92 protein-coding genes are annotated in these 93,960 nt (G+C 71.2%); 45 read left to right on the forward strand and 47 right to left on the reverse strand.

Features of this window, described 5'->3' with window-relative positions; translation table 11 throughout:
* The first annotated feature begins 362 nt into the window (after positions 1-362).
* Positions 363-755 carry a nuclear transport factor 2 family protein gene (locus tag ACFYZQ_RS22530; protein WP_389150432.1) on the forward strand — a complete coding sequence of 131 codons (393 nt, stop codon included), beginning with the start codon at positions 363-365 and terminating at the stop codon, positions 753-755.
* A gap of 21 nt (positions 756-776) precedes the next feature.
* Here ACFYZQ_RS22530 and ACFYZQ_RS22535 read toward each other — a convergent pair whose 3' ends face one another.
* The 6 genes from ACFYZQ_RS22535 to ACFYZQ_RS22560 form a co-directional block, all read right to left on the reverse strand.
* Positions 777-1,544: a transposase gene (locus ACFYZQ_RS22535; protein WP_389150435.1), complete on the reverse strand. Its 768-nt coding sequence runs from the start codon at positions 1,542-1,544 to the stop codon at positions 777-779.
* A gap of 116 nt (positions 1,545-1,660) precedes the next feature.
* Positions 1,661-2,119, reverse strand: coding sequence for a PPOX class F420-dependent oxidoreductase (locus ACFYZQ_RS22540; protein WP_389150437.1), 459 nt, complete (start codon positions 2,117-2,119; stop codon positions 1,661-1,663).
* Between the two features lie 58 nt (positions 2,120-2,177).
* Complete coding sequence (locus ACFYZQ_RS22545; RefSeq protein WP_389150440.1) at positions 2,178-2,774, reverse strand: flavin reductase family protein; 597 nt, start codon at positions 2,772-2,774, stop codon at positions 2,178-2,180.
* 41 nt (positions 2,775-2,815) lie between these two features.
* Entirely contained in the window at positions 2,816-3,607 is a 792-nt protein-coding gene (locus ACFYZQ_RS22550; protein ID WP_389150443.1) for an enoyl-CoA hydratase/isomerase family protein, read from the reverse strand.
* Positions 3,607-5,835 carry an acetate--CoA ligase family protein gene (locus ACFYZQ_RS22555; protein ID WP_389150445.1) on the reverse strand — a complete coding sequence of 743 codons (2,229 nt, stop codon included), beginning with the start codon at positions 5,833-5,835 and terminating at the stop codon, positions 3,607-3,609. The genes ACFYZQ_RS22550 and ACFYZQ_RS22555 overlap by 1 nt, the downstream gene beginning before the upstream one ends.
* Positions 5,836-5,955: 120 nt before the next feature.
* Entirely contained in the window at positions 5,956-7,143 is a 1,188-nt protein-coding gene (locus ACFYZQ_RS22560) for a flavin-containing monooxygenase (protein WP_389150448.1), read from the reverse strand.
* A gap of 307 nt (positions 7,144-7,450) precedes the next feature.
* Between ACFYZQ_RS22560 and ACFYZQ_RS22565 the strand changes: the two genes are divergently transcribed.
* The 4 genes from ACFYZQ_RS22565 to ACFYZQ_RS22580 are packed head-to-tail and all read left to right on the forward strand — an operon-like array spanning position 7,451 to position 9,848.
* The gene (locus ACFYZQ_RS22565) at positions 7,451-7,900 is read left to right on the forward strand and encodes a DoxX family protein (RefSeq protein ID WP_389150450.1); all 450 of its coding nucleotides are present in this window, start codon (positions 7,451-7,453) and stop codon (positions 7,898-7,900) included.
* The gene (locus ACFYZQ_RS22570) at positions 7,901-8,299 is read left to right on the forward strand and encodes a Zn-ribbon domain-containing OB-fold protein (protein WP_389150453.1); all 399 of its coding nucleotides are present in this window, start codon (positions 7,901-7,903) and stop codon (positions 8,297-8,299) included.
* 27 nt (positions 8,300-8,326) lie between these two features.
* Positions 8,327-8,929, forward strand: a complete 603-nt coding sequence (locus ACFYZQ_RS22575) for a GNAT family N-acetyltransferase (RefSeq protein ID WP_389150456.1) — start codon at positions 8,327-8,329, stop codon at positions 8,927-8,929.
* 40 nt (positions 8,930-8,969) lie between these two features.
* Complete coding sequence (locus ACFYZQ_RS22580; RefSeq protein WP_389150458.1) at positions 8,970-9,848, forward strand: GNAT family N-acetyltransferase; 879 nt, start codon at positions 8,970-8,972, stop codon at positions 9,846-9,848.
* 39 nt (positions 9,849-9,887) lie between these two features.
* Here the strand turns inward: ACFYZQ_RS22580 and ACFYZQ_RS22585 are convergent, their stop codons facing one another.
* Positions 9,888-10,556, reverse strand: coding sequence for a pyridoxal 5'-phosphate synthase (locus ACFYZQ_RS22585; protein WP_389150461.1), 669 nt, complete (start codon positions 10,554-10,556; stop codon positions 9,888-9,890).
* A 50-nt stretch (positions 10,557-10,606) separates the two neighbouring features.
* On the reverse strand, positions 10,607-11,797 hold the full coding sequence (locus tag ACFYZQ_RS22590) for an acetyl-CoA acetyltransferase (protein ID WP_389150463.1): 1,191 nt from the start codon (positions 11,795-11,797) through the stop codon (positions 10,607-10,609).
* Between the two features lie 114 nt (positions 11,798-11,911).
* Here ACFYZQ_RS22590 and ACFYZQ_RS22595 point away from each other — a divergent pair, with 114 nt between their 5' ends.
* A complete protein-coding gene (locus ACFYZQ_RS22595) occupies positions 11,912-13,108 on the forward strand; it encodes an acyl-CoA dehydrogenase family protein (RefSeq protein WP_389150466.1) in 1,197 nt (398 codons plus the stop codon).
* Positions 13,105-13,581 carry a nitroreductase family deazaflavin-dependent oxidoreductase gene (locus tag ACFYZQ_RS22600; RefSeq protein ID WP_389150469.1) on the forward strand — a complete coding sequence of 159 codons (477 nt, stop codon included), beginning with the start codon at positions 13,105-13,107 and terminating at the stop codon, positions 13,579-13,581. Before ACFYZQ_RS22595 ends, ACFYZQ_RS22600 begins: the two co-directional genes overlap by 4 nt.
* A gap of 15 nt (positions 13,582-13,596) precedes the next feature.
* On the opposite strand, the gene ACFYZQ_RS22605 is transcribed toward ACFYZQ_RS22600, so the two are convergent.
* Together ACFYZQ_RS22605 and ACFYZQ_RS22610 are read right to left on the reverse strand one after the other, a co-directional pair.
* Complete coding sequence (locus tag ACFYZQ_RS22605) at positions 13,597-14,010, reverse strand: ASCH domain-containing protein (RefSeq protein ID WP_389150472.1); 414 nt, start codon at positions 14,008-14,010, stop codon at positions 13,597-13,599.
* A gap of 32 nt (positions 14,011-14,042) precedes the next feature.
* Positions 14,043-14,657 (reverse strand): LysE family translocator, encoded by a 615-nt coding sequence (locus tag ACFYZQ_RS22610; protein WP_389150475.1) that lies wholly within the window; start codon positions 14,655-14,657, stop codon positions 14,043-14,045.
* A gap of 82 nt (positions 14,658-14,739) precedes the next feature.
* Between ACFYZQ_RS22610 and ACFYZQ_RS22615 the strand changes: the two genes are divergently transcribed.
* On the forward strand, positions 14,740-15,192 hold the full coding sequence (locus ACFYZQ_RS22615; protein ID WP_389150477.1) for an Lrp/AsnC family transcriptional regulator: 453 nt from the start codon (positions 14,740-14,742) through the stop codon (positions 15,190-15,192).
* A gap of 105 nt (positions 15,193-15,297) precedes the next feature.
* On the opposite strand, the gene ACFYZQ_RS22620 is transcribed toward ACFYZQ_RS22615, so the two are convergent.
* Positions 15,298-15,945 carry a TetR family transcriptional regulator gene (locus tag ACFYZQ_RS22620; protein ID WP_388805470.1) on the reverse strand — a complete coding sequence of 216 codons (648 nt, stop codon included), beginning with the start codon at positions 15,943-15,945 and terminating at the stop codon, positions 15,298-15,300.
* A gap of 122 nt (positions 15,946-16,067) precedes the next feature.
* Between ACFYZQ_RS22620 and ACFYZQ_RS22625 the strand changes: the two genes are divergently transcribed.
* The 3 genes from ACFYZQ_RS22625 to ACFYZQ_RS22635 all read left to right on the forward strand — a co-directional run bounded on the left by ACFYZQ_RS22625 (position 16,068) and on the right by ACFYZQ_RS22635 (position 20,042).
* Positions 16,068-16,790, forward strand: a complete 723-nt coding sequence (locus ACFYZQ_RS22625; RefSeq protein ID WP_389150480.1) for a VOC family protein — start codon at positions 16,068-16,070, stop codon at positions 16,788-16,790.
* 179 nt (positions 16,791-16,969) lie between these two features.
* Entirely contained in the window at positions 16,970-19,318 is a 2,349-nt protein-coding gene (locus tag ACFYZQ_RS22630) for a PQQ-binding-like beta-propeller repeat protein (protein ID WP_389150483.1), read from the forward strand.
* A 139-nt stretch (positions 19,319-19,457) separates the two neighbouring features.
* Complete coding sequence (locus ACFYZQ_RS22635; RefSeq protein ID WP_389150486.1) at positions 19,458-20,042, forward strand: hypothetical protein; 585 nt, start codon at positions 19,458-19,460, stop codon at positions 20,040-20,042.
* Positions 20,043-20,051: 9 nt separating this feature from the next.
* Here the strand turns inward: ACFYZQ_RS22635 and ACFYZQ_RS22640 are convergent, their stop codons facing one another.
* Genes ACFYZQ_RS22640 through ACFYZQ_RS22650 form a run of 3 tightly spaced genes read right to left on the reverse strand, consistent with a single transcriptional unit; the run spans position 20,052 to position 22,406 of the window.
* Positions 20,052-20,840, reverse strand: a complete 789-nt coding sequence (locus ACFYZQ_RS22640; RefSeq protein ID WP_389150489.1) for an enoyl-CoA hydratase/isomerase family protein — start codon at positions 20,838-20,840, stop codon at positions 20,052-20,054.
* Positions 20,825-21,232 carry a Zn-ribbon domain-containing OB-fold protein gene (locus ACFYZQ_RS22645; protein ID WP_389150492.1) on the reverse strand — a complete coding sequence of 136 codons (408 nt, stop codon included), beginning with the start codon at positions 21,230-21,232 and terminating at the stop codon, positions 20,825-20,827. The genes ACFYZQ_RS22640 and ACFYZQ_RS22645 overlap by 16 nt, the downstream gene beginning before the upstream one ends.
* Before the next feature lie 7 nt (positions 21,233-21,239).
* Positions 21,240-22,406 carry a lipid-transfer protein gene (locus tag ACFYZQ_RS22650; RefSeq protein ID WP_389150494.1) on the reverse strand — a complete coding sequence of 389 codons (1,167 nt, stop codon included), beginning with the start codon at positions 22,404-22,406 and terminating at the stop codon, positions 21,240-21,242.
* Between the two features lie 86 nt (positions 22,407-22,492).
* Here ACFYZQ_RS22650 and ACFYZQ_RS22655 point away from each other — a divergent pair, with 86 nt between their 5' ends.
* A complete protein-coding gene (locus tag ACFYZQ_RS22655) occupies positions 22,493-24,052 on the forward strand; it encodes a FadD3 family acyl-CoA ligase (RefSeq protein ID WP_389150497.1) in 1,560 nt (519 codons plus the stop codon).
* A 930-nt stretch (positions 24,053-24,982) separates the two neighbouring features.
* Here the strand turns inward: ACFYZQ_RS22655 and ACFYZQ_RS22660 are convergent.
* The 3 genes from ACFYZQ_RS22660 to ACFYZQ_RS22670 all read right to left on the reverse strand — a co-directional run bounded on the left by ACFYZQ_RS22660 (position 24,983) and on the right by ACFYZQ_RS22670 (position 27,004).
* Positions 24,983-25,882, reverse strand: a complete 900-nt coding sequence (locus tag ACFYZQ_RS22660; protein WP_389150499.1) for a hypothetical protein — start codon at positions 25,880-25,882, stop codon at positions 24,983-24,985.
* An 86-nt stretch (positions 25,883-25,968) separates the two neighbouring features.
* On the reverse strand, positions 25,969-26,172 hold the full coding sequence (locus ACFYZQ_RS22665) for a DUF397 domain-containing protein (protein WP_389150502.1): 204 nt from the start codon (positions 26,170-26,172) through the stop codon (positions 25,969-25,971).
* Positions 26,153-27,004 (reverse strand): helix-turn-helix domain-containing protein, encoded by an 852-nt coding sequence (locus ACFYZQ_RS22670; protein WP_389150506.1) that lies wholly within the window; start codon positions 27,002-27,004, stop codon positions 26,153-26,155. The genes ACFYZQ_RS22665 and ACFYZQ_RS22670 overlap by 20 nt, the downstream gene beginning before the upstream one ends.
* 120 nt (positions 27,005-27,124) lie before the next feature.
* Between ACFYZQ_RS22670 and ACFYZQ_RS22675 the strand changes: the two genes are divergently transcribed.
* The 3 genes from ACFYZQ_RS22675 to ACFYZQ_RS22685 are packed head-to-tail and all read left to right on the forward strand — an operon-like array spanning position 27,125 to position 28,474.
* Positions 27,125-27,751, forward strand: coding sequence for an ATP-binding protein (locus tag ACFYZQ_RS22675; RefSeq protein WP_389150508.1), 627 nt, complete (start codon positions 27,125-27,127; stop codon positions 27,749-27,751).
* Positions 27,752-27,791: 40 nt separating this feature from the next.
* The gene (locus tag ACFYZQ_RS22680; RefSeq protein WP_389150511.1) at positions 27,792-28,079 is read left to right on the forward strand and encodes a ribbon-helix-helix domain-containing protein; all 288 of its coding nucleotides are present in this window, start codon (positions 27,792-27,794) and stop codon (positions 28,077-28,079) included.
* Positions 28,079-28,474 (forward strand): PIN domain-containing protein, encoded by a 396-nt coding sequence (locus tag ACFYZQ_RS22685; protein ID WP_389150514.1) that lies wholly within the window; start codon positions 28,079-28,081, stop codon positions 28,472-28,474. Before ACFYZQ_RS22680 ends, ACFYZQ_RS22685 begins: the two co-directional genes overlap by 1 nt.
* Before the next feature lie 67 nt (positions 28,475-28,541).
* Here the strand turns inward: ACFYZQ_RS22685 and ACFYZQ_RS22690 are convergent, their stop codons facing one another.
* The 3 genes from ACFYZQ_RS22690 to ACFYZQ_RS22700 form a co-directional block, all read right to left on the reverse strand.
* Entirely contained in the window at positions 28,542-28,685 is a 144-nt protein-coding gene (locus ACFYZQ_RS22690) for a hypothetical protein (protein WP_389150517.1), read from the reverse strand.
* 184 nt (positions 28,686-28,869) lie between these two features.
* A complete protein-coding gene (locus tag ACFYZQ_RS22695; protein WP_389150519.1) occupies positions 28,870-29,055 on the reverse strand; it encodes a hypothetical protein in 186 nt (61 codons plus the stop codon).
* A 214-nt stretch (positions 29,056-29,269) separates the two neighbouring features.
* The gene (locus tag ACFYZQ_RS22700) at positions 29,270-32,221 is read right to left on the reverse strand and encodes a BTAD domain-containing putative transcriptional regulator (RefSeq protein WP_389150522.1); all 2,952 of its coding nucleotides are present in this window, start codon (positions 32,219-32,221) and stop codon (positions 29,270-29,272) included.
* Between the two features lie 210 nt (positions 32,222-32,431).
* On the opposite strand from ACFYZQ_RS22700, the gene ACFYZQ_RS22705 reads away from it, so the two are divergent.
* The 8 genes from ACFYZQ_RS22705 (at position 32,432) to ACFYZQ_RS22740 (ending at position 42,336) form a co-directional block, all read left to right on the forward strand.
* Entirely contained in the window at positions 32,432-33,679 is a 1,248-nt protein-coding gene (locus ACFYZQ_RS22705) for an amidohydrolase family protein (protein WP_389150525.1), read from the forward strand.
* Positions 33,680-33,819: 140 nt separating this feature from the next.
* Positions 33,820-35,289, forward strand: coding sequence for an FG-GAP and VCBS repeat-containing protein (locus ACFYZQ_RS22710; protein ID WP_389150527.1), 1,470 nt, complete (start codon positions 33,820-33,822; stop codon positions 35,287-35,289).
* A gap of 110 nt (positions 35,290-35,399) precedes the next feature.
* Complete coding sequence (locus tag ACFYZQ_RS22715) at positions 35,400-36,353, forward strand: LLM class F420-dependent oxidoreductase (RefSeq protein WP_389150529.1); 954 nt, start codon at positions 35,400-35,402, stop codon at positions 36,351-36,353.
* A 17-nt stretch (positions 36,354-36,370) separates the two neighbouring features.
* Entirely contained in the window at positions 36,371-37,141 is a 771-nt protein-coding gene (locus ACFYZQ_RS22720) for an SDR family NAD(P)-dependent oxidoreductase (RefSeq protein WP_389150532.1), read from the forward strand.
* A 131-nt stretch (positions 37,142-37,272) separates the two neighbouring features.
* Entirely contained in the window at positions 37,273-38,391 is a 1,119-nt protein-coding gene (locus ACFYZQ_RS22725; protein WP_389150534.1) for an LLM class flavin-dependent oxidoreductase, read from the forward strand.
* A 9-nt stretch (positions 38,392-38,400) separates the two neighbouring features.
* Positions 38,401-40,131: an amidohydrolase family protein gene (locus tag ACFYZQ_RS22730; RefSeq protein ID WP_389150537.1), complete on the forward strand. Its 1,731-nt coding sequence runs from the start codon at positions 38,401-38,403 to the stop codon at positions 40,129-40,131.
* On the forward strand, positions 40,128-41,579 hold the full coding sequence (locus tag ACFYZQ_RS22735; RefSeq protein WP_389150540.1) for an aldehyde dehydrogenase family protein: 1,452 nt from the start codon (positions 40,128-40,130) through the stop codon (positions 41,577-41,579). Before ACFYZQ_RS22730 ends, ACFYZQ_RS22735 begins: the two co-directional genes overlap by 4 nt.
* A 202-nt stretch (positions 41,580-41,781) precedes the next feature.
* Positions 41,782-42,336: a DUF3455 domain-containing protein gene (locus ACFYZQ_RS22740; protein WP_389150542.1), complete on the forward strand. Its 555-nt coding sequence runs from the start codon at positions 41,782-41,784 to the stop codon at positions 42,334-42,336.
* On the opposite strand, the gene ACFYZQ_RS22745 is transcribed toward ACFYZQ_RS22740, so the two are convergent.
* The 3 genes from ACFYZQ_RS22745 to ACFYZQ_RS22755 all read right to left on the reverse strand — a co-directional run bounded on the left by ACFYZQ_RS22745 (position 42,318) and on the right by ACFYZQ_RS22755 (position 45,378).
* Complete coding sequence (locus tag ACFYZQ_RS22745) at positions 42,318-42,743, reverse strand: nitroreductase/quinone reductase family protein (protein ID WP_389150545.1); 426 nt, start codon at positions 42,741-42,743, stop codon at positions 42,318-42,320. The genes ACFYZQ_RS22740 and ACFYZQ_RS22745 overlap by 19 nt on opposite strands.
* A gap of 104 nt (positions 42,744-42,847) precedes the next feature.
* Positions 42,848-43,708 carry a thermonuclease family protein gene (locus ACFYZQ_RS22750; protein ID WP_389150548.1) on the reverse strand — a complete coding sequence of 287 codons (861 nt, stop codon included), beginning with the start codon at positions 43,706-43,708 and terminating at the stop codon, positions 42,848-42,850.
* 131 nt (positions 43,709-43,839) lie between these two features.
* Positions 43,840-45,378: a CehA/McbA family metallohydrolase gene (locus ACFYZQ_RS22755; RefSeq protein WP_389150550.1), complete on the reverse strand. Its 1,539-nt coding sequence runs from the start codon at positions 45,376-45,378 to the stop codon at positions 43,840-43,842.
* A gap of 457 nt (positions 45,379-45,835) precedes the next feature.
* Between ACFYZQ_RS22755 and ACFYZQ_RS22760 the strand changes: the two genes are divergently transcribed.
* The 4 genes from ACFYZQ_RS22760 (at position 45,836) to ACFYZQ_RS22775 (ending at position 50,607) form a co-directional block, all read left to right on the forward strand.
* A complete protein-coding gene (locus tag ACFYZQ_RS22760; RefSeq protein ID WP_389151345.1) occupies positions 45,836-46,333 on the forward strand; it encodes an LLM class flavin-dependent oxidoreductase in 498 nt (165 codons plus the stop codon).
* Between the two features lie 140 nt (positions 46,334-46,473).
* Positions 46,474-46,680: a hypothetical protein gene (locus tag ACFYZQ_RS22765; protein WP_389150553.1), complete on the forward strand. Its 207-nt coding sequence runs from the start codon at positions 46,474-46,476 to the stop codon at positions 46,678-46,680.
* A gap of 67 nt (positions 46,681-46,747) precedes the next feature.
* Positions 46,748-49,333: a bifunctional FO biosynthesis protein CofGH gene (locus ACFYZQ_RS22770; protein WP_389150556.1), complete on the forward strand. Its 2,586-nt coding sequence runs from the start codon at positions 46,748-46,750 to the stop codon at positions 49,331-49,333.
* Between the two features lie 143 nt (positions 49,334-49,476).
* On the forward strand, positions 49,477-50,607 hold the full coding sequence (locus ACFYZQ_RS22775; RefSeq protein WP_389150558.1) for an FAD-dependent oxidoreductase: 1,131 nt from the start codon (positions 49,477-49,479) through the stop codon (positions 50,605-50,607).
* Positions 50,608-50,636: 29 nt separating this feature from the next.
* On the opposite strand, the gene ACFYZQ_RS22780 is transcribed toward ACFYZQ_RS22775, so the two are convergent.
* Complete coding sequence (locus ACFYZQ_RS22780) at positions 50,637-51,182, reverse strand: DUF2165 domain-containing protein (protein ID WP_389150560.1); 546 nt, start codon at positions 51,180-51,182, stop codon at positions 50,637-50,639.
* Positions 51,183-52,009: 827 nt separating this feature from the next.
* Here ACFYZQ_RS22780 and ACFYZQ_RS22785 point away from each other — a divergent pair.
* Complete coding sequence (locus ACFYZQ_RS22785; RefSeq protein WP_389150563.1) at positions 52,010-53,125, forward strand: ADP-ribosylglycohydrolase family protein; 1,116 nt, start codon at positions 52,010-52,012, stop codon at positions 53,123-53,125.
* 191 nt (positions 53,126-53,316) lie between these two features.
* Here ACFYZQ_RS22785 and ACFYZQ_RS22790 read toward each other — a convergent pair whose 3' ends face one another.
* Together ACFYZQ_RS22790 and ACFYZQ_RS22795 are read right to left on the reverse strand one after the other, a co-directional pair.
* Positions 53,317-54,888 carry a sodium:solute symporter family protein gene (locus tag ACFYZQ_RS22790; protein WP_389150566.1) on the reverse strand — a complete coding sequence of 524 codons (1,572 nt, stop codon included), beginning with the start codon at positions 54,886-54,888 and terminating at the stop codon, positions 53,317-53,319.
* A 221-nt stretch (positions 54,889-55,109) separates the two neighbouring features.
* Positions 55,110-55,898: an SDR family oxidoreductase gene (locus ACFYZQ_RS22795; RefSeq protein WP_389150569.1), complete on the reverse strand. Its 789-nt coding sequence runs from the start codon at positions 55,896-55,898 to the stop codon at positions 55,110-55,112.
* A gap of 80 nt (positions 55,899-55,978) precedes the next feature.
* Here ACFYZQ_RS22795 and ACFYZQ_RS22800 point away from each other — a divergent pair, with 80 nt between their 5' ends.
* A complete protein-coding gene (locus ACFYZQ_RS22800; protein WP_389150571.1) occupies positions 55,979-56,818 on the forward strand; it encodes a hypothetical protein in 840 nt (279 codons plus the stop codon).
* 36 nt (positions 56,819-56,854) lie between these two features.
* Here ACFYZQ_RS22800 and ACFYZQ_RS22805 read toward each other — a convergent pair whose 3' ends face one another.
* A complete protein-coding gene (locus ACFYZQ_RS22805) occupies positions 56,855-58,708 on the reverse strand; it encodes an MFS transporter (protein ID WP_389150574.1) in 1,854 nt (617 codons plus the stop codon).
* Between the two features lie 187 nt (positions 58,709-58,895).
* Complete coding sequence (locus tag ACFYZQ_RS22810; RefSeq protein WP_389150576.1) at positions 58,896-61,583, reverse strand: D-alanyl-D-alanine carboxypeptidase; 2,688 nt, start codon at positions 61,581-61,583, stop codon at positions 58,896-58,898.
* A gap of 253 nt (positions 61,584-61,836) precedes the next feature.
* Here ACFYZQ_RS22810 and ACFYZQ_RS22815 point away from each other — a divergent pair, with 253 nt between their 5' ends.
* The 3 genes from ACFYZQ_RS22815 to ACFYZQ_RS22825 all read left to right on the forward strand — a co-directional run bounded on the left by ACFYZQ_RS22815 (position 61,837) and on the right by ACFYZQ_RS22825 (position 64,114).
* A complete protein-coding gene (locus tag ACFYZQ_RS22815) occupies positions 61,837-62,592 on the forward strand; it encodes a GPP34 family phosphoprotein (RefSeq protein ID WP_389150579.1) in 756 nt (251 codons plus the stop codon).
* A gap of 282 nt (positions 62,593-62,874) precedes the next feature.
* Positions 62,875-63,732 (forward strand): helix-turn-helix domain-containing protein, encoded by an 858-nt coding sequence (locus ACFYZQ_RS22820; protein ID WP_388802656.1) that lies wholly within the window; start codon positions 62,875-62,877, stop codon positions 63,730-63,732.
* A 190-nt stretch (positions 63,733-63,922) separates the two neighbouring features.
* The gene (locus tag ACFYZQ_RS22825; protein ID WP_389150580.1) at positions 63,923-64,114 is read left to right on the forward strand and encodes a DUF397 domain-containing protein; all 192 of its coding nucleotides are present in this window, start codon (positions 63,923-63,925) and stop codon (positions 64,112-64,114) included.
* 115 nt (positions 64,115-64,229) lie between these two features.
* Here the strand turns inward: ACFYZQ_RS22825 and ACFYZQ_RS22830 are convergent, their stop codons facing one another.
* The 3 genes from ACFYZQ_RS22830 to ACFYZQ_RS22840 all read right to left on the reverse strand — a co-directional run bounded on the left by ACFYZQ_RS22830 (position 64,230) and on the right by ACFYZQ_RS22840 (position 66,669).
* Entirely contained in the window at positions 64,230-65,096 is an 867-nt protein-coding gene (locus ACFYZQ_RS22830) for a MerR family transcriptional regulator (protein ID WP_389150583.1), read from the reverse strand.
* A 65-nt stretch (positions 65,097-65,161) separates the two neighbouring features.
* Positions 65,162-65,671: a glutathione peroxidase gene (locus ACFYZQ_RS22835; protein ID WP_389150585.1), complete on the reverse strand. Its 510-nt coding sequence runs from the start codon at positions 65,669-65,671 to the stop codon at positions 65,162-65,164.
* Positions 65,668-66,669 (reverse strand): ArsR/SmtB family transcription factor, encoded by a 1,002-nt coding sequence (locus tag ACFYZQ_RS22840; RefSeq protein WP_389150588.1) that lies wholly within the window; start codon positions 66,667-66,669, stop codon positions 65,668-65,670. The genes ACFYZQ_RS22835 and ACFYZQ_RS22840 overlap by 4 nt, the downstream gene beginning before the upstream one ends.
* A gap of 70 nt (positions 66,670-66,739) precedes the next feature.
* On the opposite strand from ACFYZQ_RS22840, the gene ACFYZQ_RS22845 reads away from it, so the two are divergent.
* Complete coding sequence (locus tag ACFYZQ_RS22845) at positions 66,740-67,939, forward strand: MFS transporter (RefSeq protein ID WP_389150590.1); 1,200 nt, start codon at positions 66,740-66,742, stop codon at positions 67,937-67,939.
* Here the strand turns inward: ACFYZQ_RS22845 and ACFYZQ_RS22850 are convergent.
* The 3 genes from ACFYZQ_RS22850 to ACFYZQ_RS22860 all read right to left on the reverse strand — a co-directional run bounded on the left by ACFYZQ_RS22850 (position 67,881) and on the right by ACFYZQ_RS22860 (position 70,988).
* Positions 67,881-68,804: a slipin family protein gene (locus ACFYZQ_RS22850; protein WP_389150592.1), complete on the reverse strand. Its 924-nt coding sequence runs from the start codon at positions 68,802-68,804 to the stop codon at positions 67,881-67,883. The genes ACFYZQ_RS22845 and ACFYZQ_RS22850 overlap by 59 nt on opposite strands.
* A gap of 153 nt (positions 68,805-68,957) precedes the next feature.
* Positions 68,958-69,782, reverse strand: coding sequence for a hypothetical protein (locus tag ACFYZQ_RS22855; protein ID WP_389150595.1), 825 nt, complete (start codon positions 69,780-69,782; stop codon positions 68,958-68,960).
* Between the two features lie 153 nt (positions 69,783-69,935).
* Positions 69,936-70,988: a chitinase gene (locus ACFYZQ_RS22860; protein WP_389150597.1), complete on the reverse strand. Its 1,053-nt coding sequence runs from the start codon at positions 70,986-70,988 to the stop codon at positions 69,936-69,938.
* A 382-nt stretch (positions 70,989-71,370) separates the two neighbouring features.
* Here ACFYZQ_RS22860 and ACFYZQ_RS22865 point away from each other — a divergent pair, with 382 nt between their 5' ends.
* The 4 genes from ACFYZQ_RS22865 to ACFYZQ_RS22880 all read left to right on the forward strand — a co-directional run bounded on the left by ACFYZQ_RS22865 (position 71,371) and on the right by ACFYZQ_RS22880 (position 74,581).
* Entirely contained in the window at positions 71,371-72,108 is a 738-nt protein-coding gene (locus tag ACFYZQ_RS22865; RefSeq protein ID WP_389150600.1) for a hypothetical protein, read from the forward strand.
* A 162-nt stretch (positions 72,109-72,270) separates the two neighbouring features.
* Positions 72,271-72,894: a sigma-70 family RNA polymerase sigma factor gene (locus ACFYZQ_RS22870; RefSeq protein WP_389150603.1), complete on the forward strand. Its 624-nt coding sequence runs from the start codon at positions 72,271-72,273 to the stop codon at positions 72,892-72,894.
* Positions 72,895-73,078: 184 nt separating this feature from the next.
* On the forward strand, positions 73,079-74,176 hold the full coding sequence (locus ACFYZQ_RS22875) for an AI-2E family transporter (protein ID WP_389150606.1): 1,098 nt from the start codon (positions 73,079-73,081) through the stop codon (positions 74,174-74,176).
* 108 nt (positions 74,177-74,284) lie between these two features.
* Entirely contained in the window at positions 74,285-74,581 is a 297-nt protein-coding gene (locus ACFYZQ_RS22880; protein WP_389150608.1) for a GYD domain-containing protein, read from the forward strand.
* A 7-nt stretch (positions 74,582-74,588) separates the two neighbouring features.
* On the opposite strand, the gene ACFYZQ_RS22885 is transcribed toward ACFYZQ_RS22880, so the two are convergent.
* From ACFYZQ_RS22885 to ACFYZQ_RS22905, 5 genes are all read right to left on the reverse strand, one after another.
* On the reverse strand, positions 74,589-74,909 hold the full coding sequence (locus tag ACFYZQ_RS22885; RefSeq protein WP_389150611.1) for a GYD domain-containing protein: 321 nt from the start codon (positions 74,907-74,909) through the stop codon (positions 74,589-74,591).
* Between the two features lie 214 nt (positions 74,910-75,123).
* Complete coding sequence (locus ACFYZQ_RS22890) at positions 75,124-76,227, reverse strand: hypothetical protein (RefSeq protein WP_389150614.1); 1,104 nt, start codon at positions 76,225-76,227, stop codon at positions 75,124-75,126.
* Between the two features lie 92 nt (positions 76,228-76,319).
* A complete protein-coding gene (locus tag ACFYZQ_RS22895; protein ID WP_389150616.1) occupies positions 76,320-77,042 on the reverse strand; it encodes a PaaI family thioesterase in 723 nt (240 codons plus the stop codon).
* 46 nt (positions 77,043-77,088) lie between these two features.
* A complete protein-coding gene (locus tag ACFYZQ_RS22900; protein WP_389150619.1) occupies positions 77,089-78,126 on the reverse strand; it encodes a zinc-binding dehydrogenase in 1,038 nt (345 codons plus the stop codon).
* Positions 78,119-78,550, reverse strand: a complete 432-nt coding sequence (locus ACFYZQ_RS22905; RefSeq protein WP_389150621.1) for a 4-oxalocrotonate tautomerase family protein — start codon at positions 78,548-78,550, stop codon at positions 78,119-78,121. The genes ACFYZQ_RS22900 and ACFYZQ_RS22905 overlap by 8 nt, the downstream gene beginning before the upstream one ends.
* A 115-nt stretch (positions 78,551-78,665) precedes the next feature.
* Between ACFYZQ_RS22905 and ACFYZQ_RS22910 the strand changes: the two genes are divergently transcribed.
* Positions 78,666-79,250: a TetR/AcrR family transcriptional regulator gene (locus ACFYZQ_RS22910; protein ID WP_389150624.1), complete on the forward strand. Its 585-nt coding sequence runs from the start codon at positions 78,666-78,668 to the stop codon at positions 79,248-79,250.
* Positions 79,251-79,285: 35 nt separating this feature from the next.
* Here the strand turns inward: ACFYZQ_RS22910 and ACFYZQ_RS22915 are convergent, their stop codons facing one another.
* Entirely contained in the window at positions 79,286-80,101 is an 816-nt protein-coding gene (locus ACFYZQ_RS22915; protein WP_389150627.1) for a hypothetical protein, read from the reverse strand.
* Positions 80,102-80,455: 354 nt separating this feature from the next.
* Between ACFYZQ_RS22915 and ACFYZQ_RS22920 the strand changes: the two genes are divergently transcribed.
* Entirely contained in the window at positions 80,456-81,367 is a 912-nt protein-coding gene (locus ACFYZQ_RS22920) for a hypothetical protein (protein WP_389150630.1), read from the forward strand.
* On the opposite strand, the gene ACFYZQ_RS22925 is transcribed toward ACFYZQ_RS22920, so the two are convergent.
* From ACFYZQ_RS22925 to ACFYZQ_RS22935, 3 genes are read right to left on the reverse strand one after another with little or no spacing between them, the layout of a single operon-like run.
* Complete coding sequence (locus tag ACFYZQ_RS22925; protein ID WP_389150633.1) at positions 81,348-82,730, reverse strand: sensor histidine kinase; 1,383 nt, start codon at positions 82,728-82,730, stop codon at positions 81,348-81,350. The two genes, ACFYZQ_RS22920 and ACFYZQ_RS22925, sit on opposite strands and share 20 nt — an antisense overlap.
* A 13-nt stretch (positions 82,731-82,743) precedes the next feature.
* Complete coding sequence (locus tag ACFYZQ_RS22930) at positions 82,744-83,406, reverse strand: response regulator transcription factor (protein ID WP_389150636.1); 663 nt, start codon at positions 83,404-83,406, stop codon at positions 82,744-82,746.
* A gap of 28 nt (positions 83,407-83,434) precedes the next feature.
* Positions 83,435-84,103 carry a DedA family protein gene (locus tag ACFYZQ_RS22935; RefSeq protein ID WP_389150638.1) on the reverse strand — a complete coding sequence of 223 codons (669 nt, stop codon included), beginning with the start codon at positions 84,101-84,103 and terminating at the stop codon, positions 83,435-83,437.
* A 213-nt stretch (positions 84,104-84,316) separates the two neighbouring features.
* On the opposite strand from ACFYZQ_RS22935, the gene ACFYZQ_RS22940 reads away from it, so the two are divergent.
* Both ACFYZQ_RS22940 and ACFYZQ_RS22945 read left to right on the forward strand, forming a co-directional pair.
* Complete coding sequence (locus ACFYZQ_RS22940) at positions 84,317-84,697, forward strand: hypothetical protein (protein ID WP_389150641.1); 381 nt, start codon at positions 84,317-84,319, stop codon at positions 84,695-84,697.
* 10 nt (positions 84,698-84,707) lie between these two features.
* Entirely contained in the window at positions 84,708-85,226 is a 519-nt protein-coding gene (locus ACFYZQ_RS22945; protein WP_389150643.1) for a hypothetical protein, read from the forward strand.
* A 34-nt stretch (positions 85,227-85,260) separates the two neighbouring features.
* Here the strand turns inward: ACFYZQ_RS22945 and ACFYZQ_RS22950 are convergent, their stop codons facing one another.
* A complete protein-coding gene (locus ACFYZQ_RS22950) occupies positions 85,261-85,989 on the reverse strand; it encodes a hypothetical protein (RefSeq protein WP_389150646.1) in 729 nt (242 codons plus the stop codon).
* A 170-nt stretch (positions 85,990-86,159) separates the two neighbouring features.
* On the opposite strand from ACFYZQ_RS22950, the gene ACFYZQ_RS22955 reads away from it, so the two are divergent.
* From ACFYZQ_RS22955 to ACFYZQ_RS22970, 4 genes are all read left to right on the forward strand, one after another.
* Positions 86,160-86,927 (forward strand): class I SAM-dependent methyltransferase, encoded by a 768-nt coding sequence (locus tag ACFYZQ_RS22955; RefSeq protein ID WP_389150648.1) that lies wholly within the window; start codon positions 86,160-86,162, stop codon positions 86,925-86,927.
* Between the two features lie 620 nt (positions 86,928-87,547).
* A complete protein-coding gene (locus tag ACFYZQ_RS22960) occupies positions 87,548-87,895 on the forward strand; it encodes a hypothetical protein (protein WP_389150650.1) in 348 nt (115 codons plus the stop codon).
* An 85-nt stretch (positions 87,896-87,980) separates the two neighbouring features.
* The gene (locus ACFYZQ_RS22965) at positions 87,981-89,438 is read left to right on the forward strand and encodes an FG-GAP and VCBS repeat-containing protein (RefSeq protein ID WP_389150651.1); all 1,458 of its coding nucleotides are present in this window, start codon (positions 87,981-87,983) and stop codon (positions 89,436-89,438) included.
* 135 nt (positions 89,439-89,573) lie between these two features.
* Positions 89,574-90,560: an NAD-dependent epimerase/dehydratase family protein gene (locus ACFYZQ_RS22970; protein ID WP_389150654.1), complete on the forward strand. Its 987-nt coding sequence runs from the start codon at positions 89,574-89,576 to the stop codon at positions 90,558-90,560.
* Positions 90,561-90,621: 61 nt separating this feature from the next.
* On the opposite strand, the gene ACFYZQ_RS22975 is transcribed toward ACFYZQ_RS22970, so the two are convergent.
* The 3 genes from ACFYZQ_RS22975 to ACFYZQ_RS22985 form a co-directional block, all read right to left on the reverse strand.
* A complete protein-coding gene (locus ACFYZQ_RS22975) occupies positions 90,622-91,512 on the reverse strand; it encodes a prohibitin family protein (protein WP_389150658.1) in 891 nt (296 codons plus the stop codon).
* A 1,271-nt stretch (positions 91,513-92,783) separates the two neighbouring features.
* The gene (locus ACFYZQ_RS22980) at positions 92,784-93,314 is read right to left on the reverse strand and encodes a hypothetical protein (protein ID WP_389150661.1); all 531 of its coding nucleotides are present in this window, start codon (positions 93,312-93,314) and stop codon (positions 92,784-92,786) included.
* 113 nt (positions 93,315-93,427) lie between these two features.
* The coding region (locus tag ACFYZQ_RS22985) for a tetratricopeptide repeat protein (RefSeq protein WP_389150664.1) at positions 93,428-93,960 on the reverse strand (533 nt) is incomplete at its 5' end.

The raw sequence follows: 93,960 nt of genomic DNA on the forward strand, positions 1-93,960 counted from the left end.
CACCTGCCGAATACGAGACCAAGCACTACCGCGAAACCACGAAATCCCAGGTCACAGTCACGACCTAGAGTCTCGATCAAACCCGGAACGGTTCACCAAGGACTGGCCTGAGGTTAAAACTCAAGCTAAGGGCTGTCCCGAAACCGTTCTTCGACTGACGGTGACAGGGCGCAGGTGGAGAAGTCGGTGGCAGGCTGGCCGTCGGTAAGGGACGATCACGACGTGCACGGCCCTGTTCCTGCCAGACGTGCCCGAACGTGTTGAGCGGTGTGGTGCCGTGCTGTCGACGGATCGATGCTCGGCCTGGCGCTCTCCAAGCCGGGCCGGAGAGGATGCGTGTGTCGCTCGCTCTTGAAGATCGCTTGGCCATCACCGAGCTTGTCTCGTTGCACGGTCACCTCGTTGACGACGGAAGCCTTGACCGGTTGGAGGAGTTGTTCACCTCCGATGTGGTCTACGACCTCACCGACTTCGGCCAGGCACCGCTGTTCGGGGTGGCGGCCATCCGAGAAGCGGCCTGGGCGCTGGGAGCCGCCAACCCCGTCGCGCATCACGTCACCAACGTCGTCGTAATCGCGTCGGCAGACGGTCAGGTGCAGGTCCGATCGAAGGGTCTGGGCATCAAGGCAGACGGCTCCTGCGGTTCCGTCTCCTACGACGACACCGTCGTGCGCACCGCTGACGGCTGGCGGATCAGTCATCGCAAGGTGTCGCCACGCCGAACTCCCTTGAGCGGAAGCACAAAGCCCGGCTAACCAAGCACGTCTCACCTGGTCCTAGCTGGTGAGGACGGCATTGTGCAGGCGGGCGATGCCGAGCATGGCGTGGTGGACACCGTCGCCCTTCAGACGGCAGTCGCGCAGGATCTTCCAGGTCTTCATGCGGGCGAAGACGTGCTCGACACGGGCCCGGACTTTGCGGTGGGAGGCGTTGTGCTCCTCCTTCCAAGCGGAAAGTTCGTCCTGGCCGGGCTCGCGGCGGTGCGGGATGACCAGGCCCGTGCCCTGGTATCCACCGTCGGCGATGACAACGGCCTTCCCTGCAGTGGCCTTGGCACCGGACAGTTCCCATGCCTTGCAGTCGTTTCGGTTGCCGGGCAGGGGCCGGCCGACGGCGACGACGAGCCGGGTATCGGCGTCGATGACGACCTGGTTGGTGGAGTACCGATAGTTCTTCGACTGCTCGGCGACTGTGTGGTCGCGGGTGGGGACCAGGGTGCCGTCCACGATCAGCACGGTCTCCTTGCGGAACCGCCGGCGCTGCCGCAGGGCGAGTAACGGCCCGAGGTGACCGATGATCCGGGCGGCAGTCGACTTGGAGACACCGAATAGCGGGCCGAGCTTCCGCAGCGTCAGGTTCGTCCGCCAATACGCGGTGACCAGCAAGACCCGGTCGTGCGGCGGCAGGCTCCAGGGCCGACCCTTGCAGGCGGAGTCCGCGCCTTCGCGCCGCAGGGTGGTGACCAGCTTGCCGAACTGCCGCGGGCTCAGCCCGGCGAACGGGGCTATCCAGGACGGCTCTGACGCCGTGATCACACCAGCCACATCAAGATCATCTCAACCGTGACCAGCAGTTACGGGACAACTCTAGGGGCGGGCGGCTTCCGGCAGTCGGCGTCCGCCACGAATCGGCAGCCGTTCGCGGACGCCCCGCCAGTTGCCTAGCCGTTGATGTCGAGTGCCGTTCCGTACAACCGGTCCGCCTTCAGGCGAATGACCACTCGGCGCTCGGCAACCAACTGTTCCAAGAACGCATCCGCGTCTTCGGGCTTGGCGGCCTGCGGAATCATTTCAAGCAGTTCCCGTCCGACCGCGTCGCCAGGAACCGTCGTGATCTCGGAGACCTCGGCCTCTCCTTCGACGACGGCGAATGACCACACGTCGCCGCCCTGCACATGCAGCGCCGCACGCGGATCGCGGCGCAGGTGCTTGAGCTTGACGCGGTCGGCCGTCGTCGAGAACCGCACGATGCGGGCCTTGGCGTCCCAGCTGTACAGCATGGTGGTCAGATGGGGGTGGCCACTGCGCTTGACGGTGGCGAGCGTGCCGAACTGCTGCTCGGCGAGCAGGTTCGAGACGGCTTCGTCGGACAGGGGACGAGGCGCTGGTCCTTGAGTCATGACCTGATCAACGTCCGTGGACGTGCAGTAATTTCCACAGGCCCCGGGGGAGCCGCCCCTAAAGGAACCGCCCCCGATGGAACAGCAGCGGCGCCGCGTCCCCGCCCGCCGCCCCCAGGGCGTCCACCCGGCCCACCACGATCAGGTGGTCGCCCCCGGTGTGCACCGCGTGGATCGTGCAGTCGATCCAGGCGAGCGTGCCCGCCAGGCGGGGGGAGCCGGAGACCGGGGCCGCGTCGTACTCGACGCCCGCGAACTTGTCCGCGCCGCGGACCGCGAAGCCGCGGCACAGGTCGCCCTGCCCGGCGGCGAGGACGTTGACGCAGAAGGCGCCGGCGCGGGCGATGCGCGGCCAGGTCGTCGACGTACGGCCGACCATGAAGGCGACCAGGGGCGGGTCGAGGGAGAGGGAGGTGAAGGACTGGCAGGCGAAACCGGCGGGGGAGCGGTCCACGTCGGCCGGTGGTGCGGTGACCACGGTCACGCCCGTCGCGAAGCTGCCGAGGACGCGCCGGAACCCGGCCTGGTCGACGGGGGCGCGCTCGTCCGCGCCGACGCAGCGCAACTCCGGGCGCGGCAGCGCCGGAACGGGGGCCGGGGGCCCGGCCGGCCTGAGGTATCGGACGGCGGCGGCGGCCGCCCCTGCGTGTCCCATCACGTTTCCATTGAAAGTGACGGTTCGTCAGATGGGAAGGGCTAGCGGCCCTTGTACTCGGGGTTTCTGCGCTCCACGAACGCGGCGAGACCCTCCCGCGCGTCCCGCGTCGTCATGTTGATCTCCTGCGCGGCCGCCTCGGCGGCGAAGGCGGCGGCCCGGTCGGTGTCGAGGGAGGCGTTGAGGAGCTGCTTGGTCAGGGCGAGGGCGCGGGTGGGGCCGGCGGCCAGCCGTTCCGCCCACGCACGGGCCGTCTTCTCCAACTCCCCGTCCGGTACGACCCGGTTGACCAGCCCGAGCCGCTCGGCGTCGGCGGCGGACAGCGCGTCCCCGAAGAACATCAGCTCCTTGGCCCGCTGCGGGCCGACCAGCCGGGGCAGGAGATAGCCGCCGCCGCCGTCGGGTACGAGGCCGCGCCGCGCGAACACCTCGATGAACCGGGCCGACTCCGCGGCCAGCACGAGATCGCAGGCGAGGGCGAGATGAGCGCCGAGGCCGGCCGCCGTGCCGTTCACGGCGGCGATGACCGGCTTCTCGCAGTCGAGGACGGCGGCCGTCAGCCGCTGGGCGCCGAGGCGGAGCATGCGTGCCACGTCACCGGCGACCCGTTCACCCGCCTGCGCACCGCCCCGCAGATCGGCGCCCGCGCAGAAACCGCGCCCGGTCCCGGTGATGACCACGGCCCGCACCTCGGGGTCGGCCGAGGCGTCCGCCAGCAGCCCGATGACCCGTTCCCGCTGGCCGGATGTGAGGGCGTTGAGGGCCTCGGGCCGGTTGAGCGTGATCGACGAGACCTGACCGGCCACCTCGTGCAGCACCCATGTCTCGTCCATCAGCGGCACACCGCCAGCGCGTCCAGCGCCACCGCGCCCTGGCCCCTGGGCAGCACCATCAGCGGGTTGATGTCGAGCTCCGCCAGCTCGTCCCCGAGCTCCAGCGCCATCCGCTGCACCCGCAGCACGACCTCCACGAGCGCGTCCAGATCGGCCGCCGGCCGGCCCCTGACCCCGTCCAGCAGGGCCCGCCCGCGCAGTTCGGCGAGCATGTCCCGGGCCTGGTCCTCGCCGAAGGGCGGCACGCGTACCGCGGCGTCCCGCAGCACCTCCACCAGCACCCCGCCGAGCCCGACGGTCACGGTCGGCCCGAACAGCTCGTCGTGGGTGACGCCGACGACCATCTCCACGCCCCGCTCGACCATCTGGCACACCAGGACACCGTCCAGCGGGACACCCTCGTAGCGGGCGATGTCGTTCAGCTCCCGGTAGGCGTCCCGGACCTGGCTGGCCGAGGTCAGGCCGATCTTCACCAGACCGAGCTCCGTCTTGTGGGCGATCTGCGCACCGGACGCCTTCATCACCACCGGGTAGCCGACCTGGCCGGCCGCGCGCACGGCCGCCGCCGCACTGGTCACCAGCTGCTCGCGCGGCACCCGTATGCCGTAGGCGCGCAGCAGTTGCTTGGCCGCGTGCTCGCTGAGCTGCTCGCCGGGCCGCATCAGCATGCCCGCCTTGCGGAAGGAGGGGGACGGGGTGCGGGGTGCCTCGTCGAAGGGGGAGCGGTAGGCGCGTACGAAGCGGTGGTGGTCGAGGTAGGCGCGGACGGCGGTGAGGCAGTTGCCGACGGTGCGGAAGGTGGCCACCCGGGAGGAGCCGAGCAGCACGTCCCGGTACGCGGGTTCGGTGCCGACCGGAGAGCCCCACACCACGCACACCAGCTTGTCCGTGTGCTCCGCCGCGTCCACCAGGTCCCGCACGAGCTTGTCGCTGAGCGGCGGGAAGGGCCCGGTGACCGGGCAGATCAGCACGCCCACCTCGGGGTCGTCGAGGATCGCGTCGATGATCTTCCGCCCGCGCTCGTCACCGACCGGGTGACCCCCGTTGTCCACCGGGTTGGCCACGCTCAGGTACTCCGGTATCCACTGGTGCAGTTCGGCCTGCTTGGCCCCGGACAGCACCGGCAGGTGCAGTCCCGCCCCGGCGGCCAGGTCGGCGACGTGCGCGCCCGTGCCGCCGGAGATCGAGTAGACGACGACCCCGTGGGCACGCGGCGCGCGGGCCCGGGCCAGCAGGGCGGCGGTGTCCTGGAGTTCGTCCAGGCCGTCGACGCGGATGACCCCGTACTGCCGCATCGCCGCGTCCACCACGTCGTCGGCCCCGGTCAGCTTCCCGGTGTGGGAGGCGGCGGTACGCGCTCCCGCCTCGGTGCGCCCCACCTTCACGGCGACGACGGGGACCTTGCGGCGGGCGGCCCGGTCGGCGGCGAGCAGGAACGCGCGGCCGTCCTTGAGACCCTCCACGTAGCATGCGATGGCGCCGACTTCCGGCCGCTCGGCGAAGTAGGAGATGAAGTCGGCGGTCTCCAGGTCGGCCTCATTGCCGGTGGGTGCCCAGTGGGACAGCCGGATGCCGAGCTCCTGCAGGGCGAAGACCGGACGGCCCTGGTGCCCGGACTGGGTGATCAGGGCGATGGCCGGGCCGTCGAGGTCGTCCCGGAACCGCTCGAAGGCGTTGAGGTTCGTGTTGGGCCCGAGCAGTCTGAGGCCGGAGCGCCGGACGGCCGCCGCGAGCCGGGCCTGGGCGCGGACACCCTCCTCGCCGGTCTCCGCGAACCCGGAGGCGAAGGCGACGGCGAACTTCACCTTGGTCCCGGCGAGTTCCTCGATCACCGGCAGCGGGTCGGCGACCAGCAGCACGGCGAGGTCGACCTGTTCGGGCAGGTCGGCGACGGAGGGGACGCAGGGGATGCCGAAGACGGCTGGCCGGCTGGGGTGCACCGGATGCACCCGCGCCCCCACCCGCCCAGCCCAGGTGAGCAGCTGCCTGGTGATGCCGGTGTTCGGCCGGCCTTCCGTCTCCGAGGCGCCGATCACGGCCACGGACTCGGGGCGGAAGAACCGGTCGAGATCGGGGACGTCCCGGTGCAGTGGCCGGCCGCTGACGTCCAGCTCGTCCACGTCGGCCGCCCGGCCGTGCACGGCGGCCCCGGGCCGGGGCTCGCCGCAGGCGATGACCCGGGCCCGGCGGGAGTCGGTGGTGAGGGTGCCGTGGGTTGATCCAAGCATCGGTCCGCCCCGCCTCCTGTGTGTGACAGCCATTGAACTGACGCTCTGTCAGGTTACTGAACTGACGGAGCGTCAGGAACGGTCGTGCACACAAAGATGACTTCCCCGGGGAAGCCCGGATCAGCCAGGCAGTCGCGACAGTCGGCCGGATCCCTTCTTCGCCACCGCCTTCGCGATCTTCTCCGCGTCGAGGGCCATCTCGCGGAACATGCCGCTGATCGGGTTGCTGAACCCGGTGAAGTACAGGTCCGGGGCGTTCTTCGGGGAGCGGGCGCCGTGCACCACCGGCCTGCCACGGGCGTCGAGCACGTCGAGGTGGCCGACCAGGCCCTCCAGGGCGCGGACGTACCCGGTCGCGGCGATCACCGCGTCCGGTGAGACACGGCTGCCGTCCGCGAGGACGATCTTGCCGTCCTCGAACCCCTCGACGGCGGCCACGACCTCCACCTTCCCCTTGCGCACGGCGTCGACGAGGCCGACGTCCTGCACCGGGATCGACCCCTCCTTGACCCTGCTGTAGAGGCCGGTCTCCGGCCGGGGCAGCCCGTGGGCGGACAGGTCCGGAACGCTCAGCCGCGCCATCGGCCTGGCCAGCCGGTCGACGAGGGCGACGGGCAGCCGCCGTACCAGCACGGCCGAGTACTGCGCGGCCCACCCGGCGGTCGACCGGCGCACGATGTGCGGCGCGGTCCGCACCGACAGCCGTACCCGGGAGGCGCCGCCCTCCACCAGATCCACGGCGATCTCGGCGCCGGTGTTGCCGACCCCGACGACCAGCACGTCCCGGCCGGCGTACGGCTCGGCGTTGCGGTACTCGCCCGCGTGCCGGAACTCACCGCCGTAGCCCTCCAGGCCCGGCCAGTCGGGCACGCGCGGGGTGTGGTTGTACCCGGTGGCCACGACGACCGCGCCACCGGTCAGCTCCCGCCCGCCGGAGGCGTGCAGCAGCCAGCCCGTGCCGTCGGGCAGCTGCTCGATCCGGGAGACCTCGACCCCGGTGACGATCTCCAGCCCGTGGTGCTCGGCGTACTTCTCCAGGTAGCGCACCACGTTGTCCCGGGACACCCACCGCCCGAACCGGCGGGGCATCGGCAGCCCGGGCAGGGCCGAGAGGCGGCGGGTGGTGTGCAGGTGCAGCCGGTCGTAGTGGCGCCGCCAGGACGCCCCGACCCGGTCGGACTTCTCCAGGACGACCGCGCGTATCCCCCGGGCACGCAGCGCGTACGCGGCGGCCAGCCCGCCGGGGCCCGCGCCGATGACGTAGACGGGGCGGTCGGTGGGGGTCGCGGACAGGGTGGAGTCGGCCATGAGCGCGAGCGTAATCACGCACGGGGTTGATGGGTCTCGGTCAAGACCGGAATTGGTTGCGGATTCATCACGGCTGTGCGGGGTGTGGGCGGGACCGGTGCGGAAATGGCCGCGACGCCGGGTCCCGGTGCGCGGGAGGCCGGCGCCGCGGGGGCGGCGTCCGGCGGCAGACGGGAAGCGGAGGACGCCGTTCAAGGGCGGTCACTTCCTGGGTATCCATGGGGGACCCGCAGGCCCACGGCGTTCGCGCAGGTTTTCCTCACCCGGCTCTCGGCATTCCGTTGGATCTGACGTACCGTCAGATGTCATGGACGCGATCTGGCTCAGCGGCGCGGAGTGGCTGGCCGTGCTCCGTATCGGGCTCGGCCTGTGGTGGCTGGAGAGCTGGCGGCACAAGGACAAGAAGGCCTGGTTCGAGCGCGGCACCGGCATCGCCTGGGCGGCGGACGTCGCCGCGAAGCACCGCTGGACAGCGGTCCGCTCCGGCTTCCGGTCCGTGGTCGAGCCGCGGCCCAAGGTGATGGCGTACGTCGTGGTGTACGCGGAACTGGCCCTCGGCCTGGGCCTGGTGGCCGGATTCCTCACGCCGGTCGCCCTCGTCGGCGGCCTGCTCCTGAACCTGCTCTACCTCACCCTCATGATCCACGACTGGGCCGAGCAGGGGCAGAACTCGATGATGGCGCTGATCTCGCTGGTCGCCCTGTTCGGGATGTCCTGGCAGGTGTGGTCCGTCGACCACGCCCTGGGGTGGTTCTGAATGGCGGCGATACGGTTCGACGTCCCCGAGCCCGACGCCTTCACCCGGACCTACTGGGACGCGGCGGCCGAGGGCCGGCTGCTCCTGCGCCGCTGCCGAGCCTGCGGCCGGGCGCACCACTACCCCCGCGAGTTCTGCCCCCACTGCTGGAGCGACGACGTCACCTGGGACCGGGCCACCGGCCGCGCCACCCTCTACACCTGGTCCGTCGTCCACCGCAACGACCTGCCGCCGTTCGGCGGGCGCACGCCCTACGTCGCCGCGGTCGTCGAACTCGCCGAGGGCCCCCGGATGATGACCGAGGTGGTGCAGTGCCCGGCGGACGAGCTGCGGGCCGGGATGGCGGTCGAGGTGCTGTTCCGGGAGGGGGTGCCGGTCTTCCGGCCGGTCGCGGCATGAGCCGGACCAGGCGGTTGAATGGTCGCCATGGCCCGTCTGAGCGATCACCCCACCGTCCCTCCCGCTTCCGAACCGTACGGGCACGGCCTGCGCCTGCTCCGCTGGGACCCCGACCGCGACGCCGACGTGGCGGACTGGCTGCGGGTCCGGGAGGATCCCGATTTCCGGCGCTGGAACACCCCGCTGAAACCGGTCACGGATCCCGACAGCGCCCGGGACTCCCTGCGCGCCCAGGCGGCGAACGCCGCGAACGGCGGCTGTGCGCCCTTCCGTGTCACCGACGCGGACACCGGTACGACGCTCGGCCACGTCGGCGTCAACGCCATCGACCAGGTCTTCCGCCTCGCCCGCGTCGGCTACTGGGTCCTCCCGGAGGCCCGCGGCCACGGGGTCGCCGCCCGCGCACTCGCCCTCGCCGCCCGCTGGGCGTTCGACGAACTCGGCCTGCACCGGCTTGAACTGGGGCACGCCCTGGGGCACGACGCGTCGTGCCGGATCGCGGAGAAGTGCGGCTTCCCCTACGAGGGGACGCTGCGCGGGGCGATGTTCGAGGCCGGACGGCGGGACGCGTTCCGGGACGTGCACCTGCACGCGCGGATCGCCACGGACCCGGAGCCGACGGTGAAGTAATCGGCAGGCGGGGCAAGGGCGTTCCGGGCGATCATGGGGCATGCGTACCGACGGCTGGCACCTCACCGAAGACCTCGACGGCTTCCTCACCCGCACCGGTGACTTCCTGCGCTCGCGCCCCGCACTGCACACGGTGGCCCTGACGGTCACCGATGCGCTGCGCAGACGCGGGCTCCACCTCTACGGGGAGGAGGCGCCCCGGTTCGGGTGGCTGGCGGATCCCGACGGCGCCGTACGCGCGGTGCTGTTCCGGACGCCCCCGCACCCGCTGCACATCACGCCGGTGACCGAGGAGGAGGCCGACGCCCTCGCCGCCCGGCTCCTCGCCCTCGGCCACGACCTCACCGGTGTCTCCGCCGAGCGGGAGACGGCCGAGGCGTTCACGGCGGCGTGGCAGCGGCGCACCGGGAACCGCGGTGAGCTGCGCCGGCGCCAGCGGCTGTACCGCCTGGGCGACCTGACCGTACCGGAGCCCGTGCCCGACGGCCGGGCGCGGGTGGCCGGGCCGGCGGACCGGGAGCTGCTGATCCGCTGGTACGGGGAGTTCGCCGAGGCCGCCGGGCAGGGCGTGATCCAGGAGGCCGGCGCCTGGGCCGACGCCCGCGTCGCCCACGGCGGCATCACGCTCTGGGAGACCCCCGACGGCAAGCCCGTCGCCATGGCCGGGGCGACCCCCGAGGTCGCCGGGCAGGTCCGCGTGGCTCCCGTTTACACCCCTGCCCACCTGCGCGGACGCGGTTACGCCGGGGCCGTGACCGCCGACGTGAGCCGGGCCGCGCTCGAGGCGGGGGCCGAGGTGCTGCTCTTCACCGACCTCGCCAATCCGACCAGCAACGGGCTGTACCGGCGGATCGGTTACCGGCCGGTGGCCGACTTCGCGGTGTACGGGTTCGGGGCAGGGGCAGGGGCAGGGTCGTAGGGGCAGGGCTATAGGTGCAGGGCCGCAGCGGCTACAGGTTCAGGGCCACAGCAGCGTCCGCTCCCAGCCGAACCCCGTGCGCCGGTAGGCGAGCCGCACGTGCCGTCGCTCGGGATCCCCCTGGAAGAACTCCACCTCCTCCGGCCGGACCCGGTACAGCGTCCACGTCGGGGAAGGGGTGGCCGGGTCCGCCTGTGCCTGCTCCCAGGCCTCCTGCGAGGCGCGCCGCAGCTCCTCCACCGACGGCAGGACCTCGCTCTGCCGACCGGTCAGCGCCGCCGCGAGCGCACCCGTGGAGCGGGCGTGCAGATCGGCCTGGCTCTCCTGCGAGGGGGCCGCCGTCACCGTCCCCCGGACCCGGACCTGGCGGCCGAGGACCGGCCAGTAGAAGGCGAGGGCCGCGTGGGGACGGGCGGCCAGCTGCCGGCCCTTGCGGCTGATGGAGTGGGACCCGAAGGTCCAGCCGTCGGCGTCGGCGCCGTGCAGCATCACGATCCGCACGTCCGGGTGCCCGTCCTCGTCGGCCGTCGCCAGCGACATCGTGTGCGGCTCGACCTGCCCGGCGGCCACCGCCTCGGCGAACCAGGCGGTGAACAGGGGGAGCGGCGTCGGGGGTGCGGTCGTCGGGTCGAAGGCCGGCAGTTCCGTGACCCCGGGGGCCCAGACCCGCAGCGACCTCAGGAGCTCGTGGAGATCGGTTGGTGCCATGGGGCGAGTATCGCCGCTCCGCTCCCGGTCATGCCGCAGCGAGCCCCTCTTCACTCACGTCCCAGGATCACCGTCCCGGAAGAGCAGAACCACCCCCCGGTCCCCGAGGCCACCGCCAGCCGCGGCAATCCGCCGTCCGGGCGCCGCACCTGTCGTTCCCCGCCCTCCCCGCGCAACTGCCGGGCCGCCTCCACCAGCAGGAACAGCCCGCGCATGCCCGGGTGCTGGGCCGACAGCCCGCCCCCGTCGGTGTTCACCGGCAGCTCCCCGCCGCGCACCAGCAACCGCCCCTTCTCCACGAACGCCCCGCCCTCGCCCTTCGCGCAGAAGCCGAGGTCCTCCAGGGTCACCAGGGTCATGTAGGTGAAGGCGTCGTAGATCTCCGCGAAGTCGATCTGCTCGGGGCGGACGCCGGCCCGCTCGAAGGCCAGCCGGCCGCTGACCGCCGCGGGGGACACGGTGAAGTCGGGCCACTCGGACATGGTGGCGTGCGAGACGTGCTCGCCGGTGCCGAGGATCCACACGGGGACCGAGCGACAGTCCGGCACGTACTCCTCGGCCGCCAGCAGCACCGCCGCGCCGCCGTCGGAGCGCAGACAGCAGTGCAGCTTGGTGAAGGGGTCGGCGATCACCGGGCCGGACAGGACGTCGTCGACCGTGATCGGGGTACGGAACATCGCCTCCGGGTTCAGCGCCGCGTTGGCCCTGGCCTGCACGGCGACCTCGGCCAACTGCTCGATCGTCGTACCGTGTTCGATCATGTGGCGGCGGGCCGCCATCGCGTACTTCGCGATCAGTGTGTGGCCGTAGGGGACCTCGAACTGCAGGGGGCCGCGGGCGCCGAAGGACAGGTCGCCGGTCCGCCGGCCCGCCTTGATGTCCGCGCGGGCCGTCGACCCGTACACCAGCAGCACGGCGTTCGCGTGGCCGGCCGCAATCGCGTCCGCCGCGTGCGCCGCCATCACCTCCCAGGTGGAGCCGCCGACGCAGGTGGAGTCCACCCAGGTGGGGCGCAGACCCAGATACTCCGCCACCTCCACCGGGGCCAGCGTGCCGAGCCCCGCCGAGGCGAAGCCGTCCACATGCGCGCGGTCCAGTCCCGCGTCCGCGAGTGCGCGGCGGGCCGCCTGGGCGTGCAGGGTGTACGCCGTGGCGTCGTCCACGCGGCCGCAGTCGGAGAGGGCGGCGCCCACCACGGCGACCCTCCGGCTTCCCCGGGCTCCAGAGCTCTCTCGGGTCATGAATCTGACGGTACATCAGATGAGGTGGCTCACGGCAGACCGCGTACCTCTGGGCATCGCCCTCCCGCCGCCCTAACATGACGCCTCGTCAGATCAGGTCGGGAGGGACCAGCCATGGACACGCGCCTCACCGCCGAGCAGGACGAAATCCGCCGCACCCTGCGCGAGTTGCTGCACAAGCGCTGCGGGGCGGAGGAACTGAGGGCCGCCCTCGACGCCCCGGCCGGACACGACCCCGCGCTGTGGAGCGCCCTCGCCGACCAGCTCGGCCTGCCGGGCCTGGCCCTCCCCGAGGCGTACGGCGGTGTCGGCTGCCCCGTCACCGATCTCGCCCTCGCCTGCGAGGAGGTGGGGCGGGCGCTCGCCCCCTCCCCGCTGCTCGCCACCTCCGTCCTCGTCGCCCCGCTGATCCTCGCCCTCGGCACCGACGCCCAGCGTGCCGACCTGCTGCCCCGCCTCGCCGCCGGTGCGCTCACCGCCGCCCTCGCCGTCCCCGGCACCGCCCTCACCGCCGCCCTCGCCCTGACCGGCGGCAACGGCGGCGCGTGGGCGGGCGGCGGCCGGGCGGGCGGCGTGCAGGCCCGCCGGGACGGGACCGGGTGGCGGCTGTACGGGCAGGTCGACCAGGTGCTGGACGGCCACAGCGCCCGGCTGCTGCTCGTCGCCGCGCACGCCGGGGGCTACGCACGGCCCCGGACGCTGCTGTTCCTGGTGGAGGGGGACGCGGCAGGGGTCCTGCGGACCCGGCAGACCTCACTCGACGCCACCCGCCCGCAGGGGCGCGTCCAGCTACGGGACGTGCGGGCCGCCTTGCTGGGGGACGAGGACGCCGACGTGCTCACCGCCCTCGCCGCCCTGGGGGACACCGCCGCCGCCGTACTCGCCGCCGAGGCCGTCGGGGCCGCCGACCGGGCGCTGGAGCGGACCGTGGAGTACGTCGGGCAGCGCGAGCAGTTCGGCCGGGCGATCGGCTCCTTCCAGGCGGTCAAACACCGCCTCGCGGACGTGTACGTGGAGGTGCAGGCCGCCCGCTCGGCCGCCTACTACGCTGCCTGGGCGGCCGCGCACGGGCAACCCGGGGAACGGGCCGGCGGGCTGGCTCTGGCGCAGGCACTGCAGGCGCTGCGATGTGCGGCGGGCGAGGCGATCCAGCTGCACGGCGGGATCGGTTTCACCTGGGAGCACGAGGCGCACCTGTACTTCAAGCGGGCCGCCGGCGACGAGCTGCTGTTCGGGCCGGTGCACCGGCTGCGGGCGCGGGCGGCCGCGGAGGCCCGGCTTTTCGAGCGTGAGGAGGTGGCGGTCCGATGACGGCCATGGGAGTACGCCTGGTGCAGAAGGTGTCGTCCACCCGCGGCTTCGCCAAGGCCGCCCCGCACGTGATACCGGCCCTCGACCGGGCCGTGCACCGGCTCACCCGGGGAAGAGTGCTGCTCAGCGCCCAGATGCTGCCCGGGGTCGTCCTCACCTCGACCGGCGCCCGCAGCGGCCTGCCCCGCCGCACTCCGCTCGCCTGCATGCCCCAGGAGAACGGCTGGCTGCTCGTCGGCTCCAACTTCGGGCGAACCGCCCACCCGGCCTGGACCGCCAACCTCCTCGCCCACCCCGACGCCTCGATCAGCTGGAAGGGCGAGGACATACCCGTCACGGCCCGGTTGCTCGCGGGGGAGGAGCGGGCGGCGGCCTGGCAGGCGCTGCTGGAGTTCTGGCCGCCGTACGCCACCTACCAGGCGCGGGTGACCCGCGAGATCCGCGTCTTCCGGCTGAGCAGGAAAAACTCCTGATCTGCCGGACGGGCCCTAGGGTTCGACCACCCGGAAACGCTGTGCGACCACGAGCGTCTCGTCGTCGATGACGGGGGTGCGGCCGAGGAACTCGCTCACGCCCTCGCTGCGGAAGAACTCCTCATGGGCCTTCCGCCACTCCGTGACGTCGGCGTAGCCGCGCCCCTCGGCCAGGGCGAAGTCGTCGTCGATGTCCTTGATCGGAACGACCCGCACCTCGACGAGTTCGATGGTGGCGGCCGGACGGCCTTCGGAGTCGAGCACGCAGAAGCGCCGGCCGGCGCGCGGCACGGCTTCCCCGGCGTGTTCGTAGATCTCCAGGAGCCCGGTGAGCGCGGTCTTCTCCCCGGTGAGGATCGCCGCGACGCCACGGTCGCGCTCCGGACCGGGGAAGGCGAGTTCGAGCGTCGGAAGGTCGTCGTGTCCCATCACGGGAACGTACAAGGGCTCCGGCGCCGGGCCTAGAGCACCGCCAGCCGTTCCACCAGCAGGAACGCGCCGATGCCGAGCATCGCCACCCCCGAGGTGCGGGTGACCGCCCGGGCGGCCCCGGGGCGGGCGGCGAGAACGGCGTGTGCGAGGACGCCGACGGTCAGGTACACGGCCGCGCAGCACGCCATGTGGAGCACGCCCAGTGCGGCCGTCTGGACGGGAACGGGCAGGTGGGCGCCCCGGAGGGTGAGGAACTGCGGGAGTACGGAGAGGTAGAGCAGCAGGCCCTTGGGGTTGAGGCCGCTGATCGCGGCGCCGCGCAGGAAGACGCGGGAGCCGTCGGCCTCGGCCGCCGCCCCGGGCACGCCCGGGCTGCGCAGCACACCCCAGCCCAGCCACAGCAGGTAACCGGCCCCCGCCACCGTCAGCGCCGTGAGCAGCCAGGGCGAGCCCGCCACGAGGACCGCCAGGCCCGCGGTCGCCAGCGCCGTGTGCAGCGCGTACCCGGCGACCAGGCCCGCCACCGCGCCCGTCACCCGGCGACCGCGCAGTCCGGCCGCGATCACATAGGCCCAGTCGGCGCCCGGTACGCAGACCAGCAGCAGGTCGACGGCGAGGAAGGAGAGAAGGCTTGCGGAGTCCATGGTGGGGACATTAGGCGCGAATGGCCCGAATGTGTTTGCGAAATTTGCCCATGATCGTGGACTCTGGACAAATATCTTCCTCATGGACGAGACCGACCAGAAGATTCTTGCCGAGCTGCAGCAGGACGGGCGGCTGACCGTGACCGAGCTGGCCGCACGGGTGCGGCTGAGCGTCTCGCCGTGCCACCGGCGGCTGCGCGAGCTGGAGCGGTCCGGCGCCATCCGGGGCTACCGGGCGGTGGTGGACCCGGCGGCCGTCGGGCTGACCTTCGAGGCGCTGGTCTTCGTGTCCATGCGGCAGGAGGACCGGGACACCGTCGCCGAGTTCGAACGGGCGGTGAGCGAGGTGGAGTACGTCCTGGACGCCCAGCGTCTCTTCGGCGACCCGGACTACCTGCTGCGGGTGGCCACCGCGGACCTCGCCGCCTTCCAGCGGCTCTACGACGAGCGGCTCGCCACTCTCCCGGGCGTGCAGCGGCTGACGTCCACACTGGTGATGAAGCACGTGGTGAAGGACCGGCCCTTGCCGGCGTAAGCGCTTGCCCGGGCGGAAAAGCACGACAGGCGGTGGTCCACTCGCGTGAACCACCGCCTGGCAGACAGGACTTGAGACCGAAGAAGGAGGGGACCGCCGAGCGGTCTATCTCGTCGGCTTCCTGCCCGTCACGCCCAGGTGCACCAACAGCGCCAGGTTCGGCTTCAGTTCGGCCTGCTTCACGCCCCACGACGAGAAGCCCTTCTGGTGCCCGGCCACCGCCGCGAGCATCGCGACCAGCGAGCCCGCGATCGCCGCCGGGTTCACTTCCTTGTCGACCCTGCCCTTGGCCTGGAGTTCGGCGATGGACTCCGCCAGGGAGTTGTTCACCGAGTTCAGGATCTTCATACGGATCTTGTAGAACCGTTTGTCCCCTTCGGCGGCGCCGAGGTCCACGACGCGCAGGATGGCGTCGTGCTTGCGCCAGAACTCGAGGAAACCGTCCACGAGTTCCTGCGCGGTCTGCCAGCCCGACTTGCCGGCCCAGGACCGCCCGGCGAGCAGCTCGGTCAACCCGGCGCCCTCCGCGGCCATTTGCTCGGCGATCTCCAGGACGGCGCCCTCGACGTCCGGGAAGTACTGGTAGAAGGTCGCGGGCGAAGTGCCCGCCTTCCGGGCGACATCGATGACCTTGACGTCCCGGTACGGGGAGGAGCTGAGCATCTCGCTGAGGCAGTCGAGCAGCTTCTGCCGGGTCGCCTGCCCACGCCGACCGGCCACGCGGCCGTCGACGGTACGCACTTGTCCTGTCATGACGTCAGCTTACCGAGGGGGGATCCCAGCGCTATTCGGCCGACTGCAAATGGGGTGCAAGGACGTGAGAAGGGTGGTGTGCCTGGTCTGCGGGGTGCGCGCGCCAGGGCTACTTTGGCGGCATGGCCGAAAACAGGGCATCGGTGTACGGAGAGGGCGTCCCGTGCTGGGTGGACGCGCAGCTCCCCGACGTGGCGGCCGGGGAGCGGTTCTACGGGGAGCTCTTCGGATGGGCCTTCGAGGAGGCGTACGGCACCTCGGTGTGGGCGCGACTGGAGGGCGAGCCCGTCGCCGCCCTCGCGCCGAAGACCGACGGCCGGATGCCCACCGTCTGGACCGTGTACTTCGCCACCCCGGACGCCGAGGCCCTCTGCCGGCGGATCACCGTGGCCGGCGGGCAGGTCGTCATGGCACCCCTGCGCCTCGGTGACCTGGGCACGGCCGCGCTGGCCGCCGACCCCGGGGGCGCCGTCTTCGGCCTGTGGCAGCCGGGGCGCCACCCCGGGTTCGTCCGCCGCCACGCGCCCGGCACCTTCGTCTGGGCCGAGCTCTACACCCGCGACACCGAGCGGGCCAACGACTTCTACGGCGGCCTCTTCCACGACGCCCTCTTCGGCACCGACGCCGAACCCGACTTCGGCCGCGCCCCGGTCTCCGACGTCTTCCCGGCCGAGATGCCCCCGCACTTCCTCGTCCACTTCCGGGTGGACGACCTCCAGGACGCCCTGGGGGCGGTGCAGCGGCTCGGCGGGCGGGTGCAGGCCGGACCTTTCGAGGCTTCGTACGGAACCGTGGCCGTCGTCACCGACAATCAGGGGGCGTCCTTCGCGCTGCTCCGCCGCTGAAGGCAGGGTTTTCGCCCTCTTTATCAGGAGACATCCCGATTGGTCGCCGGGTTCGCAACATGGTCCCCGGCCAGGAAGAATCGGGGTGCGTGCCGCCATGGCGGTGCGGTGGTGAGACGCTGCACTTCGGTCGCGTACACATGTGGATGACGCGGCTCGTACGGGGAGGTGGCAGGCAAGTGGTGGATCAGCTGACGCAGCACGATCCGCGGCGGATCGGGCCGTTCGAGGTGCTCGGCCGGCTGGGTGCCGGCGGCATGGGGCTGGTCTATCTCGCGCGCTCGGCGTCCGGGCGGCGCGTGGCGATCAAGACGGTCCGTACGGAGCTCGCCGAGGACCAGTTGTTCCGTGTCCGCTTCACCCGTGAGGTGGAGGCGGCCCGGGCGGTCTCCGGCTTCTACACGGCCGCGGTCGTCGACGCCGACCCGCGCGCCGCCGTGCCGTGGCTGGCCACCGCCTACGTCCCCGCGCCCTCCCTCGAGGAGATAGTGAACGACTGCGGGCCGCTCCCGGCCCAGGCGGTGCGCTGGCTCGCGGCGGGCGTCGCGGAGGCCCTGCAGTCGATCCACGGCGCAGGGCTGGTCCACCGTGACCTCAAGCCCTCGAACGTCCTCGTGGTCGAGGACGGCCCCCGGGTGATCGACTTCGGCATCGCGTCCGGCGTCTCGAACACGCGTTTGACGATGACGAACGTGGCCGTCGGCACACCCGCCTACATGTCCCCCGAACAGGCGAAGGACTCCCGCAGCGTCACCGGCGCCAGCGACGTCTTCTCGCTCGGCTCCATGCTCGTCTTCGCCGCCACCGGACACCCGCCCTTCCACGGCGCCAACCCCGTCGAGACCGTCTTCATGCTGCTGCGCGAAGGCCCCGACCTCGAAGGCCTCCCGGACGAGCTGCGCCCGCTCATCGAGTCCTGTATGCAGATGGAGGCCACGGCCCGCCCCAACCCCGCCGACCTCCAGGCCCAGCTCGCCCCCCACCTCTTCGGTTCCGGCTCCGACGACAGCGGCACCGCCTCCGCCTGGCTGCCGGAGAAGGCCGTCGCCCTCATCGAGTCCCGGCGCGGTGGCCGGCCCGCCGCCAAGCCGTCCCCGACCGGCCCCGGCAACGGCGGCCGGCCCGCACTGCCTCCGCCGCCGTCCTACGACCCCGCGGTCCCGGCACCCGGCCCCGCACCGGCCCCCGTCGGCGGCCCCGACACCGGCCCCGTCCGGCTCGCCGGCGCCAAGGTGCCCATCGGCCCCGGCCCGCGCGTGGCCGACACCCGCGCCGCCGCCGTCAAGGCACCCCCGCCCGAGGCCGGCCTGGTCTCCAGCTGGTCCCGCCCCCGCCCCGGCGTCAACGGCGCCGACCCCGCCGTACCGGCGCCCCCGCCCGCGCCCCCGGAGACGGCGTCCGGCTGGCGGCCCTGGCGCTTCCGCATGTCCAACGACGTCTGGGGCACCCCCGCCGTCGACGGCGACCTCGTCTACGTCACCTCCTTCGAGGTGCACGCCCTGGACGTGGCCACCGGCCGCCGCCGCTTCAAGACCCGGGACGTCGCCTGGTCCATGGCGGTCGCCGACGGCCGTATCCACGCCTCCGACGGCCCCACCCTCTTCGCCCTCGACTGCCGCGAGGGCACCGACCTGTGGCGGCTGTCCACCGACGCCTGGGTGTACTCCCTGGAGGCCGACCGGGGCACCGTCCTCACCGGCACCCGCGGCGGCGGCGTACAGGCCTGGGACGCCTCCAACGGCCAGAAACTGTGGGAGATCACCGGCTGCCAGACCGACTTCGAGTCCCCAGAGGCCGGCCCCGCCCTGCACGACGGCACCGCCTTCATCTGGCAGGACGCCCGGCTGCGCGCCCTCGACGCCCGCACCGGCGAGGAGCGCTGGTCGTACCCCATCGGTGACGCGGCCACCTGCGGCGGCGTCCCGGTCCGGCTCACCCATGCCCCCGACGGCCACGTCTACGTCTGCGCCGGCACCCGCGTCCTCGCCGTCGACGTCGCGACCGGCATGGTGCGCTGGCACTTCGAGGCCCCCGCCGCCTTCCTCAGCCCGCCCACCTTCGCCCCCGGCCCCGCGGTCACCGGCGGCGGCATCTACCTCGCCGACTACCTCGGCACCGTCTACGCCCTCGACGCCACCGACGGACGCGACCGCTGGCGCATCGCCACCGAGTCCCGTGCGTCGATCGAGCCCGTCCTCGTCGCCGCCGGCCACGTCCACGTCGGCAGCGGCAAGGGGCTGTACACCCTGGACGCCGTCACCGGCACCCCGAAGTGGCGCTTCCAGGCCGGCGGTGACGTGGTGGGCGCCCCGGCCGTGGCGGAGGGACGCATCCACTTCGGCTCGACGGACCACCTGCTGTACACCCTCAAGGCCGACGACGGCCGCCTGCGCTGGAAACTCGCCACCGGTGGCGAGATCACCGGCTCCCCCGTGGTCAAGGACGGGGTGGTGTACGCCTGCAGCAAGGACCGCTGCGTGTACGCGCTGGACGCGGAGAAGGGGACGGGGACCGCGCGGACGGCGTGACCCGACCCGGCTTCTCGGGGACGGCCGCCGTGCCGGTAGTCGCACGGAAGGGGCTGCGGACGGCGGCCGTCCACGGCTGACGCTACCCCCGGCGCCGGGCACCCGCCACGCGGTGCACACGGCTGGATACGCTGACCGCATGACTGGACGGACGCGCACGCTCAGGTTCACGGCCGTACTCGCCTTCGTGGTGCTCAGCCTCACCGGCTTCTCAACGGGCCGCCACCACAGCCGCCACGGGAGCGGAGGCGGGGGCGGCGGGTGCAGCAGTGACCGCCAGGACCACGACACCTCCACCTCCACGTCGGGCGGCGGATCGTACGGCGGCTCGGACGACGACTCGGACGACGGCAGTTACGGCAGCGGCGGCACGAGCGGAGGCACCGGAGGGGGTTACTACACGCGGCGCCCGACCCACCGGGCCACCTCCACCCCTGCCGGCGGGAGCGGCAAGCCGCTGGAGAACGCCCGGACGAAGCTGATCAGCTGCGCGACCGAGAAGCGTCCGTACGCCACGGTCGAGGTCACGAACCCGAACGGCCGAAAGGCCACCTTCAGCGTCGACGTCTCCTTCCGCGACGACTCCGACACCGAGATCGACCACGGCTTCGAGTACGTCACCGTCCCCGCGAAGGGCACGACGCAGGTCCGGGTGAAGCCCCCCGCGAGCGTCGGAACCGGGATCGACCACTGCCGGGTGGCCCCGGAGGCCGAAGCGGAGTGACCGCCGCGTTCACCGCACCCGGAACCCACCGCTCCGCCGCCCGGCGAACAGCTCGGCCTGCCGCTCCGCTGCCAGATTCCCCAGCGCGATGAGATGCGGCGCCTGCGCGAAGGCCTGCGCACGCGCCGCCTCCTTGGCCGCCCACAGCGCCCGCACGGTCCCCTGCACCGCCTCGGTGGGACACCGCGCGATCACCTCGGCACACCGCACGGCACCCGCCAACGCCTCACCCGCCCCGGTGACTTCGGAAACGAGCCCGATCTGATGGGCCCGCCGCGCCCCGATCCGCTCGGCGTTGCCCATGAGCACCATCCGCGCGACCTCGCCGTACGGCATCCGCTGGGTCATGAGCACGGACTCGTAGGCGCTGACCATGCCGTACGTCGTGTGCGGGTCGAAGAAGGCCGCTGTCGGATCCGCGACGATGAACTCGCACTCGCCCAGCAGGTAGAAGGCCCCACCGCAGGCCATCCCGCGCACGGCGGCCACCACCGGCTTCCACAGGTCGTTCGCCTTCGGCCCGACCGTCAGCAACGGATCGTCCTGCATGTACGGCGACGAGGGCTGCGGCACGACCACGTCCCGGTCGATCCCGGTACAGAAGGCGCGCTCGCCCGCCCCGGTGAGCACGACGGCGCGCACGCTGTCGTCGAAACGCAACCCACGCCACAGCGTCCGGAGTTCGTCAGCCATCTCCAGATCGACGGCGTTGAGCCGATCGGGCCGGTCGAGGGTGACGACGGCGACGCCGGTGTCCTTGTCGACGTCGAGGCGGAGGGCGTTCACGCCAGAACCCACTGAGGCAGCCCGTGGGCGAACACGACCTGCACCCGAGCGCCGATCCGCACCGAATGCGGATCAAAGGAACCGAGCGGCGCCCCGGCACGGGCGACGAGGTTCCCGACGAGCCGCACGCGGGGCGCGTCCTCCAGCTCCACGACGATCACGTTGTACGGCGCCTGCGCCGCGTACTCCGGAAGCAGCGGCGGATGCGGCACGACGTACGACCAGATCCGCCCGCGCCCCGAGGTGACCCGCCACTCGCAGGCGAAGGACTGGCAGTACGGGCAGCAGGGGCGGGGCGGAAAGCGGGGTTCCCCGCAGTCGGCGCAGGCCTGGACGCGCAACTCCCCCTCGGTGGCGTACCGCCAGAAGGGGGCGCCGTCGTTGTCGATGACGGGATTCAGCACGGTGCGGTCAACTCCTCAGCAGCAGCGCGGACGTCGGAACTCCTTCACCGGCGGTGACGAGACAGGTGGCGGCGTCGGGCACCTGCGCGGTGCTGGTCCCGCGCAACTGCTTCACGCCCTCGTTGATCAGGTTGAAGCCGTGCACATAGGCCTCGGAGAGTCCGCCCCCGCCGGTGTTGATCGGCAGCCGCCCGCCGATCTCCAGGGCGCCCTGCTCGGTGAAGGCACCGCCTTCGCCTCGGCCGCAGAAGCCGTAGCCCTCGAGGGAGAGCGGTATGAGAGCGGTGAAGGCGTCGTATATCTGGGCGACGTCCACGTCCTCGGGTGTGAAGTCGGCGTGCTTCCACAGGTGCCGGGCGGCGGTCCAGGCGGGTCCGGTGAGCGGGTCGTCGTTCCAGTAGTTGACCATGCCGTGGTGCTGGGCGGGCAGCCCCTGGGCGGCGGAGTGGACGTAGACGGGGGCGCGGCGACAGTCCCGGGCGCGTTCCCTGCCGACGACCACGCAGGCCAGCGCACCGTCCGTCTCCAGGCAGTTGTCGAAGAGGCAAAGCGGCTCGCTGATCCACCGGGCGGTCATGTACATCTCCCGGGTGAGGGGCCGCTCGTACATCACCGCCGCCGGATTCTGGTTGGCCCGGTTCCGGCAGGCGAGGGCGACGTTGAAGAGGTGGTCCCGGGTGGCGCCGTACTCGTGCATGTAGCGCCGCGCGAGCATGGCGATCTCGTCGGCGGGCCGGAGAAGCCCGAACGGCCGGGTCCACTGACCGGGGGTGGGCAGCTGAACGGCGGTGTTGGTCCAGGGCCGGGGCCCGCTGCCGCGCTTCCGTGACCGCCAGGCGACCCCGACGGTGGCCTGGCCGGAGGCGATGGCGGCGGCGAGATGCGCGACGGTGGCGCAGGAACCGCCGCCCCCGTACCCCACCTTGCTGAAGAAGGTGAGGTCCCCGAACCCGACGGCCTTCGCGAGCTCCACCTCGTCGGTCTCCTCCATGGTGTAGGAGGCCAGGGCGTCCACCTCACCGGGATCGATCCCGGCGTCGTCGAGGGCGGCCAGGACGGCACGGCAGGCGAGGGTCTTCTCGTCCTCGGGGAGCCGCTTGGCGAAGGCGGTCTGCCCGATCCCCACGATGGCGGTGGCGTCCTTGAGCCCTGGTCCTGCCGCTGCTCCTGCCACGGTGCACCTGCCTCTCTTCGGATGACAGCCCGTCAGGTTACAGCTAATCTGACGGTCAGTCAGCTACGCGTGGCGGGAGGTCTGCTGTGGGTGACTGGGACACCATTCCGGACCTGGTGCGGTGGTCGGCCGAGCGGTACGCGACCGCCGAGGCGGTGGTCGACGGCCGCAGCCGTGTCTCGTACGGGGAACTGGGCGCCCGGGTGGAACGCGCGGCGGCGGCCTGCATCGCCAGCGGCGTGGAGGTGGGCGACCGGGTGGGGGTGTGGGCCCCCAACTCCCTCGACTGGATCGTCGCGGCGCTCGGGGCGGTGACGGCGGGCGCGGTACTCGTACCGCTGAACACGCGCTTCAAGGGAGCGGAGGCGGCGGACGTGTTGGCGAGGAGCGGGGCCCGGTTGCTTTTCGTGACGGGGACGTTCCTGGGCACGTCGTACGTGGCGTCACTGAGACGGGCGGCGGGGGAGGGGCCGGGGGAGGGCCCGCTGCCGGGATTGCCGGACCTGCGGCAGGTGGTGGTCCTGTCGGAGGACGCCCCACCGGGCTTCCGGACGTGGAAGGACTTCCTGGCGGGCGGGGAGGGGCTGGGGGACACGGACGTGAGGCGCCGGGCCGGGGCGGTGCGGGGTTCCTCCCTCTCGGACATCATCTTCACGTCGGGCACGACCGGCCGCCCCAAGGGCGCGATGATCACGCACGAGCAGACCCTGACGGCGTACGAGATCTGGGCCGACCTGGCAGGCCTGCGCTCGTCCGACCGCTACCTGATCGTGAACCCGTTCTTCCACACGTTCGGCTACAAGGCGGGCGTGATCGCCTGTCTGACGCGGGGAGCGACGATGATCCCGCAGCCGGTCTTCAACGTGGACACGGCACTGGCGAACATGGCGACGGAGCGGGTGTCGGTGTTGCCGGGCCCCCCGACCCTCCACCAGTCCCTCCTGGACCACCCGGCGAGGGACGCGCACGACCTCTCGGCGCTGAGGCTTGTGGTGACAGGGGCGGCGGTCGTCCCGTTGCGCCTGGTGGAACGCCTACGGAGGGAGCTGGGCGTCGGCACGGTCCTCACGGCCTACGGCCTCTCGGAGGCGAGCGGCATAGTGACGATGTGCCGCCGGGGCGACGACCCGTCGCTGATCGCGTCGACTTCGGGCCGGGCGATACCCGGGACGGAGGTGAAGGTGGCGGAGGACGGTGAGGTCCTGGTCCGGGGCTTCAACGTCATGCGGGGCTACCACGAGGACGAGGCGGCGACCGCGGAGGCGATCACTCCGGACGGCTGGCTGCGCACCGGCGACGTGGGCGTCCTGGACGGCGCCGGCAACCTCCGCATCACCGACCGCCTGAAGGACATGTACATAGTCGGCGGCTTCAACGCCTACCCGGCGGAGATAGAGCAACTCCTGGGCCTGCACCCGGACGTGGCGGACGTGGCGGTGATCGGCGTCCCGGACGCGCGCCTCGGCGAGGTCGGCAAGGCCTTCGTGGTCCGCCGGCCGGGGTCCGTGGTCACCGGGGACGACCTGATCGCCTGGGCGCGGAGGGAGACGGCCAACTACAAGGTGCCCAGGGCGGTCGAGTTCGTGAGCGAGCTCCCCCGGAACGCGAGCGGCAAGGTGGTGAAGGGGGAACTGCGGGTGGGGTGAGCTGGACGCCGGTTGGGTGGTTGCCGTGGGGCCGCCCGCTTCTTTCGCAGTGTCGGCCTGGAGCGGCCCGCGTCAAGGGCGCTGCGTTCCGCTGCGCTCCACTCCGCGTCGCCTTCGGCGATCGGCCTGCGGCCGACCCTTGACCCGGCCCACTCCAGCCCGTGGGAGAAGCGAGCGGGCAGCCCGGAGAAAGCGGGGCCCGGGTAGGGCGGTCCCTGCCGTCGGCTGGGCTGTGGGGCGGGGTTGGGGGCGCGGTCGCGCCTCGCCTGCACGCCGGGTGGGTTAAGCGGCGATCGGTGGGTGGGGGGCGAGGGCTCGGGCACGCGGTGGGCGGGCGGGGGCACGCCGGCCCGGCTTAGCGGCTTGCGGTCGGTGGTCGGTAATCCGTGGTCCGTGGTCGGTAATCCGTGGTCGGTAATCCGTGGTCGGTGGTCCGTGGTCGGTGGTCCGTAGCCCTTGGCCGGTGCCGCGCGGTCGTCGTGCTCGTGGCGCAGCGGGGTGCAGTTGCAGGGGCGGTGGGAGTAATTGGAGGGAATGTCTCACGCTCGCGTGGCATGAGCTGCGGGTTTGTCGTCTGCCCGTGAGACATTCCCTCCAATTACTGGGTGGCTGTGACTAGTGAGGCCGATGTGACTGTGGTGAGTGACCTGGGGGCCGGTGGAGCGCCGGTCGCCGCCGCAGCAGCAGCCGAACCGCCCCCGTGTCCCAATCATCACGGATCGCCGCTGACCCGCCAGGAACACCACCCCACCCGGCGTCCCGCCCCCCACCGACCGCAAGCCGCTAAGCCGGTCCGGCGTGCCCCCGCCCGCCCACCGCGTGCACGAGCCCTCGCCCCCCACCCACCGATCGCCGCTTAAGCCACCCGGCGTGCAGGCGAGGCGCGACCGCGCCCCCAACCAAAGAAGCGGGCGGCCCCACGGTCACCGCTCAATCGGCGGCCAGTGCACCCAGGGCGGCCCGGATCTCCCCGAGCATGTAGTCGGGCCGGTGGAAGACGTCTGCGGCGCTGAAGCGGAGGAGGTTGCGGATCTCCGGGCACTGGAGGAGTTGGTTGAAGCGGATGACGTCCTGGCGGTGGGCGTCGCGGGTGCCGTGGTAGGCGTAGCCCTCGATCTCCACGCCCAACCCCTCCCTCCGGAAGAGGAAGTCGAGGTAACGGCGTCGGCCGTTCGGGGTGCGTACCTCGGCCTGGCTGTCGGGGTGGAGCCCGGCGTCGTGCATGCGCAGGCGGGCGATGGTCTCGGCCGGTGACCCGGCGAGCGGATCGGTCAGCCGCAGCCACTCTCGGCCTCTGTCCGTGCCCCGCGCTCTGGCATCGAGGGCGTGCGCGATCGCGTCCTTCGCGATGATCGGAGGGCGGCGGAGCCCGCCGACCCTCCGTTCGGAGAGCGCGGAGTCCACGGCGACGACCGCTTCGTCCCTCGGGCCGTCTCGGAGCAGGTCGGCGAGCGTGCGGGTCGGGGGCGTGAGTCGCAGTCCCTGTCGTTCCCACACCTCGTGCGTGCCGAGCGGCAGCCGGTGTACGCGTACGTGGCTGTCGTCCAGGCGGGCGATGAGCTGAGGGTCTGTGAACTCCAGGGGTGCGCCGGAGATGCCGGTCAGGGTCTCGATCCGCCAGATCGCCGCCGCTGAACGGTGACTCACGACCAGCCGGGGTGCCATCAGTTGCACCGCTCGCAGCCGGGTGAGGAGGTCCGGGTCCCGTCCCGGCTCAGCCCAAGCGCCGTACCTGAGCCTCGTCCAGCCCTCGTCCTGCAGTGCCCGCGCCAGGCTCCCCCGGGGCCAGCCGGCCGCGACGGCCCGCGAGGTGAGGAGGATGCCTCCCACCGTCAGCGTTCGTAGGTCCCTCCGCTCCACCCGGCCAAGATCGCAGAAGCCCCAGCCTGCCGCTTGGCCTGTGGATAACCGGTGGGTCAGTCATTCAGGGAGCCGAGGAAAGCGATCCAGGTGAGCGGACGGAAGAGGAGTACGGGGCCGTCCTGGGCTCGTTTCGAGTCGCGAACGGGGATTCCGTCGGGGTGCTGGACGGCGACCTCGACGCATTCGCCGCCGCTGCCGTTGCTGTAGCTGCTCTTGCGCCACAGGGCAGTGCTCAGGTCAATCCTGGTGCTTGCCATCTCGGTAGTCCTCTGCCGCTTGTTCGACCATGGCCAGGGACGCCTCTGGCGGGAGTGCGGCGGCCCTGAGCAGATCGTACGACCTGCGGTAGTTCTTCACGAGCGCCGGATAATCGATGAGTTGGCCGTTGTGAAGCCCCTCGGTGTAGGCCACAGGCGGGGCGTCCGGGAAGGTCATGACCCTCATCATCCCCATCATGAAGGGGTGGGCGTGCGCCGTTTCAGGGAGGATCTGCAAAACCCCCTGGGTGGAGCGGATCACCTGAGCGGTGTGCTCCAACTGCACCGCCATCTCCGTCGGGCACAGGAGGGGCTTGCGAATCAGAGACTCATGCAACACCGCCCAGAACGCCGGACGCTCTTCACGTGCCCAGATCTCCGCGCGCTTCAGACGGGCACGGACCTGCTTGTCGACCGTCTCGGGCAGAAGCCACGGCAGCGATGTGTGAACGACGGCCTCCGCATATGCCTGCGTCTGGAGTAGCCCAGGCACGAGCATCGGCGCCCAGTCCTCGATCGACTCCGCATGCCGCTCCATCTCCGCCACATCCGCGAAGTACTCCGCATGCCCCGACTGCCGCGCCTTCCGGGCATCTTCACAGCGCCGCTCGAAAAAGCCGTCCGTCTTCAGCACCTTGTCGACGTGCCGGGCGAGATCCACCGGCATGCGCCGCTCACCGCGCTCGATCTGGCTCAGGAACGGGACGCCGCGGAAGCTTCCGCCCGCCAGTTGTTCGAGCGTCAGGCCCGCGAGTTCCCGCTGGTAGCGCAACTCGGCGCCGTAGAAGGAGGGGACGTTCGCGGAGGCGTCGGGGTCTTTGCGTGGGGGCACGACTCATCACCGCCGTTTGTCAGTTGCGCTTGCGCAGTCGAAACGGCTTCCAACGGTACGAGGGTCAGCGTCACTCTGTGACTGGTTCGTCACAGAAAGCACAGGAAGGTGTACTCGGCCGTGCCCCCACAGCCCTCCGTTCCGTCCCCCATCCCCACCTCCAACTCCGGCGTCTACGACACAACCCTGTGCGTGGAGGAACTACGCGACGCTCTCGCCGCCCACGGCATCACGCTTCCCTCCCTCAGAGTGGATCTGTCGAGTTTCGTGGCGACGTACGGGGCCCCGGCCGGCCTGGTCGCGCTCGGCAACTGCAACGTCGTGACCGCGCGCAAACTCGCGACGGCGTTGCGGGAGGATCGCGGGGTGTCGGCACCGCCGCCGCTGGACCTGGATCTCCTCGCGATGCCGGAGACGGTCGCGGCACTGCGCCGCACTCTCCGCAGGTATCTGGGCGCGTCTTCCCCGGATGTCGAGCTTTGCGTCACCGAGCTCGTCACCAACGTCATCCGGCATGTGGGGGAGGGCACCCTCGTCCGCGTACGGGTCGCCCGCACGGACAGCGCCCGGATCCGCGTCGAGGTCACAGACCCGGCCGTGGGTGTGCTGCCGCTGCCGCTGCCTGCGACGGATTCCGAGGAGGCCGGACGTGGGCTCCTGCTGCTCGATGCGGTGGCCGTGCGGTGGGGGGTGGAGCAGGGAAGTGCGGACAAGACGGTGTGGTGCGATGTGGCGGAGGCAGAGTGAGCGGCGGCGGAAGGGGGCGGGTGTCGGTATGGTGAGTGGTATGGCAACCAAGAAGTACACCGTAACGCTGCCGGAGGAGCTTGCCGAGGAGATCCGGCGAGAAGTGGGTTCCGGTGGGTTCAGTGCATATGTCACGCGGGCCATAGAGCGTCAGCGGGAGCAGGATCGGCTGGGGGAGCTGGTGGCCTGGATGCAGGAGGCGGGCGGTGCGCTGACGGAGGAGGAGCTCGCCGAGGCCGAGGCCGAGCGCCGGCGGCTCGACCGGCAGTTCGGTGAGCGTGCGGGCGCTTCACCTGGTGGGGGTCCCGATCTGCCGATGGCGGGCTGATGGGCGTCGGGACGTACGTGCTGGACTGTGAGGCGCTCTCCCGGGCCGTGCTGCGCGAGCGGAGGATGACGGCGCGGCTGAACGAGGCGCACCGGGCCGGTATCCGCGTCGTGACCAGCTCCATGACGCTGATCGAGGCCTATCACGGCCAGGTGAACCGGGCGGCCTGGTCCTGGGCGATGTCGCGGGTCGTGGTCGAGCCTGTGACGAGGGAGGTCGCAGAGGCCGCGGTCGTCCTCCTGCAGGACACGGGGCTGCACGGCCACAAGTACGCCATCGACGCGGCCCTGGCTGTGATCGCGGGGCGGCAGGTGGGTGGAGTGGTGGTCTTCACGTCCGATGAGGACGACATGGGGAAGCTGTGCGGGGGGCGGGTGGTGGTCACGGGGGTGTGAGTTCAGCGCTGGGCCGGGGTACACAAGGGGGCCGAGCTTGGGCTCGGCCCCTCGGTGACGTTCCGTGTCAGGGCATGTAGTGGTCGTGCGGGGCGACGGATTCCTGCCCGCTGACCGGCATGTAATGGTCGGCCAGTGCCGGAGTTGTAGCGACCGTAGTAGCACCGAGCACCAGAGCGATGGTGGCGAGGATCTTCTTGGTGCGGGTCATATCGGCTCCTGTGAGAGAGGGGACCTCAATGCGCTGAGTGACGCTAGCTTCAGGGGGGGGCGAATGTTCGAGAGGAACGAACGGTTCCCGCCACAAAACGGCTTGCATCTTTTTCCCGGGCACGCCTCGGCCGCGGCAGCTCCCCTCCGCGCTGCCGCGGCCGATCCCCGTCGGGAAATGAGGCTTACTTGGCGTCCAGGTCCAGCGCAGGTGGCGCGGGCATGTGGTTGTCCATCGTCTTAATGACGTCCGCAGCGGGCTCGGTCGGCATGTGGTTGTCGAGCGTGGCGATGGCCTCATCCGCCGCCGGCTCGCTGGGCATGTGGTTGTCCAGCGGAGTGGCGTCCGCGTCCTTCTTCGTGTCGCTCATGCGCTACGTCCTCTGCTTTGGTGACGGGTCAGGAACGCCCGCCCGGAAGCTCCCCCGAGGGCCGCCGGACGGGCGTACGGAGCCGCACATTAACCGGTTGGGCTCCGGGCCGGACTATCTGCCCCCCGACGCGATGGTCTGACAGGCAAGAGGATGCCGGGGGGAGATAAACGAATGCTGAACGTCCACGTTGGTCGGACGACGGGTCCGGGTGTCAGGCCGCTGCGCCGGACGTCAGCAACGCGCGTACGTCGGCCGCCTCTTGGGCGCCGTTCTGTTCGTAGAGGTGAAGAGCCTCGCGCCAGCAGGCCTTGGCTCGGTCCACCTGCCCAAGGGTGGAGAGCGCCCGGCCCAGAAGGGTCAGGACGTTGCCACGCATACGGTCGCCGCCAATGCAGCCCAAGGCAAGGGCTTGCTCGGCGTGTTGGGCGGCCTGTGCAGGGCGGCGGGCGGCCATGTGTACCTCCGCGATGCGGAAGTTGGTGGCGCCTTCCCAGAGCCGCTGTCGGTGATCACTGAAGATGGCCAGGGCGTCGGAGAATTGGCTGAGCGCTTCAGAGTGACGCCCGGCGCTGGTCAGCGCCACGCCCACGGCGAAGTGCCCGTTAGCGAGGCGCATGGTCCGTCCAAGCTCGATGTACACGGCCAGGCCGCGCATGGCTATCTCGACCGCATCCGAGATGTTGCCGGCACCCAGTTCGGCCCGCGAGAGGTTGGACAAGGCAGAGGCCTCACCGGGCCGGTTTCCGGCGGCTCGGAAGCCGTCGATGGCCTGCACGAACAGGGCCCTGCCGTCCGCATAGCGGCGTTGGTGCAGGCACGTGAGACCTCGGTTGTTGGCAACCCAACTGACAGCGGTGGAGTCTCGCTCCGCACCTGCCAGCTCCATGGCGACCCGCGCCTCCTCCTCCGCCTGCTGAATCCGCCCGGACACCAGAAGCACATCCGTGAGCACGGTCCGCGCCCGGCCCTCTGCCCGTGCATCCCCCGTCCCCCGAGTGGCCTCGCACATAGCCCGCGCAGTCGCCTCGTACTGATGCGAGTTCGCCCCGGACTCGGTCAGGTCCTTCGCCGCCCACAGCAGGTCAACCCCTCGCCGTAGCCGTCCCGTTCCCGCCGACTGCCGGACGCACGCCAGCAGGGGTGCCGCCTCCGTGTACAGCCAGTCCAGCGCCGCAGTCCCCTCGGTGAAACGCAACCCCGGGTACTCGGTAGCCTCCAAGTCGTCCACCAGCCGGTCCCCCGGCCGCTCGATGGCGTACACCCCCGCGGTCGTGGCCAGGTAGAAGTCCAGCAACCGCGACATCGCCGCATCCCGCTCGCTGGCCGGCTGTTCGTCCCGTTCCGCGCACGCACGCGCGTAGAGCCGAACCAGATCATGGAACCGATACCGCCCAGGCGCCGCAGATTCCAGGAGGGACGTGTCGACCAGGGCTTCCAGCAGGTCCTCGGTCTCGTCCGTGGGCAGGTCGAGTACCGCGGCGGCCGCCGCGAGCGAGATGTCCGGCCCGTCCGCCAGCCCCAGCAGCCGGAACGCCCGGGCCTGGGCCGGCTCCAGGGCGCCGTACCCCAGCTCGAACGTCGCCTTGACCGCCAGGTCACCCGCCTGGAGCTCGTCCAGGCGACGGCGTTCGTCCGCGAGCTTGGCCGCCAGTACCGACACCGTCCAGGTCCGCCGCGCCGCCAGCCGAGACGCCGCGATCCGGATCGCCAACGGCAGGAAGCCGCACGCCGCGACCACGTCCAGCGCCGCTTCCCGCTCGCTCGCCACCCTCTCCTCGCCCACGATCTTCGTGAACAGCGACAGCGCCTCGTCCGGGGACATCACGTCCAGGTCCACCAGATGGGCGCCCGCCAGGTCGACCATCCGGACCCGGGATGTCACGAGCGCCGCGCAGCCCTCCGTCCCCGGCAGCAGTGGCCGCACCTGCGCCGCGTCCTTCGCGTTGTCCAGCAGCACCAGGACCCGCCGGCCGTCCAGCACGGACCGGTACAGCGCCGCCCGTTCCTCCAGGGAGTCCGGGATCGCCGAGTCAGCGGTGCCGAGGGCCCGCAGGAAGGAGCCCAGTACCGTCTCCGGTTCCGCCGCCCGGGTGCCGGCGCCCTGGAGGTCGACGTACAACTGGCCGTCGGGGAAGGCGGAGCGCGCCTGGTGGGCCACGTGGACGGCGAGGGTCGTCTTGCCGACGCCTCCGATGCCGGCCAGCGCCGACACCGCCATCACCCGGCCCTCGGCGGAGGCCAGTACTTCGCTCAGCTCCGCGACGAAGGAGGCGCGGCCAGTGAAGTCGGGGACAGTGGCCGGGAGTTGCGCCGGGCGTACCGGTATCACCGCCGGTTCCGCCACCGGTGCCGAGGGCTCCGCGAGTGCCGGGTCCGCCTGGAGGATGCGCTGCTGGAGTTCGCGCAGGTCCGGGCGGGGATCCACGCCCAGTTCCTCTGCCAGGAGACGCCGGGTGTCCGCGTACACGGCGAGCGCCTCGGCCTGGCGGCCGCTCCGGTACAGCGCCAGCATCAGCAGCTCGCGCAGACGTTCCCGCAGGGGGTGGGCCGCCGTGAGCGCGGTCAGTTCCGACACCGCCTCCGCGTGGCAGCCCAGTTCCAGGTCCATGTCCAGGCGGGACTCCAGCAGCGACAGGCGCCATTCCTCCAGGCGGACCCGCTGCGCCTCCGCGTACGGGCCCGGCACGCCCGCCAGGGCCTCGCCGTCCCACAGGCCGAGCGCCCGGTTCAGTACCTCCCGCGCATGGCACAGGTCGGCGGCGCCGCGTGCCTTCTCCGCCTCCGCCGCCAGGTCCTGCGCGACCAGCAGGTCCAGCGCGCCCTCGTGCGGCGCGCGGACCGCGTAGCCGCCGGACTCGCTGACCAGCACGCCGGGGTCCAGGACCTTCCGCAAGCGCGAGGCGTACGTGCGGACCGCCGCCAGGGCCTGCGAGGGCGGCTCGGTGCCCCAGAGGGCGTCGATCAGTTCCGCGGCGGTCGCCGTGCGGCCCTCGCGCAGCAGCAGGGCGGCGAGCAGGGCGCGCTGCTGGGGGGAGCCGGTGCTGAGCGGTTCGTCGCCGCGCCAGGCGCGCACCGGACCGAGCACGCTGAAGCGCAACGCCGCGGGTTCCTCCGAGGAGGAGCCGGGGCGCCGCTGCTCCGGTACTCGCGGTACACCGTCCATGCGTTGGTCCCCCTAGGCATCCCGAACAACTCCGTCAGTTTGCCTTGTTCGGGGCGGATGCGTCAGCCGTGGGAGACGCCGATCACAGGCCGACTCACGGGAGTGCACAAGCCCCTCACATGCTCTGCGCACAGTTCCGCACAGACCTGACCGTCAACGATCATTTCTCCCTAGCTGACGGATCGTCAGATCAGCGCTACCGTCAGCGCCATGGACACCCAGACGCCCTTCCCGGAGATCATCTCCGTCGACGACCACACCGTGGAGCCCGCGCACGTCTGGCAGGACCGGCTCCCCAGGAAGTACCGGGACATAGGCCCTCGTATCGTCCGCGCGCCGCTGAAGGAGATGACCTTCCTCGGTGGCCGGTTCGCGCCCGTCATGGGGGCACCGGGCGACGACGGGCCGGTCGGTGACTGGTGGGTGTACGAGGATCTGCACCGGCCCCTCACCCGCCTCGACACCGCCGTCGGCTACAGCAGGGACGAGATCAGGCTCGAGGTCATCACGTACGAGCAGATGCGGCCGGGTTCGTACGACGTCCCCGCCCGTCTCGCCGACATGGACGTCAACCATGTGCAGTCGGCCCTGTGCTTCCCCACCTTCCCCCGCTTCTGCGGGCAGACCTTCACCGAGGCGAAGGACCGCGAGCTGGGGCTGCTGTGCGTGCGGGCCTACAACGACTGGATGGTGGAGGAGTGGTGCGGGCCCGAGGCAAGGGGGCGGCTCATACCGCTCACCCTCGTTCCCCTCTGGGACGCCGAGTTGGCCGCCGCCGAGGTGCGGCGGAACGCGGCCCGCGGGGTCCGGGCGGTCGCGTTCTCCGAGATACCCCCGCATCTCGGTCTGCCCTCCGTCCACACCGACGACTGGGACCCCTTCCTCGCCGCGTGCGACGAGACGGGCACGGTCGTCGCCATGCACATCGGTTCCAGCAGCCGTATGCCGTCCACCTCCGCCGACGCCCCGCCCGCCGTCGGCTCCACCATCACCTTCGCCAACTGCTGCTTCTCGATGGTCGACTGGCTGATGAGCGGCAAGTTCGAGCGGTTCCCGAACCTGAGGGTGATGTACGCGGAGGGGCAGATCGGGTGGATCCCGTACATCCTTGAGCGGGCCGACGTGGTGTGGGAGGAGAACCGCGCCTGGGGTGGCGTCGCCGACAAGGTCACCCGACCGCCGTCCGAGCTGTTCGCCGAGCACGTCTTCGGCTGCTTCTTCGACGACGCCTTCGGGCTGCGGAACCTGGACTCCATCGGTGTCGGCAACGTCCTGTACGAGACCGACTACCCGCACTCCGACTCCACCTGGCCGAAGTCCCGTGAGGTGGGCGAGGCGCAGATGGGGCACTTGGCGGCCGACGTCGTCGAGCGGATCGTACGGGGCAACGCGATCGGGCTGCTGGGGCTCACGGAGGACGGGCTGTGGCCCGGGAGCGGTGCGGAGGACGCCGGTTAACGGCCGGGGAATTCCCGGCGTCCTCCGGGGCAACCCCGTCGCCGCCCGGCGAGTCGTACAGGGCAACGGCGTGGGGATCTTGGGGACATTGGATCTCCCGTCTGTCATCGACCGGCAGGAAAACGGGAGTTGGGTTCCACATGAGCAAGCGCAGGTTTCGTTCCCGTCTCGGAGTCGTGGCCGCCGTGGCCGTCGCCGGGGCCGTCGTCGGCCCGGTGAGCGCGCACGCGGCCGGCACGCAGGCCAAGGCGCACAGCGTGCGCGCCGACTTCAACGGAGACGGGTACGCGGACCTCGCCGTCGGCGCCTCCTCGGGCAAGGTCGGCGGGCACGCGCGTGCGGGTTACGTGAGTGTCGTGTACGGCTCCAAGAAGGGGCTGGACACCTCGCACCGGCAGCTCATCAGCCAGGACACGGCCGGCATACCCGGCGGCGCCGAGGCCGACGACTACTTCGGCTCCGGCCTCGCCCTCGGGGACCTGGACGGCGACGGGTACACGGACCTGGTCGTCGGGGCGAGCGGCGAGGACGTCGGGTCCGTGCAGAACGCGGGCACGCTGACCGTCGTATGGGGCGGGAAGCAGGGGCTGTCCGGCGGCAAGGTGGTGGCCACCGGTGCCGAGGGCGACCGGGTCAACGCCCAGCACATCGCCGTCGGTGACTACAACGGCGACGGCCGTCCCGATGTCGCCGCGGCCACCCGGCTGCTCGTCGGCCCGTTCACCCGCACCGCCGGCGCCGACCACTCCAGCGACCTCTTCTTCGACGAGGACTACGGCACCGACGACATCGCCGCGGGAGACGTGGACCACGACGGCATCACGGATCTGGTCGCGCTCATCTACGACTTCGGCGAGGAGGGCGGGGCCGTCTACCAGCGCGTGGTCTACCTGCACGGCACCGAGGCCGGCCTGGGAGCACCGGTCACGCTGAAGAAGGCCGGCGGCGGCGTCGTCCCCGGCGGCTCCAGTCTCGGCATCGGTGACGTCAACAAGGACGGGTACGCGGACCTGGTCATCGGGCGTCCCGTCGAGCGCTCCGAGGACGACGACGAGGTGGACCCGGCGCGTCTCGGCGGCCAGGTCGGAGTCGTGTACGGCTCGGCCACCGGGCCCGACACCTCCCGCACCACGACCATCAACCAGAACACGGCGGGCGTACCCGGCACCTCCGAGGCCGGTGACGGCTTCGGCTGGGGCGTCTCCGTCGCCGACGTCGACGGAGACGGTTACGCGGACGTCGCCGTCGGCTCCCCGAACGAGGACATCGGCAAGGTCGCCTCGGCGGGCGCCGTCACCGTGCTGCGCGGCGGCAAGGGCGGGCTGACCGGCTCCGGCGCCGTGTCCTTCGACCAGAACACCCCGGGTGTGCCCGGCACGGCCGAGCAGAACGACTTCTTCGGCACCCACACCGCGCTGGTCGACACCGACCAGGACGGCCGCGCCGAGCTGTACGCCGCCGCCCACGGTGAGAACACCTTCGACGGCGCCGTCTGGGGCTTCCGCTCCACCGGCACCGGTCCGACCGCCTCCGGGTCCTTCGTCTTCGGGCCGGCCGCCCTCGGTGCGCCCGTGGCCGACGCCAACTTCGGGGACGGCTTCGCGCGCTGACGCGTTCCGCACCGCCCCCTCCCCAACCCTTGCCTGACGGATCGTCAGCTACGACGATGTGCCCAACGGTCGTCGCCTGACGGTCCGTCAGCCATGCAGAGGGGGTCGTCGTGCCCGCCCCACCCGAGGAACGCCGCGAGGAACGCCTCGCCTACGGGATCCAGCTCCCCGTCCAGTCCCAGAGCACCCTCTACACGGAGGCCTGGGAGGCCGACGCCACTCCCGCCGACCTCGTCGAGATCGCCCGCGCCGCCGACCGCGCCGGTTTCGCCTACCTGGCCTGCTGCGACCACGTCGCCATCCCGCGCCGCCTCGCGCCCGCGATGAGCACGGTCTGGTACGACCCGGTCGCCACCCTCGCCCACCTCGCGGCCGTCACCGAACACGTCCGGCTGCTCAGCCACGTCGCGGTCGTCGCCCTCCGGCACCCACTGGTCACCGCCAAGCAGTACGCCACCCTCGACCACCTCAGCGGCGGGCGGCTGGTCCTCGGGGTCGGCGCCGGGCACGTACGGGAGGAGTTCGAGGCGCTGGGGGTGGACTTCGAGCGGCGCGGCGCCCTGCTCGACGAGTCGATCGACGCGCTCCGGGCCGCCCTGGGGCCGGAGGAGTACCCCGAGCACCACGGCAAGGTGTACGACTTCGAGGGGCTCGGGCAGCGGCCCCGGCCCGCCCAGGACCAGGTCCCCCTCTGGGTGGGCGGCTCCTCGCCCGCCGCCGTGCGCAGGGCCGCCCTCAAGGGGGACGGCTGGCTGCCGCAGGGGGATCCGCGGGACCGGCTGCCCGCGCAGATCACCCGGATCCGGGAGCTGAGGGAGCGGGCGGGGATCGAGGCGCCGCTGACCGTCGGCGCGATCACCGAGCCCCTGTACGTCGGCCGGCCCTCCTGGGACACCGGCCGGCGCACCCTCACCGGCGCCCCCGAGGCCCTCGCCGAGTCGCTCCGGGCGTACCACGCGATGGGCGTGCACCAGATCCAGGTGCGGTTCCGGTGCCGGAGCCGCGCCGAACTCACCGACCAGATGGCCGCCTTCGGGGCCGAGGTCGCCCCCGCACTCGACTGACTCGACTGAGGAGAGACATGGCCAAGCTGGACGGACGCGTCGTCATCATCACCGGGGCGGCGCGCGGGCAGGGTGAGCAGGAGGCGCGGCTCTTCGCGGCGGAGGGCGCGCGGGTGGTCGTGTCGGACGTGCTGGACGACCAGGGGGAGGCGCTGGCCAAGGAGCTGGGAGCGCCGTACGTCCACCTGGACGTGAGCCGGGAGGAGGACTGGCAGGCCGCCCTCGCCGCCGCGCGGAAGGCGTACGGCCGGGTCGACGGGCTGGTCAACAACGCGGGCATCCTGCGCTTCAACGCCCTCGTGGACACCCCGCTGGAGGAGTTCATGCAGGTGGTGCAGGTGAACCAGGTGGGCTGCTTCCTCGGGATGAAGGTGGTCGCGCCGGCGATGGCCGAGGGCGGGACCATCGTCAACACCGCCTCCTACACCGCGCTGACCGGTATGGCGGCCGTGGGCACGTACACCGCCACCAAGCACGCGGTCCTCGGGCTCACCCGGGTCGCCGCACTGGAGCTGGCGCACCGGAAGATCCGCGTCAACGCCATCTGTCCGGGCGCCATCGACACCCCCATGTCCAACCCGGCCCGGCTGGACCCGGACGCCGACCCCGAGGAGACCACCCGCGCCCTGGACGAGCTGTACCGCAAGCTCGTGCCGCTGGGCCGGGTCGGACGGCCGGAGGAGGTGGCCCGGCTGGCGCTGTTCCTCACCTCTGACGACTCCTCGTACATCACCGGGCAGCCGTTCGTGATCGACGGCGGGTGGCTCGCGGGAGTGACCGTCATCTGACCACCCGCCGTAGGGCTCGGACATCTGATCTGACGAGCCGTCAGCTATTGACGGTGCATGCGGGCGGTGCAACAGTCGGGCGGCAGGCAATCTGACGGTTCGTCAGTAAAGCGTAGGGACGGTGATCCGCCTTGGAATTCGGGCTCTTTGTACAGGGATACGTGGGCAAGCGAGCCGAGACCGACCCGCTGGCCGAGCACAAGGCACTGATGGAGGAGACCGAGTACGTCATCCAGGCGGACAAGTCCGGCTTCAAGTACGCCTGGGCGTCCGAGCACCACTTCCTGGAGGAGTACTCGCACCTCTCCGCCAACGACGTCTTCCTCGGCTATCTCGCCCACGCCACCGAACGCATCCACCTCGGCTCCGGCATCTTCAATCCGCTCGCCCAGGTCAACCACCCGGTGAAGGTGGCCGAGAAGGTCGCCATGCTCGACCACCTCAGCGAGGGCCGCTTCGAGTTCGGCAGCGGGCGCGGCGCCGGCTCTCACGAGATCCTCGGCTTCCTCCCCGGCATCACCGACATGAACTACACGAAGGAGATCTGGGAGGAGACCATCGCCGAGTTCCCCAAGATGTGGCTCCAGGACGAGTACGCGGGCTTCCAGGGCAAGCACTGGCAACTGCCGCCGAGGAAGGTGCTTCCCAAGCCGTACGGCAAGTCGCATCCGGCGATGTGGTACGCGGCCGGGTCCCCGCCCTCGTACGCCATGGCCGCGAAGAAGGGGCTCGGGGTGCTGGGCTTCAGCATCCAGAAGGTCTCCGACATGGAATGGGTGCTGGAGCAGTACAAGACGGCGGTCGTGAACGCGGAACCCGTCGGGGACTTCGTCAACGACAACGTGATGGTGACGACGACCGCGATCTGCGCGCCCACGCACGACGAGGCCATCCGTATCGCGGCAGCCGGCGGCCTGCACTACCTGCCCTCCCTCGTCTTCCGCTACCACGACACCTTCCCGCGCCCGGAGGGCTTCCCGGAGTGGCCGGAGACGCTCCCCGAGTACACCCCGGAGTTCGTCGAACTCCTCGTCGAGGAGGAGCTGTTGATCTGCGGCGACCCCGACGAGGTGCTCCGCCAGTGCAAGCGGTGGGAGCAGGCGGGCGCCGACCAGCTCAGCTTCGGGCTGCCGGTCGGGGTGCCCAAGGAGGAAACGCTGCAGACGATCCGGCTGATCGGCGAGCACGTCATCCCGAAGATCGACACGGACCCGGTCCACCGGACCACCCGGTTCCGGGAAGCGGCATAAGGGGGGACCGTGCTGGATCACGTCATCAGGGGGGCGACCGTCGTCGACGGGACGGGCGCCCCCGCCCGCACCGCCGACGTGGGGCTGAGGAACGGCCGGATCGCCGCCGTCGGGAAGATCACCGAGGAAGCCCGGACCACCGACGACGCGCACGGCCTCGTCCTCACCCCCGGCTTCGTCGACCCGCACACCCACTACGACGCCCAGCTCTTCTGGGACCCGTACGCCACGCCCTCGCTCAACCACGGCGTGACGACGGTCGCCGCCGGCAACTGCGGCTTCACCCTGGCCCCGCTGAACCCCGACCGGCCCGAGGACGCCGACTACACCCGCCGGATGATGTCCAAGGTGGAGGGCATGTCCCTGGTCGCGCTGGAGGAGGGAGCGCCCTGGAACTGGCACACCTTCGGCGAGTACCTGGACGCCCTGGAGGGCCGGATCGCCGTCAACGCGGGCTTCATGGTGGGGCACTGCGCGCTCCGCCGGTACGTGATGGGCCCGGACGCGGTCGGCGGGCAGCCCACGCCGCATCAACTGGAGCAGATGCTGCGCCTCTTCCACGAGGCGATGGACGCGGGCGCCTGGGGCCTGTCCACCACCCAGTCGTCCACCCACTCCGACGGCGACGGCCGCCCGGTCGCCTCCCGTCACGCCCGCCCCGAGGAACTCCTCGCCCTCGCCCGGGCCGTCGGCGAGCATGAGGGCACCCAGATCGAGGCGATCGTCGCGGGCTGCCTCGACCAGTTCAGCGACGCCGAGATCGATCTGTTCGTGGAGATGAGCGCGAGCGCCGGACGCCCTCTGAACTGGAACGTCCTCACCGTCGACGCGGCCGTCCCCGAACGGGTGCCCAGGCAGATGTCGGCGAGCGAGCGGGCCCGCAAGGCGGGCGGGCGGGTCGTCGCCCTCACCATGCCGATCCTCACCCCGATGAACATGTCGCTGGGCACCTTCTGCGCGCTGAACCTGATCCCCGGCTGGGGCGAGATCCTCGGCCTGCCCGTCCCGGAGCGCATCGCCCGCCTTCGTGACCCGGACGTCCGGGCGGAGATGCTGCGCCGCGCCGACTCCAAGGAGGCGGGCGTCTTCCGGCGGCTGGCGAACTTCGGGCGGTACGTCATCGGGGACACCTACAGCGACGCCAACCGCGGACTGACCGGGCGCGTGGTCCGGGACATCGCCGAGGAGCGCGGCCAGGACCCCTTCGCCTGCCTGGTCGACATCTGCGCCGCCGACGACCTGCGTACGGTCCTGTGGCCCATGCCCACAGACAACGATCCGGCGTCCTGGGCCCTGCGGGCGGAGACCTGGCAGCACGAGGACGTCCTGCTCGGCGGCTCCGACGCGGGCGCCCACCTGGACCGCATGTGCGGGGCGCCCTACACCACCCGGTTCCTCGGGGACTGTCTGCGCGGCCGGAAGCTGGTCGGGCTCGAACAGGCGGTGAAGATGCTGACGGACGACCCGGCACGCCTCTTCGGCCTGCGTGAGCGGGGCCGGATCAGGGAGGGCTGGCATGCGGACCTCGTCCTGTTCGACCCGCAGCGGATCGACGCGGGCCAGGCCACCCTGGTGCACGACCTGCCGGGTGACAGCCCACGGCTGGACTCCAAGGCCATCGGGATACGGTCCGTCCGGGTCAACGGGGTCGAGGCGATCCGGGACGACGTGGTGACCGGGGCGGTACCGGGACGGGTGCTGCGCTCGGGGCGGGACACCCGGACGGTGAGCACCAAGTGAGCGAAGGCCAGCGGCTGTTCATCGGCGGCGCCTGGGTGGAACCGGACGCCGGCCACTACGCGGTGACCGACCCGGCGACCGAGGAGTCCGTCGGCTGGGCTCCGGAGGCCACCCGGGACCAGGCACAGGCGGCCTGCGCCGCGGCCCGTGAGGCCTTCGGCCCCTGGTCCGCCACCCCGCCCGAGGAACGCGCGGCGGTCCTCGCCCGGGCCGCCGACCACATCCGCGCCCACCTGGCGCCGTACACCGACCTCGCCCGCGCCGAGACCGGCGCCACCACCGGCACCGCCCGCGCGATGCAGATCGGGGTGGCCGCGGCCCGCTTCCGCCGGTACGCCCGCGTGGAACCCGCCGAGTGGGCGATCCCGCCGCAGATCAACGAGGCCGGACCGATGGGGAAGGCGGGCGTGATGGGCGCGCTGGCCGTGCGGCAGCCGGTCGGCGTCGTCACCTGCGTGACGTCCTACAACAACCCGTGGGCCAACCCGGCCGGGAAGGTCGCCCCGGCGCTCGCCATGGGCAACACGGTCGTGGTGAAACCCGCCCCGCAGGACCCGCTGTCCGTCTACCGCATGGCCGAGGCCCTGGAGGCGGCCGGGGCGCCGCCCGGCGTTGTGAACGTCGTCTCCGGCCGCGAGGTGGCCGTGGGCGAGGCGGTCGTGGCCTCCCCCGACGTCGACATGGTGAGTTTCACCGGCTCCACGGCGGTCGGGCAGCGCATCGCCGAGGTGTGCGGGCGGGGCATGAAACGGCAGCTGATGGAACTCGGCGGGAAGGGCGCGGCGCTCGTCTTCGACGACGCGGACATCGCGTCGGCGGTGGCGGGCATCGGCACCACCTTCTCCTTCTACAGCGGGCAGATCTGCACGGCGCCGACACGGGTGCTGGTGCAGCGGGGGGTGTACGGCCGTCTCGTGGACGGACTGGCCGCGTACGCACGGCGGTTGGAGGTGGGGAACCCGAGCGAGCCGGACACGGTGGTGGGGCCGGTGATCTCCGCGGCACACCGGGACCGGGTGGAGTCGTACGTGGAACTCGCCCGCAAGGAAGGCGCGACGGTGGTCACGGGCGGCGAACGCCCACCGCTCGACCGCGGCTTCTACGTCGCCCCGACACTCCTCGCCGACTGCACCAACGACATGCGGGCGGTCCGCGAGGAGATCTTCGGGCCGGTGGTGTCGGTCGTCCCCTTCGACGACGAGGAGGAGGCGGTCACCCTCGCCAACGACTCCGACTACGGCCTCATCGACTACGTCTGGTCCGGCGACGTGGCCCGTGCCTTCCGGGTCGCCCGGCGGCTGCGGGCCGGCGGCGTGGGGATCAACACCGTCGGCCGCAACATGGAGGCGCCGTTCGGGGGGTTCAAGAAGAGCGGGGTCGGCCGGGACGTGGGGGTGTACGCCCTGCACGCCTACAGCGAGGTGCAGGCGCTCGTCTGGCCGGGATGAGGTGTTCGAGCGGCCCCGGTCGCCTGCCCTTTCGGGCGGCCATGGCCTTACCGAGGTCTTACGGGTGGGGCAAAGAACGGGAAACCGGCTCCGCGAGGGGGACGGGGTCCGTAGCGTCCGGAACACAGAGGGACGGCCGGTTCTCCGATGACCGGTCGCCCCTCTTCCCGGCACGCATGCAACCGTTCGGAGACCACCTTTCATGAAGCTCCGCAAGCGACTCGCTCTGACCACCACGGCCGTCGCCGCCGCAGCCGCCACCACCCTGCTGGGCACGACCGCCGTCCACGCCGCGTCCGCGCGCCCCGCCCACATCCCGGCCCTCCACGCCCCCGCCGCACTCCAGGTACCCGCCGGCAACCGGCTGAGCGGGGTCTTCTCCGCGCACGGCGTGCAGACGTACACCTGCGCCGACAACGCCTGGAAGCTTCTGGAGCCCGCCGCGACGCTCTCCAAGAGGAGGGACCCCGCCCACCGCCCGGTCGCCCTGCACTCCCGTGGTCCCGTATGGGTGTCCACGGTCGACGGCAGCGCGGTCAACGCCTCGGCGGTCGCCACGTCCCCGAAGGAGGGCGCCGTACCCGAGCTGCTCCTGAAGGCCACGGCCACGCGCGGAACCGGGACGTTCGCGGACGTCACCTACGTCCAGCGTCTCGACACGGTGGGCGGCCTGGCCCCGTCCGCGGCCTGCAGCGGTACGGGTCAGCTGTCCGTGCCGTACTCGGCGACGTACGCGTTCTACAAGCCCGCCGGCTGACGGCCCGTCGCTCCGTCGGCGAGATCGACCCGGATCGTCAGAAGCTGCGTCCCCAGCGCCCGCACCGCCGCGCTGTTGCCCCGGGGCAGCAGGCGCAGCCGGGCGACCGGGTCGTCGTCGGGCATCAGCTGGGCCGTGCCGGTGTGCCACCGCCCGCGGATACGGACCCGCACGGCCGGGTTCGCCTGGATGTTCCTGACGTACTGCGACCTCTCCCCGAACTCCGACACCAGCCAGAAGGAGTCTCCGACCCGGCGGCCACCGACCGGGGTCTGCCGGGGCAGGCCGGAGACGCGGCCGGTGGTCTCCAGGACCGTCTGGAGGGGGAGGCGGCGCGTCACCGGGTTGGCCAGATGGCGCTGGAAGGCGGTGGCGGCGCGGAAACGGAGGTCGGCGAGACGGGACATGGGCGGGAAGCTCCCTCGGGATGGGCCCTGACGGGCTTGACCTGTAAGCGCAGCTTCCACGCTACGTTCGACAGTCCCTCGCCTGTCCCTCGCCTGTCCCTCGTCTATCCCTCGTCGAAGACGAGGTCTTCGGCGGGGTGCGTCATCCGGATGGTGTGTCCGTTGGTGATCTTGACGACGACGTCCAGGCCGGTGGTGGAGTGGCCGGTGGACAGGATGAAGAAGCGGTCCTTCTTCTGGGCCAGGAAGGCCGGGAAGCCGGTCAGCGACGAGTCGCCGAGGCGCAGGTAGTCGACGAGGCGGCGGAACAGCTTGGGCAGGATGACCACCTGGTCGGTGACCGACGTCATGCCGGTGATCTTCGCGCCCTTGGTGGTCACGTCCTGCGGCCACAGGCCCTTCTTGTCCTTCTGCGCCTGGTGGACCACGTCGGTCAGTTCGTTCCGCAGATCGGGGAAGAGGTTGCGGTAGTAGGTGGGGTAGGCCAGGCCGGTGGCCAGCAGGTGGTGGTTGGCCGTCTTCCGCAGCAGCGACACGTCGACGTTGATCCACGACCCGCTGGGCTTGGGAGACTTGCCCTTGCCGACGAGGGCGATGCAGCGGCCGTGCAGGTCGGCGCCTCTGGTGAGGATGAAGCCGGGGACCTGGTCGGGGGTCGCGGCGGTGACGGTCTCGTCCTGGTCGCGCTGAACGTTCTTGAAGCCGAGCCACTTGAGCAGTTCCGCGGATGCCGCGTGCGCGAACTCCAGCGGCTGGTGAACCCGCGGTGCGGTGCCGTAGTGGGTTTCCAGGGCGTCGATCGCGTCGAGCCTCAGTTGGTTGGTGCCCAGGTGGTTGCGCTGGACCCGGTGGGTGCCGTGGAGGAGGTCCCACTCGGTGGGATCGCTCGGGGTGAAGTGGAGGGAGTCCCCGTCCGGCTGGGCGTGGAGCACCTGGAACGAACCCTGGATCAGCAGCATCGGCATGTGGGTCCCCAACGGGTGAGAGGTGGGCGCCGCATGACGTCACATGAAGCGCGTAACGATGCAAAGCTAAGCATTGCATGTGAATACGGCAATTTATGACAATCCGGCGGGTTGAGGGAGAGGTGTCGCGCTCATCCATCCCACCGCCCCAGGAAAATCGGGTTCGTCAGCGCGGCCAGTGCCCCCGGCACCGGACCCGCCGCCGTCTCGTGGCGCAGCTCGGCCCGTACGTACGCCGCGTAGGCCGGGGTCGTGCGCCACTCCACCACCCCCGAGCCCGACACCGGGAACGGGTCGCTGGTCAGCAGGACGCCCTGGTCGGTGACGATGCGGGCCGTGCAGCGCGGGGCGCCCGATGCCTCCAGGCGGACCGTCACAGGGGTGTCGGGGTCGGCCTTCAGTCGCTCTCCGATGCCGGCATGCCGGCCCCGGCCGTCCGACACCGTGAAGGTCAGGGAGAGGTTCTTGGACTCCGCGACGTACGAGCGGCCCGCGCGGATGCCCTCCTGGATCGCCTCCCGGGTCAGGTCGTCGGCCAGGACGACGGTCTGGGGGCTGCCGACCACGTCCGGGTCGCGGTGGGCGTCGCTGTTGCCCATCGCCGGGAGCCACACCCGGCCGTCCTCCAGGCCCTCCCGCCCCCGCCCCTCCCGTACGTAGGCGACGAGCAGGTTGTCCCAGTCGGCCAGTGTGACCTCGTCGTCCGGTGTGTAGGGGCCGTTCCACACCTCCACGGCGTCCGCCTCGCCGAAGCCGAACTTCCAGCCGCAGCCGACGCAGGTGGCGTGCGGGTGGGCCGGGACCACCAGGCCGCCGGCTCGGCGGATCTCCCTCGCGAAACGGCCGAAGCGGTTGTCCCGTGCCCGGTAACGCCAGTCGACGAAGGTGCCGGGGTCGGTGCCGAGGGCCACCACGTGGCCGTTCCTCGTCGTGACCTCCTCGCCGAGCATGACCAGCAGGTCGTCCCCGGCGGCGTCCGCCCAGTGGGCGTGGGAGGAGTGCGTGTTGTGGTCGGAGGTGTTGATGAAGTCCAGGCCCGCCGCCCGGGCGAGGGCCGCGATCTCGGCCGGGGTGCGGCGGCCGTCGGAGTGCCAGGAGTGCAGGTGGCAGTCGCCCCGGTACCAGGCCCGGCCCCGGCCCCTGGCCCGGGCGGGCGGGTACGCGGGCGGAACCGCTGCCCCCGGCTCGCCATAGGTCAGCGTGATCGTCAGCTCGTACGCCAGGCCCTGTGGCGCCACCGTGTAGGGGCCGAGGGCGACGTGCCACGTGCCCTCCCGCACCGGTCCGGGGAGGTAGCCCGGCGTGGCGTCGTCCGCGCGGAGGAAGAACTCGGTGCGCGCCCCGCCCGACCAGCCCCTGAAGCCCCGGCCGCCGAGTTCGGTTCCGTGCTGGTCGAAGATGCCGATGTCGAGGGCGTTGCCCTGGGTGCCGGCCGGGACGGACGGCTTGTCGTAGGTGTAGGAGACCTTGAGTTCCCTCACACCCGGGGGTACCTCGACGGGTACGTACACGAAGTCCGGGGAGCCGGGCGGCAGCGTGCCGCGTACTGTCCGGGTCTCCTGTCCCTGCCCGTCCGCGGCGGCGAAGCTCACGCTTCCCAACGTAAGCGCGGCCGCCGCTCCCGTCACCAACAGGGCACGTCTTCCGATGCCGTGCGCGTCTTCACACATGGGGTCACCGTCCGGTACGGGCGTGAACTCGCCCCGTATGCAAGGGAATCGCGAGGCGAAGGCTTGTCATGGACGCAATGCGGAGGTGGATGTGCCGACCAGTCGGTATGGACACGGCGCCTGGGCAGCGGCTGGCGCCAAGTGCTGGCCGGGGAGTACGCACAAGGGCGGTTTACCTCGATCGGGTGATCGTGGGCCTCCCGGCTTGCGGCGTCCTGGGCCGTTCGGGCTACGGTGATCGTGCGATCTGGGACGCCGGGTATGGCGCCAGCGTGCGGGGCCCCCGCTCCACCAGCGTGATGGTTCGGGGCCTCCCCGTCGCCTCTGGCCACACCCACTTGGCCAGGTCGTGAGGGAACCGGCCTCCCGGGATCGGACCACGGACAGGATCCGTGTCGCTGCCCCGGGGTCGAGTACGCCGGGGACCAGTGCGCCCACAACCGTTCGGGGTGCGCGGCTGAGCAGACCCACTCATGCTCAGTCCACAGGAACGGTGGAGTGGGGTACGCGGCGGGAACTGGTCCGGGACCGGATGGCGCTGATGCGGGCGCTGTGGGCCGAGGAGCCGGCCGGGTACGCGGGGGAGTTCGGGAGCGTGCGGGCCAGTCACGCCCATCCCAAGCCCGCGCAGAAGCCGCGCGGGCCGGTCGTTGGGCCCCGGACGCTCGTCGGCGGGGCCGCGGGGCCGAAGCTGTTCGCGCACGTCGCGGAGTACGCGGACGGGTGGCTGCCGATCGGCGGGTGCGGGCTGACCGAGTCGCTGCCGGTGCTGCGCGCCGCCTGGGCCGACGCGGGCCGCGACCCGGCCGCCCTGCAGGTCGTGCCGTACGCCGTGCAGCCGAGTCCGGGCAAGCTCGCGCACTACGCCGAGCTCGGGATCGAGGAGGTCGTGGTGCAGTTGCCGCCGGTGGGGGAGGCGGGGGTACTGCGCGCGCTCGACGTGATCCAACCGTAAGATGTCGAGCCGGGTTCGCATCGGATCGGCGTCTGACCACCGCTGATCGAAGGGTGCGGCCCGTTCGTCCTGTCGTGGCGCACCGTCCGGCAGGCAGGGGTGTGCAGCGGGGGGAGACTTCACTTGGGCACGGTCGCGTCATGAGGCTGATCTGGCTGGTGCGCCTCGCGTTGCACATCAACGAATTCGGTTACAGCAAGGGGCCGTTGATCGGCACCTTCGGCACGGTCGCCGTGTTGCTCGGCGCCCTGCTGGCCGGTTCCTCGCTGCGCCGCCACAGGCCGGCCGACCTCATCGCGGGCGGCGCTGTGTGCGCCGTCGGCATCGGCTGGCTCGCCCTTCACTGAGCGCGGCGGCGGTGGAGCGCGGGGGCGGCCCCGACCGCCCTGATCACCGCACTCGTATGCTCGAAGGATGACGACTTCCGCGACCCCCGGAACCGGCCCGACCGAGAACTCCATGCGTCGCGCTCTCAAACGCGCCCGCGAGGGAGTCGCCCTGGACGTCTCCGAGGCGACGGTCCTGCTCCAGGCGCGCGGCGCGGACCTCGACGACCTCACCGCGTCCGCCGCCCGGGTGCGGGACGCGGGCCTCGAGGCGGCGGGCCGGCCCGGTGTCATCACGTACTCGAAGAGTGTCTTCATCCCCCTCACCCGGCTGTGCCGGGACAAGTGCCACTACTGCACCTTCGTCACCGTGCCCGGCAAGCTGCGCCGGGCCGGTCACGGCATGTTCATGTCCCCCGACGAGGTGCTCGACATCGCCCGCAAGGGCGCCGCCCTGGGCTGCAAGGAAGCCCTGATCACCCTCGGTGACAAGCCCGAGGACCGCTGGCCGGAGGCGCGCGAGTGGCTCGACGCACACGGCTACGACGACACGATCGCCTACGTCCGCGCCATCTCCATCCGCATCCTGGAGGAGACCGGCCTGCTGCCCCACCTCAACCCCGGCGTGATGTCGTGGACGGACTTCCAGCGCCTGAAGCCGGTCGCCCCGTCCATGGGCATGATGCTGGAGACGACCGCGACCCGGCTGTGGTCCGAGCCCGGCGGGCCGCACTACGGCTCCCCGGACAAGGAACCGGCCGTGCGGCTGCGGGTCCTGGAGGACGCGGGCCGCTCCTCCGTCCCCTTCACCTCGGGCATCCTGATCGGCATCGGCGAGACGTACGAGGAGCGTGCGGAGTCCCTGTTCGCACTGCGGAAGGTGTCGAGGGCCTACCACGGCATCCAGGAACTGATCATCCAGAACTTCCGCGCCAAGCCGGACACGGCGATGCGCGGCATGCCGGACGCCGAACTGGACGACCTCGTCGCCACGGTGGCCGTCGCCCGGCACCTGCTCGGCCCCTCCGCCTGCCTGCAGGCCCCGCCGAACCTGGTCGACTCCGAATACGAGCGGCTCATCGGCGCCGGCATCGACGACTGGGGCGGGGTGTCCCCGCTGACCATCGACCACGTCAACCCCGAACGCCCGTGGCCGCAGATCGAGGAACTGGCGCAGAAGTCGGCGGCGGCGGGCTTCGAGCTGCGGGAACGTCTCTGTGCGTACCCGGAGTTCGTCAAGCGGGGCGAGCCCTGGCTGGACCCGCGGCTGCTTCCGCACGTGCGGGCGCTGGCGGACCCGGAGACGGGACTGGCGCGTCCCGACGCCGTGGTGGAGGGGCATCCGTGGCAGGAGCCGGAGGAGGCGTTCGTCGCGTCCGGCCGTACGGACCTGCACGCGTCCATCGACACCGAGGGCCGCACGTCCGACCGGCGTGACGACTTCGACGAGGTGTACGGCGACTGGGCCGCCCTGCGCGAGGCCGCCGCGCCGGGAATGGCGCCGGAGCGCATCGACACGGACGTACGCGAGGCTCTGCGCACGGCGGCGGACGACCCGACGCGGCTCACCGACGAGGAGGCCCTCTCCCTGCTGCACGCGGACGGCCCGGCGCTGGACGCGCTGACCCGGATCGCGGACGACGTGCGCAGGTCGGCGGTCGGCGACGACGTGACGTACATCGTCACCCGCAACATCAACTTCACCAACGTCTGCTACACCGGCTGCCGCTTCTGCGCCTTCGCCCAGCGCCGCACGGACGCCGACGCCTACACCCTCTCGCTGGAGCAGGTGGCCGACCGCGCCCAGCAGGCCTGGGAGGTCGGCGCGGTGGAGGTGTGCATGCAGGGCGGGATCCATCCGGACCTGCCGGGGACGGCGTACTTCGACATCGCGAAGGCGGTGAAGTCCCGCGTCCCCGGCATGCACGTGCACGCCTTCTCCCCGATGGAGGTCGTCAACGGCGCCACCCGCACCGGGATGTCCATCCGCGAGTGGCTGACGGCGGCCAAGGAAGCGGGCCTGGACTCCATCCCGGGCACGGCGGCGGAGATCCTGGACGACGAGGTCCGCTGGGTGCTCACCAAGGGCAAGCTGCCCACGGCCACCTGGATCGAGGTGATCACGACCGCCCACGAGCTGGGCATCCGCTCCTCCTCGACGATGATGTACGGCCACGTGGACCAGCCCCGCCACTGGCTCGGCCACCTGCGCACGCTCGCCAGCATCCAGCAGCGGACGGGCGGCTTCACGGAGTTCGTCACCCTCCCGTTCATCCACACCAACGCGCCGGTGTACCTGGCGGGCATCGCCCGCCCCGGCCCGACCACGAGGGACAACAGGGCGGTCACGGCGATGGCCCGCCTCCTCCTCCACCCCTGGATCCCCAACATCCAGACGAGCTGGGTGAAACTCGGCACCGAGGGCGCCGCGGAGATGCTCCGCTCCGGGGCGAACGACCTGGGCGGCACCCTGATGGAGGAGACCATCTCCCGCATGGCGGGCTCCTCCTACGGCTCCTACAAGTCGGTACGCGACCTGATCGCCGTGGCCGAAACCGCCGGCCGCCCGGCCAGGCCCCGCACGACCCTGTACGGGCAGGTCCCGGACGAACGGCAGCGCGCGGCGGCGGCTTCGGACGGGCATCTGCCGGAGTTGTTGCCGGTGTTGGACTGACGGTCGACCTGCGGTGGAGGCCGCGTGTCGGGGGACTGTCGGAGGGCTGTCGGTCGTTGTCGGCGGCCCGTCGGCGGCGGGTGGCACTTTTCGGGTGAAGGCCGACCGGAGTTCGCCGGGCGGCCCGATCCCGAGGAGCCATCATGCACACTCCAGTCACGATCATCGGCGCCGGACTCGGCGGACTCACGCTGGCCCGCGTCCTGTACGTCCACGGCATCCCGGTCACCGTGTACGAGGCCGAAGCCTCCCCGGCGGCGCGCACGCAGGGCGGGATGCTCGACATCCACGACTACAACGGGCAGCTCGCCCTCGAGGCGGCCGGGCTGATGGACGAGTTCCACGCCATCGTCCTTGAGGGCCGCCAGGCGATGCGGGTCCTCGACCCGGACGGGAGCGTCCTGTTCGAACAGGCCGACGACGGCACGGGCGGACGTCCCGAGGCGATGCGCGGCGAGCTGCGGCGGATCCTGCTCGACTCGCTCCCGGCCGGCACCGTCCGGTGGGGGCACAAGGTCGGCAGCGCCCGTACCGTCGGCGAGGGCCGCCACGAGGTGACCTTCGCCGACGGCAGCACCGTCGAAGCGGGCCTGCTGGTCGGCGCGGACGGCGCCTGGTCACGGGTGCGGCCGCTGCTGTCCGACGCGATACCCGAGTACGTCGGCACGTCGGTCGTCGAGACCTACCTTCTCGACGCCGACACCCGGCACCCGGCCACCGCGAAGGCGGTCGGCGGCGGGTCGATGATGGCGCCCTCGCCGGGCAGGGAGATCTTCGCCCACCGGGAGAGCGGCGACACCCTGCACGCCTATGTGGGGCTGTCCAGGCCGCTGGACTGGTTCGCCGCCATCGACTTCGCCGATGCCGCCGCGGCCACCGCGCGGATCGCGGCGGAGTTCGACGGCTGGGCGCCGGAGCTCACCGCGCTCATCACCGACGGCGACACCGCGCCGGTCCTGCGCCGCCTCCACGCCCTGCCGGCCGAGCACCGGTGGGACCGGGTGCCGGGGGTGACCCTGCTCGGCGACGCCGCCCATCTGCAACCCCCGAACGGCGAGGGCGCCAACCTGGCCATGCTCGACGGCGCCGAACTCGGCCAGGCCCTCGCCGCGCACCCCGACGACATCGAGGCCGCGCTCACCGAGTACGAGCGGGCCATGTTCTCCCGCAGCGCCGAGGTCGCCGCTGCGGAAGACGGCGAGCGCTACCGGATCGACTCCGAACACAACACGGCCCAGGATCTGATCAAGATGTTCACCGAGAAGGGGGAATGAGCCACTCGCGCCCCGAACCGGAGCCCTGCTCACCCCCCGAGCCGTGAAGTTCGTCCTGCGGGGGCACCGGAGCCCGCAGGAATGTTCTCGTGGGCCGCCCCCGGCAGATACGTCACCAGCAGTGCCACGCCCGTCAGGACGATCACCCGGGTGGCCGCGTCCAGCCCGTTCCAGGTCTTGGACTGCCACATCGCGAACCACTCCCCGCCTATCGCGATGAACCCGGCTCCGAACAGCAGCAGGAGCATCAGCAGGCCGATGGTGGAGGCCTGGCGGGCGCGGGGGTGGTGACGGGCCCAGAGGTACGTCGCGGCGATCAGGATCAACGCCGCCGCGGTCTCCCAGACGATGATCCCGACGTACGCCGCGTCCTGCCAGGCGTGCGAGGTGATGGCACGCCACATCAGGTCGTCGTCCTTGAACGTCGTGTCCATCGCGAGGACATGCCGGACGAACTGCTGGTTGGTGCCGAAGTCGGTGATGTTGCCGAAGGCGACGAGGCCGATGTAGAGGGCGACCGTGCCGGTCAGGAGGGTGGCGGCGAGCCATGGGGCACGTGAGGTTGATGTGGTCATGGCCGGTTTCTTCCCCGGCTCAGCCACTCGGTCCCGTACACAATGAGCCAGAACGCACTACGCGGAACGCCCCGCGAACGCCAACCGACAGCCCACCGTAGGAGCCGGAACAACCGGCCCCGGCCGCGTCCGACCTGCCCGCACACCGGACCGCTCGCGCGGTACTGGCCGGCCTGCGCCTGCGTGACCGTCGCCTCCACCTGGCCGAGCGCGATGTACGCCGTCTCGTTCCCGCCGTGGTCGCCTGGCTGGAACGCGGCGTCGAACCGGAGGACGTGCAGCGAACACTCTGTGCGGGGCTCCCGCCGGAAGGCGTGCGCCATCCGGGAGGCTTCCTGGCCCACCGCCTCACCGCTGCGATGCCGGAAACGCGTCCCACTGCCTGGGCTGCCCCGGCAGCGTGCCGCGGCCTTCGCCGGTACCGTACGGGGAGCGAACCAGCGGCACCGGAGACCACTGTGAGTGCCCAGAGCGACGGCCCGTACGGACCGCTGATCCCCATGCCCGAGCCGACTCCGGACGCGCTTCGGGACGCGGTGGCCCGGATCGCTCCGAGCCGGCTCCTGGCGCTCACGCAGCACCTGTTCGAGGCCACGACCAACGCTCAGCAGACCCAGAGCCTGGCACCCTTGCGCGCCTTCGTGCACTCGTGGGCCGTGTTCGTCGCGACCGACACGGCAACCCGGCAGGGCCGCCCTCGGCCGGAACCGACCGCCCCGTTCACCCGACCCACACCCCGCCCACCGATCCGGCCCTCTACCGACCGTCCCCGTTCGATTACAGTGCTCAGCGTCGTACGTACGGGCGGTGCCACGTGGGAGGTCAGGATGGGTGCGACATCCGGGGCCGTCTGGGGTCGGGTCGAGCAGCAGGACTTCCGTAGCCGGGTGCGTGGGACGTTGCTCGGGGTGGCCGTAGGGGATGCGCTGGGGGCGCCTGTCGACGGGCTCGGGATGGAGGAGATCCGGGCGGGGTACGGGGTGGAGGGCCTGGTCGACCTGGCGGTGGGGTACGGGCGGCGCGGGGCCGTCACGCACCACACGCAGCTCACCCTCTTCACGGTGGACGGGCTGATACGCGCCCAGGTGCGGCGGGACACCGGGGCCTGGCATCCGCCGACCGATCTGCACCGCGCCTATCTGAGATGGGCGGCGACGCAGCGGGACTGGGGGCCCGACGAGCGGCGGAAGGAGGACGGGTGGCTGGCCCGGGAGGAGTGGCTGTACGCGCGGCGGGATCCCACGCGGGCGCTGCTGCTCGGGTTCGGGGACGAGAACATGGGCACGCTCGAGAAGCCCAGGAACCCCGATGAGCTGGGGCCCGAGGCCGTTGCCCGCTCGGCGCCGTTCGGGCTGCTCGTCGGCTGGGAGCCGCAGCTGGTGGTCCAGCTGGCCGTGGAGTGCGCGGCGCAGACCCATGGCCATCCCATCGCCTGTCTGTCGGCGGGCGCGTACGCGGTGATCGTGCACGCGCTGGCCCGTGGCGAGAGCCTGGACGGTGCCGTGCAGCGGGCGCTGGCCATGCTGGCCGCGCGGCCGGGGCATCAGCCCGTCTCGGACGCCCTGCAGCACGCGCTGGGCGCCGTACGGCAGGGGATGCCGACCCCGGCCCGGGTGGAGGAGCTGGTGGGGGACGGGTCGGCGGACGGGATGCTGGCCGGTGCCGTGTACTGCGCGCTCGTGGGGGAGGACGTACGGCACGGGCTGTGCCTGGCGGTGAACCAGGCCGGGCCCTCCGGTGCCGCCGGTGCGCTGACCGGGGGACTCCTCGGCGCCCTGCACGGGGAGACGGCCCTCCCGCCGGCATGGCTGGTCGAACTGGAGGGGCGTCCGACGATCCTGGAGCTGGCCGACGATTTCGCGATGGAGATGACCCAGGGCCCGGCGCTGCACGGTCCGGCGGGGTCGTCTCCGGGGTGGCTGGCCCGGTATCCGCGGGCGTGACAGCTCTGCGCGGGCCGGGCGGGAACGCGTGCGGGGTGGGGGCCCCCCCCCCGGGGGGCCCCCCCCCCCGGGGGGGCCGGGGGGGGGGGGGCCCCGCCGCGGCGGGGGGGGGGGGGGGACGGGGGGGGGGGGGCCCCCCCGGCCGGGGGGCCCACCCCGCTGCTGGTCGCGCCGTGGCGGATCGGCCGCCGTCAGTCCTTGACCGGGGTGCCGACCATGTCGTCCCCCGCGCCGGCGGGTGCCGGGACCGCGGCCATCGCCCCGTCGCCGTCGGTGTTGATCCGCTCGATGACGGCCAGGCGTTCCGGGGTGTCCTCGGGCTTCAGGTAGCCGACGAGGATGTACAGGACCAGGGAGACGGCCAGCGGGATGGAGACCTGGTACTGCAGCGGGACGCCGCCGTCGACGTTCCAGTTGATCGGGTAGTTGACCAGCCAGAAGGCCAGCAGACCCATCGACCAGCTGGTGAGCGCGGCCGTCGGGCCGGAGCGGCGGAAGGGGCGCAGCAGGCCCAGCATCATCGGGATCGCGATCGGGCCCATCAGACCGGCGACCCACTTGATGACGACGGTGATGATGTCCTTGAAGGCGGGGGAGTTGACCTGGGTCGCCACCGCCATGGACAGGCCGAGGAAGACCACCGTGGTGACGCGGGCCGCGATCAGACCGGAGCGCTGGCCCCACTCCCGGGCCCGCCGGGACAGCACCGGTGCGGCGTCCCGGGTGAAGACGGCCGCGATGGCGTTGGCGTCGGAGGAGCACATGGCCATCGTGTGGGAGAAGAAGCCGACGATGACCAGGCCCAGCAGGCCGTGCGGCAGGAGCTGTTCGGTCATCAGGCCGTAGGAGTCGGAACCGTCCGGTTTCTTGGCGTGGACCAGGAGCGGCGACACCCACATCGGGAAGAAGAGCACGACCGGCCAGACCAGCCACAGGACCGCCGAGAGCCGCGCCGACCGCTCGGCCTCGTGCGCGCTTCCCGTCGCCATGTAGCGCTGGGCCTGGTTGAGCATGCCGCCGTTGTACTCGAACAGTTTGATGAAGAGGAAGGCGAGCAGGAAGACGGTTCCGTACGGGCCGACCAGGGGCTTGCCGTGGCCATGCAGGGCGGGCTGGTCGAAGGCGTCGAAGAGACCGATGCCCTTGTCGTTCAGCTTCAGCACGACCGCGACGAACATGGAGATGCCGGCCAGCAACTGGATGATGAACTGGCCGAGTTCGGTGAGCGCGTCAGCCCACAGGCCGCCGATCGTGCAGTAGACGGCGGTGATCGCGCCCGTGATGAGGATGCCCTGGTTCAGGGTGATGCCGGTGAAGACGGACAGCAGTGTCGCGATCGCCGCCCACTTCGCACCCACGTCCACGATCTTCAACAACATGCCCGACCAGGCCAGGGCCTGTTGGGTCTTCAGGTCGTAACGGCTCTTCAGGTACTCCAGCGGAGAGGCCACCCGCAGCCGCGACCGCAGCCGGTTGATGCGCGGCGCGAACAGCTTGGAGCCGATGGCGATGCCCAGGGCGATGGGGAAGGACCAGGTGACGAAGGAGGTGACGCCGTAGGTGTATGCGATGCCCGCGTACCCGGTGAACATCACCGCGCTGTAGCCGGACATGTGGTGGGAGATGCCGGACAGCCACCACGGCATCTTCCCGCCTGCCGTGAAGAAGTCGCTGACGTCGTCCACGCGTTTGTGCGACCAGACGCCGATCCCGACCATCACGCCGAAGTAACCGATGAGCACGGCCCAGTCGAGACTGTTCATATGCCCCCCTTCCAGGGTCCGTCTTCTGAACTCCGCTCAGCTGGCTGGCACTTCGCATAAGCGGAGCGTGGACGGGGAAGGCCGCGAAGTGCCCGCTCATCGTGGGTGGGGTTACGCGGGCACGACAAGCGAGCGTAGGGTCAAGAGCGAGTAAAAATGTTCGGCTCACTGACCTGAGTTCATCTATATGAACAACTCAAGTGGCTGAAAATGGAGGGTGGTCAGCGCATCAACTCCCCGGCGTTGACCAGCAGTGACTGCCCGGTGATCGCCCTCGCCCGGCTCGACGCCAGGAAGACGGCCGCGTCGGCCACGTCGCCGTCCGTCGCCAGGTCCGGCAGGGCCATGCGTCCGGTGAGCCGCCCGAGGACCTCGGCCTCCGGCACGCCCTCCGTATGGGCGGTGAACCGGACGTACGCCTGGACGGGCGGACCCCACATCCACCCCGGCAGCACGGTGTTGACCCGGATGCGGTGCGGCCCGAGTTCATGCGCCAGGGAGTACATCGCACTGGTCAGGGCGCCCTTGGACGCCGCGTACGCCGCCTGCGCGACCTGCGTGGGCGCGGCCACCGCCGACTGCGTGCCGATGAACACCACCGATCCGCCGCCCGCCTCCTTCAGGGCCGGCAGGCACGCCCGGGTCATCCGCAGCGTGCCCAGCAGGTTCACGTCGATGACCGACTGCCAGGTCGTGAAGTCCGCGTCCTCCAGGCCCCCGAAGCAAGAGTCCCAGGCGGCCACATGGACCACCGCGTCCACCCCGCCGAACCTCTCCCGCGCCAGCCCCGCCAGCGCCTCGCACTGCCCTTCGTCGGTGATGTCGGTCGCCCGGTAGGCCGTCCGGGTCCCCTCCGGATCGATCTCGGCCGCGCTCTTGGCGAGGTTCGCCTCGGTGCGGGCGCCGAGCACCGCGTTCCCGCCGTCCCGTACGACGGCCGCCGCCACCTGATGGCCGAGCCCGGCCCCGACACCCGACACGACGACCGTCTTGCCCTCGAGCAGTGACATCCGGGCCTCCCGGGGGATGGCGATTTATCTGACGGAGCGTCAGAGTATGGGCGTCCGGCGGAGGAAGGAAGGGAAGCGGCATGAGCGAGGACACCCGCAGCGACACGTACGCCGAACTGGCCGCGGTGGGCCCGTACGGGGTACGCCCCGGCCACGCCCTGATCACCATGGTCGAACCGCACCCGGGCCACGAGTACGCGTACAACCGCTGGTACGAGGACGACCACTACTACGCCGGCGCGATGGCCATGCCCTGGATGTACGCGGGCCGCCGCTGGGTCGCCACCCGGGACCTCCAGCTCCTGCGCTACCCGGAGAAGTCGGCCGTGGCCCAGCCGGTCACCGCCGGCTGCTACCTCTCCACCTACTGGGTCACCGACGGCCGCTACGACGACCACATGAAGTGGACCGTCGCCATCAACAAGCGCCTCAATCGGGACGCCCGTGTCTACCAGGACCGCACCCACGTCTTCACGGCGTTCCAGGACCACGAGGCGACCGTCTACCGGGACGGCGCGGCCGGACCCCGCGACTTCCACGCGCTCGACCACCCCTACGCGGGCCTGGTCCTCGAAGTCGTCGACGCCGACAGCGCCGGGCAGCGCGCCGAACTGCTGGAGTGGCTGCGCTCCCGCCACCTGCCCAGGCGCGTCGCGGGCTCCCCGGCCGCCCTGGTGACCGTCTTCCGGCCCACCCCGCTGCCCGGCGACCGCATGACGTACGTCAAGCAGGTCGAGGGCGTCGACACCCGGCTGACCCTGCTGTGGTTCCTGCAGGCCGACCCGCGGGAGTGCTGGGAGCGGTACTTCACCGGGCTGGACGAGCAGGTGGCCGAGTCGGGGCTGGGCAGGGTGGAACTGGTGGCCCCGTTCATCCCCACGGTGCCGGGCACGGACACGTACGTCGACAGGCTCCGCTGAACGGCCGGGGGCTCAGCGGCGCAGCGGCTCAGGGGGTCAGGGCTTCTTCAGCTCGTCCGGGCACGGCGTCCCCCTGGGCAGCTGGTACGGCGCCGCCAGGCGGTACGTCCCGGCCTTTGGCGCGAGCAGCATCGTCCACTTGTCGCCCTTGGGGTCCTCCGGCGTCTCGAACAGGCAGCCGTTGACGTTGTCGTACGTCTTGGGCGTGCCGTCGGCCCGTTCCTTGGAGGCCTTGGTCTCCTGCGGGGGCTTGAGGCTCTTGCCGTGGGCGTCGACGATGCTCAGCCACGGCGAGTAGGGGATGCGGATGAGGACACGGCCGGCCTTGCGGACCTCGATCGTCATCTCGCCCTGCTCCGCCCGGTCGACGACCGCGTTCGGCTCGGCGAGCGGCGTCGGGTCGGTCACCTTGAACAACTGCCAGTTGGCGTCGCCCCAGATCTGCGTCAGGTACGGCATGCCGCGCTGCACCAGGGCCCGCTCCCGCTCCCCGCCGGTGACGTCCGGGTCGTCCTTGGGCAGGACGACGAAGTGGACGGCCCAGCGCTGGAGCCACTCGTGGTAGTTCGCCGAGTTGAGGGAGCCGTCGTAGAACAGCGCGTTGCGCTCCATGTCGGCCTGGCGGAGCCAGCCCCGGGCCAGGTTGACGTACGGTGCGAGCGCGGAGGCCTCGCGGTGCGAGCGGGCCGGGACCACCTCGACACGGCCCTTCTCGGCGCCGACCTTCTGCAGTTCGTGGACGAGCGGGGCGAGCTCGCGCGCCCAGGACGCGTCCGGGGTGGTGTGGATGATGTCGTCGACCGACTTGTAACCGATCCAGCCGACGAAGCCGAGGAACGCCAGCACCGTCGTGTACCACTTGCGCGAGCGCGGCACCGTGAACGGCAGGGCCGCGATCAGTGTCACCCCCGCGAACAGCATCGGCAACCGCGAGATGTTCGACCCGATCTGCGAGCTGAACAGCCAGACCAGCACCACCGCGAGGCTGAAGACGGCGGCGGTCAGCCGTACGGTCTTCCACTCCTTGGGGACGAGGAACAGGCAGAGCAGCCCGTACAGCAGCGGCATGACGACCGAGCCGATGGTCATCGGCTGGGTGCCGGAGAAGGGGAACAGCAACGTCGAGACGGCGACCACCGCCGACGGCGCGAGCCCCAGCGCCCAGGCGCCCGGCCGCCGCTTCTGCAGGAACAGCGCCGCCGCGACCAGGCCCAGGAACAGGCCCGCGACCGGCGACGACATCGTGGCGAGCGCGGCGAGGGAGGCCGCGACCGCTGCCTTCGCCCAGCGTTTGTGACGCCAGCGGTGCGGCCAGCAGAACACGGCCGCGACCGCGCCGAGCGCGAACACCGTGCCGAGACCGAAGGTGACCCGGCCGGAGATCGCGTTGCAGACCAGGGCGAACACGCCGGCCGACGCGGCCCACAGCGGGTTCCGCACCACCCGGCTGCGGATGAGGATCACCGTCAGCAGGCCCGCCGACACCGTTCCCGCGATCATCATCGTGGTACGGACGCCGAGCACCGACATCAGGTACGGCGACACCACGCTGTACGACACCGGGTGCATACCGCCGTACCAGGCGAGGTTGTACGCCGAGTCCGGGTGCCGGCCGACGAACTCCGCCCACGCGTCCTGGGCCGCGAGGTCGCCGCCGCTGTTGGCGAACGTGAAGAACCAGACGACGTGCAGTACCGCGGCGAGCGCGGTCATGGACAGGGCGGGATGCAGCAGCAGCCGCTGCCGGAGCGCTTCAGCGGCGGCGCGCAGCCGCTCCCGGCGTCCGGCCGGACCGTCCGTGGGTCCGTCGGCCGTGGACAGGCGTATTCGCGGGCCGGTTCCCGGGCCCGGATCGGCGTCGTCGGCGCGTGTCGGCTCCGCAGTGGCCACCTGAAGGCACTCCCCGTGTCCCGTCTTCTGTTCTCGGCCGCGTTTCACGGTGTTCCTGGCCGCTTCCTGTCCGGTTCGTGGCCGCGTCCCCTCGACCGGTGAACCGCCCCGTTTCGTGACGCTAGCACGCACCCCGCCGCGGGGCTTCGTCGGCGGGGTGCGAGGGTGGCGAACGGTGTGCCCCGGGTCAGCCGACGCGGGTCAGCTTGCTGCCGAGGCGCGGCTCGCTGAGCTGCTTCTGCAGGGCCACCGGAACCTTCACCGCGCCGCTCTTGCCGTCACCCACGGTGAGCGAACCCACCTTGGTGCCGGCCTTCGCGGTGTGCGGCACGTCGCCGGCGTCGAAGGAGAGCTTCGCCTTCAGTCCGGCCCAGCCGACCGCGGTGACGTCCTTGGTGACGACGACCGGGGTGTGGCCGCCGAGACCGTCGTCCACATAGCCGACGACGTCACCCTTCTTCAGGATCTGCGCCGAGGTCAGCGCGCCCTTCGCGGCGGTCAGCGCGGTCTTGCTGACCGCGTTGACCGTTTCCAGGATCTTCGGCTTGTGCTGGCCGAGGATCGCGCCGACGACGGTGACCGTCTCACCGCCGACCTCCCTGCGCGCGGCGAAGAGCAGGTTGCCGCCGGCCGCCGTGGTGCTGCCGGTCTTGATGCCGATCGCGCCCATGAGGTAGGGGAGCGTGTTGGGGTTCGACCAGTTCTTGCCGGTCGGGTCGTTCCAGCTGGCCGCGCTGGTGATGGCCACGAGGGCCGGGTTCTTCACGACCGCGTTGCCGAGCTTCACCTGGTCCTCGGCGGTGGAGACGGTGGTCTCCTTCAGACCCGAGGGGTCGGTGTACGTGGTGTGCGTCATTCCGAGCTTCTTGGCGGTGGCGTTCATCTTCTTGACGAACGCCGCCTCGGAGCCCGCGTCCCAACGGGCCAGCAGACGCGCGATGTTGTTCGCGGACGGGATCATGACGGCCGAGAGCGCCTGCTTCTCGGTGAGCTTGTCGCCCTCCTTCACCGTGTCGAGGGTCGACTCGCCCTGCTTGTTGTAGCCGCCCTCCTTCTCGGCGGTGGCGTCGACCTTGATGGAGGGGCCCTCGGCGCCCGGCTTCAGCGGGTGCTCCTTGAGGATGATGTAGGAGGTCATCGTCTTGGCGACGGAGCCGATGGCGACGGGCGTCTGCTTGCCGAAGCTGCCCATCGTGCCGATGCCGTCGACGTCCATCCAGCCCTGCCCCTCGGACGGCCAGGGCAGGGCGAGCTTGCCGCCCTTGAACTGGTACGAGTCCTCGGCCGTCAGGGCCAGGGTGGGGGCGGGCAGCGGACGCATGGCCTGTACGACCGCAAACACGATCGCCAGGAGCAGGACCAGCGGGGTCCAGATCTTGACCCGGCGCACGAGCGTGCGGACCGGGGTCTCCGGCGGCGGGGGCGTGTTCGTCAGCTCGGCCAGCAGGTCCAGCGGAGGCTTGGGCGGGAGCGGCTGCTGGGTGGTGCGCTCGGGGCCGAGCTGGGGAACGGGGGTGGTGGCGTCCGCGGGGGCCGCCTCGGCGGTGGATTTGTCGGTGGCCTTGCCGGTGGGCTTGGCGGTGGGCTTCCGGGTGGACGGGTCGTCGAGGGGCTTGAGCGCGACGAACTTGCTGGTGCGCTCGGCCTCCGGCACGGGGGTCTCGGACGCGGTGGGCTTGCCGCCCAGCTTCAGCATGGTCGTGGGCTGGTCGACCCGCGGCTTGGGCTTGGGGGCCTTGAAGACGGCGGTGGGCTGATCCACGGCCTCGGCTTCGCCTTCGGCCTTCTTGTTCCCACCCGCACCACCCGTGCGGCTTTCGTCGTCGGGTGCGGGTGGCCCATCCGGGGCTGCATCGCCGTCGGCGGCCGGCGGCTCGGTGGTGGCGCCCGGCTCCGCCTTCGCGTCCGGCTCCGGCTTCGCGTCCGGCTTCGCCTTCGCGTCCGCTTTGGTCGCTGCGTCAGTCTTCGTGCCGGTCTTCGTGGCGGTGTCGGTATCCGGGGTGGTCTCGTCGCCCGGCTTGGCGTCGGCCTTCGGGGCCGCCTCCGTCTCCGCCTTCCGCTCGGGCTCGGCGGTGTCGGCGGCCTTCGGCTCCTTCAGGGCCGGGACGGCGTCCTGGGGCTCGTCGGCGGCCTTCGGCTCCTTCGGGGCCGGGATGGCGTCCTGGGGCTCGTCGGTGGCCTTCGGCTCCTTCGGGGCCGGGATGGCGTCCTGGGGCTCGTCGGTGGCCTTCGGCTCCTTCGGGGCCGGGATGGCGTCCTGGGGCTCGTCGGTGGCCTTCGGTTCCTTCGGGGCCGGGACGGCGTCCTGGGGCTCGTCGGCGGCCTTCGGCTCGTCCGCGTCCGTGGAGAGGTCCTCGGGCTCGTCGGCGTCGGGGCGCTCGTCGGCGGCCTTCGGTTCCTTCGGGGCCGGGACGGCGTCCTGGGGCTCGTCGGCGTCCGGGACGGCGTCCTCCGGCTCGTCCGTCGCGTCGCTCGCGGCGTCCTCGTTCGCGGCGTCCGCCGGGGCGTCCGCGCTGTCGTCGGCGCTCTCCGCCTCCGGGGAGTCTCCGGTCGCCTTCTCCTTGCCGGACGAGTCTCCCGACCGTACCCACGCGGCCACGGCCTCACGGAGGCGGTTGTCGTCCTGGGGGGCGGAGTCCTTCGCGTCGTCCTTGGCCTCGTCCTCGGAGTCGTCCTTGGCGGAGTCCTCGGCGTCGGGAGTCAGGTCCCGGGTCGACAGGACCCTGGTGGCCGTGTCCACGCCGCCGCGCTCCTCGGACTTCCGGGACACCGCGAGCCGCGGATCGCGGGCCTCGGGAACCGGACCCGCGCTCCCCGACGTCGATTCGACCGACGACTCGCGCTGCTTCGACCTGTCGGGGGACTCGCCCGCCACCGATGCCTCCTCATGTGCCGCACTTTCGTTGTGCGCCTTCATAACCGACCGCCGTACGACGACCGGCCACCGACCCGGACAACGCCTCCCCCACCACTGTCCGAACCATGTACCAGTGTCCTGTGTGTGGGCTTGTCCCCTGCGGTAGACGAGAACGACATACCTACCGGTTCCCTCACGAACCGGTCACGCACTCTCGACAGACCAATGTGAGAGGGGTCACCCTGTCATTCATCCACGCGGGGAGGCATGGATGGGCAGGAGCCGCAGAACACTTCCGGAGGAGCTTCTGTTGCTGGCACTGGACCCGACCACGGGTACCACTGCACAGCCGCAGTCGCTCGATCTCGGTCTGGCCGGAGCACAGCTAGTGGAGCTGGCGCTGGCCGGACGGATAGCCCCAGACGGGGATCGTATCGCCGTGGTGGTACCACGGCCGACAGGAGATCCAACACTGGACTGCGCGTTGGAGTTGCTGCGAAGGCGCGGCGCTCCGGTACGGGCCGTCCACTGGATCGGCGGGCCGCGTCTCGGGCTCCGCCAGGTCTACCTCTCGCATCTGGAGCGGTGCGGCATGGTCGCCGCCGTGCCGGGTCAGATGTGCGGGGTGTTGCCGACGACTCGCTACCAGGCGACGGACAACGACATCAGTCGGGAGATCCGTTCCCGGCTGGATTCCGCGATCCGCACCGGCGTGCCGCCGGACCCGCGGACCGCGGCGCTCGCCGCACTGGCGCACGCGGTCGGCCTCGGCAAGCACCTGTACCCGGGCAACGAGGGACGCTCCTCGAGGTCCCGGCTCAGGGATCTGATCAGGCACGATCCGATGGGCGGTCTCGTCGCGCACGCCGTGATGGACGTCCAGAACGGCGCCGTGGCACAGCCGCGCCGCAGCCCGGCCCCGGCCGGCCGCCAGGCCGGGCCAGGAGCCAGGTCCGCGCCGGAACCCGCTCGTGGCGTTCCGATGCAGCCGCACCGCGGATCCATGGCGCGCGTCGTGGCCCACTGAGCCGCGGTCACGGCGCACACGCACCACCGCACAGCCACAGCACAGCCGCACCGCCGTCCCCAGACCCGGTTCGGGAGCCGCTGGTTCGAGCGGGGTGGCGAGACCTCTGGAGGTCTCGCCACCCCGCTCGACCGCGTGTCCGCCCGATTCTTTGCCCGAACTGACGCGTACGCGCCGCATATCCACCGTTTCCCAGCGGTAGGAAGCCCCTTGGTGGCAGTCTGCTCAACAGCAGATACGCAAAGTGGTAGGTACAGGCAGTCAGCCGGAGGTGCACGTCTCGTGGCGTCCAATGTCAATCCCACCGTCAGGCGGCGCCGGCTGGGCCAGGAGCTGCGCAGGCTCCGCGAGCTCAAGGGCATGACGGCCGAGGAGGTGGCGGAGAGACTGCTGGTGTCGCAGTCGAAGATCAGCCGCCTGGAGAACGGCCGGCGCAGCATCAGTCAGCGCGACGTCCGTGACCTGTGCGGGGTGTACGAGGTCGAGGACCAGCGGATCGTCGACTCCCTGATGGAGATGGCCCGCGACTCCCGGCAGCAGGGCTGGTGGCACGCGTTCGGTGACATCCCGTACAGCGTCTACATCGGCCTGGAGACCGACGCCGAGTCGCTGCGCGTGTACGAACCCCAGCTGGTGACCGGGCTGTTGCAGACGAGGGCGTACGCGGAGGCGCTGGTACAGGGGGCGTTGCCGGAGACCTCGACGGCGGACATCGACAAGCGCGTGCAGGTGCGGCTGCGGCGACAGGAACGTATCACCGCCGAGAACAACCCGCTCCGGCTGTGGGTGGTGCTCGACGAGGCCGCGCTGCGCCGGGTCGTGGGCAGCAGGCTGGTGATGCGGGAGCAGTTGGAGTACCTCATCGAGATGTCCCAGCTGCCGCACGTCACCGTGCAGGTGCTGCCGTTCGAGGTGGGTGCGCATCCCGGGCTCAACGGTCAGTACGCGATCCTGGAGTTCGCCGATGCGGCCGACTCCAGCGTGGTCTATCTCGAGGGCGTCACCAGCGACCTGTATCTGGAGAAGGCGCAGGACGTGCAGAAGTACGCCGTGATGTACGAGCATTTGCGGGCGCAGTCCCTGAATGTGGAGCAATCCCGCCAGTTCATCGCCGATGCGGCCAAAGACTACGCTCGCTGACCCTCCGGGCACATAGGGCGCCGGATCGTACACCATGCCACGTCGCAGCGTAAGTCTCTACTGCAATATGCCATCCGGATGAGTGAACGAGTACGCCGGGAGGGGCTGTTGCCGAGTAGCGTCGATCACGCCAACCGGTCGACACGGTTGGCGTGAATCGCACTACAGAGCAATTGCAACAGGAGTGGACATGGCACTGCTTCAGGGCGCCACGGAGACGTGGACGAAGTCTTCCTATTCCGCCGGGAACGGGGCGTGCGTCGAGGTCAAGTCGCCCGCGACCGCGGAACTGGTCGTTCGCGACTCCAAGGTCCACGAGGGCCCCACCCTGGCCTTCCCCGCCCTCGCCTGGAACGCCTTCGTGGCCTCGGTCAAGGCGTAGGGGGCTTCCCTGACCCACACCGCCCGCCCGGTTTCGACGACCACAACTCCACAAGCAGCACCCAGAGCCCTCTCGACCAGCCCGCCGTCCTTGCCGAGGGGGCTCGCCCTTGCCGTCACTTCACCGGGAACGCCACATCACACACCGCGTCCCCCGGCCCCGCCGCGTCCCAGTCGGCGAAGTACACCTCACGGCAGGGGCCCGCGGGTTCGAGGCCATGACCCGCCATCCACTCCTCCACCGCCTCGAACGCGGCCAGGATCTGAGGGTGCGCCACCTGCTCCTTGGTGATCCGGGTGAACGCCAGCCGCCGGGCCGGCTCCACCCGTACCGCCGTCTCCCACGCCCGGCCCCGCCGCGCGGCCCACTCCCGGGCCCCCGCCGCGTCCGCCACGGGAACGCAGGACTCGGCGGGACCGTCGCTCTCCATGGACACCTCGGAGTGGTACACGACGAACGGTGCCGCCACGACGCCCCCGCACTCCCGGGCCGCCTCCTCCAGCCGCCCCAGCGACGCACCGATCCACGCCGGCAACTCGTCCGCCAGCGTGTGCCGCTTCTCGGTGATCACCACCTGCTCGGGCACGTCGACCGTCTCGACCACGAACCTGCCGTACATCTCGGAGCTCCTCCCCGACAGCCGTCCACGGAGGTACTCGGCGAGCGTCCGCTGCCCCGCCACCCGCGCCTCGACGCCCGCCCAGTAGGCGGCGAGCAGCCCGGCCGCCTCGACTCCGTCCGCCTCGACCACCTCGGCGATCCGGGCGAGCGGCATGTCCAGCTGCCGCAACAGCGCCACCAGCCGGGCCCGCTCGGTCTGCTCGGCCCGGTAGTAGCGGTAGCCGCTGGCCTCGTCGACGTGCGCCGGGGACAGCAGCCCGAGGCGGTCGTAGAGCCGCAGTGCCTTGGCCGACAGCCGCGCCCGCGCCGCGAACGCGCCGATGGTGAGCAGTTCGTCGTCCACGAGAGCATCCTCCGTCACCGGACGGGTCCTTTCCGCCCGGTGACAGGGACGCTCGACCTTGCCCCAAGGGCAAGGTCAACAGGTCATCGGGCCAGCTCCGCCTCGATCGCCGACACGACCTCCGCGGCCTCCGGCTCGGTCTGCGGCGAGAACCGGGCGACGACCCGGCCGTCCCGCCCGACGAGGAACTTCTCGAAGTTCCAGCGGATGTCCCCGCTGTGCCCCTCGGCGTCGGCGAAGCCGGTCAGACGGTCGTACAGCGGGTGCCGGCCCTCACCGTTCACCTCGACCTTCTCCGTCAGCGGGAAGGTGACGCCGTACGTCGCGGAGCAGAACTCGGCGATCTCCTCGGCGCTGCCGGGCTCCTGCCCGAGGAACTGGTTGCACGGCACCCCGAGCACGGTGAAGCCCCGCTCGGCGTACCGCTCCTGGAGGCGCTCGAGCCCGGAGTACTGCGGGGTCAGCCCGCACTTGGAGGCCACGTTCACGATGAGCACGGCCTTGCCCGCGTACTGGGAGAGGTCCGCGGAACCGCCCTGGAGGGCGCCGATCTCGGTGTTCAGTACGGAACCGGTGTGGTCAGTAGTCGTCATGGGCGGATGCTAGCCCCGCCGCCCTCCCGCGGATCCCGCGCCCCCGCGGCATCCATCAACACCTCCCCGGCGGCCGTCCGCGCGTACAGCACCGAGCGGCCCGCCCGCCGCCGCCGCACCAGCCCCGCCTCCAGCAGCACCTTCAGATGCCGGCCCACCGACCCGAGCCCCTGCCCGGTCACGGCGGTCAGCTGGGTCGTGGACATGGGGGAGTCGAGCAGCACCAGCACTCCGGCCCGGGCGGCCCCCAGCAGGGCGCCCAGCGCCGTGGGCACGGCCCGGTCGTCCCGGCCGGCGAGCACACCGTCACAGGGATAGACCAGGGCGTACCGGTCGGGCTCCTCCCACGACACCCAGCCGGCCCCCGGAGTCACCGGTACGAAGAACAGCGCGCCGGATATCTCCCGGGGCGGGTACTCGTGGAGGTTGATCTGGAGGCGGTTGGCGCCCAGCCAGCGGGTCCGGCCCGGCCGCAGCGAGTCCAGCACCTCCGCCCAGCCGCCCCGGCTCACCCGGTCCGTACGGGCGACCACATCGGCCTCCAGCACCCGTCGGCGGCGCTCCCAGTACGGCAGCACGGTCTCGGTCCAGACGTACTCCAGCAGCGCGGCCGCGCGGGCGGGCAGGTCGTCGCGGTCCAGGGCGTCGGGCAGCGGGCCGGCGAGCGAGACCCGGAGATGGGCGCGGGCCTCCTCCGGCCGGGCGGCCCCCACCCGGGCGATGCCCTCCTCGGCGCTCTCGCCGTCCCGGGGCGTGGGGGTGAGGAAGTCGGCGTTCCAGCTCCGGCCCAGCCCGGCCCGCACCAGCAGCGCGGTCACCGGGTCGGCGGCCAGCCGCTCCCGGTAGCCGGGCAGGTGGTCGCGCAGCCACCGCTGCTCACCGGGGTGCCCGCCGGTGCCCGTGTGCAGCAGTCTCAGGCTCGCGAAGGTCTCGGCGAGCGGCGAGATGACGAACCGGCTGCGGACGAGCGTGTCCGCGTCGACCTGCCACCAGCCCATGGCACCTCCGGAGGTTTCGCGCGGGCGCGAAACAATAACGCCCGTCGGCGGGCCCTCGCAGACTCCCCGCATGACTTCCCGCAGCTATCGAGACCTCTTCCGCACGCCCGAGTTCACCCCGCTCTTCCTGTCCTGCGCCGCGCACACCGCCGCCCAGACGGTGGGCGGTCTGGCGCTCGGGACGCTGGTGTTACGGACGACGGGTTCGCCGCTGCTGTCCGCCGTCAGCATGTTCGGACCGTCCCTGGCGCAGGTGCTCGGCGCGTCCCTCTTCCTGTCGGGCGCGGACCGGCTGCCGCCGCGGGCGGCGCTGACGGGCATCCCCCTGCTCTTCGCGGCCTGTACGGCGCTCCTGGCGCTGCCCGGACTGGCGGTGGCGGCGGTCTTCGCCGTCCTCCTCGTCCAGGGGCTGATCGCCTCGCTCGGCGGGGGAGTGCGCTGGGGCCTGCTGAACGAGATCCTGGCCAAGGACGGTTATCTGCTGGGGCGTTCGGTGTTCAACATGATGAGCGGCTTCGCGCAGATCACCGGATACGCGACCGGAGGCGTCCTGGTGGCCGCGCTGTCCCCGCGCGTGACCCTGCTGACATCGGCGGCCCTCTACACGGCGGCGGCCCTCGGTGCCCGCCTCGGCCTGACCCGGCGCCCGCCGCGGACCGCCGGCCGCCCCTCCGTCGCGGCGACCTGGCGCACCAACGCCCTGCTGTGGTCGTCCCGCCCGCGCCGGCTGGTCTATCTGGGCCTGTGGATCCCCAACGGCCTGGTGGTGGGCTGCGAGTCCCTCTTCGTCTCCTACGACCCCGGTGCGGCCGGCACACTGTTCGCCTGCGCCGCGCTGGGGATGCTGGTGGGGGACGTGACCGTGGGCCGGCTGCTGCCGCCCGGGGTGCGAGCGAGGATGGCCGTACCGCTGCTCCTGCTGCTGGCGGCGCCGTACCTGGTCTTCTTCGGCCGGCCGCCCCTGCCGCTCGCCGCGGCCCTCGCCGCCGTCGCCTCCGTCGGCTTCGGGGCGGGGCTGGTGCAGCAGGAGCGACTGGTGGCCCTCACCCCGGACGAGCTCAGCGGGCACGCCCTCGGGCTGCACTCCGCTGGCATGCTGACCATGCAGGGCGTGAGCGCCTCGCTGGCGGGATCGGTGGCCCAACTCACCTCGCCCGCCACGGCGATGACGGTCATGGCCCTCGCCTCGACCGGGGTGACGCTGGCGCTGGCTACGGCTGCCCGGCGGCCGGCACGGGAGCGGCTTCGGCCGGCGGGAGCACGGGCGTGACGGGAGCCGCGGGGACCTCGGCCGCGGGAGCCTCGGCCGCGGGGACCTGAGGTGCCTGAGGAGTCTCGGGAGCCGCCTGGGCGGACGGTGCCGCCGGAGCCGCGAACTGCTGGGCCGCCTTGTCGAAGTAGCGCAGCAGTTCCACCGGGAAGGGCATCACCAGTGTCGAGTTCTTCTCGGCGGCGACCTCCACGACCGTCTGCAGCAGACGCAGCTGCATGGCCTCCGGGGTGTCGGACATGATCCGGGACGCGTTGGCGAGCTGCTGCGCCGCCTGGAACTCACCGTCCGCGGTGATGACCCGCGCCCGCCGCTCCCGCTCGGCCTCGGCCTGGCGGGACATGGACCGCTTCAGCGACTCCGGCAGCTGTACGTCCTTGATCTCGACGCGGTCGATGTGGACGCCCCAGCCGGCGGCCGGGCTGTCGATCATGAGCGCGAGGCCCTCGTGCAGCCGTTCCCGGTCGGACAGCAGGTCGTCCAGGTCGCTCTTGCCGATGATGGACCGCAGGGAGGACTGGGCGACCTGCCCGACGGCGAAGACGTAGTCCTGCACCTCGATGGCGGCCCGCAGCGGGTCCGCCACCCGGAAGTAGACGACGGCGTCCACCTTCACCGACACGTTGTCCTTGGTGATGCCCTCCTGCGTCGGCACCGGCATGGCCACCACCTGCGTGTTCACCTTCCGCATCCGGTCGACGAACGGGATCAGGAAGGTGACGCCCGGCTGCCGGTACTCCGGCAGCGCCTTGCCCATGCGGAACACGACGCCGCGCTCCACCTGGTTGACCACCCGCATCCCACTGCGCAGCACGGCCAGGACCAGCAGGGCCACCAACACGACTGCGACGACGGTGCCTTCCATGGCACTCCATTCCTTCTGCTGACTCGGTAGTACGAGACACGGATGAGGACATCAGGAGAAGGCCGGCGGATGCGGTGCGGGCGTCAGAAATGCGTAAAGGAATCGGACCACCGCAACGGACCGGGGGAGTGGACCGGTACTGCTGAAGGGCGGTCAGCCGACGCACACCACCAGCAGGCAGAGCTGCGGCGAGGAGGGGGTGGGGGTCGCGGTGGTCGGGGTCGTCTGGGGGGACGTTCCCTGGTTCGTACCGTTCGCGGCGGGGGGCGCGGGCGCCTGCTGCGGGGCCGTGTCGCTGTTGCCGGTGGTCGTTCCGCTCGAGGACGAGGAGTCGTCGCCCTGCGCCGTAGCCGGTGTCGCCGCCGTACGGCTCGTGGGAGCCGTGTGCACCGTGTAGGCGGTCGAGGGCTTGTCCGCGGAGGGCGCGGCGTCCACGTGCGTGCTCGGCGGGGTGGTGCCGGGCTGGGCGGGGACGGACCGGGTCCGCGGGAGGTCGGTCTGCGGCGTGGCGCGGTGGGTCCCGGGCCGTGGGGTGGCCGGGCGGATGTGCTGCGACGTCGGTTCCTCGACGGCCGGTGTGGTCGGGACCTCCGGCGCGGTCGAGGCCTGGGCCCGGTGGGCGGACTGCCGGTCCATCGCGGAGACGGTGAGGCCGCCTCCGACGAGGGCGACGGCGGTCGCGACCACGGCCCGGCGCTGGTTCTTCTTCCAGCGGGCCAGTTGGCGACGCCGTGCCGCCCGCCCTTGCGGAGCGGGCGGCACGTCCTGGAGACCTTCGGACGGACCGGACTGCGGCGCCTCGTCCACGGCTTCCCACACCGCGGTGCCGGTCGCCGCCTGCGCGGCAAGGCCCGGAACCGGGTAGCCGTCGGTTGCCGTGGGCGGGATGACCGGGGCGATGTCCGGAGCGTAGGCGCCGCATCCGGGGCACATCAGGGCGCCGTTCAGATGCCGGCGGCACGACGAGCAGTAGTCCATCTGTCCACGGTCTTCCTGGGTTGACGTGCTGTCGTCCCACCGGGTCGCGAATCGGTCACGTTCGCACGTGGGATCGGATGAACAGCACGCTAACGAGTCATTCGAAAGACTGTGTGCAGTCTGTGTGATGCTCCTGCGAGGATCCCCCGGGGGTCATCCGGTGCCACCGGCGCCGCGGGTGAACGGCTCGAAGGCGTGGCTGAAGTACCAGGTGTCCTGGTCGATGCCCGAGCAGCCGTTCGCGCCGGCGGTGCCCACGCAGCCCCCGTTGTCACGCTGGAGCGCCCAGAAGGAGAGGGTGTTGATGCCCTTGGCGACGGCCCAGTCCTTCACCGTGACCGCGTCCTGGGTGGTGAAGGTCTCCTCGGGGCCGTAGTCGTCGATGCCCGGCATCTCGGTGACGCCGATCATGCTCCACAGCTTCACCGGGTTCTTCTTCGGGTAGAGGGCGGCCAGTTGCTCGTGCAGACCGGCGGCGGCCGTCTCGGTGTCGGCGGCCATGTCGTGGGTGGCGCCGTCCCAGTAGTCGAACGTCATGATGTTGACGACGTCCACGCGCGCGCCGTTGTCGACGGCGTTCTGCAGCAGGGCGACACCGCTGGGTGCGAGGCCGGTGTTCGTCGTCGGCAGGGTGTAGGAGAACTGCACCCGGTGGCCGGTGCGCTCGGCCCAGTGCTGGACCTGGGCTATCGCCTTGTTGCGGCGGTCGATCCCGGCGGAGTTCACGATGGAGTCCGCTTCGACGTCGAGGTCGATCCGGGTGACGCCGTAGGTGGTGACGAGCCGCTCGTACACCTTGGCGATGGAGTCCACGCTGGTGCAGCTGTCGGCCAGTTCGGTGCCGGTCGTGTCGGCGCCGTAGCCGCCGAAGGACGGGATGACGTTGCCGCCACGCGCCTGGATCGCGGCGATGTCGCTGCCGAAGGCCGCCGGGGAGACGGGTTGTGTGGAGTCGCCGTTCCAGTAGGCCGTGCACGAGCCCGCGGTGGCGGTCTGCAGGAACGCCATCGTCAGGTACTTGTTGCCCGACTCGGCGGCGAGCGCGGCCGGGCTCTCACCGGTCCATGACTCGAAGTACGGGGCCGCCACATGCGCCGGCACGGGCCGGGCGGACTGCGAGGGGGTCGCTTGCGCGGCGACCGCGCCACCCCCGCCGAGGGCGGCCAGCCCGGCTGACAGGACGGTTACGGTCGCGCAGGACAGCAAGGCGCGAAGCGGACGAACAGGACCAGGTCGTCTCATTGACGCTCCCAGAGTGAAGACGAGCAGGCGGAGACAGCGGAAGGGCAGCACTGAGAACGTCCGCCGGACCGGTGGGCGTCAGGAGGTTCCCCCTGACCAGGGGCGAACAGCGACCATGGTTGGACTAGACCAATGTTCTGTCAAGGTTCTTTACGGTTACCTGACCGAGCCGGTGGCCGCGCACACGGGACGGCGACGCCGTTCCCCTCAGGGGTCGGATCCAAGTGCCGGTGAGTTCCGGCAAGTTGCCGTGTTCTGGATCACACGCTGTGGGTTGAGTGTGGTTGCCTGTGGCTTTCCGTACCCCCGTGTGACGACCGGAGTCGGGATGCCAGGATGAGGCGCCATGACAGCTGGGTGGTGTGCTCGTACGCTACGCGCCGCGGTGTTCGCGGCGGTGTGCGTGCTGCTCGCCGCCCTGGGCCACGTGCTGATGTCCGGCCGTGACGTGCCCGCGTGGGCGCTGGCCGGCGGAGCCGCCGTGACCGGCGCCGCGGGCTGGTGTGTGGCGGGGCGTGAGCGTGGGCTGCCGTCGGTCGTGGCGGTGGTGGTCGCCGCCCAGGCGGTGCTGCACGAGGCCTTCTCCCGCGCCGGGTCGGCGTCCGGCGGTTCGGGCGCCATGGGCATGAGCGGCATGGGCTCCATGGACATGGGCTCGATGGACATGGGCTCTATGGGCATGGGGTCCGCTGGGATGGGCTCCATGGGCATGGGGTCCGCAGGGATGGGCTCCCTTCGCATGGGGCACATGGGCGCGAGCGGCATGGACGGGACCGGCATGGACGGGGCCGGCTACTCCCTGGACGGCGGCTCGCCGTCGCTCGGCATGCTCGCCGCCCACCTGCTCGCCGCGCTGCTGTGCGGACTGTGGCTGGCCCACGGGGAGAAGGCCGCCTTCCGCATCCTGCGGGCCGTGGCCGGGCGGCTGGCGGCGCCGCTGCGTCTGCTGCTGGCCCTGCCCGCCACCCCGGACCGCCCGCGGGTCACCCTGCGGCGCCGCCGTTCGGACCGGGCGCCGCGTGGCCTGCTGCTCGTCCATGCGATCACTTCTCGGGGGCCGCCCGTGGGCCCGGCTGTCGTCTGAGACAGCTGGTTTCCCGGGGCCGTCCGTACGCGCCCCGGGCCACGGCCGTACGACCGCACCGGCGTCAGAGCGCCGCACCGGCGTAGGGCCGCCTCCCCACTGCACCGGACCGTGCGCTGCCGCGCGCCCTCCGGATCACGGTCTACCCGAGAAGGACACCAGGTGATGACCTCTGCCCTGCCCGCCGCCCGCGCGAAAAGCGACAGGACGGCGGCACTCGACGAATCGATCACCGCATGGGCGCTGGCCGCCCGAGGCGGTGACGCCGACGCGGTCGAGCGGTTCGTGCGCGCCCTCGACCGGGACGTCCGGCGTTATGTCGCCCACCTCTGCGGCGACCCCCAGGCCGTGGACGATCTGGCCCAGGACACGTTCCTGCGGGCGCTCGGCAGCCTGCACCGCTTCGAGGGGCGTTCCTCGGCCCGGTCCTGGCTGCTGTCCATCGCGCGCCGCGCGGTCGTCGACAGTCACCGGCACGCCGCCGCCCGCCCGCGCCGGGCCGACACCCCCGACTGGCAACTGACCGTCGAGCTGGTCCAGCCGTGTGACCTGCCGGGCTTCGACGACGGCGTCGTCCTGCTGGACCTGCTGACCGCGCTGCCCGACGACCGGCGCCAGGCGTTCGTCCTCACCCAGCTGCTCGGCCTGCCCTACGCGGAGGCCGCCGAGGTCAGCGACTGCCCGGTCGGCACGGTCAGGTCCCGCGTGGCACGGGCTCGCGCCACCCTGATGAACCTGCTGGGCGAGTCGGACGAGTCGGAGGAACCCGCCGCCCTGGCGGCCTGATCATCCGGTCGGCTCGTCCCACGGGTGCCGCCCCGAACGGCGTGCGGCACCCGTGGGGCCTCCCTACGCTGAGGTCGTGAAGCGCGTCGTCGTCGACCACTTCGGCGGCCCCGAGGGTGCCCGTGCCGTATGACGCTGGTGCCGCGGGTCGTTTGCCACTGGGAACGGAGGGCACTCACCGACCATGCAGTCCCGACCCGTGCCGGTCCGGACCATCCTCACGGTGATCGGCTTGGTACTGGCCACCTATCTCGCGCTCGAGCTGGTGGTGCAGGTCCGGCGGGTACTGGTGTGGACCGTGGTCGCGCTGTTCTTCGCCGTCGCCCTCTACCCCGCGGTCGATCTGGTCGAGCGGCGCCTGCCCCGCTGCCGCCGGGCGGTGGCGACCCTGCTGGTGTTCCTCGTCACGGCCGTCGTCCTCGCGGGACTGGTCGCCCTGTTCGTGACCCCGCTCGCCCAGGAAGGCAGCCGGCTGGCGGCCCGACTGCCCGGCCTGATCGAGGACGCCCGCGCCGGCCGCGGACCGATCGGGGACCTGCTCGAACGCACCCACGCCCTGAAGTACGTCCGGGAGCACCGCGGGCAGATCCGCAACTTCGCCACCGGCCTCGGCACACCCGCCCTGGCCTTCGTCCGCGGCGCCGCGACCACCGTGGCGGGCTCCCTCACGATCTTCGTACTGGCCTACCTCATGGCGCTGGAAGGACCCAAGGTCGTCGACGGCACACTCGCCCTGGTGGACGAGCCCAGCGCGGCCCGCATCCGCCGGGTGGGCGCCGCCTGCGCCCGGACGGTCACCGGCTATCTCACCGGCAATCTGCTGATCAGCCTCATCTGCGGGCTGCTGACCTACGCCGCGCTACGGGTGGCCGGGGTCCCGTTCGCCGGCCTGATCGCCCTCTTCGTCGCGATCGCCGACCTCATCCCCCTGGTCGGCGCCACCCTCGGCGCCGTCGTCGCCGGGCTCGCCGCCTTCGTCCACTCGGTGCCGGCCGGCATCGGCGTCGTCGTCTTCTTCATCGTCTACCAGCAGCTCGAGAACCATCTCCTGCAGCCGGTCATCCTCTCCCGCACGGTGCAGCTCAACCCGCTCACCGTGCTCCTGGCCATCCTGATCGCCGCCGAACTCGCCGGCATCCTCGGCGCCCTCCTCGCCATTCCCGTCGCCGGCATGATCAAAGTGGTCCTCCAGGACATCTGGGAGCACCGCGGCGGCCGTCCCCTGAGACTGCCCATGCGCGGCGACGACGCCCCGTCCGGCCGCCCCGCCCAGAAGGAGTGAGGACCGGCTCGCGCGGGGATGCCGCCCGGACGCGCCCCTCATGCGGATTCCGCCTGACAAGACCAGGATTGTTCTCGGGATGTATTTCTCTCGTGAAGGCGGAAGAACATGCCGACGTTCATCGCGTTGCTGAACTGGACCGACCAAGGGGTCCGGAACTACAAGGACACCGCGAAGCGCGCCGAGGCCTTCGGCGCGGCGGTGCAGAAGCTCGGTGCGGAGCTCGTGGACATCTACTGGACCGTCGGTGCCTACGACCTCGTCGCCGTCGTCGAGGCACCCGACGACGAGACCGCCACCGCGGCACTCCTGCAGCTCGGCGGTGTGGGCAACGTCCGCACCTCGACCCTGCGGGCCTTCGGACGGGAGGAAATGGAGGCCATCATCGCCAAGGCCGCCGGCTGAGGGCCGCTCACGCCCCGGGGGCGCGGAAGTCCACCTGCCGGCGGGTGGCCTCGTCGATCTCGTCGACGGCGAGGAGGGGGGTGGCCCGGGTCTGGAGGCCCCCGCTGGCCTTGACGGTGAGGCTGACGGCCGCCATGGACACCGCGTCGGGGAGGTCGATGATGAGCACGATGTCGTCCTGCCCGAAGGCGTAGTAGATGGCCTCGACGTTCCCGCCGAGGCCGGTGACGACCTGCTCAACGGCGGCGCGGCGGCCACTCGCGCCTTCCCTGAGCAGCCCCTTGGTGCCCTCGGGCGTGTAGGTGGCCTGGATGAGGAACTTCGGCATGGGGAGGCTCCCGCCCATCGCTGGTCCGGTGTTCCGAGTGGCCCTTCCCGCTCTCACCCCGGCCGCCACTCACCGGACGCCCGGATTCACCCGTCCGGCCCGGCGCCCGGACATCGGCGGGCGGTCGCACCGCGGCGCATCCACACCACGCCGCATCCACACCACGCCGCATCCACACCGCGGCGCGTTCACCCACCGGACGGCAGGCTGCCGTTCACGACCGTGTGGCGGTCCCGCATCCTGCGTCGCCGTTCTCCCGCATACGCGTGTCCATCGACTCGCTGCGGTCGTACGGGTCGATCTCGGCGCCGTCCCCTGGACTCGAGGTGGCGCGATCGGCGGCGAACTTGGGGGTGAGGTAGCCGGTGAAGGTGTCGCAACCGCCGTTGGTGGTGTCCACCTTGTAGGAGACGAGCGAGAACGTCCCCGGCTCGGTGACGACCTTCGCAGGGTCGTCCCAGCTCATCACGACCTCGCGGCGCACGATGGTACGCACGACCTCGTCGCTGCCGGCCGCGGCGCGCACCACCGGATAGACGTAGGTGACATCCGTGGTCACTTCCAGCGCACCGCGCTCACCTTCCCGGTAGGTGATGCGCCCCCGGGTCTTGACCACGTCTCCGACGAGCCGCACCTTCGCCTTGTCGAACCGGCTGAACAGCAGCAGAGGATCGTTCTTGCGGCTGGGTGCGCGGAACGCGGTCCCCAGGTAGTCCTGCACGTCCTGCTGGTGCGGATTGACCATCGCGATCGCCTTCCGCGGCCGCTCCCCGCGCAGCACCGCGGGATCCAGACTGGACTCGGCGAGGAAGTCCCGGGTCCGGTCGAGGGCCTGCGCGACCTGAGCCTTGCTCATCCAGCCGGTCGCCCGTGCCGCGGGCAGACTGATCCCCGCCGTTCCGTCGGCCCACCGCACCGCGGGCGAGCCCCTGAACGGCTGGTCGAGGGTGGGCAGTTGGGTCGCCGCCTCTGTCGCCGGCGGCTTGTCCGGACGCTTCGACTCCGCGGCGAGCGGCGCGTTCCCGCCGTCGTCGCCCCCGACTCCGAACCAGCCGGCCACCCGCCCCGGCGCCAGTGCCACGACCAGCAGTGCGACCGCGACCAGGACACCCGCCACGTACCAGCCCTTGCGCCGCGCCCGCCGGACCGGTCGGTGAGTCCGCCACCCGTCCGTCGGGCCGGACTCCTCCCGCAGTCGCCGAGCCACCATCCGGGCCCTCGCGGACGGCTCTCGGGGCGCACCCTCGGTCCCGGCCTCGGCCTCCCTCAGGAAGCGCTCCCACTCCTCGTCCGGTATGGACGCCCCACCCTTGCCCATGCGCGCTGCCGCCCCTTCCCCCGCCTGGCCCCTCCCCAGGGCCTGTCGTTGCCGGTGCATCATCACACGGGGAAGGGGATCGCCGCCGTGGCTCAGGCCTGTCGCAGACCCGGGAACAGTGCGCGGACGCGATCGAGATCCGGGGCGACGAAGACCCCTTCGGCCGTGACGAGGTCCGTGCCGGGGTCCGCCCGGGCGGTGATCGCACCGCTCACGAAGACCTTGCGGTCGTCGGTGCCGGTGACGCGCGCGACGATCCGCAGCGGTGTCTCCAGGGGGACCGGGCGGTGATAGCGCATCCGCAGGGAGACCGTCAGCCCGGGCAGGCCGGCGGACGCGCGGGCGCGGCCCATGAGTTCGTCCAGGAGCATGGCGCTCATGCCGCCGTGTCCGTAGCCGGGCGGGCCTTCGTGGGCGATGCCGAGGGTGCACTCGCCGACCAGGCCATCCTCGGCGGGGGTGACCCGGACGGGCGGGGCGAGCGGACTGCCGGCTCCGGTGACCGGGCTGTAGATCCGGGTCCCCGCCGGGAACTCGTCCACCTCGGGGATCTCGCCTCTCGCGCGGCGCCGTCCGGTCAACCGGCCCGTGAGGGTGCGGACTTCGTCCGCCATGCGGTGCAGGGTGTCCGGGGAGGCGGCGGTGCGGACGGTGGCTTCCACCAGGGCGCGCAGTTCGTCGCCGAGGCGGGCGATGGCCGCCTTCTGCTGGTCCAGTTCCTGCTGGTCCAGTCCCTGCTGGTCCAGTTCCTGCCGTTCCAGTTCTTCGGCTTCTTCGGCGCCGGTGCCCGGCGGGTCGGTGAGGGAGTGCTGCATCGGGTTTCTCGGTGCGCTGGGACGGTGGGGCGGGATCCGGGGCCGGTCAGTCATCTGCCCGGACGAAGACCGGCTTCAGGTGGTTCTCGGGGAGCGCGGCCGGCAGGTCCTCCCAGTCGAGGACGTGGGAGACGACCCGCTCGGGGGCGACCCGGCCGGAGGCGGCGAGTTCGAGGGCGTCGGGGATGTGGGCGCGTACGTTGTCACGGGCGACGCGCAGGGTGACGCCGGTGAGGTACATGTCGAGCAGGGGCAGTTCGCCCGGACGGAAGTGGTTGCCGGCGCTCTCGCAGATCCCTTCCGGAGTGAGGCACTTGACGGCCATGGCGAGCTGGTCGACGCGGCCGGTGGCCTCGACGGCGATGTCGTGGCTCTGCGGGATCGGCTCCAGGCTTTCCGCGGTCGCGGCCCCGAAGCCGCGGGCCAGTTCGCGGTGTTCGGGGTCGGGGTCGACGTACAGCATCTCGGAGGCGCCGAGCGCGCGGGCGATGTCGCACACGTACAGACCGATGCTGCCGCGGCCGACGACCAGCACCCGGGCTCCCGGACGGGCCTTGAGGTGGGGGGCGACCAGGCGCCAGGCCAGGGACCAGTTGTCGCTCGCCGAGGCCATGGCGACCGGGTCGAGGCCGGTGGGCAGCGGGACCAGCATGGCGTCGGCGTACGGGACACGGACCAGGTCGGAGAAGAGCCCGCCCCAGTCGCCGCCGATCGGTGCGCCGTACATCGCCATGTACGGCACGGTGGTGCAGTGCGCGGTCAGCCCGGCCCGGCAGCGGCCGCAGGTCCCGCAGTTGATGGACCAGGGGACGACGACCAGGTCGCCGGGGGCGACGGCGGTGACCGCGTCACCGGTCTCCACGACCCGGGCGACGCACTCGTGGCCGATGGCGAACGGCGGGTCGACGCTGTATTCGATAGGCGGCTGCCGCCGCGTGGCATGTCCGGCCAGGATGGCGGAGTCGACGTCGCACGGCGTCGCGGCCACCGGCGCGACGATCGCCTCACCGTCCGAGAGGAGCTTCGGATCCGGTGCCTCACGCCATTCGACGGTGCGCTTGGCGACGTAGGTCAGTTCACGCATCGGCGCGCTGCTCCTTCGTCAGGGCCACCAGGTCGGCGTAGCGGACGACGGAGCCGCCCGCACCCCAGGTGCCCTCGGGCTGTTCGTGCACCAGCACCCACACGCGCAGCGCGTCGTCCCGGGCGAGGCCGGCCGCGGCCAGCACGGTGCTGGTCGCCTCCTCGACCAGGCCCGCCTTGCGGCGCTCGGACAGGGCGCCCTGCGGGACGGTGACCTCCACCAGGAAGCGGGGCGCGTCGTCCTCCGCGGTGGTCTGCGCACCCTCCGGCAGTTCGACGAGGTAGCTCCACGCCTGGGCGCGGAAGAAGGCGGTGTCGGGTGCGCCCTCCCAGCGCAGCAGCACGGCGGCGAGGTCGCGCTGGACGGTGCCGCGGCCCTGTGCGGTCAGGGCTCCGGCGGGGGCGGTCAGCCGGATCATGGGCATGGCGGCTCCTTCGTGCTTCGACGGACACTTGCTATGACGACCGTTATAACGACAGGTCACGGTAGACTATGACGGTCGCTATATCCAGAGGGGTCGTGTCCAGGTGGTGGAGCGGGTGGCCAGGAGCAGTACGCCGTCGCGTGAGCGGATCGTGGCCGGTGCCGCCGACATGATCAGTCGGCGTGGCCTGAGCGCCACGAGCATCCGGGAGATGGCCAAGCACGCCAAGGCGCCGCTCGGTTCGACGTACCACTACTTCCCCGAGGGCAAGCAGCAGCTGGCCACCGAAGCCGTCCGCTATACGGGCGAGTGGGTCGCCCGCACCCTGCGCAGGGAGCTGGAGGCCGGACCGGCCGAGGGGCTGCGGGCCTTCCTCGGGCTGTGGCGCACCATCGTCGTCGAGAGCGACTTCCACGCCGGCTGCCCCGTGCTGGCCGTGGCCATCGAGGAACCCCCGGCCGATGGGATCCCGCCCGCCCTGGCCGCCGCCGCCGAGGTGTTCGGCCAGTGGGAGAGCCTGCTGGCCGAGTCGCTGCGGACGCACGGCGCGGGCGCCGAGCAGGCCGAGCAGCTCGCGACGCTCGTCGTCGCGGCCGTCGAGGGCACGGTCGTCATGTGCCGCGCCAAGCGGAGTACGCAGCCGCTCGATCGCACCGCCGAGCAGTTGCAGGCGCTCATCGCCGGAGCGGTCGGGAACTGACGCGAGGTCGGTGAGGTCTTCCTCGGCGACCGTGATCAGGCAACGGCGTTGCTCTGCGCATCGCGCCGCACATCGCCCTGCGTATCGCGCTGTGACACCGCGAGAAAGCCCACGAAGCCGATGATCGCGACCGTCCACGCGAGGGTGACGGGCCCCAGACCGAGGCCGAGCCCGCCACGGGTGTGGCCGACCGCCATCCAGTCGGCGAGGGAGGCGCCGAGCGGACGGGTGATGACGTACGCGGTCCAGAAGGAGGTCACCGCGTTGAGGGCGCCGAAGCGGTGGGCGAGGGCGGGCACACAGATGGCGGCCGCGAAGAGGACGACCGATCCCAGATAGCCGAAGCCGACGGTGGCGGTGAGGTCGCCCGCGGCCGTGCCGAGGGCGAAGGTGGCGAGGACGGCCGCCCAGTAGAACATCTCCCGGCGGCGGGTGCGGATGCTGTGGATGGACAGCGTCCCCTCGCTCACGTACCAGAGGACGAAGACCGCGGCCAGCACGACGAGGAAGGCCGGGGCCGACACGGCGTAGGGCACGCCGAGGCCGACGTGCAGCACGTCGGCGGCCATCGTGCCGAACACGCTGACCATGACGATGGCGGTCCAGTAGGCCCAGGCGACGTACCGGCGGAGCGTGAACTGCACGGCCAGGGAGGCCACGAGGGCGAGGCCGCCGAGCGCGACCGCCGGTACCGGGCCGAGCAGGCGGGCGAGGAGGTCCGACGCCGTCTCACCCATGCCGGTGGTCAGCACCTTGATCATCCAGAAGTAGACGGTCACTTCCGGCACCTTGCTCGCGGTCTGCCGTAGGGAGACGAGGGGCCGGTCATCAAGGGCGTGCTTCGCGGTCATGATCCGCACGATGGCACGGTGAACGACGCGCGGCCCAGGCCCCTTTGCCATTGTTTTGATGCTTCTGTGGCATCAGTTGCCGTAGCGGGCCCCGAGCCTGAAAGCAACCTGAACACGGCGGTGTCCGGCCGCCCGGAGCGTCCCACGCGCAAGGACGCCGCCGGACGGGTGGGCGATGGCCCCTCCAGCGGTCTGACCAGCGTCGGAGACGTTCAGGATGCGTTCAGGATCTGACTGGCAGAGTCAGTTGGCCATGGCCGTCGCTCACGGTCGGTTCATGTCACAGGGCGCCCGTTCCCCTCGGGGGGAACGGGCGCCCTGCCGTACCCCCCACGGACACAGGAGTGCCCAGCCTTGGAGAATCCGGAAGTCCTCACCGATCTCGACGTCGCCGGTACGCACCGGTCGGCGGCGAGCGGAACGAAGTCGGTGATGAAGAAGCTGCCCGAGGTCACCCTGGCGTTCTGGATCATGAAGATCGCCGCGACCACCCTGGGCGAGACCGCGGGCGACCTGTTCGCGCAGACACTGAAGATCGGCTACTTCCTCACCACGATCGCCCTGTTCCTTGTCTTCGTGGTGACCCTGGTCGTCCAGCTCCGCTCCTCGCACTACAACCCGTTCTTCTACTGGACCGTGATCCTGTCGACCAGCATGGCCGGCACCACGATGTCCGACTTCATGAACCGAGACGCCAGCGCCAAGTTCCTGTCGAACGGCGCCAAGTCGCTCGGCTGGGGCCCGCAGGGGCTGGGCCTGGGCTACCCGACCGGCGCCGCGATCCTGATCTCGATCCTGCTGGTCATCTTCGCGGTGTGGAAGGTGTCCGGGATGACGTTCCAGATCCGGGACATCGTCACCTTCCGTGGTGAGGCCCTGTTCTGGGCGGCGATCCTCGTCTCCAACACCCTCGGCACCTCCATGGGCGACTTCCTGTCCGACAGCTCCGGCCTCGGCTACCTGGGCGGCGCGGCCCTGGTGACCGGCGTGCTGCTGGTGCTCCTCGCCCTGATGAAGGTGCCGGCGGTCCCCAACGTGCTGCTGTTCTGGATCGCCTTCGTCCTCACCCGCCCGCTCGGCGCCACCGCCGGCGACTTCCTCACCAAGCCGGTCGCCAAGGGCGGCCTGGACCTCGGCACCGCGGGGTCGTCCGCCGTCCTGCTCGCCGTCCTGTTCGGCCTGATGGCCTACGCCCAGGTGCGGGAGCGCCGGACCACCGGTCCCCGGGCCGCCGCGGAGGAGACGGTCACCCGCCAGGCAGGCTGACCGTGAACCGTGCCCCGGGCGTGTGCGCGGGGTCGTACGACACATCACCGCCGACGGCGCGGGCCAGGCGTCGCGCGAGCGGCAGCCCGAGGCCCGCGCCGTCGTGTCCGTCGCCCGGTTCGGCACGCCGGCCCGGCTGGAACAGCTCGCCGGCGAACGACTCCGGCACACCGGGCCCGTCGTCGACGACGTCGATCAGCACGGCGCCCGACCCGCGCCGCGCCGACACGGTCACGCTGGAGCGGGTGTAGCGGACGGCATTGGCGAGCAGGGGGCTGACGATGCGTTCGAGGAGCGCGGGGGCGACCCCCGCCTCCAGCACCGGGGCCGCGGCCTCCAGGCAGGCCCTCACCCGGTCCATCGCGTCGACGCGCTGGATCAGGCGGCTCAGCACGGGGACGACGTCGGTCGTCCCGGGGACCGTGGGCGCGTTCAGGACGTTCTCGCGGGCGTCGTCCAGGAGGGTGTCGCATATCGTGCGCATGGCCTGGGCGGCGTCGGCGATCGTCTCGTGGGTGGCGCGGGTCTCGGCGGCCGTACGGGGGCGGGCACGCCACCAGTCGAGTTCCATGATGATCCGGGTGAGCGGGGTGCGCAGTTCGTGGGACAGCTCCCCGGTCAGTTGCTGCTCGTGGCGCAGGACGGTGCGGATGCGGTCCAGGAGCGCGTCCAGTGACGCGCCCAGGCGGGCCAGTTCGACCGGGTGCTCGGCCGCGCCGAAGCGGTCGTCGGAGCCCACGGCGCTCCACTGGGTGGCCTGGTCGGTCATCGTCCGCACGGGGCGAAGTGCCCGGCCGACGGCCAGCCGGGTCAGCGCGTAGGTGCAGGCGAGCATGATCGCGTCCAGGACCAGTGACCCCAGCAGCAGGGTGTCGGCCGAACTGCGATAGGGACCGAGGTCCAGGGCGGTGACGACCGTGGCGGTCGCACGGGGGCCGGGCACGGGCCGGGAACACAGCCGGACGGGCCGCAGACCGTGGGGGCGGACGGTCTCGCAGACCGGCGCGCGCTGTACGGCCAGCCGGTCCACGGCGGGGGCCAACGGGCTGTCGGACATGGTCGACGGAGGCTTCTCGAGCAGTCGTCTTCCGGCGTAGATCCACACGTTGGCGTCGAGGAGCCGGTCGTTGACGGTCTCCAGGACGCGCACCCGGGGGCCGCTGGTGTCGACGGTCGTGGCCACGGCGGCGGCCCGGTTGCGCAGTTCGTCGTCCGCCTGGTGCTGCAGGTGACGGTCCATCACGGCGTTGAACACCACGGTCAGGACGGTCATCAGCAGAGCGGCGGTGGTCAGTGCCACGAGAGAAAGCCGGCCGCGCAGCGTGCGGGGCGCCAGACGGCGCAGGGCACGATCGGCATTCATGACGGATCGGGGTTCATGACAGGTGGTGTCCGAACCCGCGGGCCGTACGGATCGTCAGCGCGCTGCCCGCCTCACGCAGCTTGCGGCGCAGCCGGGTCAGGTACTGGTCCAGGGTGTTGTCACTCACCTGTGCGCCTTCGGGCCAGCCGGCTCGGACCAGCTCGCGACGGCGTACGGTGCTGCCGGCCGCGGTGACGAGCGTGGCGAGCAGCCGGAACTCCGTCGGGGTCAGGGCGACTCGCACACCGTGCGCGGTGACGCTGTGCCCGACCGCGTCCAGGACCAGGTCCCCGGTCGTGGCCGCCGGGGCCGGTGCGGTCCTTCTGAGGGCCGCGCGCAGCCGGGCGGCGAGCTCGGCGAGGTGGAAGGGCTTGGGCAGGTAGTCGTCGCCGCCGGCGGAGAAGCCGGACAGCCGGTCCGTGAGCTGGTGCCGTGCGGTCAGGAAGAGCACGGGGGCGAGGAAGCCGTTGGCGCGCATGGCCTGGCACACGTCCCGCCCGTCGGCGTCGGGCAGCCCGATGTCCAGGACGGCCGCCGCGATGCCGGGGGTGGCCAGCCGCAGGGCGGTCGCACCGTCGGCGGCGAGGACGGAGTCGTACCCTTCGTCGTCCAGGCCGCGGCGCAGCACGTCCCGCAGTGCGTGATCGTCCTCGACGACCAGGATCTTGTGGCGCATGGCTCTCCAGCGGCTCTTCCGGATTCGGTCACCCGCGCTCCTCCCGCGCCGCGGCGGCCCGGCGGGAACGGAGCACCTCGGCCGCCAGAGGGACCACCGAAACGACGACGATCAAGGCGACCAGGGGCAGCAGGTAACGGTCGACGTTCGGGATCGAGGAACCCAGCGCGTACCCCGCCAGGGTGAGGCCGACGCTCCACACCAGGCCGCCGGCCACCTGCCACACGGTGAAGGTCCGCACCGGCACGCCCAGCGCGCCCGCCAGCGGATTGAGCACCGTCCGCACCACCGGCACGAAGCGGGCCAGCACCACCGCCTTGGCATACCCGTACCGCTCCAACAACTCCTCGGCCCGCTGCGCTCCTTCGCGCAGCCGCTGCGAGCGGTTGTGGGCGAGCAGGGCTCCGCCCGCCTTCCGGCCGATCAGATACCCGCACTGCGCGCCGGCCAGAGCCCCGGTGGCCGCCGCGAGAAGCAGCGGCCCCAGGGTGAACTGCACGGTCCGGTCGGCCGTACCCGTGCACAGCAGGCCCGCGGTGAACAGCAGTGAGTCCCCGGGCAGGAAGAAGCCGACCAGCAGCCCCGTCTCGGCGAACATCACCACGCCGACGCCCAGGACGCCGAAAGCGGCCAGCAGCGACCGGGCGTCCAGCAGGTTGACGGCCGACTGCGAGGCGAGGAGCAGTGGTGTGGTCATCGGCCTGGAGCCTCCCTACGAATGACTACAATCGTGTAGACGTTCCGGCACTGTAGACGAGCGGTGGGCCAGAAGCGTTCCCGCCGGCCGTGAAGCCGTCACAAGTGATATGAATGCGTCAAAATGTAAGTAATCAAGAGCATTGAATTGCACTTCAGGGCTCGACCGCCCGCGCGTGCCTCTGGATTGGTATTTTCCAGGCAAGGAGGGCGGATGGGTGAGAGTGATGAGGGTGAAATGACTGCATCCTCGGAGGGTGAGGCCGAACCCGCAGGTCAAGTCGATGGAAGCGGCGGGCGAGTCTCGGCATGGGTGCAGAATCATACTCCGCTGGCCATTCCCATCGCGGGACCGTTGTCCGCCCAGTGGAGCTGCAAAATCACCCCACTGCCCGACGTCTCCGAGCTCCAGGTGCGCCTGGTGGATTCTCGCGGCGTGAATGAAACCCTGCAATGGGTGGTCGAAGAAAACGCCGGCAGCGCCCCGGCCTTGAGCAAGGTAAACGGTTCTGAACTCCTGGCCCAGAAAACCTTGTCCCGGCAAGGCGCGCGAGGCGGTGCCGCAGCGGCGAGTGGTGAAGGCCGGCCGGGCTGAGGACACGTACATGCCTCCCGTCGAGGAGTCGGTGCCGATGTCCTTCGCCGCACTGAACGAGCTGGCCCACGGCCGGATGAGGCATCTGATCCTCACCTACGACAAGAGCAGGGCAGGCGACCTCGACGACGACATGAAGAGCTCCGCTTGGGCGCCGAAAGCATGGGACGCGCTGCTGGCGCTGGATTCCTACAGCGCCTACAGCGCCGACGGCGAGGGTTTCGGCGGGACCTTCCGGGACTTCTGCGAGGCCGCCCCCCACGGTATGCGCACCTATCCGGTGACCCGTGTGGCCATGGTGGAGTCCGACTCCGTGCGCAACGACAAGAAATTCCGGCAGCACAGAATGTTCTTCGTGCCGCCGGAAGTCGACGCCTCGCGCAAGGTGTTCATGGAGGCCCACATAAAGATCGACAACAAGGGGCGGATCGCGCCGCGCATACACTTCTACGACGACACATCCGGCGCCACCGGTAAAGTGATCGTCGGCTACATCGGGCCGCACCTGCCGAACACCCGCACGAACTGACCCCGTGGGCACCAGCCGCGAAAGTCCCGTCGGCTCACGGACGCCGCGGCACGCCGGCGCCGGGAAGACCACCCCTGCGCCCGTCGTGCCGCCACAGCAACACGCTGAGTGCGACGAACCAGACGAAGCCGAGGAAGCGGCCGACCGGGATGAACACCGAGCCACCGGCCGCGACGAGCGAGCTCATCGACAGCACGCCGGCCACCCCGGTCACCATGCCGCTCCACGTGACCCAGGCGGGCAGGGCACGCCCGGCACGTCCTGTCGCGGCGACCAGGAAGACCGCCACGCCGAGGGCGGCGATGGCCGGACCCGCACCGGTGATGAAGGACAGGTCCGACACGGCCCGATACGTGGACAACTCCGCCGTGGAGCCGATCTGGGCCAGAACCCAGCTGGTGCTCGCGGACAGCAGGAGCAACGCCCCGGCGACGGTGGCCAACGCGCGGACGACACCCGCCCGTGCGTCGCTCCCGTACCTCCGTACGAACCCGGTCAGTGAGGGAACGAACACCAGCAGCGCGAGAGCGGACAGCCCCTGCAGCAGGCCGAGAGCGCGGAAAAGGTTCTCCAGCGCGGCTGGATCCTTCAGCCGATACGCCTGCGCCTCGGCGTCACTGGAGTACGGCGTCACCGTGCCGGACGGGCCCGACACCCCGGCGACGACAAGGCCGGCCACGAAGAACAGGACGTAGAGCACGCCGCTCAGAGCGCCGAGGTCCGGGCGTGGCGCACTCGTACGGGTGAGCGTGGCGGTGGACACGGAGGCGTCCCCTCCCGAGGTAGGCGATGACACCGGAGCGGAAGTCCCGGCCCCGGCGTCTCCACCCTCACAGAGCGGCTCCCGCCGGGCGTCCCGCGCGGGAAGGCCCTGCGCCTACTTCCGGGGGCGTACGGACCCGCGCCGGGTCCTTCGCGCAGTAGCCTCTGGCCATGCCCGAGACCTCGGTGGCACATTTCTATGACGAACTGGCCGATGACTACCACCTGATCTACGCGGACTGGGACACAAGCATTCGGCGGCAGGGAAACGCACTGGACAGCCTGATGGGCCAGGACAACGCGTCCGTGCTCGACTGCTCCTGTGGCATCGGTACGCAGGCCATCGGCCTTGCGCTGCACGGGCATCGCGTGACCGGTACGGACCTCAGCGCCCGCGCCGCCGCCCGCGCTGCCCGTGAGGCCGCCCACCGCAATGTCATGCTGCGCGCGGCCGCCGCCGACATGCGACGCCTGCCCTTTCCCGACGGCGGGTTCGACATCGTCGTCTGTGCGGACAACGCTCTGCCCCATCTGCTGACGGAACATGACGTCCACGCCGCCCTGGCGGAGATGCGCCGCGTGCTGCGTCCCGCCGGCCTGCTGCTGCTCAGCACGCGCCCCTACGACGACCTGCTGCGCGACCGACCCGCTTCGGCACCTCCCCAGGTCCACCAGCCGACCGGCGGCGGAGAACGGACCGTCAGCTTCCAGCTCTGGCACTGGCACGAGGACGGCGAGCACTACGACGTGGAGCACTTCCAACTGCTGCCGGCCGACGGAGAATGGCGCGTCAGGGTCCGTCGAACCGTCTACTGGGCACTCGGCCGGGACCGGCTGACCGGTCTCGCGACCGACGCGGGGTTCGCGGACCCGCAGTGGCGGATGCCGCACGAGACGGGTTTCTTCCAGCCGGTGCTCATGGCGCGCGCCGGCAAGTAGGTGCTTCCGCCCCGGCGTATTCGGCGTCGGCGAGACCATTTCAGATGATCGGCTCAGGCAGCGACCCATGGAACACGGCACACGTGGGGCGCCATGCCCTCCGGACACAAAGCCTTGATCACGGTCCGGCGGATCGCTCGCCATGTCCGCAGAGAACACACCAAGTGGAAGCGCAACTCGACCGCTTCCCGCGCACCGCTGCCCTGACCAGGATGCTCCCAGGCCCACTGCTCCGCCAGAATGCCGTACACGTCAGCGGTCGTCAGCCCGCTGCCGGGAAAAGTGCGTGCGACGGTCTCCCCGGCGATCCGGGCACTCCGGGAACCCACAGCCTCCTTGACGAGTTCCCTGACCCAGGCCAGCCCCTGCTCGTCCGCGTACAAGCCGAACCTCAGGGTCCGCGTCCTCATCGGCTCCCACCCCTCATGGACGCAGCCTGGCAGCACCACCGCCCTCGCCGCATCTGCTTTTCGCTGCTCAGGTAAACCGAACAGCGCACAGCCGGTGCTCACTGGCACGATGGTCCCGTGGTTGACCCAAAGCGCATCGCGACAGGAGAACGACCACTCGTCGGCAGCGCTGCCCCATCCGAACCAGACCCAGACGGAGACAACCGCACAATGACGAGCACTGAGCCCGAGGGTCTGCTGGAGGTGCTGATCATCTACGAGCGTCCTTCGGCGCACCGGGTCGTCTGCCACGCCCGCAGTGTCAGTCTGGAGCGGGGGGTCTTCCTCCGCGATGCGGTGCTTCCGGTGGTCAGTCCACCGGAAGCCGTCATTCACCCGGCTCGGGTGGTCCGTATGCACCGACAGCCGTTGGGGGAGTTCACGGAGCTGCCCCCCGTCTGGAGCGCCGTCGTCGAGCTCGAGGGCCCGGACCTGTCCTGGGTACAGCTCGATGCGAAGCTCCGGGCGGTCCCGCCGACTGCGGCGGCGGACACGGACAGGCCCGACGGCCGCCGCTGACCGCTGCCGATTCCTTTCCCGTACAACCCTTCAGCCCCAACAGAGGTCATCCCAGGGCCTGTTCGTATGTTCTGGAGAGGAACTCATGTCGCGGCCCCACCACAAACGCTCCCGGCGCCCCGCCGTCCTGGGCGCCATCGCCGTCGCGTCCGCCCTGGCCGGTGGCCTGCTCATCACCTTGCCCGGCGGAGCGAGTGCCGCCCCGTCGCGCCTCGCCGACGACTTCAACGGTGACGGATACCGCGACCTGGCGACCGGCGCCCCGGGCGCCGTCGCGGGAGGGAAGGCGAAGGCGGGCGCCGTGGTCGTCAACTACGGCTCGTCGAGCGGTATCACCGCCGCCCGCCACAAGACCACGTCGCAGAGTTCCCCCGGTGTGCCGGGCGACTCGGAGACCTCCGACCGCTTCGGCACCGAACTCGCGCACGGCGACCTCAACAACGACGGCTACGGCGACCTCGTCGTGGGCACACCCCTGGAGGACGTCGGCGGCGACGTCGACGGCGGTTCGGTCACGATCCTCTGGGGCAGCCCGTCCGGCCTGTCGGGCGGCACTGCGATCAGCGACCCGAACGCGTCGGGCCACGACCGGTTCGGCCAGTCACTCGCCGTCGGGGACTTCACCGGTGACGGGAAGGCGGACCTGGCGGTCGGTTCCACCGGCAAGGACGTGTGGATCTTCAAGGGCGGCTTCACCAAGTCCCGCGGCGCGGCCGGGAAGCTGCGCTTCGACGCGCAGATCGAGTCCGGCGCGTACCCCATGGGCGCCGTCCAACTGGCCGCCGGGGACTTCGACGACGACGGTACGGACGACTTGGTGGTGGGCTCCTCCGCGGGCAACTTCGTCTACCGGGGCGCCTCCACCGGGCCCACGCTGCAGACCGAGGCGGGCGCGGGGTACGCGGGCGCGCTCACCGTGGCCGACTTCGACCGCGACGGACACGACGACCTGGTCGTCGGCTCCGACTTCGTCTCCGTCACGGACACGACGGCGAAGGGCGGCTACGTCACCGTGTTCTACGGCGGCAAGGCGGGCGTCGACACCACTCGCAGCGCCGTCTTCAGCCAGGACACCGCGGGTGTGCCGGGAGCGGACGAGTCCAACGACTCGTTCGGTGGCGCACTCGCCGCGGGCGACGTCAACGGCGACGGCTATCCGGACCTCGCCGTCGGCGCCAACTTCGAGACCATAGGCTCCGCGAGCGACACAGGCAGCGTCTGGGTGCTGCGCGGCGGCGCCTCCGGCCTGACGGGGACCGGCGCGCAGTCCTTCAACCAGGACACCTCGGGTGTCCCGGGTGCCAACGAGTCGTCGGACCTGTTCGGCGACGCCGTCTACCTCGCCGACCACAACAAGGACGGTCGCGCGGATCTGTCGGTGGGCGCGGCCGGCGAGAACAGCGACGACGGCGCCGTGTGGGTCCTGCGCGGCTCCACCCGAGGCGTCACGACCACCGGCGCGGTGAGCTTCGGCGCGTCGTCCGTGGGCATCCAGAAATCGGGGGACGACCCCATGTTCGGGGCCACCATGTCGGGCTCCTGAGCCCCTTCCAGGGATGTGCGCTCACCAAGTGACCGCCAGTGCCCGAGGGTTGAGATCGATGGGGCGGATTCGCTGACCATCTGCTGTCAGCGAATCCGCCTGGCCGCGCGGTGATCCCGGTGCTTGTGTGTCGGTATGGAGATCCTGGTTCTGGGCGGAACGGCATGGGTGGCTCGGGAGCTGTCGCGGCAGGCGGTCGAACGAGGCCATCGGGTGACGTGCCTCGCGCGTGGCGAGAGCGGGGAAGTCGCGGACGGAGCGACCCTGGTCGCCGCCGACCGGCGCGATCCGTCGGCGTACGAGCCCCTGCTCGACCGCGCATGGGACGCGGTCGTCGAGGTGTCATGGCAGCCGGGCTTCGTGCGGGGAGCGCTCGACGCGCTGGGTGGCAAGGCCGGGCACTGGGTTTACGTCTCGTCCGGCAACGCCTACGCCTCCCACGCCACGCTGGGGGCGGACGAGTCCGCGGCCCTGCTCGCCCCGACCGACCGGAGCGAGGTCGACCGCGAGTCGTACGGCGAGGCGAAGGTCGCCTGCGAGCAGGCGTCGACAGCCGCTGTGGGCGACCGCCTCCTCATCGCACGAGCCGGGCTCATCGGCGGCCCGGGCGATCACAGCGGGCGCTCCGGCTACTGGGTCGCCCGCGCCGCACGCGATCCGCGAGGGCCGATGCTGATCCCCGACACACCGGCCATGCCCACCCAGGTGGTCGACGTGCGGGACCTCACCTGCTGGCTGCTCGACGCCGCGGAGACGGGAACCACCGGCACGTACGACGCCGTCGGCCCGGTCGTTCCGTTCGCGGAGTGGATCGAGCTGTCCCGCGCCGTCGGCGGGCACACCGGTCCGGTGGTCACCGCCGACTCGGCGTGGCTGCTCGCCAACGGCGTGGCCCAGTACATGGGTCCCGAATCGCTGCCGATGTGGCTGGTCGAGCCGGGCTGGGAAGGTTGGTCGGCCCGGGACGGGTCCTCGGCCCGCGCCGCGGGACTGCGTCACCGGCCCACGGCGGAGATGCTGGCCGACACGCTGCGCTGGGAACGCGAGCAGGGGCTGGACCGGGAAAGGCGCGCAGGCCTCAGCGGCCAGCGCGAGCGCGAGTTGCTCGACGCCCTCGGCTGACGGCGCCGGACCGGTCTCCTCTCCGCACCCAGAACGAGGCAAGGCGCGGCCTGCGGAGGCCTCACTTCTTGCTGCTGTCCACGATGACCGGCGTGCCGTCCGAGTCCGTACCGCACGGCACCGCGTACACCGGGTTGGCCTTCGCGGCTTCCTTGTACGCATCGAGGCACTGGTTGTACAGCACCTTGTCACTCAGCGACCGTTCGATGATCTTGTTGGCGCGGGCGATGCCCTCCGCCTCGATGCGCTTGCGCTCCGCCTGCGCCTTGGCCGTACGTGCGGCCTCGGTGGCCCGCTCGGTGGCCTGCTCCTGCTGGATCTTCTTGTCGATCTGGTCCTGCAACTTCTCCGAAGGCCTCACATTGCGCAGGTTGACGGAAGTGACGTCGATGCCGCGCGGTGCCAGTCGCTTCTTGACCAGGTCGGCGATCTCCGAGCCGATCTGCTCGCGGGCGGATGCGTAACCTTCCTCGCTGGTGTGCTTCGCGAAGACGTTGCGGATGATCTCGCGACTGTCCGGCACCACCAAGCGCTCCTGGACGGCTTCCTCGCTGCCCGCGAGCCGGTACAGCGCGACCGCCTTGGCCGGCACCACGGCCCACTTGATGGTGACGTCCGCGTAGAGCACCCCGCCCTGCGAGGAGCGCACCTCGACCACGTCCTTGTCGTTGAGGTCGAGGTCCACCGGGCGGGTGGAGAAGGACGTGACGTCGGTGAACGGTGACTTGAAGTGGATACCCGAGGTCAGCGGCGTCCCGATCCTGCCAAAGGTCACCGGCACGCCGACCTCGTAGGCGCTCACGACATGGACACAGGCGAAGGCGCCTGCCAGCACGCCCGCCACGGCGCTGAGCGCCGCCCCGAGCTTCCAGCGGCCTGCGGCGGTGCGGCCGCGGCCGACGAGAAGGAGCACTACCGCGCCTATCAACAGCAGGATGGACAGCACGAACACAGGTATCCCCCTCCAGAAACGATTCCGCGCAGCCTGGGCGCGGCCCCGGCGCATCGTAGCGATCGGAGGTGTCGGGCTGTACACATCCCGGACCGAGCGATAACTCCCCGGGACGGACTACTCGGTGCCGCCAGAGAGCGGGTAGTGCCGAGCAAGCCGGGTCACGGTTGGCGACCGGCTCCTGCTCACCCGGCATCTCGACGTGAGCTTCAGTCACCGGCGAAGATGCACGCGCCGAGCTGCCGCACAGCCACAACTGATCACCTGCGGCCGTGACCTGCGGCCGCCTGACCGATCAACGCCGGTGCGGGACAGTCACGGCTTTCGAAGGCCAGACCACGGCGGAGCCGAGGCGCGACGAGGGGTGGTCGGCCGAGCGGTCGGACACCCAGAAAGCCCTGAGCCGAACCAGGCCATCAGGTGAGGGCTCGTGGTCAGCTGGTCCGCTCCGGACGGCCCAGCTACCGCTCCCACTGTGGCGGTTGCAATGAGGATCCCGTCTGACTACCGGCGACGGCTGCGGCGAGTGCCAGTAGGGCTTCGACCTGTGCGGCCCGTGCACGGTCTTCGTACGAGGACAGCTTTCCGAGCTTCATCGATGCCAATAGATCGCTCGCGGCCTGGGAGTGTTCTTCGTAGCCGGCCATGCGTCAGCTCCCCGGTGAATTGGGTCGGTCACGGGAGCGGAAAACGTACTACGGCGACCGTCGAGCCTGATTCCCTCCCCGGTTCTGGCCGCCCGATACCGCTCGGATGGCGCAGTTTCCATGGCCGAGGCAACCCGAGGACCAGCTCACTGGCCGTGCCGCGAACGGAGACGCCAGCCGCGTTCGGGCCCTCGTCGGCAGCAGCGACAGGCGTCGTGCCGGGCGCGGGGATCCGGGTGGAGCGTGCGCCGTCGCCGTCGACCTGCCGACGTCGGCCGCCTCGGCCGAACGGCTGTGGCACGCCCGGGACGTTCACGCCGTGTACCACCATCAAGTTGGCAGCTTCCTGAGGAGCGGCGAGCTCAACTTGGGACTCGATGGTCCTTGCGGTTTGCCGGCGTGCCACGTACATCGCGATACCTCCACCGGCCAACGTACCGATGAGCGCACTGACTGTTTGGCCCGCCAGATCCCCCCACGCGTCTGACACGGGCTTTCCGACGGTCGCAGAGGCCTGTCGGGCTGGGTATGCCGAAGAGGTTGGTGGTGCTTGGCGTGTGTCGCCGCTGTGCGTCATGTGCTTCGGCGGGCACGTTCGGTGGCCGGGGTGGTGAGGGTGGTTGGTCAGTTGCTGGTGGGTACCGCTTGTAGGAGGTTGGGGACGCCGCAGGCGGTCGCGAGGAGGTCGGCGTAGGAGGTGAGGATGCGGCGGGTGTCGTTGAGGGCTGCGCGGAGTTCGGCCGCGTGTGGCCAGAGCTGTTCGTGGTCGCGGCGGGAGCGGTCGGCGGGGCGCTGGTGTTCCCAGTCCTCCAGTGCGGGGTGCCATCGGGCGAGCAGGGGTCGGATGCCGAAGTTGAGCATGGCGACGGCGAGGTAGCCGAAGTTGTACTGTCCGTTGCGTTTCGGCTCGGCCACGTCCGGGCCGTGCTGGCGCAGGACGTCGCGGGTCGTGGCGAACAGGGAGTACAGGCTGCTGAGTGCTTCGCGCAGGAGGCCCTCGTCGGCACGCAAGGGGACTACGGAGACCCGGGTGACGAGTTCTACGTAGACTTCCCAGGCTGCGCGGCGTTCGGCGTCGTTGGGCTCCCAGGTGCCGGAGATCTCCAGCACGTGCAGGTTCAGTTTCACATCCACGCTCTTGGGTGCACGCACCATGACCGTTCCCCTCGGCTGCCGACGGTATGTCCTGTCCTCGGTTTCCGTGCCTCACGTTACTGGGATGGATGACGTGGCGGGGTGTGGAGGGCCGCGGGGTGCTGCGCTGCGGTCTATGCCTGGTCTGTGCCTGTGGGGTCGTCCGGGTCGGCCGACTCGTCATGTGGCACGGGTTCGCCCTGGAGCTGCGTGACGATCATGACCGATGCTGCTACCTCGTCCGGCAGTAGTTCCTCGAGGAGAGAGCGGAAGGCGTCGTCGCCGAGGAGAGCCCTCTGTCGGCCGAGCCAGTAGAGGCTGATATGGGGCGGCCTTCCGCTCTCCAGTTCAAGCGCCAGGGCCTGCAGCGTGTACCGCACGCCGTCGGCGGGACGTTGCTGCCGAGTGCGGAGCACACCCAACTGACCGTAGCTGGTGGCGATGCCGGCGCGGTCGCCGAGGTCCTCGGCGATGGTGAGGGAGGCGCGGTAGCGTTCCTCGGCCTGCTGGTAGTCCCCCCGCTCCTGGGCGATCATGCCGAGCTGGTGGTAGGTGGAGGCGATGCCGGAGCGGTCGCCGAGGTCCTCGGCGATGGTGAGGGAGGCGCGGTAGCGTTCCTCGGCCTGCTGGTAGTCCCCCCGCTCCTGGGCGATCATGCCGAGCTGGT

Origin of the sequence: Streptomyces sp. NPDC001843, assembly GCF_042891955.1 — a bacterium.
Lineage (GTDB): Bacteria > Actinomycetota > Actinomycetes > Streptomycetales > Streptomycetaceae > Streptomyces.

Coding starts and splice junctions, on each gene's coding strand:
- ACFYZQ_RS22540 (WP_389150437.1), bottom strand. CDS start 2,119: ATGACTCAAGGACCAGCGCCTCGTCCCCTGTCCGACGAAGCCGTCTCG.
- ACFYZQ_RS22545 (WP_389150440.1), bottom strand. CDS start 2,774: ATGGGACACGCAGGGGCGGCCGCCGCCGCCGTCCGATACCTCAGGCCG.
- ACFYZQ_RS22550 (WP_389150443.1), bottom strand. CDS start 3,607: ATGGACGAGACATGGGTGCTGCACGAGGTGGCCGGTCAGGTCTCGTCG.
- ACFYZQ_RS22555 (WP_389150445.1), bottom strand. CDS start 5,835: ATGCTTGGATCAACCCACGGCACCCTCACCACCGACTCCCGCCGGGCC.
- ACFYZQ_RS22560 (WP_389150448.1), bottom strand. CDS start 7,143: ATGGCCGACTCCACCCTGTCCGCGACCCCCACCGACCGCCCCGTCTAC.
- ACFYZQ_RS22565 (WP_389150450.1), top strand. CDS start 7,451: ATGGACGCGATCTGGCTCAGCGGCGCGGAGTGGCTGGCCGTGCTCCGT.
- ACFYZQ_RS22570 (WP_389150453.1), top strand. CDS start 7,901: ATGGCGGCGATACGGTTCGACGTCCCCGAGCCCGACGCCTTCACCCGG.
- ACFYZQ_RS22575 (WP_389150456.1), top strand. CDS start 8,327: ATGGCCCGTCTGAGCGATCACCCCACCGTCCCTCCCGCTTCCGAACCG.
- ACFYZQ_RS22580 (WP_389150458.1), top strand. CDS start 8,970: ATGCGTACCGACGGCTGGCACCTCACCGAAGACCTCGACGGCTTCCTC.
- ACFYZQ_RS22585 (WP_389150461.1), bottom strand. CDS start 10,556: ATGGCACCAACCGATCTCCACGAGCTCCTGAGGTCGCTGCGGGTCTGG.
- ACFYZQ_RS22590 (WP_389150463.1), bottom strand. CDS start 11,797: ATGACCCGAGAGAGCTCTGGAGCCCGGGGAAGCCGGAGGGTCGCCGTG.
- ACFYZQ_RS22595 (WP_389150466.1), top strand. CDS start 11,912: ATGGACACGCGCCTCACCGCCGAGCAGGACGAAATCCGCCGCACCCTG.
- ACFYZQ_RS22600 (WP_389150469.1), top strand. CDS start 13,105: ATGACGGCCATGGGAGTACGCCTGGTGCAGAAGGTGTCGTCCACCCGC.
- ACFYZQ_RS22605 (WP_389150472.1), bottom strand. CDS start 14,010: ATGGGACACGACGACCTTCCGACGCTCGAACTCGCCTTCCCCGGTCCG.
- ACFYZQ_RS22610 (WP_389150475.1), bottom strand. CDS start 14,657: ATGGACTCCGCAAGCCTTCTCTCCTTCCTCGCCGTCGACCTGCTGCTG.
- ACFYZQ_RS22615 (WP_389150477.1), top strand. CDS start 14,740: ATGGACGAGACCGACCAGAAGATTCTTGCCGAGCTGCAGCAGGACGGG.
- ACFYZQ_RS22620 (WP_388805470.1), bottom strand. CDS start 15,945: ATGACAGGACAAGTGCGTACCGTCGACGGCCGCGTGGCCGGTCGGCGT.
- ACFYZQ_RS22625 (WP_389150480.1), top strand. CDS start 16,068: ATGGCCGAAAACAGGGCATCGGTGTACGGAGAGGGCGTCCCGTGCTGG.
- ACFYZQ_RS22635 (WP_389150486.1), top strand. CDS start 19,458: ATGACTGGACGGACGCGCACGCTCAGGTTCACGGCCGTACTCGCCTTC.
- ACFYZQ_RS22665 (WP_389150502.1), bottom strand. CDS start 26,172: ATGGCAAGCACCAGGATTGACCTGAGCACTGCCCTGTGGCGCAAGAGC.
- ACFYZQ_RS22680 (WP_389150511.1), top strand. CDS start 27,792: ATGGCAACCAAGAAGTACACCGTAACGCTGCCGGAGGAGCTTGCCGAG.
- ACFYZQ_RS22685 (WP_389150514.1), top strand. CDS start 28,079: ATGGGCGTCGGGACGTACGTGCTGGACTGTGAGGCGCTCTCCCGGGCC.
- ACFYZQ_RS22690 (WP_389150517.1), bottom strand. CDS start 28,685: ATGACCCGCACCAAGAAGATCCTCGCCACCATCGCTCTGGTGCTCGGT.
- ACFYZQ_RS22695 (WP_389150519.1), bottom strand. CDS start 29,055: ATGAGCGACACGAAGAAGGACGCGGACGCCACTCCGCTGGACAACCAC.
- ACFYZQ_RS22700 (WP_389150522.1), bottom strand. CDS start 32,221: ATGGACGGTGTACCGCGAGTACCGGAGCAGCGGCGCCCCGGCTCCTCC.
- ACFYZQ_RS22705 (WP_389150525.1), top strand. CDS start 32,432: ATGGACACCCAGACGCCCTTCCCGGAGATCATCTCCGTCGACGACCAC.
- ACFYZQ_RS22710 (WP_389150527.1), top strand. CDS start 33,820: ATGAGCAAGCGCAGGTTTCGTTCCCGTCTCGGAGTCGTGGCCGCCGTG.
- ACFYZQ_RS22720 (WP_389150532.1), top strand. CDS start 36,371: ATGGCCAAGCTGGACGGACGCGTCGTCATCATCACCGGGGCGGCGCGC.
- ACFYZQ_RS22740 (WP_389150542.1), top strand. CDS start 41,782: ATGAAGCTCCGCAAGCGACTCGCTCTGACCACCACGGCCGTCGCCGCC.
- ACFYZQ_RS22745 (WP_389150545.1), bottom strand. CDS start 42,743: ATGTCCCGTCTCGCCGACCTCCGTTTCCGCGCCGCCACCGCCTTCCAG.
- ACFYZQ_RS22750 (WP_389150548.1), bottom strand. CDS start 43,708: ATGCCGATGCTGCTGATCCAGGGTTCGTTCCAGGTGCTCCACGCCCAG.
- ACFYZQ_RS22755 (WP_389150550.1), bottom strand. CDS start 45,378: ATGTGTGAAGACGCGCACGGCATCGGAAGACGTGCCCTGTTGGTGACG.
- ACFYZQ_RS22765 (WP_389150553.1), top strand. CDS start 46,474: ATGAGGCTGATCTGGCTGGTGCGCCTCGCGTTGCACATCAACGAATTC.
- ACFYZQ_RS22770 (WP_389150556.1), top strand. CDS start 46,748: ATGACGACTTCCGCGACCCCCGGAACCGGCCCGACCGAGAACTCCATG.
- ACFYZQ_RS22775 (WP_389150558.1), top strand. CDS start 49,477: ATGCACACTCCAGTCACGATCATCGGCGCCGGACTCGGCGGACTCACG.
- ACFYZQ_RS22780 (WP_389150560.1), bottom strand. CDS start 51,182: ATGACCACATCAACCTCACGTGCCCCATGGCTCGCCGCCACCCTCCTG.
- ACFYZQ_RS22785 (WP_389150563.1), top strand. CDS start 52,010: ATGGGTGCGACATCCGGGGCCGTCTGGGGTCGGGTCGAGCAGCAGGAC.
- ACFYZQ_RS22790 (WP_389150566.1), bottom strand. CDS start 54,888: ATGAACAGTCTCGACTGGGCCGTGCTCATCGGTTACTTCGGCGTGATG.
- ACFYZQ_RS22795 (WP_389150569.1), bottom strand. CDS start 55,898: ATGTCACTGCTCGAGGGCAAGACGGTCGTCGTGTCGGGTGTCGGGGCC.
- ACFYZQ_RS22800 (WP_389150571.1), top strand. CDS start 55,979: ATGAGCGAGGACACCCGCAGCGACACGTACGCCGAACTGGCCGCGGTG.
- ACFYZQ_RS22815 (WP_389150579.1), top strand. CDS start 61,837: ATGGGCAGGAGCCGCAGAACACTTCCGGAGGAGCTTCTGTTGCTGGCA.
- ACFYZQ_RS22825 (WP_389150580.1), top strand. CDS start 63,923: ATGGCACTGCTTCAGGGCGCCACGGAGACGTGGACGAAGTCTTCCTAT.
- ACFYZQ_RS22835 (WP_389150585.1), bottom strand. CDS start 65,671: ATGACGACTACTGACCACACCGGTTCCGTACTGAACACCGAGATCGGC.
- ACFYZQ_RS22840 (WP_389150588.1), bottom strand. CDS start 66,669: ATGGGCTGGTGGCAGGTCGACGCGGACACGCTCGTCCGCAGCCGGTTC.
- ACFYZQ_RS22845 (WP_389150590.1), top strand. CDS start 66,740: ATGACTTCCCGCAGCTATCGAGACCTCTTCCGCACGCCCGAGTTCACC.
- ACFYZQ_RS22850 (WP_389150592.1), bottom strand. CDS start 68,804: ATGGAAGGCACCGTCGTCGCAGTCGTGTTGGTGGCCCTGCTGGTCCTG.
- ACFYZQ_RS22855 (WP_389150595.1), bottom strand. CDS start 69,782: ATGGACTACTGCTCGTCGTGCCGCCGGCATCTGAACGGCGCCCTGATG.
- ACFYZQ_RS22865 (WP_389150600.1), top strand. CDS start 71,371: ATGACAGCTGGGTGGTGTGCTCGTACGCTACGCGCCGCGGTGTTCGCG.
- ACFYZQ_RS22875 (WP_389150606.1), top strand. CDS start 73,079: ATGCAGTCCCGACCCGTGCCGGTCCGGACCATCCTCACGGTGATCGGC.
- ACFYZQ_RS22880 (WP_389150608.1), top strand. CDS start 74,285: ATGCCGACGTTCATCGCGTTGCTGAACTGGACCGACCAAGGGGTCCGG.
- ACFYZQ_RS22885 (WP_389150611.1), bottom strand. CDS start 74,909: ATGCCGAAGTTCCTCATCCAGGCCACCTACACGCCCGAGGGCACCAAG.
- ACFYZQ_RS22890 (WP_389150614.1), bottom strand. CDS start 76,227: ATGGGCAAGGGTGGGGCGTCCATACCGGACGAGGAGTGGGAGCGCTTC.
- ACFYZQ_RS22895 (WP_389150616.1), bottom strand. CDS start 77,042: ATGCAGCACTCCCTCACCGACCCGCCGGGCACCGGCGCCGAAGAAGCC.
- ACFYZQ_RS22900 (WP_389150619.1), bottom strand. CDS start 78,126: ATGCGTGAACTGACCTACGTCGCCAAGCGCACCGTCGAATGGCGTGAG.
- ACFYZQ_RS22905 (WP_389150621.1), bottom strand. CDS start 78,550: ATGCCCATGATCCGGCTGACCGCCCCCGCCGGAGCCCTGACCGCACAG.
- ACFYZQ_RS22915 (WP_389150627.1), bottom strand. CDS start 80,101: ATGACCGCGAAGCACGCCCTTGATGACCGGCCCCTCGTCTCCCTACGG.
- ACFYZQ_RS22925 (WP_389150633.1), bottom strand. CDS start 82,730: ATGAATGCCGATCGTGCCCTGCGCCGTCTGGCGCCCCGCACGCTGCGC.
- ACFYZQ_RS22930 (WP_389150636.1), bottom strand. CDS start 83,406: ATGCGCCACAAGATCCTGGTCGTCGAGGACGATCACGCACTGCGGGAC.
- ACFYZQ_RS22935 (WP_389150638.1), bottom strand. CDS start 84,103: ATGACCACACCACTGCTCCTCGCCTCGCAGTCGGCCGTCAACCTGCTG.
- ACFYZQ_RS22940 (WP_389150641.1), top strand. CDS start 84,317: ATGGGTGAGAGTGATGAGGGTGAAATGACTGCATCCTCGGAGGGTGAG.
- ACFYZQ_RS22945 (WP_389150643.1), top strand. CDS start 84,708: ATGCCTCCCGTCGAGGAGTCGGTGCCGATGTCCTTCGCCGCACTGAAC.
- ACFYZQ_RS22955 (WP_389150648.1), top strand. CDS start 86,160: ATGCCCGAGACCTCGGTGGCACATTTCTATGACGAACTGGCCGATGAC.
- ACFYZQ_RS22960 (WP_389150650.1), top strand. CDS start 87,548: ATGACGAGCACTGAGCCCGAGGGTCTGCTGGAGGTGCTGATCATCTAC.
- ACFYZQ_RS22965 (WP_389150651.1), top strand. CDS start 87,981: ATGTCGCGGCCCCACCACAAACGCTCCCGGCGCCCCGCCGTCCTGGGC.
- ACFYZQ_RS22970 (WP_389150654.1), top strand. CDS start 89,574: ATGGAGATCCTGGTTCTGGGCGGAACGGCATGGGTGGCTCGGGAGCTG.
- ACFYZQ_RS22980 (WP_389150661.1), bottom strand. CDS start 93,314: ATGGTGCGTGCACCCAAGAGCGTGGATGTGAAACTGAACCTGCACGTG.